The sequence below is a fragment of the Grimontia hollisae CIP 101886 genome, assembly GCF_000176515.1.
Lineage (GTDB): Bacteria > Pseudomonadota > Gammaproteobacteria > Enterobacterales > Vibrionaceae > Enterovibrio > Enterovibrio hollisae.
Genome location: NZ_ADAQ01000013.1, coordinates 346,028 through 461,370, shown reverse-complemented (window position 1 = coordinate 461,370; position 115,343 = coordinate 346,028). Strand labels below are relative to the sequence as shown.

At 46.4% G+C, this 115,343-nt stretch carries 99 protein-coding genes and 1 riboswitch (2 of these 100 running past the window's edge); of the genes, 54 read left to right on the top strand and 45 right to left on the bottom strand.

What is annotated here, in order from left to right:
• The 4 genes in view from bioB to bioD are tightly spaced (at most 15 nt apart) and all read left to right on the top strand, a layout consistent with a single transcriptional unit that may run on beyond the window.
• Positions 1-502 carry the end of a biotin synthase BioB gene (gene bioB, locus VHA_RS15000; RefSeq protein ID WP_005505783.1) on the top strand. 551 nt of this gene lie to the left of the window's left edge, so 502 of the gene's 1,053 nt are visible here — the last part of the coding sequence; the start codon falls outside the window, past its left edge; the stop codon is at positions 500-502.
• A 15-nt stretch (positions 503-517) separates the two neighbouring features.
• Complete coding sequence (bioF, locus tag VHA_RS14995; RefSeq protein ID WP_040529075.1) at positions 518-1,684, top strand: 8-amino-7-oxononanoate synthase; 1,167 nt, start codon at positions 518-520, stop codon at positions 1,682-1,684.
• On the top strand, positions 1,681-2,496 hold the full coding sequence (gene bioC / locus VHA_RS14990; RefSeq protein ID WP_005505781.1) for a malonyl-ACP O-methyltransferase BioC: 816 nt from the start codon (positions 1,681-1,683) through the stop codon (positions 2,494-2,496). The genes bioF and bioC overlap by 4 nt, the downstream gene beginning before the upstream one ends.
• Positions 2,489-3,169, top strand: coding sequence for a dethiobiotin synthase (bioD, locus tag VHA_RS14985; protein ID WP_005505780.1), 681 nt, complete (start codon positions 2,489-2,491; stop codon positions 3,167-3,169). The genes bioC and bioD overlap by 8 nt, the downstream gene beginning before the upstream one ends.
• 60 nt (positions 3,170-3,229) lie before the next feature.
• Here the strand turns inward: bioD and VHA_RS19050 are convergent, their stop codons facing one another.
• Positions 3,230-3,406, bottom strand: coding sequence for a hypothetical protein (locus tag VHA_RS19050; protein ID WP_005505779.1), 177 nt, complete (start codon positions 3,404-3,406; stop codon positions 3,230-3,232).
• 375 nt (positions 3,407-3,781) lie between these two features.
• On the opposite strand from VHA_RS19050, the gene htpX reads away from it, so the two are divergent.
• From htpX to VHA_RS14960, 4 genes are all read left to right on the top strand, one after another.
• Positions 3,782-4,663, top strand: coding sequence for a protease HtpX (gene htpX / locus VHA_RS14975; protein ID WP_040529073.1), 882 nt, complete (start codon positions 3,782-3,784; stop codon positions 4,661-4,663).
• A gap of 430 nt (positions 4,664-5,093) precedes the next feature.
• Complete coding sequence (locus tag VHA_RS14970) at positions 5,094-6,716, top strand: DUF1800 domain-containing protein (protein ID WP_005505776.1); 1,623 nt, start codon at positions 5,094-5,096, stop codon at positions 6,714-6,716.
• Positions 6,713-8,035: a DUF1501 domain-containing protein gene (locus tag VHA_RS14965; protein WP_005505775.1), complete on the top strand. Its 1,323-nt coding sequence runs from the start codon at positions 6,713-6,715 to the stop codon at positions 8,033-8,035. The genes VHA_RS14970 and VHA_RS14965 overlap by 4 nt, the downstream gene beginning before the upstream one ends.
• A gap of 201 nt (positions 8,036-8,236) precedes the next feature.
• On the top strand, positions 8,237-8,572 hold the full coding sequence (locus tag VHA_RS14960) for a YgiW/YdeI family stress tolerance OB fold protein (protein WP_005505773.1): 336 nt from the start codon (positions 8,237-8,239) through the stop codon (positions 8,570-8,572).
• A 202-nt stretch (positions 8,573-8,774) separates the two neighbouring features.
• Here the strand turns inward: VHA_RS14960 and punC are convergent, their stop codons facing one another.
• Positions 8,775-9,986 (bottom strand): purine nucleoside transporter PunC, encoded by a 1,212-nt coding sequence (punC, locus tag VHA_RS14955; protein WP_005505771.1) that lies wholly within the window; start codon positions 9,984-9,986, stop codon positions 8,775-8,777.
• A gap of 112 nt (positions 9,987-10,098) precedes the next feature.
• On the opposite strand from punC, the gene punR reads away from it, so the two are divergent.
• Complete coding sequence (punR, locus tag VHA_RS14950) at positions 10,099-11,001, top strand: DNA-binding transcriptional activator PunR (RefSeq protein WP_005505769.1); 903 nt, start codon at positions 10,099-10,101, stop codon at positions 10,999-11,001.
• A 69-nt stretch (positions 11,002-11,070) separates the two neighbouring features.
• Here the strand turns inward: punR and VHA_RS14945 are convergent, their stop codons facing one another.
• Both VHA_RS14945 and VHA_RS14940 read right to left on the bottom strand, forming a co-directional pair.
• Entirely contained in the window at positions 11,071-14,121 is a 3,051-nt protein-coding gene (locus VHA_RS14945) for an efflux RND transporter permease subunit (protein WP_005505767.1), read from the bottom strand.
• 2 nt (positions 14,122-14,123) lie between these two features.
• Entirely contained in the window at positions 14,124-15,221 is a 1,098-nt protein-coding gene (locus VHA_RS14940) for an efflux RND transporter periplasmic adaptor subunit (protein ID WP_040529069.1), read from the bottom strand.
• A gap of 201 nt (positions 15,222-15,422) precedes the next feature.
• Between VHA_RS14940 and VHA_RS14935 the strand changes: the two genes are divergently transcribed.
• The 3 genes from VHA_RS14935 to bfr (VHA_RS14925) all read left to right on the top strand — a co-directional run bounded on the left by VHA_RS14935 (position 15,423) and on the right by bfr (VHA_RS14925) (position 17,188).
• On the top strand, positions 15,423-16,016 hold the full coding sequence (locus VHA_RS14935) for a TetR/AcrR family transcriptional regulator (protein WP_005505763.1): 594 nt from the start codon (positions 15,423-15,425) through the stop codon (positions 16,014-16,016).
• A 225-nt stretch (positions 16,017-16,241) separates the two neighbouring features.
• On the top strand, positions 16,242-16,712 hold the full coding sequence (gene bfr, locus VHA_RS14930) for a bacterioferritin (protein WP_005505756.1): 471 nt from the start codon (positions 16,242-16,244) through the stop codon (positions 16,710-16,712).
• Positions 16,713-16,714: 2 nt separating this feature from the next.
• Positions 16,715-17,188: a bacterioferritin gene (bfr, locus tag VHA_RS14925; protein ID WP_005505754.1), complete on the top strand. Its 474-nt coding sequence runs from the start codon at positions 16,715-16,717 to the stop codon at positions 17,186-17,188.
• 92 nt (positions 17,189-17,280) lie between these two features.
• On the opposite strand, the gene VHA_RS14920 is transcribed toward bfr (VHA_RS14925), so the two are convergent.
• From VHA_RS14920 to torC, 11 genes are all read right to left on the bottom strand, one after another.
• Positions 17,281-17,913: a CDP-alcohol phosphatidyltransferase family protein gene (locus VHA_RS14920; protein WP_005505740.1), complete on the bottom strand. Its 633-nt coding sequence runs from the start codon at positions 17,911-17,913 to the stop codon at positions 17,281-17,283.
• Positions 17,906-18,592: an ATP-binding cassette domain-containing protein gene (locus VHA_RS14915; protein WP_040529067.1), complete on the bottom strand. Its 687-nt coding sequence runs from the start codon at positions 18,590-18,592 to the stop codon at positions 17,906-17,908. The genes VHA_RS14920 and VHA_RS14915 overlap by 8 nt, the downstream gene beginning before the upstream one ends.
• Positions 18,555-20,261, bottom strand: a complete 1,707-nt coding sequence (locus tag VHA_RS14910) for an ABC transporter permease (RefSeq protein ID WP_005505737.1) — start codon at positions 20,259-20,261, stop codon at positions 18,555-18,557. Before VHA_RS14910 ends, VHA_RS14915 begins: the two co-directional genes overlap by 38 nt.
• A gap of 36 nt (positions 20,262-20,297) precedes the next feature.
• Entirely contained in the window at positions 20,298-21,431 is a 1,134-nt protein-coding gene (locus VHA_RS14905; RefSeq protein WP_005505736.1) for an ABC transporter substrate-binding protein, read from the bottom strand.
• A 2-nt stretch (positions 21,432-21,433) separates the two neighbouring features.
• A complete protein-coding gene (locus tag VHA_RS14900) occupies positions 21,434-23,614 on the bottom strand; it encodes a dihydrolipoyl dehydrogenase family protein (RefSeq protein WP_005505734.1) in 2,181 nt (726 codons plus the stop codon).
• A gap of 370 nt (positions 23,615-23,984) precedes the next feature.
• A complete protein-coding gene (locus tag VHA_RS18740; RefSeq protein ID WP_226926526.1) occupies positions 23,985-24,287 on the bottom strand; it encodes a hypothetical protein in 303 nt (100 codons plus the stop codon).
• A 421-nt stretch (positions 24,288-24,708) separates the two neighbouring features.
• The gene (locus tag VHA_RS14890; protein ID WP_005505733.1) at positions 24,709-25,302 is read right to left on the bottom strand and encodes a TfoX/Sxy family DNA transformation protein; all 594 of its coding nucleotides are present in this window, start codon (positions 25,300-25,302) and stop codon (positions 24,709-24,711) included.
• Between the two features lie 114 nt (positions 25,303-25,416).
• Positions 25,417-25,510, bottom strand: a riboswitch (cyclic di-GMP riboswitch).
• Between the two features lie 352 nt (positions 25,511-25,862).
• Positions 25,863-26,870, bottom strand: a complete 1,008-nt coding sequence (gene purR / locus VHA_RS14885; RefSeq protein ID WP_005505732.1) for an HTH-type transcriptional repressor PurR — start codon at positions 26,868-26,870, stop codon at positions 25,863-25,865.
• 435 nt (positions 26,871-27,305) lie between these two features.
• Positions 27,306-27,953 (bottom strand): molecular chaperone TorD, encoded by a 648-nt coding sequence (gene torD / locus VHA_RS14880; RefSeq protein ID WP_005505731.1) that lies wholly within the window; start codon positions 27,951-27,953, stop codon positions 27,306-27,308.
• Between the two features lie 109 nt (positions 27,954-28,062).
• Complete coding sequence (gene torA / locus VHA_RS14875) at positions 28,063-30,591, bottom strand: trimethylamine-N-oxide reductase TorA (protein ID WP_005505730.1); 2,529 nt, start codon at positions 30,589-30,591, stop codon at positions 28,063-28,065.
• A 78-nt stretch (positions 30,592-30,669) separates the two neighbouring features.
• The gene (gene torC / locus VHA_RS14870; RefSeq protein WP_411267845.1) at positions 30,670-31,833 is read right to left on the bottom strand and encodes a pentaheme c-type cytochrome TorC; all 1,164 of its coding nucleotides are present in this window, start codon (positions 31,831-31,833) and stop codon (positions 30,670-30,672) included.
• 414 nt (positions 31,834-32,247) lie between these two features.
• Between torC and torR the strand changes: the two genes are divergently transcribed.
• The 3 genes from torR (at position 32,248) to VHA_RS14855 (ending at position 33,996) form a co-directional block, all read left to right on the top strand.
• Positions 32,248-32,961: a two-component system response regulator TorR gene (gene torR, locus VHA_RS14865; protein ID WP_005505725.1), complete on the top strand. Its 714-nt coding sequence runs from the start codon at positions 32,248-32,250 to the stop codon at positions 32,959-32,961.
• A gap of 27 nt (positions 32,962-32,988) precedes the next feature.
• On the top strand, positions 32,989-33,459 hold the full coding sequence (locus VHA_RS14860) for a DUF2947 domain-containing protein (RefSeq protein WP_005505723.1): 471 nt from the start codon (positions 32,989-32,991) through the stop codon (positions 33,457-33,459).
• A 141-nt stretch (positions 33,460-33,600) separates the two neighbouring features.
• Positions 33,601-33,996 (top strand): hypothetical protein, encoded by a 396-nt coding sequence (locus VHA_RS14855; RefSeq protein WP_005505721.1) that lies wholly within the window; start codon positions 33,601-33,603, stop codon positions 33,994-33,996.
• Positions 33,997-34,377: 381 nt separating this feature from the next.
• Here VHA_RS14855 and VHA_RS14850 read toward each other — a convergent pair whose 3' ends face one another.
• The 13 genes from VHA_RS14850 to VHA_RS14795 form a co-directional block, all read right to left on the bottom strand.
• Entirely contained in the window at positions 34,378-35,454 is a 1,077-nt protein-coding gene (locus tag VHA_RS14850; RefSeq protein WP_005505719.1) for an ABC transporter ATP-binding protein, read from the bottom strand.
• 14 nt (positions 35,455-35,468) lie between these two features.
• Positions 35,469-37,217, bottom strand: a complete 1,749-nt coding sequence (locus VHA_RS14845) for an ABC transporter permease (RefSeq protein ID WP_005505716.1) — start codon at positions 37,215-37,217, stop codon at positions 35,469-35,471.
• 87 nt (positions 37,218-37,304) lie between these two features.
• Positions 37,305-38,669 (bottom strand): ABC transporter substrate-binding protein, encoded by a 1,365-nt coding sequence (locus VHA_RS14840; protein ID WP_005505714.1) that lies wholly within the window; start codon positions 38,667-38,669, stop codon positions 37,305-37,307.
• Positions 38,670-38,852: 183 nt separating this feature from the next.
• Positions 38,853-40,208 (bottom strand): sigma-54-dependent transcriptional regulator, encoded by a 1,356-nt coding sequence (locus VHA_RS14835; protein ID WP_005505712.1) that lies wholly within the window; start codon positions 40,206-40,208, stop codon positions 38,853-38,855.
• Entirely contained in the window at positions 40,190-42,190 is a 2,001-nt protein-coding gene (locus VHA_RS14830; RefSeq protein ID WP_005505711.1) for an ATP-binding protein, read from the bottom strand. Before VHA_RS14830 ends, VHA_RS14835 begins: the two co-directional genes overlap by 19 nt.
• Positions 42,187-43,389 (bottom strand): ABC transporter substrate-binding protein, encoded by a 1,203-nt coding sequence (locus tag VHA_RS14825; RefSeq protein ID WP_005505709.1) that lies wholly within the window; start codon positions 43,387-43,389, stop codon positions 42,187-42,189. Before VHA_RS14825 ends, VHA_RS14830 begins: the two co-directional genes overlap by 4 nt.
• A gap of 225 nt (positions 43,390-43,614) precedes the next feature.
• Complete coding sequence (gene panP / locus VHA_RS14820) at positions 43,615-45,258, bottom strand: pyridoxal-dependent aspartate 1-decarboxylase PanP (RefSeq protein WP_005505707.1); 1,644 nt, start codon at positions 45,256-45,258, stop codon at positions 43,615-43,617.
• Positions 45,259-45,418: 160 nt separating this feature from the next.
• Positions 45,419-45,952 carry a hypothetical protein gene (locus tag VHA_RS14815; protein WP_005505705.1) on the bottom strand — a complete coding sequence of 178 codons (534 nt, stop codon included), beginning with the start codon at positions 45,950-45,952 and terminating at the stop codon, positions 45,419-45,421.
• 113 nt (positions 45,953-46,065) lie between these two features.
• Entirely contained in the window at positions 46,066-47,334 is a 1,269-nt protein-coding gene (locus tag VHA_RS14810) for an ABC transporter substrate-binding protein (protein ID WP_005505703.1), read from the bottom strand.
• Positions 47,335-47,337: 3 nt separating this feature from the next.
• Positions 47,338-48,780 carry an ATP-binding protein gene (locus VHA_RS14805; RefSeq protein ID WP_005505700.1) on the bottom strand — a complete coding sequence of 481 codons (1,443 nt, stop codon included), beginning with the start codon at positions 48,778-48,780 and terminating at the stop codon, positions 47,338-47,340.
• Positions 48,770-49,492, bottom strand: coding sequence for a response regulator (locus VHA_RS14800; protein WP_005505692.1), 723 nt, complete (start codon positions 49,490-49,492; stop codon positions 48,770-48,772). Before VHA_RS14800 ends, VHA_RS14805 begins: the two co-directional genes overlap by 11 nt.
• A gap of 172 nt (positions 49,493-49,664) precedes the next feature.
• On the bottom strand, positions 49,665-49,763 hold the full coding sequence (locus tag VHA_RS18925) for a MetS family NSS transporter small subunit (protein WP_104439933.1): 99 nt from the start codon (positions 49,761-49,763) through the stop codon (positions 49,665-49,667).
• Entirely contained in the window at positions 49,760-51,265 is a 1,506-nt protein-coding gene (locus VHA_RS14795; RefSeq protein ID WP_005505690.1) for a sodium-dependent transporter, read from the bottom strand. The genes VHA_RS18925 and VHA_RS14795 overlap by 4 nt, the downstream gene beginning before the upstream one ends.
• Positions 51,266-52,200: 935 nt before the next feature.
• Between VHA_RS14795 and cydH the strand changes: the two genes are divergently transcribed.
• From cydH to VHA_RS14770, 6 genes are all read left to right on the top strand, one after another.
• Entirely contained in the window at positions 52,201-52,293 is a 93-nt protein-coding gene (cydH, locus tag VHA_RS19265) for a cytochrome bd-I oxidase subunit CydH (RefSeq protein WP_104439932.1), read from the top strand.
• An 86-nt stretch (positions 52,294-52,379) separates the two neighbouring features.
• On the top strand, positions 52,380-53,603 hold the full coding sequence (locus VHA_RS14790; protein WP_005505688.1) for a patatin-like phospholipase family protein: 1,224 nt from the start codon (positions 52,380-52,382) through the stop codon (positions 53,601-53,603).
• Between the two features lie 30 nt (positions 53,604-53,633).
• Positions 53,634-54,191, top strand: coding sequence for a sugar O-acetyltransferase (locus tag VHA_RS14785; RefSeq protein WP_005505686.1), 558 nt, complete (start codon positions 53,634-53,636; stop codon positions 54,189-54,191).
• Between the two features lie 195 nt (positions 54,192-54,386).
• Positions 54,387-54,986: a GTP cyclohydrolase II gene (locus VHA_RS14780; RefSeq protein ID WP_005505684.1), complete on the top strand. Its 600-nt coding sequence runs from the start codon at positions 54,387-54,389 to the stop codon at positions 54,984-54,986.
• 364 nt (positions 54,987-55,350) lie between these two features.
• On the top strand, positions 55,351-56,553 hold the full coding sequence (gene emrD, locus VHA_RS14775; RefSeq protein ID WP_005505682.1) for a multidrug efflux MFS transporter EmrD: 1,203 nt from the start codon (positions 55,351-55,353) through the stop codon (positions 56,551-56,553).
• Between the two features lie 252 nt (positions 56,554-56,805).
• The gene (locus VHA_RS14770; protein ID WP_005505680.1) at positions 56,806-58,203 is read left to right on the top strand and encodes a peptide MFS transporter; all 1,398 of its coding nucleotides are present in this window, start codon (positions 56,806-56,808) and stop codon (positions 58,201-58,203) included.
• A 111-nt stretch (positions 58,204-58,314) separates the two neighbouring features.
• Here VHA_RS14770 and VHA_RS14765 read toward each other — a convergent pair whose 3' ends face one another.
• Complete coding sequence (locus VHA_RS14765; protein WP_005505678.1) at positions 58,315-58,944, bottom strand: response regulator; 630 nt, start codon at positions 58,942-58,944, stop codon at positions 58,315-58,317.
• Between the two features lie 33 nt (positions 58,945-58,977).
• Positions 58,978-60,681: a nitrate/nitrite two-component system sensor histidine kinase NarQ gene (narQ, locus tag VHA_RS14760; RefSeq protein ID WP_040529281.1), complete on the bottom strand. Its 1,704-nt coding sequence runs from the start codon at positions 60,679-60,681 to the stop codon at positions 58,978-58,980.
• Positions 60,682-60,852: 171 nt separating this feature from the next.
• Between narQ and napF the strand changes: the two genes are divergently transcribed.
• Genes napF through napC form a run of 7 tightly spaced genes read left to right on the top strand, consistent with a single transcriptional unit; the run spans position 60,853 to position 66,800 of the window.
• Positions 60,853-61,338 carry a ferredoxin-type protein NapF gene (napF, locus tag VHA_RS14755; protein WP_005505674.1) on the top strand — a complete coding sequence of 162 codons (486 nt, stop codon included), beginning with the start codon at positions 60,853-60,855 and terminating at the stop codon, positions 61,336-61,338.
• The gene (locus tag VHA_RS14750) at positions 61,331-61,606 is read left to right on the top strand and encodes a chaperone NapD (RefSeq protein ID WP_040529065.1); all 276 of its coding nucleotides are present in this window, start codon (positions 61,331-61,333) and stop codon (positions 61,604-61,606) included. The genes napF and VHA_RS14750 overlap by 8 nt, the downstream gene beginning before the upstream one ends.
• The gene (napA, locus tag VHA_RS14745) at positions 61,603-64,089 is read left to right on the top strand and encodes a nitrate reductase catalytic subunit NapA (protein WP_005505669.1); all 2,487 of its coding nucleotides are present in this window, start codon (positions 61,603-61,605) and stop codon (positions 64,087-64,089) included. The genes VHA_RS14750 and napA overlap by 4 nt, the downstream gene beginning before the upstream one ends.
• A gap of 14 nt (positions 64,090-64,103) precedes the next feature.
• On the top strand, positions 64,104-64,892 hold the full coding sequence (napG, locus tag VHA_RS14740; protein WP_005505667.1) for a ferredoxin-type protein NapG: 789 nt from the start codon (positions 64,104-64,106) through the stop codon (positions 64,890-64,892).
• Positions 64,892-65,752, top strand: a complete 861-nt coding sequence (gene napH, locus VHA_RS14735; RefSeq protein ID WP_005505665.1) for a quinol dehydrogenase ferredoxin subunit NapH — start codon at positions 64,892-64,894, stop codon at positions 65,750-65,752. The genes napG and napH overlap by 1 nt, the downstream gene beginning before the upstream one ends.
• Positions 65,742-66,194 carry a nitrate reductase cytochrome c-type subunit gene (locus VHA_RS14730; protein WP_005505657.1) on the top strand — a complete coding sequence of 151 codons (453 nt, stop codon included), beginning with the start codon at positions 65,742-65,744 and terminating at the stop codon, positions 66,192-66,194. Before napH ends, VHA_RS14730 begins: the two co-directional genes overlap by 11 nt.
• A 9-nt stretch (positions 66,195-66,203) precedes the next feature.
• Entirely contained in the window at positions 66,204-66,800 is a 597-nt protein-coding gene (napC, locus tag VHA_RS14725) for a cytochrome c-type protein NapC (protein WP_005505655.1), read from the top strand.
• 54 nt (positions 66,801-66,854) lie between these two features.
• Here napC and VHA_RS14720 read toward each other — a convergent pair whose 3' ends face one another.
• Positions 66,855-67,175, bottom strand: coding sequence for an HI1450 family dsDNA-mimic protein (locus VHA_RS14720; protein ID WP_005505653.1), 321 nt, complete (start codon positions 67,173-67,175; stop codon positions 66,855-66,857).
• A 170-nt stretch (positions 67,176-67,345) separates the two neighbouring features.
• Between VHA_RS14720 and VHA_RS14715 the strand changes: the two genes are divergently transcribed.
• The 3 genes from VHA_RS14715 to VHA_RS14705 all read left to right on the top strand — a co-directional run bounded on the left by VHA_RS14715 (position 67,346) and on the right by VHA_RS14705 (position 70,494).
• A complete protein-coding gene (locus VHA_RS14715) occupies positions 67,346-68,134 on the top strand; it encodes a hypothetical protein (RefSeq protein WP_005505651.1) in 789 nt (262 codons plus the stop codon).
• Between the two features lie 284 nt (positions 68,135-68,418).
• Complete coding sequence (locus VHA_RS14710) at positions 68,419-69,789, top strand: YjiH family protein (RefSeq protein ID WP_172465018.1); 1,371 nt, start codon at positions 68,419-68,421, stop codon at positions 69,787-69,789.
• Between the two features lie 87 nt (positions 69,790-69,876).
• On the top strand, positions 69,877-70,494 hold the full coding sequence (locus VHA_RS14705; protein WP_005505649.1) for a PGAP1-like alpha/beta domain-containing protein: 618 nt from the start codon (positions 69,877-69,879) through the stop codon (positions 70,492-70,494).
• A 29-nt stretch (positions 70,495-70,523) separates the two neighbouring features.
• Here VHA_RS14705 and VHA_RS14700 read toward each other — a convergent pair whose 3' ends face one another.
• Positions 70,524-71,807 (bottom strand): DASH family cryptochrome, encoded by a 1,284-nt coding sequence (locus tag VHA_RS14700; protein ID WP_005505648.1) that lies wholly within the window; start codon positions 71,805-71,807, stop codon positions 70,524-70,526.
• 508 nt (positions 71,808-72,315) lie between these two features.
• On the opposite strand from VHA_RS14700, the gene VHA_RS14695 reads away from it, so the two are divergent.
• A complete protein-coding gene (locus tag VHA_RS14695) occupies positions 72,316-72,657 on the top strand; it encodes a hypothetical protein (RefSeq protein WP_005505647.1) in 342 nt (113 codons plus the stop codon).
• A gap of 82 nt (positions 72,658-72,739) precedes the next feature.
• Here VHA_RS14695 and VHA_RS14690 read toward each other — a convergent pair whose 3' ends face one another.
• Entirely contained in the window at positions 72,740-74,086 is a 1,347-nt protein-coding gene (locus VHA_RS14690) for a TolC family outer membrane protein (RefSeq protein WP_050778580.1), read from the bottom strand.
• 639 nt (positions 74,087-74,725) lie between these two features.
• Here VHA_RS14690 and VHA_RS14680 point away from each other — a divergent pair.
• A complete protein-coding gene (locus tag VHA_RS14680) occupies positions 74,726-75,703 on the top strand; it encodes a chemotaxis protein CheV (RefSeq protein WP_005505638.1) in 978 nt (325 codons plus the stop codon).
• 121 nt (positions 75,704-75,824) lie between these two features.
• Here VHA_RS14680 and VHA_RS14675 read toward each other — a convergent pair whose 3' ends face one another.
• The 5 genes from VHA_RS14675 to VHA_RS14655 form a co-directional block, all read right to left on the bottom strand.
• The gene (locus tag VHA_RS14675; protein ID WP_005505635.1) at positions 75,825-76,313 is read right to left on the bottom strand and encodes a hypothetical protein; all 489 of its coding nucleotides are present in this window, start codon (positions 76,311-76,313) and stop codon (positions 75,825-75,827) included.
• A gap of 207 nt (positions 76,314-76,520) precedes the next feature.
• On the bottom strand, positions 76,521-77,858 hold the full coding sequence (locus VHA_RS14670) for a CoA-disulfide reductase (RefSeq protein ID WP_005505633.1): 1,338 nt from the start codon (positions 77,856-77,858) through the stop codon (positions 76,521-76,523).
• 61 nt (positions 77,859-77,919) lie between these two features.
• Positions 77,920-79,314 (bottom strand): L-cystine transporter, encoded by a 1,395-nt coding sequence (locus VHA_RS14665; RefSeq protein WP_005505631.1) that lies wholly within the window; start codon positions 79,312-79,314, stop codon positions 77,920-77,922.
• A 236-nt stretch (positions 79,315-79,550) separates the two neighbouring features.
• Positions 79,551-80,261: a response regulator gene (locus VHA_RS14660; RefSeq protein ID WP_005505629.1), complete on the bottom strand. Its 711-nt coding sequence runs from the start codon at positions 80,259-80,261 to the stop codon at positions 79,551-79,553.
• Positions 80,262-80,355: 94 nt separating this feature from the next.
• Positions 80,356-81,978 carry an ATP-binding protein gene (locus VHA_RS14655; protein ID WP_005505628.1) on the bottom strand — a complete coding sequence of 541 codons (1,623 nt, stop codon included), beginning with the start codon at positions 81,976-81,978 and terminating at the stop codon, positions 80,356-80,358.
• Between the two features lie 340 nt (positions 81,979-82,318).
• On the opposite strand from VHA_RS14655, the gene VHA_RS14650 reads away from it, so the two are divergent.
• The 4 genes from VHA_RS14650 (at position 82,319) to VHA_RS14635 (ending at position 86,087) form a co-directional block, all read left to right on the top strand.
• Entirely contained in the window at positions 82,319-83,302 is a 984-nt protein-coding gene (locus VHA_RS14650) for a tripartite tricarboxylate transporter substrate binding protein (RefSeq protein ID WP_005505626.1), read from the top strand.
• A 138-nt stretch (positions 83,303-83,440) separates the two neighbouring features.
• Positions 83,441-83,914 carry a tripartite tricarboxylate transporter TctB family protein gene (locus tag VHA_RS14645; protein WP_005505624.1) on the top strand — a complete coding sequence of 158 codons (474 nt, stop codon included), beginning with the start codon at positions 83,441-83,443 and terminating at the stop codon, positions 83,912-83,914.
• 4 nt (positions 83,915-83,918) lie between these two features.
• Positions 83,919-85,469 carry a tripartite tricarboxylate transporter permease gene (locus tag VHA_RS14640; protein ID WP_005505622.1) on the top strand — a complete coding sequence of 517 codons (1,551 nt, stop codon included), beginning with the start codon at positions 83,919-83,921 and terminating at the stop codon, positions 85,467-85,469.
• Positions 85,470-85,700: 231 nt separating this feature from the next.
• Positions 85,701-86,087 (top strand): hypothetical protein, encoded by a 387-nt coding sequence (locus VHA_RS14635; protein ID WP_005505621.1) that lies wholly within the window; start codon positions 85,701-85,703, stop codon positions 86,085-86,087.
• Positions 86,088-86,135: 48 nt separating this feature from the next.
• Here the strand turns inward: VHA_RS14635 and VHA_RS14630 are convergent, their stop codons facing one another.
• The 7 genes from VHA_RS14630 to VHA_RS14600 form a co-directional block, all read right to left on the bottom strand.
• Positions 86,136-86,327, bottom strand: a complete 192-nt coding sequence (locus VHA_RS14630; RefSeq protein ID WP_005505619.1) for a hypothetical protein — start codon at positions 86,325-86,327, stop codon at positions 86,136-86,138.
• A gap of 295 nt (positions 86,328-86,622) precedes the next feature.
• Positions 86,623-88,320: a mechanosensitive ion channel family protein gene (locus VHA_RS14625; protein ID WP_040529060.1), complete on the bottom strand. Its 1,698-nt coding sequence runs from the start codon at positions 88,318-88,320 to the stop codon at positions 86,623-86,625.
• A 184-nt stretch (positions 88,321-88,504) separates the two neighbouring features.
• Complete coding sequence (locus VHA_RS14620; RefSeq protein ID WP_040529058.1) at positions 88,505-89,470, bottom strand: TerC/Alx family metal homeostasis membrane protein; 966 nt, start codon at positions 89,468-89,470, stop codon at positions 88,505-88,507.
• A gap of 324 nt (positions 89,471-89,794) precedes the next feature.
• Positions 89,795-91,963: a YjbH domain-containing protein gene (locus tag VHA_RS14615; protein ID WP_005505613.1), complete on the bottom strand. Its 2,169-nt coding sequence runs from the start codon at positions 91,961-91,963 to the stop codon at positions 89,795-89,797.
• A 1-nt stretch (position 91,964) separates the two neighbouring features.
• Entirely contained in the window at positions 91,965-92,723 is a 759-nt protein-coding gene (locus VHA_RS14610; RefSeq protein WP_162021950.1) for a capsule biosynthesis GfcC family protein, read from the bottom strand.
• A 71-nt stretch (positions 92,724-92,794) separates the two neighbouring features.
• Positions 92,795-93,511 (bottom strand): YjbF family lipoprotein, encoded by a 717-nt coding sequence (locus VHA_RS14605; protein WP_005505611.1) that lies wholly within the window; start codon positions 93,509-93,511, stop codon positions 92,795-92,797.
• Between the two features lie 165 nt (positions 93,512-93,676).
• Complete coding sequence (locus VHA_RS14600) at positions 93,677-93,925, bottom strand: hypothetical protein (protein ID WP_005505610.1); 249 nt, start codon at positions 93,923-93,925, stop codon at positions 93,677-93,679.
• Between the two features lie 998 nt (positions 93,926-94,923).
• Here VHA_RS14600 and VHA_RS18915 point away from each other — a divergent pair.
• From VHA_RS18915 to VHA_RS14520, 17 genes are all read left to right on the top strand, one after another.
• The gene (locus VHA_RS18915; protein ID WP_123912590.1) at positions 94,924-95,262 is read left to right on the top strand and encodes a hypothetical protein; all 339 of its coding nucleotides are present in this window, start codon (positions 94,924-94,926) and stop codon (positions 95,260-95,262) included.
• A gap of 59 nt (positions 95,263-95,321) precedes the next feature.
• Positions 95,322-97,040, top strand: coding sequence for a polysaccharide biosynthesis/export family protein (locus VHA_RS14595; RefSeq protein ID WP_081456041.1), 1,719 nt, complete (start codon positions 95,322-95,324; stop codon positions 97,038-97,040).
• Positions 97,041-97,065: 25 nt separating this feature from the next.
• A complete protein-coding gene (locus VHA_RS14590) occupies positions 97,066-97,851 on the top strand; it encodes an ABC transporter permease (protein ID WP_005505606.1) in 786 nt (261 codons plus the stop codon).
• Positions 97,848-98,498: an ABC transporter ATP-binding protein gene (locus VHA_RS14585; RefSeq protein ID WP_005505604.1), complete on the top strand. Its 651-nt coding sequence runs from the start codon at positions 97,848-97,850 to the stop codon at positions 98,496-98,498. Before VHA_RS14590 ends, VHA_RS14585 begins: the two co-directional genes overlap by 4 nt.
• A gap of 1 nt (position 98,499) precedes the next feature.
• The gene (locus VHA_RS14580) at positions 98,500-99,954 is read left to right on the top strand and encodes a KpsE/RkpR family capsule polysaccharide export protein (protein WP_005505602.1); all 1,455 of its coding nucleotides are present in this window, start codon (positions 98,500-98,502) and stop codon (positions 99,952-99,954) included.
• A 14-nt stretch (positions 99,955-99,968) separates the two neighbouring features.
• Positions 99,969-100,886: a glucose-1-phosphate thymidylyltransferase RfbA gene (rfbA, locus tag VHA_RS14575; RefSeq protein ID WP_005505600.1), complete on the top strand. Its 918-nt coding sequence runs from the start codon at positions 99,969-99,971 to the stop codon at positions 100,884-100,886.
• A gap of 7 nt (positions 100,887-100,893) precedes the next feature.
• Positions 100,894-101,442 (top strand): dTDP-4-dehydrorhamnose 3,5-epimerase, encoded by a 549-nt coding sequence (gene rfbC, locus VHA_RS14570; protein WP_005505598.1) that lies wholly within the window; start codon positions 100,894-100,896, stop codon positions 101,440-101,442.
• A gap of 14 nt (positions 101,443-101,456) precedes the next feature.
• Positions 101,457-102,437: a dTDP-4-dehydrorhamnose reductase gene (gene rfbD / locus VHA_RS14565; RefSeq protein WP_005505597.1), complete on the top strand. Its 981-nt coding sequence runs from the start codon at positions 101,457-101,459 to the stop codon at positions 102,435-102,437.
• 129 nt (positions 102,438-102,566) lie between these two features.
• Positions 102,567-103,688 (top strand): dTDP-glucose 4,6-dehydratase, encoded by a 1,122-nt coding sequence (gene rfbB, locus VHA_RS14560; RefSeq protein WP_005505595.1) that lies wholly within the window; start codon positions 102,567-102,569, stop codon positions 103,686-103,688.
• Between the two features lie 346 nt (positions 103,689-104,034).
• Positions 104,035-107,487 (top strand): glycosyltransferase, encoded by a 3,453-nt coding sequence (locus VHA_RS18480; protein ID WP_005505594.1) that lies wholly within the window; start codon positions 104,035-104,037, stop codon positions 107,485-107,487.
• Positions 107,453-108,400, top strand: a complete 948-nt coding sequence (locus tag VHA_RS14550) for a glycosyltransferase family 2 protein (protein ID WP_005505593.1) — start codon at positions 107,453-107,455, stop codon at positions 108,398-108,400. The genes VHA_RS18480 and VHA_RS14550 overlap by 35 nt, the downstream gene beginning before the upstream one ends.
• Positions 108,397-109,323 carry an NAD-dependent epimerase/dehydratase family protein gene (locus tag VHA_RS14545; RefSeq protein WP_005505592.1) on the top strand — a complete coding sequence of 309 codons (927 nt, stop codon included), beginning with the start codon at positions 108,397-108,399 and terminating at the stop codon, positions 109,321-109,323. The genes VHA_RS14550 and VHA_RS14545 overlap by 4 nt, the downstream gene beginning before the upstream one ends.
• 333 nt (positions 109,324-109,656) lie before the next feature.
• Positions 109,657-110,823 (top strand): nucleotide sugar dehydrogenase, encoded by a 1,167-nt coding sequence (locus VHA_RS14540; protein ID WP_005505591.1) that lies wholly within the window; start codon positions 109,657-109,659, stop codon positions 110,821-110,823.
• Positions 110,824-110,866: 43 nt separating this feature from the next.
• Positions 110,867-111,460 (top strand): hypothetical protein, encoded by a 594-nt coding sequence (locus tag VHA_RS14535; RefSeq protein WP_040529055.1) that lies wholly within the window; start codon positions 110,867-110,869, stop codon positions 111,458-111,460.
• Positions 111,461-111,525: 65 nt separating this feature from the next.
• Positions 111,526-113,283, top strand: coding sequence for a glycosyltransferase family 2 protein (locus VHA_RS14530; protein WP_005505590.1), 1,758 nt, complete (start codon positions 111,526-111,528; stop codon positions 113,281-113,283).
• A gap of 7 nt (positions 113,284-113,290) precedes the next feature.
• Positions 113,291-114,613, top strand: coding sequence for a hypothetical protein (locus VHA_RS14525; protein WP_005505589.1), 1,323 nt, complete (start codon positions 113,291-113,293; stop codon positions 114,611-114,613).
• 51 nt (positions 114,614-114,664) lie between these two features.
• A protein-coding gene (locus VHA_RS14520; RefSeq protein WP_005505588.1) for a glycosyltransferase family 2 protein crosses the window boundary here: on the top strand, positions 114,665-115,343 show its 5' portion. It continues 137 nt past the right edge of the window; the window shows 679 of its 816 coding nt (coding positions 1-679); the start codon lies at positions 114,665-114,667; the stop codon falls past the right edge of the window.

Genomic DNA, 115,343 nt, shown 5'->3' with positions numbered 1-115,343 from the left:
AATGAAAGTCTGCTCCGGTGGCATTATTGGCCTTGGCGAAAGTGCATCAGATCGCGCTGGTTTGCTGGTGGAGCTGGCAAACCTGCCACACCACCCGGAAAGTGTTCCCATCAATATGCTGGTGAAAGTAAAAGGCACCCCACTGGAATCGGTTGATGATGTTGACCCATTTGACTTTATCCGCATTATCGCTGTTACACGTATCATGATGCCGAAATCTGCTGTTCGTCTTTCTGCTGGCCGGGAAAACATGAACGAGCAAATGCAGGCAATGTGTTTTATGGCTGGCGCGAATTCGATTTTCTATGGTTGCAAACTGCTGACAACGCCAAACCCGAATGAAGATGCCGACATGCAGCTTTTCAGGAAGTTAGGTATTAACAGTGAGCAGGCGGCACAGAAACCAGACGCCGTTCAGGAAGAAAACCTGCTGAACAAGGTTGCTGAGCGTGTCGCGTCGCGTCCGGATAAAGATGACCTCTTCTACGACGCGAGCGTGTAGGGGGGCCCAGCGACAATGTGTGAACAAAGCCAACTGCAACGTCGACTCAGTCAGAGGCTCGAAGCACGGCGGCAACAGCATCTCCACCGACAGGTGTCAGCGTTCAGGTTGCAACCCGGCACATTAACAGACAGCGCAGATCGCCAGTTCGTTAATTTTTCCGGCAATGACTACCTTGGGCTCGCACAAGAGCCTGAGCTGATCCATGCCTGTCAGGATGGCCTTTCTAAATACGGCGCAGGCAGCACCGCCTCGCCCTTGGTGAGTGGTTATTCCTACCCCCATCTTTCACTGGAGTCATGCTTATGTGAGTGGTTGGGCTTTGACCGGGCCTTGCTTTTCAACAGTGGTTTTTCTGCCAATCAGGCCGTGATTTTTGCCTTGCTGGAAAAAGGCGATCTGCTGCTGCAGGACAAATTGAACCATGCTTCATTAATAGAAGCGGGAATGCTTTCACCGGCAACCATGAAGCGCTTTCCACACAACGATGTCGACAGGCTGAGCCAACTCCTGAAGCGCAGTGACTCGGCTTCCCTGACGGTAACGGAAGGTGTATTCAGTATGGATGGCGATCTTTCACCGCTGGCGGAAATGAAACGGTGTTGCGAGGAAAACCAGAGCTGGCTGATGGTTGACGATGCTCATGGTTGCGGCATTTTAGGCAAAGAGGGACGGGGGAGTGCAGACCATGCGGGGATCAAGCCTGACATTCTGGTTGTCACCTTTGGCAAAGCGTTTGGCATGATGGGAGCCGCGGTACTTTGCAGTGAATCCGTGCATGACTATTTAACCCAGTTTGCCCGCCACTATGTGTATTCCACCGCGATGCCACCCGCGCAGGCCCATGCGCTTGAAAAAGCAGTTTTCCTTATCCAGACCCAATCGTGGCGCCGGGAAAAATTGGCAGTCCTTTCCGACATTTTCCATCGCGGGTTAGCGGGGTTTTCTGCGGTACTTCCTACGATCACGCCGATTAAGCCAGTGGTACTTGGCAGTGTTGAACGTATGCAGTCATTGGCGGTTTCACTCAAAGATGCCGGTTATTGGATCGGCGCTATTCGTCCACCGACTGTTCCAGTAAACACAGCGCGCCTTCGTATCACGCTCTCTGTCAGCCATGAGGAAACGCAGGTCAGGTCGTTGGCTTCCACGCTGCGTAGTTTGTTGCAGGAGGAAGCATGAGCCAGATGATGAATGTTTCACTGCAAACGTTGCATAGGCTGAATGAAGAGAAAAAGGCCATTCAAGCGGCGTTTGGTCGCGCAGCCCAAACTTACGATGCCAGCGCTGCGTTTCAGCGTAGGGTTGGACATCAGCTGATGGCGTGTTGCACAGATTGGATGGGGAAGACTGTCCTTGATTTGGGGTGTGGTACCGGTTATTTCACCCAGCAGTTGCTTAATGAAGGCGCCAGCGTGATTGCGTTGGACTTGTCCGACAAAATGCTTGAAAAGGCGTGGAAGCGATGTGGAAATCAAGCGGTCTATATTGCGGGAGATGCAGAGTGCCTGCCGTTGCCAGACAACTGCTTGGATGCAGCTTTCAGTTCTTTGGCCCTGCAATGGTGTGACGATCTTTCTGTTCCATTGCGCGAGCTAAAGCGGGTAGTGAAACCGGGAGGGAAAATCTATTTTACTACGTTACTTGAAGGCTCACTGGAAGAGTTGAAGCAGGCATGGCGAGGTGTGAAGGGTGAATCTCACGTGAATGCCTTTTTATCACTCAAGCAGGTAAACATTGCGCTCGCTCAAGCTAAGTGCAACCACACTCACATAGAATGTAGAACAGTGATGGAACGTTACCCCTCCGCATTAGCGTTGATGAAGGACCTGAAAGGTATTGGTGCAACGCATTTACGGGAGGGCAGAAGTGCGGGGTTGGTTGGCAGGCGTACCTTCATTGAGCTGGAAGACGCCTATGGTGAGTTCAAGCTGGACGACGGTGAGCTCCCCGCTACGTACAAGGTTTGCTTTGGAACGATAGATAATGAATAAGAGTTATTTCGTCACAGGTACAGACACCGAAGTGGGAAAAACCGTCGCATCCATGGCGGTTATGCAGGCTGTTTCCAAGGCTGGCCATAGTGTGGCAGGTTATAAGCCGATTGCAGCAGGCAGTAAAGACACTGAACAAGGCCCGATGAACTCGGATGCCATCCGTCTTCGTGAATGTTCAACGGTCGACGTCAGCTATCAGGATGTGAATCCATGTTTGCTCCATGCGGCATGTTCACCACATATTGCTGCGAAACTGGAAAATGAAACGGTTGATTTCTCGGTATTGTCTGAGGGATTGAAAGCGTTACAGGCACGTTCAGATTTCACATTAGTGGAAGGGGCGGGCGGCTGGCGTGTGCCCATCTCATTCGACACAACATTGGCCGACTGGGTGGTGGGCGAAAAACTGCCTGTCATTTTGGTGGTGGGTATCAAGTTGGGGTGTCTGAACCACGCCTACCTGACGGCAGAAGCAGTTCGTCGTGACGGTCTGGAGATTGTGGGGTGGATTGCTAACCGCATTAATCCGGGAATAGAGCATTACAGTGACATCGTCAAAACGCTGGAGCATCACCTGAAAGTACCAAAGCTTGGAGAAATTCCTTATATGTCGTCGATAAAGTCGCGAGATCTGAGTGGTTATATCGACATTACGCCGTTAGGGTTCTAACCAGAAAAAAGCCAGCGAGGTGCTGGCTTTCATATGAAAACGTGACTTTTAGTTTGGTGCTTATTTGCTGTCTTCCGGCAAAAGCCCCATCAGCGACTGCTGAACATCTGAAACCTTCTGAAGCTTTGCATTCTCGTCGTCAGCGAGACCTAGTTCAGCACAAGCTTCATCAAAGCTCATGCCCAAGTGACAGCAAAGGATATCGATTGCCATTCGATAATTTTCTTTGTCAGCCATGATTCTTTCTCCTTAGAATCGTGCCCCTGCCGGGCTACAATGTGCCTATTCAACACTTCATCATGTGTACGTACGTTATTCCTCAGCAGTGACGATTACAACTCGACAAAAGTCTAATGCGGTCTAATGTATGACGCTTCTTCTCTTTGCCTGTATGGTTTTAAGATAGCATACAGCGTATGTCCGCAATAATTTGTGTTTTAAATTGTTACATGAACTTGTTTTTCCGCAATTCGACCCTACTATTTGCCTAGGGTCTGTTGACCTCATCAGTCCAACACACCCTAGATACCCTGAACATTGGCAGCACTGAAAATAGTGGCATTGGTGGTGGGCAGGGTATAACGCTTCCATTTTTCGGAGACAATTGAAGCAATGAAACGTATCGCTTTATTTCTGTTGACAAACCTGGCTGTTCTGTTTGTCTTCAGCATTGTATTAAACATCGTGTACGCAGTCACAGGTCTTCAGCCTGGCAGCCTTTCAGGTCTGCTGGTTATGGCAGCCTTGTTTGGCTTTGGTGGTTCCCTGATTTCCTTGATGATGTCGAAGTCTATGGCGCTTCGCTCTGTTGGCGGTCAGGTGATCGAGCACCCACGCAATGAGACAGAACATTGGCTGATGAGCACGGTTAGTCGTCAGGCACAACAGGCTGGCATTGGCATGCCAACCGTTGCGATTTATTACTCAGATGACATTAACGCCTTTGCAACTGGTGCAAAAAAAGATGACTCCCTGGTAGCCGTGTCCAGCGGTCTGCTTGAGAACATGACCCGTGATGAAGCCGAAGCCGTGCTGGCCCATGAAGTGAGCCACATTGCAAACGGCGACATGGTCACGATGGCGCTGATGCAAGGGGTTGTAAATACCTTCGTGATCTTTATCTCTCGTATCATCGCTGGTGCTGTCAGCGGCATGAACAATAATGATGAAGAAGGAGAGAGCGGCGGCAGCTTCATGGTGTACTTCGTGGTGTCTTCGATTCTGGAAATTGTATTCGGTCTTTTGGCCAGTATCCTGACAATGTGGTTTAGCCGCCACCGTGAATTTAAAGCGGATGCTGGCTCAGCCAAGTTGGTGGGTAAAGAGAAGATGATAGCCGCCCTTGAGCGCCTGAAGATGAGTCATGAAAGCCGTCTTGAAGGGTCAATGATGGCGTTTGGCATCAATGGCAAGAAGTCCTTGAGTGAGCTGTTTATGACACACCCACCACTGGAAAAGCGTATTGCAGCGCTGCGTAGCGGTGAGCACTTGTAATCGGACACTACCCTGATTTTGATAAAACGCCTCCTATGAAAAAGGGGGCGTTTTTTATTCGTGGCATTGACTTTTGCCAGTTAGAAGCCTGAAGGGAAGGTCTCAATACGCCTTGAATTGAATGTATCAATGTCCTCTGATCTCAAGTCTCTTCAGGCGGTTTGAATATAGCGCTTAATAGATAGCAACCTAATGAAAAATAATAAGTAAATCGAATGATTAATATATCCAACAAAGTGCGCATGACAAAAGTCATGGAATTTTGACAATGTTTCATTCTGGCTTTGCTAATATTTTGATGAAGATTTTTTCGCGTAGTGCATTGGTGTGTGGAGTGTCAATTTATATGGTGTCTCAATATGTAGACTTTGTCTAAATATTGAAGTGTTCCACCAATTCAGACAATAAAATATGATTTGATTAGATAAGTATGAATATTCTCATTTACGTTTCGGGTGATTTAAATAAAAGGCAAATTCACATCAGTGAATACCAGAATTATCCAGACAAATTGAGGGTATTCGATATGCAATTTGATTCTTTTTCTCATGCTTCGCGTTGGTTAGATCTCGCCACGTTCGGGCCCAAAAAAGGTGAAGTGGAAAATTTAATTAACAAGGGCGCTAAAACCTGGTTTGACGAGCAAATTGCACTTCCTGTCTCTTCCCACCTAAAACAGTGTTATCAACAATTCGAGGTTCAGGGTTACGGCAAAAAACCGTCAAGATCAACCCGGATCAGGGCTTGGCTGGATATTGCATTTTATTCAAAAGACCAGTTAAGACAACGTGTTGCATACGCATTATCACAGATTTTTGTCGTTTCGGATCAAGACGCTGCATTATCCTATCGTGCGCCAGCGATGGCCAGTTATAACGATATGCTATGTCAACATGCCTTTGGTCATTATCGTGATTTGTTGAAAGAAGTGTCGTTGTCGGCGGTGATGGGGCAATACCTTACGATGGTTGGCAACAGGAAAGGGGATCCGGCAACAGGTCGCCGGCCGGATGAAAATTATGCCCGCGAGATCATGCAGCTCTTTTCTGTGGGGCTTTACCAGCGTGATATTGATGGTACTTATGAACTTGATGGGAATGGTCAGCCTATTCCTTGTTACACTGAAAAAGATATTCAGGAACTGGCCAGAGTATTCACTGGCTGGCATCACACAGATAACACATTCCTACAACCGATGGTAAATCATGCAACGGACCACGACAGTGGTGAAAAATGGGTAATGGGACATCAGTTTCCTGAGAATATGTCCGCTGAGCAAGAACTGGATCAGGTTATGGACATGTTGTTGCACCATCCTTCAACCGCTCCCAATATTTGTCACGGATTAATCCAGCGTCTTGTTACTTCAAACCCGTCACCGGATTATGTCCGCCGTGTTACTGAGGCTTTTCTTGATAATGGCATGGGAGTGACGGGAGACTTGAAGGCCGTCATCTGGGCCATTCTAAGTGACCCTGACGTGTATACCGCACCGCCCCAAAGCATGAGCAAGATTCGCGAACCCTGGTTGTCCTTGGTTTGTCTTTATCGCGCTTTGAATGTAAAACCAGGGGCGGGAAGTAGGGTTGTGAAAACGGATCTGGTGTATTTAAAAACCTGTAACCAATATCCGTTGGGAGCCCCCTCTGTTTTTAATTTCTATTTGCCAGATTATGCGCCGAAAGGTGTTATAAAAGAAAATAATTTGGTTGCACCAGAATTACAAATTATAGATTGGTCGCATATTATTTATGTCCACAATTTCATATACGGTATTCTCCGGCTAAATCTCCAGAAAATAACGGCACCGTTAAGTAATGAGCTTTATATTGATGTTGAAGATTTTAAGACCTTGATTGCTAACAAAGACATTAAAGGCTTTGTCCAGGAAACATCAGAACGTTTTTTTAACGGTGCAATGCCAAAGGTATTGAAAGAGTCGCTTTATCGCCAATATAACGGTTTGAACTTGGCACCGGGAAAATGGGTTCAGCGTCTACTTTTCATTGCTCTGGTATCTCCTTATTTTCACGTTCAGGAGAATCGCGTATGAAACTGACAAGAAGGCGTTTTATCCAATCTTTGGGGGTTGTCAGCACAACAGCCGCAGCTCCGTTAAGCTGGAGTGTTCAGGCGAATGATGTCGAAGATTACAAGGCCCTGATTTGTGTTTTTCTGGCGGGGGGCAATGATTTCTTCCATCAGGTGATCCCGGTGGACCATACCCACTACAAGAAATATGCATCGTCCAGGCAAGGGATCGCCGTGCCACGCAGAATGGTTAATACGTTAGCGATTAAAGATGTGAATGGCGTCCAGCTTGGTCTTCACAAGGCGATGGCTCCTTTGATCCCGCTATTTGAGCAAGGAAAAGCCAGCTTTGCACTCAATGTAGGACCGTTGTTGGCACCCGTGACACAACGTGATGTTGTTAGTGGTCGAGCAGAATTGCCCCCGTTCCTTTTTGCGCACAACAAGCAACAGGAAGTGTGGCAGCGCAGCTGGATGGGTCAACAGTACAGTGAAAATGGCTGGTTGGGGATGTCTATGGATTTGTTGTCCAGAGATCTCGGTGGTATGCCAAATGCCTTCCATACGGGACCTAATTCTCTACTCGATGCGTTTGATGCAGAAAAAATATTCGTCAATAAAGATGGCTTTGAATCTTTACGGATGCTGAAAAACGCCGCCATGCGCTCGGGCTATGAATCCAGCGCAAACCAATACTATGATTCACCGCTTGTAGCAGGTTATGCAGAGGTTATTAAGCAGGCTATGTATGCTCAGGATCAAATGGGGCCTGTTGCGGGGAGCATTTCAATGGATACCCGTGTTCCAAGCTCTAACCTTGGGATGCAGCTGCGCACGGTGAAACAAATGATTGAAGGGGCGCCATTGTTAGGTCATAACCGCCAAGTATTCTATGTTTCCATGGGAGGCTTTGATACTCACGACAATCAAGAACGCCGTCAGAATGAACTGATGGATGAGTTTTCGGAGGCGATAGCGGGTCTCTACGCTTCGCTGGATGCAGAGGGGTTGAGTGATAAGGTCATGACTTGCACGCTGTCTGAGTTTGGTCGCGCTATGCATGATAATTCGCGTAATGGTACAGATCATGGCTGGGGAAACGGGCACTTCTTGTTTGGGGGCGGTATCACTCAAGGCACTTGCTACGGCACTTATCCTGATTTTACCCGTGGCGGTGAAGACGACAACGGGGAAGGACGATTAATTCCAAAAATTTCACATGAACAGTATGCTGCCTATATGGTCCAATGGTTAGGATTAAACAGCAGCGCATTGAATACTGTATTTCCAACTCTGTTTAAATTTGGTGGTCCGATGGTTCGTCGTAGTGTCAGTGTATAGCCAGTATGTTGGTTTTTTTACCCAAACCTGCTGAACTCACTCTTTTTTGCGATGAGATGTCTTCACGATTACTTCACAGTTTATCGTGCAAAATATGTCTATTTCTAGGTTTGTTAACCACGGAAGGTCAACTGACGTAAGTACTGCGTTTCTGAACAGGAACACTACCTTATTACTTTTGTCTTGATGAAAGGTTTTTAAATGAAAAAATACATTGCATTATCAGTATTGATGGTGTTGTCCAGCTCAGCATTTGCTGCATTTCAGGGGCCAAGTGTTAACAGTATCAATACGGTTAAAGCGGCGCTGGAAGCAAAAGATGAAAGCGCGGTTGTGCTAAAAGGACACATCGTTCAAGAGTTGGGCAGTGAGCTTTATCTGTTCCGTGACAGCACCGGCGAGATCCAGGTTGAAATTGACAATGAAGATTGGCTAGGGCAAAACGTGACACCTAATGACAATGTGACGATTCGTGGTGAAGTCGACACAGAATGGCGTTCAGTTAAGATAGACGTAGATACTATCACGAAGAACTAACATATCGATTATGATTTGAGGTGGCTCTGAATTCAGGGCTGCCTTATTCTTACACCAATATTTGGCCTTAACCCCATCCGTCTAATTGCTGTTTTCCGGCTATTCCCAAACTACTGAAGATGCTTGGGTATATCTGTTTCAAATAGCGCCAGTAAGCTAAAACCGCCTTCTTAAAAGGCGGCACGTTATTGGTATCTCGTTGTTATATGACTGAAATTCCTTCGTTAACCGTTACCCGGTTAACACTCCAGCTCAGTGTCAATCCGAGAGCGACAGCAACTGCAGCCCCCATCATGACAGCAGACACTGTCTGCAGGCCGTGGACAGCCAACGCAGAGACGGCGCCACTGGCGATAAAACAGATCATGGTTTGCAGGAAGTTAAGCAACCCCGCGGCTGTTGCGCTGCAGGTTTTGAATTCTTCCAGCGCTTTGTTCACCACGATAGGGTAAATCGCGCCGTTTGCTGCTGCCAGGAAACAGAATGGGATCAGTACAGGCCAGATGTTGGTGACATCCGTCTGCCATGACACCACAAAGATCACGGATACGCTTGCAATGAACAAGGCAACAAACCAAGGCAGCAATACAGAACCGTCAAATTTGTTCAGCAGGGCACGGCAGCTGTAACCTCCCACGATGAACGCAATGGTTTGGGGCACATAGCTCATGCCAATGTCTGCGCCGCTGTAACCCATCTTGGTCATCACGAAAGGTGAGCCTGTTAGCCACGCAAAGAACGCGGCTGAACAGCCTGCAAATACCAGCATATTACCGATAAACTTGCGTGAGCGAATGATGCGCTTATAGTCGCCAACCAGCTTGGCACCCAACTTCTCGTCGCTGCTAACCGCTGGTGCGCTTTCTTTCTGGCGCAGAGTGGTAATAACCAACAGTACACCCAAAGCAACCAGTGCAATGAAAATACTACGCCAGCCGAACTGGGATTCCAGCGCTGCACCTGCCAGCGGTGCCAGTGCAGGAGACAGGGCCACCAATGGCATGATGGTTGCGAATACACGCTGGGAGGTTTTGCTATCATAGCGGTCAATAACCACAGCTTGCCAAATCACAGCCGCAGAGCAGGCACCCAGTGCTTGCACAAAACGCGCCGCCAGAAAGATTTCAATGCTTTCTGCCATAAAGCACGCAGCAGTGGCGGCACTGAACAGCACCATACCACCGACCAGAACTTTGATGCGGCCAATGCGATCAGACAGGGGCCCGTACACGATTTGGCCCAGCGCCATACCCAGCAGGAACACCGTGAGCGACAGACTAATCATAGATTGGGTGGTGCCCATCTCAAGGCGGATGTTTTCAAACGCAGGCAGATACATGTCCGTCGCCAGAAATCCGAGCATGCTCAGTCCGGCAAACCAGATCATCGTGGTCATTGGAACCGTATTTTTCATTTCACTTGTCCGTTATACAGTTGTTTGCACATATGGCTGCGAAGTCTACTGCTGGTGAAAAGCGGTGTGAAACGCTAATATTTCGATACTCCTTTCAAAAAATTTGATTTGTATGTTTTCCTATCAAGATCTTCAAGTGATTGATGCAGTTGCCCGCCGTGGTAGCTTTTCCGCCGCTGCTGAAGAATTGCACAAAGTACCGAGTGCGGTGAGCTATAGCATCAGGCAAATAGAAGACAAACTTGCTGTGAATTTATTTGAGCGTTTACACCGTTCGGTAAAGCTCACGCCAGCCGGTGAGTTCTTCGTGCAACAGGCTCGGGATCTGATGAAACGGATGGACGAGATACGACACCAGACCCAACGCGTTGCCAACGGCTGGACGCGCAGCGTTTCACTGGCGCTGGACAATGTGGTGCGTGAAGACAGGGTCGACTCACTGGTGCGTGACTTCTATGACGCTTTCCCTGACGTAGAGCTATTACTCACTATGGAAGTGTTCAATGGCGTCTGGGATGCCCTGGCGTATGACAGGGCAGATATTGCCATTGGTGCAACGGCTGCTGTCCCGGTGAGTGGCAACCTCAGTTACCGGGATATGGGCATTCTGACCTGGCGGTTTGTGGTATCAAAAAATCACCCGTTAGCCGCTGAGCTAGAGCCACTCAGCAACGAGCAATTGCTGGCGTATCCGGCTATTTGTCTGGAAGACACCTCCCGGATCCTGCCCAAACGCGCGACATGGTTGTTGGATAACCAGCGCCGCCTCACCGTGCCCAATTGGCACAGTGCCATTCAATGCTTCCGCTCCGGTCTTGGAATCGGGGCGATGCCGTCACACATGGCGGAGCCTTACCTAGAAAGCGGTGAGTTAGTAGAAAAAATATTGGTGGATCCACCAGCTAAAAGCCCGTGCTGCATCGCCTGGCGTTCAGATAAAGAAAACCCGGCAGTAAACTGGATTCTCGATTACCTTGGTGATGCAGAAAAAGCGCACAGGGAATGGTTGGAATAACGCTGCCTATACTGCGCCTCTGCCTGTTTCCATCAAAATGAAAGGGAGCGAAGCCGCTCCCTTTTGTGATTATGCAGTTTCCACTTTCACCCGGAAGAAAATGGCGTAAAACAGCGGAATGACCACCAATGTCAGGATGGTTGCGAACAGCAGGCCAAACATAATGGTGACGGCCATGCTCTTGAAGAAGGGGTCAATCAAGAGCGGCGCGACACCAAGAATAGTCGTAAATGCGCCCAGCAACACCGGACGCGCACGGCTGAGCGCCGCGTCGATAATCGCAAAATACGGCGCTTTCCCGTCGCGGATTTCCACGTCGGCCTGATCCACCAATACAATGGCGTTTTTCACCATCATACCAATCAGGCTCAGGAAGCCGAGGATCGCCATAAATTCAAACGGTGTCTGGAACACAATCAAGCCCACGGTAACACCGACAACGGCAAGCGGTGCTGTCAGCCAGATAACCAGTGGCTGGCGCAGTGCGTTGAACATGAAAACCACGGCCAGAATCATGGCGGCAAAACCGTAAGGGGCAGAGATAACCAGACCCTCATTGGCATCTTTTGATGCTTTGTATTCGCCGTACCATTTCAGTTCATAACCCGGCGGCAATTCAATGGCTTCAATCTTGCTGCGCACCGTATTAAACGCATCTGCCGTCAGCACGCCCGGCGCCGGGTCTGCCTGTACCAAAATGGTGGGCATACGATCGATGCGGCGCAAAATGGCATCCTGATAGACAACATCTACCGATTCCACCAACTGGCTCACTGGAATGAATGTGCCTGTCGCTGGGCTGAACACTTCGGTATTTTCAATCGCACGCTGGTGGTTGCGCTCGCTTTCCGGTGCGCGTACCACAATCGGGATCAAATCGTTTCCTTCGCGGTAAACACCCACGTTGCGGCCTGTCAGGGTCTGGGCAATTGCCTGGTTGATTTCCTGTGTTGTCAGGCCAAAGCGCTGGGCTTCTTCGGAAGAATAGACCGGGCGAAGCACAGGCACCTGCTGACGCCAGTCATCCTGAACCGCAATCAGGTTGTCATCTGCCAGCATAATGGCTTTTGCCTGCTCAGCCAGCTGACGCAATATGGCACTGTCCGGGCCTTTGAAACCGGCTTCGATTTTCTTGCCACCACCACGGCCAAGCATGAATTTCCACACCTTGATGGACGCATCCGGATATTTGGTATCCAGTTCGCTTTGCAGCTCGCCCAGAAGCGGTGCAATCTTGGTGTAATCGTCGATATCAATCAGCAACTGGCCGTAACTTGGGTTTCTTGGTTCCGGCGCGTAAGTCAGCATAAAGCGCAGGCCGCCACCACCGACGAAGCTGGTGATATTGGTTACACCTTCTTTCGCTTTTACATCTTTCTCAATGTCAGCAATCACCGCCTCGGTGCGTTTGATGTCTGAGCCTTGTGGCAGGTACACATCAATGACAAATTGTGGGCGCTGTGATTCTGGCATAAAGCCGGGTGGAACAAACTGTACACCCCAGATAGCTGCCGCCATCGTACCGAATAACAGGGCACAGCTGATGATGCGGCGTTTCAGTACCCATGTCAGCAGGGCTTTGTAGCCAGTGACCATGCGGCCGGGCTTTTTATCCGCTTTCACCGGTGCCACTTTAAGGAAGTCATGACACAGCATAGGGGTCACTGTCACTGCAAACACCCAGCTCAGGAACATAGAGTAGAGGATCACCCAGAACAGCGAACCCGCATATTCCCCCATGTCTGATGGCGATAAACCAATCGCACTGAATGCACAGATACCCACCACAGTACCGCCGAGCAGTGGCCATTTGGTGCTGTTGACGATTTCAGACACCACGGCTTTGCGGTCCGCATCCGGATCCTGTTGCAGACGAACCAGAATACCGTCGGTCACCACAATGGCGTTATCAACCAGCATACCGAGCGCAATGATCAACGCACCCAGTGAGATACGCTGCATGGCGATATCTTCAATCAGCATGATGCAAAGTGTGCCTGCTACCGTCAGCAGCAACACAAAGCCGATGATCACGCCAGAGCGCACACCCATGAACAGCAGCAGTACCACGAAAACGATAGCCACGGCCGCAATCAGGTTGTCGATAAAGTTAGCGACGGAAGCGCGTACCGAGTCGGATTGCATGGAGATAACATGCAGTTCCATACCCAATGGACGCTGGCTTTCCAGCTCTGCAAGCCGTGCTTTTACCGCATCCCCCATGTCTACCACGTTGCCGCCGGCGACATTTGAGATACCAAAACCAATGGCGCGTTCGCCGTTGTAGCGCATCAACATGGTTGCAGGTTCTTTGTAACCACGTTTGATGTCGGCGATATCGCCGAGACGCAATACAGTATGGTTGTCACCGACCGCCACTTGCAGGTTTTTCAGGTCAGCCACCGAATCGACACTGGATGTCGGGATCACGGGAATACGCATCGCATCGGTTTCGATGCTGCCTGCCACCGTGACCAGATTTTGTTTTTGCAGCACCTGAAACACTTTTTCTGCTGATACGCCAAATTCCGCCAGACGCTCACTGTAAATTTCAACAAAGATCGTTTCCTGTTGCTCGGCAAGCGTGGCGGTTTTTGCGACACCCGGCACCAGCACGATTTCGCGGCGCAGCGCATCGACATAGTCCTGAAGTTGCTTGTCGCTGAAACCTTCACCGGTAACAGCAAAGAACAGGGCATAGACGTCGGAAAAGTCATCGTTGACGATTGACGGGCCAGCACCCGGCGGCAACAACCGCTGCGCATCCGCAACCTTGCGGCGTAGTTTGTCCCACACCTGTTGCAGGTCGGCTGCGCTTTTCGCGAACTCCAGTTTGATTTCAACCGTCACCTCAGACATGCCCTGCATGGAGACGGACTTCACCTCTTTGAGCTCTTGCAATGACTGCACTGCACCTTCAATGACATCCGTGACTTCGTCTGAGACCTCCTGTGCCGTCGCCCCGGAATAAGGTGTCACAATCACCGCCTGACGAATCACAAATTCCGGATCTTCAAAGCGGCCCAGTTTCAGGTAGCTGATGTACCCCCCAATCAGAGTGAGGGCAACCAGCACCCAGACGCTGGTACGCTTGGCAATGGTATAACGTGCAATATCCATTGTTATGCTCCGGCGCGGTTGTCAGTGTAAGGGCGTACTTCCATGCCTTCTTTCACGCTGGAAACACCGGCAATGATGACGCGCTCACCACGGTTAAGGTGTGCTTTGACAACAATGCGGTCTTTCACCAGTGTGCCGATTTCGATGAAGCGCTTATGGGCCTGATTGTTTTCATCCACCACCCAGACAAATTGTTTGCCCTGGTTATCGGGCACCACCGCAGTAAGAGGCAGGGTGATGATATTGCCCTGATCTACCATAGCATCGGCGTCAGGGATGACTTTGACCGCCATACCCGGTAAAACTCTAAAACCGTTGGTTTGTTCAAGCCCCAATACCACCGCATAGGTCTGGGAAACCGGATCGGCCTGAGTGGCGAAGGTGCGCAGGGTCAGCGGGAACTGTTGTCCCGGAATGGACGAAATTTCAGCAATCGCTTTGTTGTTGCTGTTCCCCCCGGAAAGCACAACCTGATAAGGAACGTTGATAACCACTTCCAGATCGCTAAGGTCGTGTACTGTCAATACCGACTCATTTGCCTGTACCTGAATATGGTTGTCCACCAATTTGCGGCCAATGATGCCATCGAATGGCGCATGCAACTCGGTATATTCCAGTTGGCGCCGGGCTTCATCAACACGGTTCCGTGCGAGGTTGAATTGGGTGGTGATGGCATCCAAGTCCGCCTTGGAGATCGCCTGACTCTTTTTGAAAATGGCCTTTGCCCGCTCATATTCCAGCGTTGTGTTTTTCAGCTCAAGTTCCGCAGATGCCAGTGCGGTTTTTGCATCACGTGCATCCAGTCTTGCCAATAACTGGCCTTTTTTTACTTCATCGCCTTCTTTGACCAGTATGTCAGTCAGCCGTCCACCGATGCGGAAAGAAAGGTCAGCACGTTCAGCGGCACGTACCACACCGTTAAAGCTTAGATCGGCGGCACGTTGCGCCTGAACGATTTCAGTCAGTGCGGGTTTAATGACTGGTGCAGCCTCTTGCTCAACCGGTTCTTCGCCACAACCGGCCAATAGAAAAGAGGCGGCAAGGACCGAGGCAATCGCACTGCGTTTAAACAATGACTTGCCAGACTTCATTGTGATCATTTTTGGGCTTCACTCCACATTCAAGGACGGCTGATCCAGTCCACTACCCGTAGGGTTAATTGATAAGAAAAGAATGCGATATAAACGCAAAGTAAACTTTGGAGTTTATTTTAAGCGCGTTTGTCCTTGGTGGTAAACTTTAAAGTGTACTTTTTTATATTGAATTGCTAGATTGGCTGGGTCGACAGAAGGAGAGAAACCATGACACGGTCAGAGCAAAAGCGCCTGGCGATCACCAATGCAGCGAAAGAAGAGTTTATCCAGCACGGCTTTTCCGCCGCCAATATAGACCGTGTTTGTGCGTCGGCAGGAGTGTCAAAGCGGACCTTATACCGTCATTTTGAAAGCAAGGAAGCGTTATTCGAATCGATACTTACCATCATCCAATCCTCAATTGATGAAAGTATACGCTATGTCTTTGAGCCAGAGAAAAGCCTGAAAGAGCAATTGATAGAGATAACACGTAAGGAAGTTGAATCCCTTTACAGGAAATATGGCATTCCATTTACGCGCGTCATTTTGATGGAATTTCTGCGCCAACCGGACATGGCAAGTCAAATTATCAACAAAATCTACAACACTAAATCCTTGAACCATTGGTTTGCCGAAGCCCAGAAAGCTGGGAAGATAAAAGAGGTCAAACTCGAATACCTGTCGCAAACCTATTCGAGCCTGTTTAATGGCATGTTTGTCTGGCCACAGGTTTTTGATATGCAGCCAATTCCTGAAGGAAAAGCATTGGAAGAGAAGATTGAGCATATTGTGGGTGTGATGATGGCGAGTTTTTGTCGCTAAAGGAAAAGTGACGTCATATTTCAATGTCTTCCGTATGATTTCACACGCATAGGGTTCATGTTCAAAAAAGCGCGCTTTAGAATGAATGAAAATAGCAATGGTTATCATTGCCTAATGTATTGAAAATGCTGAGAAAGCCCCCCTTGTTGTTGACAATTAATTCACTTAGGATGTGAGGCATCTTTAGGGAATTTGTAATGGCAGCGTTAAACAAGGAACACTGTGATGAAAGGGCACAAAGACGTCATCGTTGGGTTGAATAGCGTCCTCACCAGCGAACTTACCGCAATCAACCAATATTTTCTCCATGCGCGCATGCTCGGCAATTGGGGCTTTGAAGCCCTCAATAAAGCCGAATATAAAAAGTCCATTCAGGACATGAAGCATGCGGACAAGCTGATCGAACGTATTCTTTTCCTCGAAGGTTTACCTAACCTACAACACCTTGAGCGACTACGTATTGGTGAAGAGGTTCAGGAGATGATCGAATGTGACAAGGTGATGATTGAGGAGCAGCTGGAGCAACTCAAATCAGTGATTACGCTTTGTGAAGAGAAGCAAGACTACGTGACCCGCGAATTGCTGAATGACATTCTGGAAGATGAAGAAGAACACCTCGACTGGATTGAATCACAACTTGAACTGATTGGCCTGACAGGTCTGCAAAATTATCTGCAAGCGAAGATGGGGAAATAAGCATGAAAGGAAAACAAGAAATTATCGATGGCCTGAACCGCTTGTTGACCAATGAGTTGTCTGCTATGGATCAGTATTTTGTCCACGCGCGCATGTATGAAGACTGGGGTATGGATGAGCTTTATGAGCGCATTAACCATGAGTCTGACGATGAACGCGAACATGCCTCTATGCTGATCAACCGCATTCTTTTTCTGGAAGGGACGCCGGATGTTCAGTCCCGTGAAAAGCTGCTGATCGGCAACGATGTCGAAGAGATGATGCAAAACGATCTGAAATACGAGTACATGGTAGCCGATGAACTGCGTAACGTGATCGCGCTTTGCGAACAAAAGCAGGATTACCAGACCCGTGAAATCCTGCTCAAGCTTTTGGATGATACTGAATCTGACCATATGTACTGGCTTGAAAAACAGTTGCGCCTTATCAAAACGGTTGGATTGCAAAATTATATCCAGTCAAAAATGGGCAAGTAATCTGCTTACCCTGCTAAACGAACAAAAGCCGCTTGAATGCGGCTCTTGTTCGTTTGTGACATAGGATATTGAAACCGCTGATGGAGACGACCCTAATCCTCTTTCGTTTCAGCGGGATTCTGCTTCAGTGTCTGGTAACCGGCCCAAATCCGTGTGGCTGTGGTTACCCAGCATAATGCACCAAACGTCCATGCAATTTCGGCAAAGTAGCCGGGAAACAGGCAGAAAAGGACAAAACAGGCGATAGTTTCCGTACCTTCTGTCAACCCGCCAATGTAATAGAGTGATTTGCTTTGATAGATGGGATTCTCGATATTTCGTTTACTCACCATGATGGCGAAGGCAAGGAAGCTTGAACCTGTCCCCATAAAGGAAAAAATAAGGAATGCCGCGGCAATGGCGTTGTGTTCCGGGCTCGCCAGTGCAAACGCAAACGGGATCATCGAATAGAACAGAAAATCGAGGGTAATATCGAGAAAGCCCCCGGCATCGGTGATCCCCTGCCGACGGGCAAGTGCACCATCCAAGCCATCAAAAATACGGTTCAATGCAATAAATAACAGCCCAAGCCAATAGTATTTAAAAGCAATAGCAGGCAGTGCAAACATACCAATCAGAAAACCACTCACCGTTACCTGATTGGCACTAAAGCCTATCTTATCTGGCAGTTTTGCTGCCTGCTTCAAAGGCCAGCGGATAACTGTAATAGCGTAGCGATCAAGCATTGTTTTTCTCCGTGGTGATAGTGTCACCCATGGTGTTTATTTCGCTTTCTGCATCGGGCCAGTGAAAAAGGGTGCTTTCCACCGGCACATCATCCTCGTCATGCGTCACCATCACGGCGGCGATATTGCGGTTTTTGATTTGTTTGAATACAAAGGCACGGAAGGATTTACGCAGTGGTTTATCCAGCTTGCTGAAAGGCTCATCCAGCAGAATCACTTTGGGATGCGAAAGCAGCGTACGCATCAGGCTTATCCGGGCACGTTGCCCGCCGGATATTTGGTCCGGTGCCTTAAAGGCGATGTCTTGAAGCTCAATCTCTGCCAGTGTTGCCAGAGCACGTTCCTTTTTTTCGCTGGCACTCATGGTGTCTGGCAATCCAAACGCCAGATTTTGCCAAACATTCAGGTGAGGAAACAACAGGTCGTCCTGAAAAAGAATACCCACTTCGCGCTTTTCAGCGGGCAGGGAATGGATGCTCTGGTTGTTGACCTGAATACTGCCTTCACAACAAAACTCTGGTGAAAGGTGTCCGGCGATGGCGCTTAACAGGGTTGATTTTCCACAGCCACTGGGGCCCATCACAGACAGGACATGGCCTTTCTCAACCCGAAACGACATGTTTCTCAGCAGCGTGACCTGGTTAGACTTTATAGTTAGGTTTTGTACGGACAAACTCATTGACTGTCTCTCTGGATTCATCATGTCGGGCAAGACGCCGACGAGGGTCTGCCAAACGGCTGGCCGCCAATGAAAGGACGAAAAAGACCAGCGGCAGAAAAGCCTGAATAAGACCATAAACCGCACTGATGCGTCGGTCTTGTCCACTGGCTAGGCTCACGGCTTCCGTGGTCAGGGTGGTAATACGGCCAGCGCCAAGCAACTGGGTTGGCAAATACTGGGCGAAACTGACGCTGAGCCCAACCGCCCAGGCCAACAGGATCGCAGGGATAACAATCGGGAGCTTCACCTGCCACCATGCTTTGAAAGCACTGTGACCCAGGCTTCTGGCGGTTTGTGTCAGGCGTTGATCGAAGGATTTCCACGGACCATCGAGCGCCAGATACACATAGGGGAAGGCAAACAGAATATGGGCCCAAATAGTGGCAGGTACATGCCACTGACCCGGCAACATATAAATGGCGACCTGAATACCAAACAAGATAGAAAGCTGCGGGATCAGCATAGGAATTGCAATCACCAGCTGGGGCACTGACTTATGGTATTTGTCACGATACTCCAGACACCCGACAGCAAAAATCAGGGCGACGGTGGCTGAGGTTAAACCCAGAATCAAGCTGTTCGAGGCCAGCTCCAGAAGGTGACCGGATTCCTGCTCCCAAAAACGGGCGCTGGTACGACTCGGCCAGATATCGGGAAAACGCCAACGAAGGGCAAAAGACCAGACCAGCAATAATGGGATCATTAAAAATGGTAACAGGGCGATGAACTTAAATAGGTGGCGTCCGGGCAATTGATAAGATTTACTGCCACTGAATTGCCAGTTTTGCCAGCCCCGGATCAACACATTCTCGAAAAGGCGGTATACGAGCAATACACCGAAACAGAGCACAAACAGGGAAATGGCACCAGCAGCCGCGCGGGGCAACAGGGAGAGATCCGGGTCGTTAAACCATTGCCACACCAAGACAGCAAACGTGGATGGCGATGTTGGCCCCAGAATCATGGCGACATCAACCACAGATAACCCGTACGCCAGTACCGCATAAATGGGAAAACGCATTTTTGGCAGCCACTGCGGGAAGACCACTTTTAACCAGGCGGCAGCGCGGTTGTAACCGAGACTTCTGGACGCTGCCAATAATCGGTCCACTTCCATCTGCTTCAAGACCGAAAGGCTCATTAACAGCAGGAAGGGCGTTTCTTTTACTGCCAGTGCAAGAATAAGCCCAATACCGCTGCAATCCTGTACCAATGACCACTGGTGCGGCTGCGTTTCTCCGGTAAACAGGGCAAAAAACCTGAATAACCAGCCTGATGGGGCAAAGGTCAGTGCAAACCCAATCGCAAAAGCGACATGTGGCATAGCAAGCAACGGGGACAACCACTGTTCAATCCGTTTCCAGAATGGTGTTCCCCAGCAAGACTGGAGGATCAAAAAGGTAAAAAGAACCGCAAAAAAAGAGGCTGTGATACCGGTAAACAGAGTAAGCTGGATGGCCCTGTCTGTCCCTGGCCACGCCATCATAGCGTGCCAGCCATCAAGGCTGGGTTCATTCAAACCAAGAACAGGAAGGTAGCTGATGGCAGAAATAAGCACGCCGCCAAAACCCGGAATAAGAGGTAAACAGCACACAATCAGTGTCAACAAATACAACAGGCGTAACATGCTTACCTCGTTCTCCAGAAACACGTATTACGTTAATTATTGACCATAACGCTTAAGCCACGCCTGTTCGAGCGCCACCTGCCAGCTTGGGTGCGGTTCAGGCATAGATTTAAACAGGGGTTTGTTGTTTTGCAGCCTCACGACAGCTGGGTCTCCCCAAATGTCGCTGTTGGCCTTGCGTGCCTGAGCCTCTTCGCTCACCAGGAAGTTGATGGCAACCAGTGCCCCTTCTTTTGCGTTCGCATTCCATGGAATACCCATAAAGTGGATATTGGAAAGTGCGCCTTTGTCAAAAGCAAAGGCTTTTGCAGAAGGTGCCAGTGTGCCATTTTTAACGGCAGTCTCCGCGGCATTTGGGTTGAATGTAATAGCGAGCAGTAATTCACCATCATCCAGCAATTGGAAAGTTTCTGCGCTGGTCGCCGGGAACTGGTTGCCATTTCGCCAGGCAACAGTATGGAGTTCATCGAGATACTTCCAAAGCGGTGATGACACGGCGTTAAAGTCGGCATCATCAACCGGTTTGTAAAGTGGGGCGGTGTCCATAGCGAGTTCAAGCAGCGCTGCTTTCAGAAAGCTCGAACCGTGAAAATCAGGGGGCTTGGGATAAGAAATGCTGCCCGGATAGGCTTTCGCCAAACTCAGCATTTCAGTAAAAGAAGCCGGTGGATTAGCCAACGACTTTCCGTCATGGATAAAGACCAGCTGACCCACTCCCCAAGGAGCCTCCAGACCATCAGTAGGCTCGGTGAAGTCTTCACTGACAGGAAGGGATTTATCAACAATTGACCAGTTTGGCAAACTTTCTACAAAGGGGCCAAACAGAAGGTTATTGGATTTCATAGACTTGAAATTTTCGCCGTTAATCCAAACCATATCTACGCTGCCACCTTCGTTTTTACCTGCGGCTTTTTCTGCCACCAGACGGTTAACTGTTTCAGCAATATCTGAGACTTTTACGTGCTGAAGGGTGACACCGTAACGGTCTTGGATTTCGCCACCTGCCCAGCGAAGATACGCATTGATTTCCTGGCTCCCGCCCCATGCGTTGAAGTAGACGGTTTGTCCTTGTGCGTTTTCTTCTATCTGTTCCCAGTTTGATACATCAACCGCCGAAACGGCTGATGTGAACGCAAGGGCGCAGGCGGTGACAAGCGATTTCAAGTTCATTGTTATCTGTCTTCCTTGATCTGTTGTTGATAAGGTGTACTGCTTGATTCGTTGCGCATCCAGGTATGGAACTTCTCAACCCAAACCAGCAATCCCTGAGGCGCATTATTTTGTTTCCACACACCAGCAGTGTACTTGGTGGCTTCACTCATGGTTGGGTAAGGGTGCACTGTACCGAGAATTTTATTTAATCCAAGGCCATGGCGCATCGCGAGGGTGAATTCTGCGAGCAGGTCACCAGCATGTGAACCCACAATGGTTGCCCCGAGGATTTTGTCTTTCCCTTTCGGTGTGATGACTTTGATAAAGCCGTGATCTTCACCGTCAGCAATCGCGCGGTCCAAATCATCAATGCCGTAATGTGCGACTTCGTAGTCGATGCCCAGTGCAATGGCTTCTTTCTCGTTGATGCCAACTCGTGCCACTTCTGGCGCAGTATAGGTGGCTGCAGGCATAACGGAGTAATCTGCCTTGAACTTCTTGAAATCGCCAAACAGGGCGTTCACTGCGGCATACCACGCCTGATGGCCTGCTGCATGCGTCAGCTGGAATGGGCCAGCAACATCACCCACGGCAAAAATATTCGGGTAGTTGGTTTGCAGGTATTCGTTCACTTTCACTGTGCCACGCTCTGTCAGCTCGACACCGATATCTTCAAGACCGAAACCTTTGGTGTTGGCTACACGGCCCAGAGCGAGCATGACATGATCAAACTCTACCACGACTTCTTCACCGTTGTGCTCAAGGTAAGCACGCTGTACATCGCCTTCTTTTTCAAAACGTGTCGCTTTATGGCCAAGCAGAATATTGACGCCATCTTCCTTCAGGCCTTTCACAACCAGTTCTGCTGCATCGGCATCTTCACGGATAAGAAGTTGGTCTGCCATTTCTACCAGGGTGACATCTGTCCCTAAGCGGGAGAAGCTTTGTGCCAGCTCACTGCCAATAGGACCACCGCCCAACACCAGAAGTTTCTTCGGTTGTTCCTGAAGCGCCCAGACATTGTCTGACGTGAGGTAGCTGACATCTTGCAAACCTGGAATACCCGGAACTAAAGGACGCGCACCAGTTGCAATCACGATGTTACGTGTGGTCAGGCGCTGGCCGTTCACTTCTACTTCCCACGGGGAGAGAATTTTCGCTTCACCTTCGATACATTCCACACCCAGTTTGGTGTAACGCTCGACAGAGTCATGAGGTTCAATACCGGCAATGACGTTATGAACCCGTCCCATTACCTGTTGGAAATCGACACTGGGTTCACCGGCACTGATGCCAAATTCCTGTGAACGTTTGATTTCGTGTACCGCATGTCCGGCGCGGATCAGTGCTTTGGAAGGGACACAACCAGTGTTAAGGCAATCACCTCCCATCTTGTGTTTTTCAATCAGGGTTACTTTGGCTTTTACTGTCGCACCAATATAGGTTGTTACCAGACCACCAGCCCCGGCGCCAATGGCGATAAGGTTGCGGTCAAAAGTGGCTGGTTTCTGCCATTTGGCATAAACGCGGCGTTTTTGAATCACATTCATCACCATTTTGGCGATGATGGGGAAGACACCCAGCAATACCAGTGACAGCAATACACCCGGAGAGACAATGCCGCCAAGGGAATCAATCTGTGCCAGTTGAGTACCGGCATTGATGTACACAGCAGTACCCGGCAACATACCAATCTGGCTGACGATATAAAAGGTTGCTGTGCGGATTGGGGTTAAGCCCATCAGCAGGTTGATCAGAAAAAAAGGAAATACCGGGATCAAACGTAAGGTCAGAAGATAGAAAGGACCGTCTTTTTCTACACCCTGGTTGATGGTTGCCAGTCGATCACCAAATTTGCTCTGCACTGAGTCTTTTAACAGGAAACGGCTGACGAGAAACGCCAGTGTTGCGCCGATAGAGCTGGCAAAAGAGACCAGAAGCAACGCCCACCAAAACCCAAACAGTGCCGCACCCAGCAAGGTCGCAATCGCGGCACCTGGCAGTGAAAGGGCGGACATAGCAACGTATACGACAAAATAAATAACACTTGCGGTAATGAAGTTACTCGCAATGGTGTCCTTCAGTGCTTCGTGTTGTGCTTTGGCATTCTCGAGTGTAAACAGGGCGCCGAGGTCAAGTGCAAACCAAGCAATAAAGATGGCTGCGATAACGGCCAAAACCGCTAACTTCTTTGTGTTCATTTCTGATCCTTTTGTAATGACATAACTCCACGTATCTGCTTAACCGGTAAAACAGTAGTGGCAATGGATTTGGCCCACAATTAACTATGGCAAAAGTTTCCTTTTGTCTGGGCGAAATACACTGATTTACCAATGAGTTAAACAGAACTATTGCCAAAACTGTGATCAAAGATTAGTTCTCGACAGAATTTGGCAAAAGCTATTGGTGGAATGCGCGTGTTTCCGTTTTTTACCTGCTCGATATGACCGGGGTGTTTTCCATTTTATTGCACACTACTTCGGTTATTCGATGTTCTGCCCAACCTGCTTGCTGATAGATCGGGCACTTTGGGGAAGTCGTTTTACAGTTTGTGTCTCTGCTTATGTTGAATCATAGGCAGTAAGTGGAATATTGAAGGATTAGCACTATGAGTGGGACGAGCGCCAGTGTGGTTGCCCCACCAAGATGGTAGTTTCTGTACCAATAGGAGCGCTGGGCAAACGTGTTGAGTCTTACGCCCCAGATAACAACAAGCACGTTGATCGCAAAAAACAGGATCACAATAATGGTCAGGAAAGAGGGGGCAACGCTTCCATGGGTGTTTGCTGCATAAGAAAGCATGGGCATAAAGAAGCAACAGAATACCGTCCACTTAAATCGGCGTGGCCACTTGCGGAATCGATCGCGGAACATACAATCATCTTGATCTGGAAACGGCTTTGAATAATGCATCTCTTTATTGCCATTTAGCTATCTATTCTTTTGGCATAGTTCAAATTTGCGTGCACTGATAATCATCGACATTGAATAAATCTTATAAATGTTACCATTGTCACAAAATGAACGAGAGTGAGCTTTTAAGGCCGTTCGTGGGCCGGAGTAAATCTGTTGGGTATTTTTGTGTTATTTCTCTATGCATCCGCTGACATAAAAGCAATGGAACATGATGCTCTTTTCCATTTACCTCTTTAAAAAAGGGTATAAACCAGTGAGAAAATTTTTTGCAGTACAAGAGTCGGTAAATGAGGATAGGGCAATAATGGATGAAGAAATGAAAACAGCCAACGGCAGGAAGACACGTTAGCTGTTTGGAGTAGGAGAGATGCTTATTTTGTTACTGGTGTAACGTTTGCAGCAATTCGTTCCGGCGCTGCGGCGTTATCACAGACCAATGTTTTCCTTCGATCGCACCTTCAAGCGCCCACAAAAGTTCCAGACTTAGTGTATCGTTGTGTGATTCCTGAAGGGCTTGATAAGCGCGAACCGCGCCAGCACGTTGCAACGCTTCGACAGATTCGATGCCAGCTTTTTTCAGCATGCGCTCTGTTGCAAGGCGAAGGTTTGGAAGATCTTTAATACGTGAAGGTGCCGCAGTCTTCTTTTCCTGCTGATCTTCTTGGGCAATAGAGAGTGCTTTTACTGCATGTTTCATCAACTGTTCGGATTGTTCCCACCATGTATATGGCGTCGCATAATACTTGGTTACAACAGGGAAACCACGTTTCTTATAAACGTATGGTTGCATTTTTAGTGTTTTAAACTCTTCTTCATTTGCCGCACCAGCTCGAAGATGAAGTTTGTCGTTGACGACGAGCGCGAACATTGTTTCATCGCAAAAGATACCAAAACCGCCAAACATTGAGCGCGATTTCATTTTGCCCAGACATTCGAAAAACTTCAGCGTGTTTTTTAGAGTAGGTTTATCCATGTGACTTATTCTCAATCAATACGTTCCTAGATGAATGGTCAAGGAGTAACGTAGCAATGCTAATTCAGAGAATTGTCAACGTATCGGTCTAACCGATTGTGAAATGCTAACGTCTTCGGTAACTCCGCTACCAACACGTAAAATATATACCGTGTGAGGCCGGAAGCTTTGCGTCCCAGGCTTTCGCCATGGTTTGCCTTTTTCTTGACGGATTTAGCTTAACCGAATCGCATCACTTTGTCGTTATTGCTGGTCTGGCAAAGTGTGATATTGGTCCAAAACAAAGGTTATTGATATCCTTAATATTATACCGTTCCCTTTGTTATAGAAGAAAAACTGACCACCGCATCTCATGCTAAGTTTGGGTTAAGCGTAGCACTAGAAATCTAGGCACTTTATTGTTTTTGAGGTTTGTCTCAATATTTATACCTCTACCCAAGCATCCTGAATCATGCATTTTTAGGTTGTGTGGGTATTCCTGCCTGTAAAAAATATCATCATAAAAAAGTCCGGGTAAGGCCCCCGGACTTATTGGCAGAAAGAGAGATACTTATGGTGTATTATGCGTTTAGGTTTCTTACTGAACAGCGAATCACCAATTCTGGTTGCACTTCAAAAACTTGCTGTTGGCTTTCTTTGTTTGCCAATCTTTCCATTAAGAGTTTGATAGCCGTTTTACCCAAGCGGTTTTTGGGTTGGTGGATAGTGGTCAGTGGCGGCGAGAAGAAACCGGCCAGATCAATGTTATCGTATCCGATGACTGAAATATCATGGGGAACATCCAGTCCCGCTTGACGGAATGTACTGATTGCCGCCAGTGCCATAATATCGTTAAAGCAAAATACCGCAGTAGGGCGATCTTCCTGAGCAACCAGTTTATTAGCTGCCTCTACCGTGGAGTCACATTCGAAATCCGCTTCAACCACCCAATCCGGATTGTAACGCAACCCCGCTTCTTCCAGCGCCTTGCGAAAGCCCTGAAGGCGTTCATGGCAAGTCAGCCTGTCCATTTGGCCTGAGATACAGCCAATTTTGGTATGGCCGTTGTCAATGAAGTGTTTGGTAGCAATGTAACCGCCAAGTTCTGCATTATCCTGGATGCGATCTGTGTTTACGTGCCGGGTTCCCCAATCCATGACGACCATAGGTAAATCTTCCTTTTTTTCCAGCAGCGTCAGCAGTTCTTCATTCAGGTCGGTACACATGACCAAAAGACCATCAACACGTTTTTCTGCCAGCATGCGCAGGTAATCACGTTGTTTGGAAAGGTTACCTTCAGTGTTACATAAGATCAGGGTGTAACCTTCGTTGTAGCAATACTCCTCAACACCATGCACGACCTCCGCAAAGAAAGGGTTAGTCGATTTGGTGACCAGCATACCAATAGTACGGGTAGTGTTACACTTCAAACTCCGGGCCACGGCGCTTGGTGCATAATTCAGTTCGTCAACTGCCGCCCATACTTTCTTGGTGGTATTCTCTGCAACAAAACGTGTCTTGTTGATCACGTGCGAAACAGTTGTTGTAGAGACACCAGCAAGTCGTGCGACATCTTTAATTGTTGCCATTCGGTAATCTTCTTATTGTTTTCTTTCTGCAGCCACCTTGAGTAAGCGCTGCATATGTTTACGCCGCTTAACCGAACAGATGTGGATTGATGCAATCCGACGGTAAGTAAGCGGCGTATCAGGTCCGTTTTCTCATGTCATTTTCTTCCCGCCAACGTGCACTGTTAGCACTTCAGTAATTTACCGGTTGGTGGACGGGTAGAAGAATTTGCGAAGCATTTGGTTGAATTCCGCATAAAAAATTCAAGAGGTTATTAATGCCAATCGCTTGCGTTCACAGTTTAATGGCTATGCCAATGCGCCGCAATTATAGAATGAACGCAACGTCTATAAGGTTGATGCGCATCATGCTTACTACATACCTTGGCTACTTGATGGCCTGCCAGAAAGCAAAAAGCCGGAACGAGTCCGGCTTGGGGAAGGTGATGTTTGTTGTTATTCGCCTTTCAGGAAGGCAAGGTCCAGTTTGATAAATGCAACCAAAAGGTTCGCGGCTGCCTGGTAGAAACCGAACGGGTCGAATTGCTGAACGGTTTGTTGGAACTGCTCAATCCACGGCATGATCATGGTTTCCAGAAAACGCAGTTGCTCTTGCATCATCGCTTCTTGTTGCTCTTCGTCAGCTTCTTTGTTAGCAAGAATGACAAGGTTGCCCATGAAGTCCAATTCTATCGCCAAGTGGTCAAAAGGCTCGTTAAAGTCTTTACGCTGCGCGATACCGTACTTATCCATCCATTGGCCCATTTCCTCCGCGGGCTTGTCATTCAGTAAACCGGTTTTGCCAATATACATGGAAGCATAGGGTAGGGCGCCTGACTTTGGTGTGCTCAGGAAAAGCCCGCAAAAATCTGCGGCTAATTCCAGTTGAGCATCCTCACGGACTTTCAGTTTCGCCAATACGTGGCGAAATTCATCGACAGGGGCTTTCAGTTCTTCTGTCATCGCTAACACGGAATAGTAGTTGTCCATGTCGGCGCCATGGTAGTTGTCGAGGTCTTTTTGTGTCAGCTCAGTGGCAAACAGTGAAGACATCCACCAGTAAAACTCGGCGCGTTGCTCGTTAATGGCAATAAATTCTTGCATTGTCATTCTGGCCTTTGGTTTGCGTTTGGACTGAACACAGAAGGTATCAGTCTATACAAGTCGGAGTAAAAAAGGGCAGCCAAGCTGCCCTTTTTCTTCATACTGTCTCTTACGCGATATTCATCGCTGGGAACAGTGGGTTTACATCATCGATAGAGATAGGACCACTGAAGCCAGTCACAGCAGGCACTTTGCCCGTGTATTTCTCAATTTCAACCAACGCAGTGTGTGCAGAGGTTGCCTGGGCCAGCTTCGAGGTACCGATATCAACGGTCAGTACGTTTGGATCGCCGTAAGTACACAGGGTACCTGGTTTGCCACCTTCCAGTGGTGCATACCACGCACCTTCGTGGATACGGCAAACGCCTGGCATGTAATCGTCAGTCACAACGGCACCTGCCAGTACCTGGCCGCGATCGTTGAACACGCGAACGATGTCACCGGTCTTGATACCACGTGCTTTGGCGTCTGCTGTGCTGATGTAGCAAGGCTCACGGCCAGCGACTGCATAGGTGCTGCGGTGCTCGTCAGAAGAACACAGCTGCGAGTGCAGACGGTGGTTCGGGTGGCAGCTTTGCAGGTGGATTGGGAACTTGTTCGACTTTGGACCACCGTGGCTACGCTCAACTTTCTCAAACCACATTGGGTGACCCTGACAGTCGTCATAACCCATGTCTGCGATAGTCTTACAGTAGATTTCGATCAGGCCGGATGCAGTACCCAGTGGCTCAAGATCCGGTTCTTTGCGGAATGCCGCGTGACGAACCCACTCAGTGCCATCTGGGAATGCAATGAACTGCTCTTTTTCCCAGAATTTAACGAAGTTAGGCATACGTACACCGATACCACGTCCTTGCAGGCGCGCCCCATTGTAGATTTCTTCGATCCACTCCATCTTTGTCTTGCCGCCGGTGAAGGCTTCTTCACGACCAAAGCGACTGCACAGCTCACGGAAGATATCGAAATCGTCTTTCGATTCAAACATTGGCTCAACGATTTGTTTCATCGCGATGATGCCTTTGTTTGAATGGTTACCGAACTGCTCGATATCATTACGCTCGTAGGTGGTTGTTGCCGGCAGAACGATGTCAGCAAAGCGGCAGGTTGCTGTCCACTGGTGTTCAACACTCACTACCGTTTCCAGGTTGCGCCACGCCTTGATCATGCGGTTGCGATCCTGATGGTGATGGAACGGGTTGTTACCGCAGAAGATAGCCATCTTCATGTGCGGGAACTTCACTTTGTGGCCGTTGAACTCGATGGTGCTGCCTGGGTTTTCGATACAGTCAACAAAACGTGCAACTGGGATGTAGCTTGAGTAGCCTTTGTAGCTGCCGTTGTAGATTGGATCAACGCCAGTCACTGAGTTGAAACCAGACATCAGCGGACCCGCAGAGGTGACAGTACCTGCATCGTTGTAGTGCCAGCCGAAGCCGAAGCCGCCACCTGGCAGACCGATTTGCCCCAGCATTGCTGCCAGAACAACGATCATCCACGCGTATTGTTCGCCGTGCTGCATACGTTGCAGACACCAGCCCGCGATGATCTGGGTGCGGCCACTTGCCATGGTGCGCGCCAGTTCGCGGATCTCGTCAGCAGGGATACCACAGATCTTCTCTGCCCACTCAGGGGTTTTGGCAACACCGTCTTTTTCACCCAGCAGGTAAGGCAGGAACTGCTCAAAGCCGGTGGTGTAGTCTGCCAGGAACTGCTCGTCGTGCAGCTTCTCCGTGTAGAGCGTGTGTGCAATGGCCAGCATCAGTGGAACGTCAGTTTGTGGGTTAACCGGCACCTGCTTACCACCAAAGAACTTGTATGATTCGTTCTTCACAGGGTCAACGTGGATCACGTTGATTTCGCCTGCTTTTACTTTCTCAGCCAGTTGTTGGTAATAACCGTATACGCTGTGGTCGGGGATCAGCCAGCCAACTTGCAGGTTCTTGATTGGGTCAGAACCCCAGATGACGATGTTTTTCGCGTGTTTCAGAACCAGCGGCCATGAGGTTTGCTGTTCGTAAACTTCCATCGCGCCTGCGACATAAGGCAGAACGACCTGTGCAGAGCCGGTTGAGTAGTCACCGACTTTTGCCAGGTAAGTACCGTGCAGGCCGATTGCTCGCTGCATCATGGTGCCTGCAGTGTTGAATTTACCGCATGACTGCCAGCCGGAATGACCCGCATACAGGGCGCTTGGACCGTAAGTGGTTTGAATACGCTCCAGCTCGTGATGGAAGAAGTCCAGCGCCTGAGACCATGGCACACGCACAAAACGGTTATCACCGCGTTGGCTGGTGTCTGATTTCCAACCGTGCTTCAGCCAGTCGATGCGCACCATTGGGTACTTAACGCGGGATGGGTTGTAAACCACTTCGCGAACACCGTTCAACATAGATGTTGGGTGTGGGTCATTTTCGAAGGGGACAGTATCTACCCAAATGCCATTTTCAACTTTGGCGCGGAAAGCACCCCAGTGAGAACCGTGAATCACTTCACCGGAAAACGTATTTTTCACCTCTGTTGCAGCGAGTGCTTTGCGAGGTGCCAACAGGCTAGTGCCGATTACAACACCGGCACTGGCGGTTAACATGCCAGAGAGAAAACGACGGCGGGAAATGCCTTGCTGTTTTTCAGTCGCCATGTAGAAATCCTTATAGTTTTTAAGTCGTCAGGGCAGGCACACTCGGGTGTACCTGCCGCTTATTGTTCTATTTGCCGATTAATGCGCGCCAGCACCGCCGGTATCTCTACCGTGGTTCTGCAGATATTTCAGCAGGGTACGTTCTTCCGTCTTGCTCAGACGGTAGTACGCGCTCATTGCCTTCAGGTTTGAGATCCAGCCGTTGGCTGTGAAGTGACCTGGATCTGGTGCAGCGTGGCAAGAGTTACACGTAGAGGCATACATCTCTGATGCGTAATCCCACACAGGCTGAATGCTTTCCAGCATACCGTCTTTGGTGATGTAGGCTTCAACCGCAACCTGTTTCCATGCAATGTTGGTTGCAGGGTCTACTTCCTCAGAAATAATGGTTTCGGTCGCTTTCACGGCACCACGGACGGTCGCTTTGAAGACACGTTTACCCATGTATTCGGTCATGACACGGCCTTTACCATTGGTCTCAATCCAGCCTTGAACACGCACTTTCAACATGTCGCCTTCTTCGCCGATAACGTCAACTTCAGAAGCTGGCAGAAGTTGGCCTTCCACTTTGCCGTTAGCATCTGCCGTGGCGAACAGGCTCTTCTCTTCCAGCGAGTAAAGTTTTTTCGCGCCAGCCGGTGCAATTGCAGATGCAGACAGGGTTTCAAAGGTCTTACGGAAACCACCCGCCATGTTAGGCAGTTCGTGAGCGATACCTTTGTGGCATTCGATACACGCCATATTTTCTTTTGCTGCCGGGATCATTTCTTTCATTGCCTGAACGGATTGTTTTTCATGATCCATGGCTTCGTAGGAGTGACATGTCGTACAGGTCTTGTAGTTTTCGTCAGACATGCGTTCCCACACTTTCTGGGCGAGCTCTAACCTGTGCTCCTCAAACTTCTCAGGCGTATCGATCTTGCCTGTGATGAAGTGGTGGTAAACATCTTTATACGCGCCCAATTTGCGCAGGATTTTACCAGTGAAATCTTTCGGTTGGTGACAGTCCACACACTCAGCACGGATACCTTTCGCGTTGCTGTAGTGAATAGATTGCTTATATTCCTCGTAGTTTTGCTGCATCGTGTGGCACGAGATACAGAACTCCGTTTTAGAGAAATAATCAAGAGACTTGTTCATCACGACGATACCAGTGACTGTAATAACAGCACCGATCAGCACCAAGGCGAGGATGGAATATTTCGCGCTTGGTTTCGTCAGCTTCTGCAATAGCTTTTTCATAAAAATGGATACACCCATAAAGTTCTTGTAGTTAGTGTTTGGACCCATTCCAGACGCGGGTTTGGAAGCAAGCCTGCGCACCATAGCTACATGTTTTTGATGCGTAATTTCGGTTAGGCATGGTAGCGATTGGATATGAACAGAGCTATGTGCAGATATGAACAGCAGCGAAGATGTATATGAAAAAATATGAACAGATTATGGGTGTGATAGGGCGAATGGTGTGTAATTGTTGAAAATTGTAATGAATGCCCAATATTTAGTGGCTAAAAAGCATAAACGTGTATACAGATGTTTAATTTAATGGGTGATATGCAATTCAAAAAAATGCAATAACCATGAGATAAGTCAAAAATGTTACGATTTTTGCTGCTAGAGTGCGCACCGTTATGATGAGTTGTGAACAGGCATGTAGTGAGTTATCACATTCTGGTCGTAGATGATGAAGTAGTGACCCGAACCATGGTTTCCAGTTACTTCGAAAAACAGGGATATCACGTCAGCCAGGCCTCTGACGGCAAGGAAATGCACAAAATTATGAATGAACATCGGGTTGATCTTATTATGTTGGATATCAACCTGCCGGGAGAGGATGGATTGATGCTGACCCGTCAGCTGCGCAGCACGTCGGATGTCGGGATCATTCTTATTACTGCAAGAGACGACAGCATTGATCGTATTGTGGGTCTTGAAATGGGGGCAGACGATTATTGTACCAAGCCACTGGAATTGCGTGAGCTTCTGGTTAGAGTACGCAACCTGATGTGGCGGATTTCAAAGGCCAATAGCCAACCAGAACTCGAGAGTTCAGCGAAAGATAGTGGTAATGTAGTGAGCTTCAATGGATGGACATTTAATATTGAACGTCGCGCATTAAATAAAGGTGACACCGCGGTGAAGCTGACCAAAGCAGAATATGAAATGCTGGTGGCCTTTACGGCGAACCGTAACAGGGTGATGAGCCGTGAGCGTATCCTGAATTTGATCAGCCACCGTGTCGATGCACCAAACGACAGAACCATTGATGTCTTGGTTCGTCGTCTTCGCAACAAAATCGAAGTTGACCCGAAAAAACCGCAGTTGTTTATCACTGTTCACGGTGAGGGTTACATGTTTGCGGGCAAATAGCGTTCACCCGTGAATATTGAGAGAGTTATGAATTACATTCCCTTTGAAGAATATAAACGTAAGTGGATTTTCACGCATCAGTCGATGCCTGTGGCAGAAGAAGATCGTGAGCACATAAAACCGATGACAGAATCGCGCGGAGCCCAGTTATGGCGTGATTTTATCAGCCAGCAAAGCCCGACCCCTGATCACTTCGGCAAAGGAGACTGGGCGAGCATGCGCAGTGTGTGGGAACAAGAGTCTGACTGGCAACACCCTTGGGATGAAGAAGGGGAGTTGCCGGAAGAGGTCATTGCGTTTTTTCCTTGGGAGGATAATGCCGTTGTCTATTTTTGTTACGATAAAAGCAACATTGTGGAAACCCGCTGGGGAATGTTTAAGAAATACTGGAAAAACTTCCTGTTCTATGGCGACAAGCCGTTGTTAGTGGCGAGAAAACGCAAAGAAGTGGCGATGTTTGAGCAAGATGGCACGGTAAAACTGGGCAAGCGCCCATAGCGTTGTTCAACAGGAGCTAAGCAGGACAGGAGCTAAGCAGGAATAGACAAGCCGGGACACGCTCCCGGTTTTTTTCGGTCTGATTTTTGCAATAACTTTATTTCGGGGAAAATGTTTGCCGCTTACAGGAAGGGAGGGTTGATGAAAAGGTTACTGCTGGGGGTGATGGTTTCAGGTTTGATGACCGGATGCAGCTATGTGTCGACTTACGGCGTGCATGGAAAGCTGTTAGCAACAGAACAGCAACTCATTGAATGTGAATATGAAATGGCATTAGATATGCTTCAACGGTTTACCGTTATTGGCAGCAACAAAGAAAAATCGCTGGCTTTCGAATTGATGGGTGTGGTTTATCAGGAAAAGATGGATCTTGAAGCGTTTAATCACACCGTGGATCGCTTTCTTTTCAGTGAGATGGGCAGGGCAGCAAACCGCGCTGATGTCATTTATAAATGGAATGATTCGCGCAGGACTATCCGCGAAAAACGGGTTTATGAATTGGGTCGTGCAGAATGCGTTACAGATTTTTCTATGTAATGAACGCCTTGTAATAATGTAAACTGACTCATATTTACGGCGTAAGTGTGATCTTATTTCCACAGTATTATCTGACTCGCAAAAATACTGCATCCCCATAAAATATAAGGAAACTTTCCTGTTTACCTCACAGTTTTCTTATTCATCAGGTACTAAATTACCCCTGTGTTCAAAATCAGCCAGTAATGCATGGCCGCCACTTACAGACTGATTCTGAACCAAAGACTTTCATTTCTTTCATTTGGTTTTATCAGCTGAAGGAAATTAATGAGAGGGCAGAACTCTAAATCTGCCAACGCAAAAACTCGAGGAAAACCAGCGTCGGTATTGGCCTATCGATGCTGGTTTTTTTTCATTTTCAGGTCAGTAAAACCTGTGCTATCAACGCAGAGCAACTACCTCTTCAGGCTTTAATGCCAGGCGAATGGGCGCACCATTAACGAAATGTTCAGTTCCCCGCCGGTGAGGATCATCGACCATCAGGATTTGTCCATCCACATCGATGCTATATCGCACCAAATGCCCAAGAAACTCCCTGTGTTTTACGTACCCATTTAGCTCAATGGTGTTGGGCGGCAGTTCAGGACCGCATATTTCAAGACTCTGGGGTCGGAACACCAGGGAAGTTGTTCCGTTTGGGGCATGCTCAAACGGAAAACAAATACCAGAGTTTGTTGTAAAGGTTTTTCCGCTGTTGTCACCACGTATCTCGCCGTCCAGCACATTGGCGGTACCGAGAAAATCTGCGACAAACTTGTTCGCAGGATTGTCATAAAGTTCAATAGGTTCGCCGACTTGCTGGATCACCCCTTGGTCCAATACGGCAATTCGATCAGAAATCGTGTTAGCTTCTTCCTGATCGTGGGTAACAAATATGGTGGTTAAACCCAACTGGCGCTGAAGCTCTAAGAGATCGCGGCGCATCTGTTCCCTGAGATTGGCATCCAGATTCGATAATGGTTCGTCCAGTAAAAGGACTCGTGGTTCAACAACAACTGTACGGGCAATAGCTACCCGCTGCTGTTGTCCGCCAGACAATTGCGAGGGGCGTCTTTCCGCCAGATGATGGAGACCGACAAGGTTGAGGGCATTGTCGACCCGTTCTCTGATTTCTTTTGCTGGAACTTTTCGTTCTTCAAGTCCATAGGCAACGTTCTGCCTTACCGTCATGTGTGGCCACAATGCATAGCTTTGAAAGACCATGCCGACATTGCGTCGCCAGGGAGGAAGCGTTTTGATATCTTCATCGCCCAGCAAGATGTGGCCTTTAGGCTCTGGCCCAAAACCCGCGATAGCACGCAATAATGTTGATTTCCCTGAGCCTGAAGGGCCAAGGAACGCAAAAAACTCACCGGGCTTTATCTCCAGGTTCACGCCTTTTAATACGTCAGTTTCTCCAAACGCCAGAGTGAGATCCTTAATCGTAATGCCAACTTGCTGGCTGGTATTTGATTGCATAGTCATTCCTTAACTTAATGTTGTTTTTCGCCGTGTGCCTGGCGTGTACGTTCAACAATGGTGTGCGAGAGATACGTCGCCAGACCGACAATAACGACTGCGATGACGCCCAAAGCCGCTCCCGGTCCCCGGCCTGCCGCACTTTGCATGAAAAGGTAAAGGCCGTAGGCGAGGGGAGCGTCAGATTCCTGGGATACCAGCATGATGGTCGCAGAGAGTTCTACTGCGGCAGTGGCAAATGCTGTGACAAATCCAGCCAGAATACCGGCCGCCATTAACGGAACAACAATGCGGCGTATCGTGGTTGCCCTTGTCGCCCCAAGGTTTTCAGACGCTTCTTCAAAAGAAGGGCTTACTTGCTGGAGTGCCGCGACGCAAGAACGTAACGCGTAAGGCAGGCGACGGACAGAAAGCGCGATAACAATGATTCCCCACCACGTCGCCATAGACGTGCCAATAACCGGTAACTCAACATCATAAAATGTACGCAAATAGCCGATGCCAAGAACTACGCCGGGTACGGCTAATGCAGCCATGGCACCGAAGTCCAGCCACTTCCTTCCTGCGATATTCGTACGCCAGACAAGGTAAGCGATAGCAGTGCCAAGGATGACGTCAATGATGCCTGCCAGACCGGCATAAAGCAGGGTATTGGTGATAAATTCAGAAGCTTGGGTAATGGCAGTTGTGTAGTGATCGAGCGTGAAACCATCTGGCAGGGGGCTGAAACTCCAAATCGTGCCAAAAGAAAGCAGCAGCAATGCAAAGTGCGGTGCCAGAACCAGAGCAAGGATGAGACCGATAACTGCGTAGCAGCCAACCTTTTCTAAAGGACGAAGCTCGCGCTTAGAAAGTCCGCCACCGCCTTTTTGACTGGTCGAATAATCTTTCCCTTTTAGCGCCTGAAACGAAACCCAAAGCGCAAATGCGGAGAAGGCGACCAGAATGACCGAGATGACATATCCCATGGGATCGGAGATCCCGACAGATGAAATGCGCAGGTAGGCCTGCGGTGCCAGCATATTATTTACATTCAAAAGCAGCGGCGTGCCGAGATCATCAAATACTTTGACAAACACCAGCGACGCGCCGGCAACATACCCGGGCATCGCTAACGGGAAGACAATACGCCTGAATAGCCGCAATCCGGACGAGCCCAACGATTGTGCGGACTCTTCCATTGAACGGTCAATGTTTTGCAGTGCGGCGGATAAGTTGATGAGGATAAAAGGAAAGTAGTGGACGCTTTGAACGAAAATGACGCCATTGAGTCCTTCCATCAAAGGAATGGTAAAGCCTAAATGCTCACTAAGCAGCAGGTTCATGCTCCCGTTTTCACCAAACAACAATTGCATGGCAATGGCGCCAATAAAAGGAGGCATGATGAGCGGAACAATTCCCAGTGTCTGGATCAGTACGGTGCCACGAAACTGGAAGCGACTGGTAAAATACGCGAGTGGCATGGCAATAATGGATGCCACGATCACAGACATAAACGCGACATAAAAAGAATTAAAGAAGGATTCCCGGAAAAGGCTCGAACCGAAAAAGTCTTTAAAGTTAACCAGTGTCAGGGCGCCATCCGGGTCTTGAAAGGCAACAAAAATTACCTTCAACACAGGCACAAACAAAAATATCACCACAAACAGCGCAATAAGAATGGCGCTCATATAAAGGGCCCAATCTTCACGGACTTTGTCCCAAATTCTTTTTGAATGGGTGCGCACCGGTTTATTGGGTTGAGTGAGAGAGACGTTGCTCATTAGATACTCCGTTATCCAGGGAATACACGCCCCTTAAGATTGCTTGTTGGTTTTTCACTGGAAAGGGGCGTGTTTTTTGGGCTTTGGCTATAGAAGGTCGATTGCCTGCTTTGCAAGCGCAGTGGCTTTGCTGTAATTCGCCAACGTGGCTTTGTCCCATTCCTGTTCTATTTCCGCCTGGCGGGCTTCGACTTTGTCTGAAGCTTTTTTGCGCTTCTTGGTAAAAATGCCAGAAAATTCAGGGTTGGATGCCTGCTCTGCAGTGATCGGAACGACACCGACAAGACGCTTAGCCTGTGCCACGAGGGTAAGGGCATCTGCATTATTGGCTTCGGTCGCTTTGGTTTCTGCTTCTTGGATGGCTTTAGTGGCTTCGCGTAGTTCGTCCAGTCTGTAAGTGATCATGACGTCAAACAGACTGTTTACGACGTTATAACGGGACTTGGAAACGTCAAGGTTGAAATCGACACTCCCCAATTTCTGGCCGGTAAATGGGTTGGGAAACCCTTCAGGCGTGTTGGCGTAAGCAGCAGGATTAACCGGAAGGCGCTGAATTTTTTTGTCCAGTAAAAGTGCTTGCCCTTCCTCTGACAACAAGAAGTCGATAAATGCCCCGGCAGCTTCACTGTTAGGTGCACTTTTCACCATACCGACGTTGGCAGGGACAAGGGCGGTGACGGTGGGATAATGAAAGTCGACGGGGAATCCGCTGGCTTTTGAGGACAAGCCAAAGAAATCAATCACGATACCGATACCGAATGAACCGCTGTTGACGCCATCAGGCACACCAAAGCTGCGTTCGGTGACGGTCTTAAAGTTTCCGGAGATAGCTTTGAGGGTTTCCCATCCTTGTTGCCAGCCTTCTCCTTGCAGAATAGCCTCAACGGTAAGGTGGGTGGTGCCTGAGCGAGAAGGGGCAGACATGCCAACATGCTTATGATAAACCGGCTTGGCCAGATCATGCCATTCCTTCGGTGTGGGCAGCTTTTTGGCTTTCATGTAACGTTCATTCCACATCATGCCATACCCGGAAAGTGCAAAGCCTTTGTAGAAACCATCGGGATCATTAATCGGGAAGGTGCCGACTTTGTCAGGGATACCGGTAATGGAAGACGAGTATGCGGCAAGAAGATTGTTATCTTTCAGCACTTCAAACGCATCGGGCGCTGAAGCCCAGAAAATATCAGACTTATTGTTGCTTGATGTCTCTTGTAAGTACTTGATCCCTGCGGTTGTCTTTTTTGACAGTATCTCAACGTTTACCCCAGGATATTTTTTTTCGAAGGCTTTCTTGTAGACATCAGTAACGTCATTAGGAAATGAAGTGACAATCACGAGGCCCTTATCGGACATCGCCAGTGCGGGATTGCTGCCAAGCGCAAGTATGAGTGAAGCAGCCAGAGCGGCTTTTACATACTTACCCGTCGATCCTTGATAGTTGCTTGCTGTCATAGAACACTCCACTTGATTGGATAGGGCGGAGGAATTTCTGCCCATCTTATTTATGTATTTCAAGTGTTGTGCCAATGTTGCTGTGTTGTTAATTTAATGATTTTAAAAATATTTAAATTTTTTCATAAAGGTGGGATGTGTCATTTGAAGCCATTCGCGCGCACGAAGTAGGTCAATATTGACCTACTCTTCACTGCCTTTGTACTCAACAAGGTAGCTTTCTTTTTTTAGGCCAAATTTCTTCATTCTCAGATACAGGTTCTTACGCGGTATATCGAGATAGCCTGCGGCGTTGGCAATATGTCCATCAAACAACGTGAGTGTGTGATGGAGGACTGAAAATTCATATTGGGCCAGCTGGTGCGCGAGGGAATGGCAGGATTCCGTATTATTGGTGAAGATAAGATCAGAGATACCAAGAACAATACGATCTGCCTCATTCATCAATTCACGCACATTTCCGGGCCAATCGTGTGACATCAATTGTTGGAAATGGAGTGAGGAAAGTGTCGGCGCTTTCTGGCCCAGCCGTTTCTCTGCATTGTAAAGAAAGTAACCCAGCAACTGGGGAATGTCAGATTTTCGTTCCCGCAATGGTGGAATATCTAATGAGGCGACATTAAGCCGGTAGTATAAATCCTGCCGGAAAGTGCCTTCCTGGGATAGGGCAAGCAAATCCCCTTTTGCTGCCGACAAAACTTTCAGGTCAACGTGTACTGTGTCATTGCTTCCAACCCGCTCAAGCTCACCTTCCTGTATGACACGCAAAAGGCGGATTTGTGCGGTGAGGGGCATGCTTTCTATTTCGTCGAGGAACAAGGTCCCACCGGACGCAAATTCAATTTTCCCTATCCGCTTTTTATTGGCACCGGTAAAGCTGCCGGCTTCATGGCCAAACAATTCTGATTCAATCAGGTTTTCTGGCATGGCGCCGCAGTTAATGGCAACAAATGGACGATCTTTCCTGCTCGATTGAGCGTGCAGGGTTCTGGCGATCTTCTCTTTCCCTGTACCGGTTTCACCATTGATAACGATATTGACGTCGGCATTTGCCAGGGTGAGTAAACGCTGCTTCAATTTTTGCATGATGTCCGACTGACCGATCAGGAGTTCGTCAATCGTGATATCACGCAGTGTATTTTGCCTCAGGCGCCTATTTTCGATAGTCAGTGCCCGGTGCTGGCTGGCTTTCTCTGCCAGACCAATAAGACGTTCTGGACGGAGCGGCTTTTCAACAAAGTCAAAAGCACCGAGTTTGATGGCTTCAAGCGCGGTTTCTATGTCTGCATGGCCGGAAATCAAGATAACAGGCAGCGCAGGATCGAGTTGTTGGAGGTGCTTGAGGAATGCGATCCCGTCCATATTCGGCATGCGGATATCAGAAATCACCGTAGTATCACTGTTGTATTGCAAGCTGGCGAGCGCCATGTCAGCGGCGGCGAAATCGGTTACCAGAAAGCCTTCCAGCACCAGGATTTCTTTCAGGCTTTGTCTCAGTTCTTTGTCATCTTCAACTAAGACTATGCGGCCTTTAGACATATTACGACCTCCGTTCCCTCGTTGGGTGTGGAAGAAATGGTGATACTTCCCCCAAAGTCCTGAACAATGTTATGGGTGATTGACATGCCAAGCCCAAGTCCATTACCCACCTCTTTCGTTGTATAGAAAGGCTCAAACACGTTTGATTGTGCAACGGTATCCATGCCACAACCGTTGTCCGCAATACAGATAGCAACATTGCCATTGTTTTTCCGGGCTGTGATTTGAATGTGCGGTGTGAAAGCAGTGGTTGTCAGTTTCTGCGAAATGGCGTCGATGCTGTTGCTGAGCAAATTGACAAAGACTTGCTCTAATCGGATGTCATTGGCCTGGACAGACAGGGTTTCACCGGTATCTATCGAGACCCATGCTTCTGGCAGGTTATCCGTAAAGAGATCCATTGCATTTTTTAATACCGTCTTAATCGATGTGGGTTGTGTCAGGTCGTCGGTCTTGCGCGCGAAAGATTTTAGGTGCTGGCAAAGGCGTGCGGCACGCTCCGTAATACGGTTGATGGTATGAAGTTTGTCTTTGGCGAGGGTGAATTTTTCCTGTTGGATGTACTGTCCAGCAAGATAGGTGTTTGAGCTGATAGCGGCCAGCGGCTGACTGAACTCATGCACAATACCTGACGTAAGTTGTCCCAACACTGCCAGTTTAGCCGCCTGTACTAACTCTTCCTGTGTGTCTTGCAGGTGCTTTTCGGTGCGCTTTCGTTGATAGATTTCTTCAGTGAGCTGCCGGTTTTTCATCTCCAGCATCGCAGTGTTTTCTTTTACCTGCCGGGCCTGTTCATTGAATATGTTAGTGGCTTTGGCCAGAGAGCTCACCTCGTCTTTGCCGTGTATGTCAATGAGTGGCTGAAGTTCTCCCTTTGCCAGATGGCGCATACTCCGGAGCACGTTTGATAGCCGGTTTAGCAACTGGCTACGCAGGTAGGCACCCACAAACAGCGTGAGGATCACGATACCAACCAGTGTGAACTTCAATTGGTTACTGCTCTGCTCAATGACGTCAATCAGTGCCTGTGAGGTCTCTGAGCTTTGCTGCTCGGCGAAAGAGACTGCCTGATCGATGATAGACCTGACGCTGCCTATAAGGAGCTGGTTTTCGGTTAGCAGTGTTCGGTTGTTTTCATCCAGTTCCAGTCTTTTCAGGCTTTGTGAAATAGGGTTTTTAGGGCCCAGTGTGAGTGCTTCTACCTGTGTCGCTATTTGTCGCACGGTGACTGTGCTGGGATAAGATGTCAGTGACTCTGCCTGCCGGCGAATGGATAACAGGGTTTCGTCTATCACGCTTTGTGCGGCCAATACATCATTTCTGTCATTGAACAGTGACGCCCGTTGCAGGAAATCCAAGACCAAGTTCAGATCTGCCTCCAGTTTGAGTAACTGAACCTGAACATCTGATTCTAAGCGCATTTTTGTAAATTCATCTGGAGAGAGCGCTTTTTGTTGCGCCAGCTTATCCAGCAGTTGGTTCAGGTTGTACTGGTTATCTGTTGTCAGTGGCGTGACTTCTTCAACAAAGTCTATCTGCAGCCAGTGGAGTTGTTGTCTCAGCAAACGTTGTTCGTTTTGAAGCTGCAATTTATGTTCTGTGTTGTGGTAAATCCGTTCAATGTTTTCTGACAAGCGGGAAACAAGCAGAGTGAACGCCTGGCTCCGATGACTGATTGCACTGGAATGGGTGAGTTGAGCGAGCCTGGGAAGTGCCTCCGCTAAGTTATGCTGGGCCCGATCCAGTGCTTTCTCACTGCTGGCTAACGCAAGGTTTGTGGCATCAGTGGTAATACTTCCTCCTGTTTGAGCAACTTTGGCCGCAGAGATCAGGATAGGAAGCTGCTCATCTACCAGTGCGCGTGAACTGCTGGCCAGATACTGGAATGAAAATGAATTTGAGAGCAGAAACGCGCCTGAAAGTATGCCGAGCAATAAAAACAACGCAAAAATACGTGTCGCGATACTGTCACGCTTTTTCATTGTGTTGGCTCCCCAGAGAAACGTTCTAACGCGGATGTTGCCGCGTGAAGGTGTTGGGAGAGTGTGGCTCTCCAGCCTTCAGTAACTGACTGGAATGTGCTGGTGTAACGGCGCTCTGGGCTCAATATGCTGTTTAAATCCTGATCAGAGGCTTCGCGGGAAGAAATCGGGACAGTCGTTGCCTGCTTGTAGATGGCATCTAATTGGGCCTTCGTTTCCGGGTCTGTTTGATTGGTCTGGATCTGGTGCCATTGTTGCCAAAAGGTTTGTAACTCAGCCAGCCGGTTGGTGATTAGCTGGTCGAATAGGGCATTCACCGCGTGATACCGCATCGCTGAAAGGTAAGGGTCGAATACCGGGCTTGGGTATTGGTTGTTGATCTGCTTTCCCTTTTGTAACGAGATCCGGTTTACATTGGGGAGGGACAATAAAGCTTGCCCCTGCTCTGATAACAGAAATGCGATGAATTGTGGACTGGAGGGGTTGCGTGTTTGGTGGCGTGTCAGTGCAATTTGCGCTGCAATGAGCGGTGTATTGGGTACGGGCTCATACCCGACTGGATGCCCTTCAGCCAATGCGCTTCTGTAAAAAAAATCCACCACCGGACCCAGTGTGAACCGTTGCTTGATGACACCTTCTCTTACGCCGAAACTTCTTGCTGTTACTGTTGCAAGGTTTCCGCCCAATTGGCTTAAGTAAGCCCAACCTTTTTCCCAGCCATACTGCTGGAGAATGATCTCTATCAAGAGGTGGTTGGTGCCCGATCGTGAAGGAGCGCTGATGGCAATTTGTTGATAGAAACTTGGGTGCAGCAGATCTTCCCAGCGTTTGGGAGAGGGCGATCCTAACATCGCGAGCTTGTGACGGTGCCAGAAAAACACAAACTGTGACCAGGCAAATGTCACAGGCTTATCGATCAGTTGTTTGTCCTGCAGGGTCGCCATAGCATCTGCAGAAGACATCCAGATTAAGTCCGCTTTGGGCGAACGTTGGTGAGCAATATGTTGGATCACCGCTGGGGTTTTTTTATTGAGAACGTGCAAATTGATGGACGGATATGCTTCTTCAAACGCTGTCTTGATAGGGGTGTAAAAGCTTTCGGGAAACGAAGTCAGTACAACGATAGTCTCATGGGGCTTTGCAATAACAACACTGGATATCAGCCATAAAAAGGCGAGTGAGCGTGGTAACAGCGGCATGAATGACTCCTTTACACCTCAAAAGGCCAACAGACCTTAACGCACCAGTATTATAAAAACACCCAAATTTAACAAAATGTAAACATCGATTTGTGACCTGATAATGTTTGCCAACCGTTGCAACTACCTGCGTAAAAAAGGGAAAAGCAACCTGTTGCAGCACGGATAGATGCCTGATATTGAAGGATAATTAAGCCGCTTATGCGGCTTTTGGGGAAAAGATGGTTAGTTTAGGATGTGTCTGGCCAACTCGATGAGCTTGGGATAGGCAATGGTACTTTGCTGTGCGATGGTGCGTTGTTCGTCGAGCACTTCCTGAAGAATGTCATGTGTGGTCAACGGGTTAGCCAATACCACCCTGAACACGTTGGTGGCTCTGCGTTCAAGGTAATATGGCGTCAGGGTCGTACGGGAGACAAAGGTGTTGCCTGCTTCGCGTTGGCGCTTTTGAATAAAAACAGTGAGATCGTTCAAGTGCTGGTGAAGCGCCTCTTTCTGCACATGGTCTGCTTTCTGGAAGGCAAGACGCACGTTCTCGGGGACATAGCGGTAAGTGAGCAGGCAAAGTTCTGGTTCACTGACCAGTTCAAAATCGTTCTGCTGTGAGATGAGTGATGCAAAGTATTCCGCTTTTTCAACGCTTTGGTCGATCAGCAGTTGATAGCCTTCCCGTCCGATAATGTTAAGGCTGGCATAAAGCAGCATGGCCATGCCACTACGTGAACCTTCCAGAGTGTGACTGCCGAGATCTTTCGAGCCTTTACGCAAGATGTAGTTGGCGTGGTGCTCAATTGCCGAAACCATGGAAGGATCTTTGAAAATCACCATGCCGGCTCCCATCGGCACATACATCTGTTTGTGTGCGTCGATAGTGACGGAGTCAGCACGTTCAATCCCTTTCAATTTATGCCGTTGGTTGGTTGACATCAGGCTGGCGCCCCCCCAGGCGGCGTCGACGTGGAAATGGATCCCTTCACGTTCAGCAATATCAGCCATGGCATCCAGTGGATCAATATTGCCCGTTTCCGTGGTGCCGGCAACACCAACCAATGCGAAGACCTTGGTATTTGCCGATTTAAGTTCGGCAATTTTTTGCTCCAGTAAGTCGATACGGATTTTGTTGTTTGCATCCGTCGGAATGGCTATCAGGGATTGTCGCCCAATGCCCAATATATCCGCGGATTTTTTTAAAGAATAATGGCCGCGTTCAGAAACCAGAATGGCCAGATCGTCATAGCCATAGTACCGCATAGCACGAAACAGGCCTTCTTCTGCAACGCCTTTGAATTCCCCCTGCGCCTTCAGCGTGGTATTACGTGCAACCCAAAGTGCCGTAATATTTGCGATGGTTCCACCTGAACAAAATGCGCCAAGTGAATGCTCAGCACTGTGCATCCAGCTTTGGTAGAAACTCGCTTCACGGTTATAAATCAAATTATGTAGCATGCCTAAAACCTGCCGTTCCAGCGGCGTAAAGGCTTTGGAGGTTTCAATTTTGACCGTGTTTTGGTTCAGGCCAATCATGATTTTGGACAATGGCATCAGGAAATAGGGGAGTGCTGACGTCATGTGGCCGATGAATCGCGGTGAGGAGGTGTGGACAGACTGGGCGACCACTTTTTCCAGCAAAAATTCTGTGTGTTCTGACACAAACGTGGGTTTTTCTGGGATCTGGGCATGGCTGAAATCTTTTTCAATGTCAGTCAAGGAATAGTCCGTCGCAGCAATATGATCCTGCAAAAAACGATTCAGGTTCTGTGAAATCGCTTGCTCGATTCTGCCCAGTGTGGAATAAGGCGCTTCGGGTACGGTAAAAATGCGGTGAAGGCTTTCCAGTGACGCTTCCGCTGTCTTTGTTTCTGTAACCATCCGGGGTTCTTTATTTTCTAATAATGTTTTTTTCTACACGATGTTTATCGAAGATACAACACAGCAACCAATATGGGGGGCGCAAAATCAAACGCAAAAGAAATGATCGTGCACAAGGATGAGAAAAGGTCGCCGAAGGGGGCGACCTTAGAAAGATGGACTATTGCTTATCACAGCTGGTTTCTGTGATCTTAGACATGGCGTCATTATACTGTTTCAACGGCACATCAATTTCTTTCGGATGGCTAAGCAATGATGCTAATGCCGAGCGCAGGTCATAGTTACCTTCGTGGGCCTTGCCCTGACGGAATTCAAAGACTTTCTTCGCGGCATCAGCCAATTCACCGTTCGAGCTGCTCAAGGTTTTAACATCTTCCTGAGTCAGGCTTAGCCAGGATTCTACCGGCGCGTCAAAGTTCAGTTTGGAAGGATCATTTTCCAGGTAGTAATCGAATGCGTCTTGATTAAGCATGAAGTGGTTGCGGCGCCCTTCAAGGAACCAACTGGCTACGCCTTCGAGATCAGGATTTTTTTTGATGGTGAGGTCTACCAGGTTTTCGTACCAAGTAATGGAGGCATTTATATAGCTATGATATTTCTGGCTTACGCACAGTGTGTCCAGTTGCCCGATGTCTTTCGCAAACGACATACCAGGCACTAAAGCGGCAATGAGGAACAGGGCTGAACGACGCATGATTAAAATCCTTTTGTTCGAAGGTTGTTTCACGGGCTTATTTTAGTTTTCTTTAATACTACTGTTATACATGAATCTCAACAAGTGACAGAGATGTTCCATCTGATAACGGCCTACAAGCTGTCAGCAAGCACGGCAGCGCGGATGTACTTCATGGTTTCATTGATATCGGCATTTTCGTTGTTGTAGAACCTTGAAATTACATCAAAAAGAGCAGTTTGTGATGTCCGGCCAATCGCCATGTTATGGGACAGGCTAGCCACTAAATTATCTGTGGCTGCGGCTCTAAGGAAAGCCTGCATCGATGTTTGTGCGCAGGCATCAAAGCCTGTCATATCAATATCGACACGTACAGGGATGGATCCCTTACTGAGATTGAACTCGCGCTGAAACTCTGGCTCAAGAATTAATTTGGCAAGTACCTGTTGGGACGTTGTGCTGTGCGAAGCACCATTTTTAAAAAACACAAAGCTGTCGATGTTGAAAGAGAACTGATTCGCAGTACCGGGTGCCGGAATACAGAGAAAATCTTGCCCAGCCTTCTTTCCGGCGGCCAGAAACTCACCTTTTGCCCAATCGCCCATTATTTGCATCGCGGCTTTGCCTTGAATCACCAAAGAGGTGGTGTCACTCCAACTCCGTCCTGGCGAGTCAGCATCGGTATACTGCCTCATTCGGCGGAAGGTTTCGAGTGATTTGCGCATCTTCTCTCCGGTCAGCAGGCCACTGTCTTTTTCAATAAATGCGCGGTGAAAGTCTTCTGTTCCCATTACAGCCAGGGCAATGGATTCAAACAGCGTCGTTTCTTGCCATGGTTCGTTGCCCAGAGCAAGGGGAATGTACCCGGCAGCTTTTATTTTTTCTGCCACGGTGAAAAATCCATCCAGTGTCGTTGGTGGTTCAACACCTACTTTCCTGAATACCTCTGGGTTTGCCCACAGCCAGTTCACGCGGTGAATATTGAACGGAACAGCAACATATTTACCCTCTACTTTCAGGTAATCAGACACGCGACGCGGCAATAGTTCATTCCAGCGTTGTGTTTTGGCAACATCGTCAAGCGTTGTCAGAAAACCCAGTTTGCCCCATCCCTGAATTTCAGGGCCTTTTATCTGGGCGGCATCTGGCGGGTTGCCCGAAAGGGCACGGATACGTAGTGTGTTGATCGCACTTTGGCCTGCTCGGCCAGCTACTGCAAAGTCCTTCCAGGTATGGCCTTCCTGCATCATTTTATTTTTCAGTGTGTCGACAGAGCGGGCTTCACTGCCACTGGTCCACCAGTGCAGCACTTCGATTTCATTTTTTTCTGCCGCATAGAGGTGTGATGTGCAGGCAGACAGGGAAAAGGTCAGTGCGAATAAAAGGGGTGACAATGCTTTCATTGATTACGTCCTGGGGAATGCAATATCGATTTGAAGGCCACCTTCTGTGCGGTTTGACAGGATGATTTCGCCGCCGTGTGCCCGGATAATATTCTTTGCAATGCCTAACCCCAATCCGGTTCCATGCAAATCGGTATGCAGGCGGAAGTAGGGGTCAAAGACTTTTTTCAGGAAAGCTTCCGGAATACCTGGTCCCTTGTCTATCAACGTAATATCCAGAGATTTTTCATTATCATGGACATAAACAGAGACTTCGTTCCCATATCTCACACCATTGTCAATGAGATTGGTCAGGCAACGTTTGAATGCCAGTGGTTTACAGTAAAACGCGCGCTTTTGTTCGCCTAAAATGTGCACGCGCTCCTGTTGCTGATTATGGACTTCCGCAATGCTGCTGAGGATTTGCAGGACATCGAGTTGGCTCACGTTTTCATGAATATCCGTGTCTTTAACGGTTTGCAGCGCACCTTTAACCATGATTTCCAGTTCATCGAGGTCCTTATTGATTTTCATTGCCTGTACTTCGTCATCAATCAGCTCTGCGCGAAGGCGAAGACGGGTGATAGGCGTTTTTAAATCGTGCGAGATTGAGCTGAAAAGCTTTTCGCGATCATGCATATAGCGTTGCAGTCGTTTTTGCATCAGATTAAAGGCGCGGGTCACTGTCGTAATTTCACTTGCCCCTTCTTCGATCAACTCTGGTTGTTTAATGTCGGTACTCAGGCGGTTTGCAGCCAGGGCGAGACGTTTGAGTGGACGGGTCTGGTTCTGGATCAGGGTAAAGGTAAACACCAGCAAAAGAGTCGTAATGGCCACCAGGAAGACGATTTGGTCGGCGTTGATTAAATCGTTTTCGAGTGTGATGTAGGGCGCCGGTAAGATCGCAGCAATATACACCCACTGGCCTTCTGTTAGTTCAATTTGAACGACCAGAATAGGCGGGTTGAGCGGTTCAAGGCTTAGGGTATGGTGTGCCCATGACTTGGGTAAATCTGACAACAGCAAGCTGTTGTTCAGTACCTTAAGGGTTTCAGGGCGTGAGAAGTCGGCCGTTATTTTGTTCACGTTTGGAAGCTCTTTGCGAAGTACATTTTCAATGGTGCTGATTGCTTCGTTTTTTGAACGTGTTTCCGGAATGGGCTCAATGTGGATCTCTTCGGTATTGAAGGACACAAAAAAACGGGCTCCCCCCATGTTTCTTAATTGGTCGAGTGCGATATGACGGTACTCGACGGGCAGCGATTGGAAAAACGTGGTGGTGGAAGCAAACATTTGCGCCATGCTTTCCGACGTTGCTTTCAGGCCTTCTACTTCCCGTTGTTTTGACTGTGCATACCAGAAGAAGCTGGCGATACTTTGCGCGAGGATGACTGACAGGACAGTTAACAACAGGGTGCGCGATAGCAGAGAACGTGGCCAGAAATAAGCCTTGATATTAAGATTCATAAGTGATGTCTGCGACGAACATGTAACCGTTGCCCCGTACGGTTTTAATAATGGTCGATTGGCGGCCGTTGTCTTTCAGTCTCTGGCGAAGGCGGCTTACTTGCACATCGATGCCACGCTCCTGTGGTTGCGCATCACGTCCACGGGTAGCGTTGGAGATTGCATTGCGATCGAGCAGGGTATTCGGGCTTTCAATAAACAGCATCAGCAGCGCGAAATCAGAAGATGTCATTTCGACTTCTTGGCCTGTTACCAGATGGTTTAGTCGTTGGGCGACCGGATCCAAACGCCATTGCGCAAAACGGATTGCCTTCGGTTTAGACAGGGTAGTTTCCTGTAGCTGCTGGGTGCGGCGGAGCAGTGCGCGGATGCGGGCAACCAGTTGTCTGGGGCTGAAAGGTTTGGCGATGTAATCGTCTGCCCCCAGTTCCAGGCCAATAATCTGGTCGGTCTCATCAGAAACGGCAGTGAGCATGATAATAGGCACACTGGAATCCTGACGCACATACTTACAAAGGGTGAATCCGTCATCACCGGGAAGCATAATATCCAGAAGGATCAGATCGGGATATTGCACGGCCAGTTTTGCTTTCATCTCCTGCCCATTTTGGGCGGTTGTGACGTTATAGCCAGCTTTAGACAAGTACTCTTGAAGCAGTTCGCGGATTTCTAAATCGTCATCCACCACCAGGATCCGCTTCTGATTGATCATGAATGGTTTTCCCCATTTTTTAGACAAATATCCCGTTATTATCTTAGAGAAAAGGGTGCGTTTCTATAGAACGATGCGCAATTTGAGTGCACAGAGCCCAACAAATAGCGAATTTGAACAAAAAAGAACCCCAGATATACCGGGGTTCGAAAAGCGTGTTAAGGGGGATGGATTACTTGTCCGAGGCCATTGCCCGTCGGATGCAGTACGCTGCGCCACCCCAGGTGATACCGAAACCAATCAGCATCATAATGATCGCTCCTGTTGTCATGCGCTTGCCTCCTGTGAGTCTTCTTCTACAGTTTCTTTCGCTGGGCGAGAAACCACATTAACAATAATCCCGACGACAACCAGTGCCACTGTCAGGCCCCAACCTAGGACCAGTAAGTCACTTTGGGTATAACCGCCGTACCCTTCGTTGACAGTGTTCAACAGGTTAGTCCCTACGATCCATGCCAGCATCAGTGGGCTGATGAAACGGACACAGACTTCCAGCCATGCACCAACGGAAAACTCAGAGACGTTGTTAACGTGATCACGGATATCAGACACTTTAATCAACCAACCCAGAATGACCAGCTCAATCAGACAGCTCGCCAGCAGGGCGACGTTATTTATGAAATAGTCCACCAGATCCAGCAGCAGCAGACCGCCATTGGTTGCAAATGCCATGGATACCACAAAACCAATACCACAAACGGTAGAGGCTGCGACCTTACGGCTTATGTTCAGCTTGTCGATGATGGCAGACGTCACGGCTTCAATGATCGAGATGTGTGAACTCAGACCAGCAACAACCAACGCTAAAAATAACAGCGGACCAAGGAGGTAGGGCACAGGTAGCAGGTTAATCGCCTGTGGTAATGTGATAAATGCTAAGCCAACACCACCGCTGACCACGTCAGTCAGCGCTTTACCTTGTTCCTGTGCCATGTAACCCAGGATAGAAAAGATAAGGACACCGGCCAGAATTGAGAAACCACAATTAATCAACACGGTCATAAAGGCATTGTTTGTAACATCAGATTTTTTTGGCAAATAGCTCGAATACGCCAGCATGATGGCAAAGCCAACAGACAGGGTGAAGAAGATTTGGCCGTAAGCGGCTGACCAGACTTTTGTGTCAGTCAGTTTGCTAAAATCAGGTGTAAACAGATAGTTGAGGCCCTCAACGGCACCTGGCAGGGAGGATACGCGTGCGATCAGCAGAATAATCATGATAAACAGCACGGGCATCAGGACTTTATTCGCACGCTCGATACCGCCTTTGATACCAGTAAACACGGCAGCAAATGTGATCGCCCAGGCGATGGCCATCGGGATGGCAATGTGAAGCTGCCAGTTACCCAGATTACTTGGGGAGTTTTCACCCAGTTTCAGGTATTCGCTGAAGAAAAACGCATTGGTGTCTGTGCCCCAGCTTTGGTCGAATGCAAAGCCTACATAGGACATCGCCCAGCCAATGACTGCAACGTAATAAACGCCGATCACTGCTGCAATGCCTACCTGAAACCAGCCCAGCCATTCAAATTTGGTGTTCAGCTTTGAAAACACCACAGGGGCAGAACCACGAAGTTTATGGCCAAGGCCAAATTCCATGATCATAAATGGGATACCTGCGGTCAGCATGGCGAAAAGGTAAGGAACAAAAAAAGCGCCACCGCCGTTTTCATACGCCATATAGGGGAAACGCCAAATGTTCCCCAAGCCGATAGCGGAGCCCACTGCCGCGAGGATAAAACCTGCGCGAGAGCCCCAGACTTCTCTAGTCATAACTTCTCCTTGTTGTTGATAACGCCCGTCCTTGTAGTGTTTGCAGGTGACTGTGTGTCGCCCTGTTATGTGTTATCCGTGTTTAGTGGACAGATGGAATAGCTGTCGTTACTGCCTTTTAACGCGAGGTTGCGGGTGTTGGTTCAACCATGTTGTGTTTGGAATGTTTTCCCATCACGTTTAGCAAAATAATCTTCTGCCAGTGAGGTTAAAGGCAGGTTAAGCATTGGTTGCTGGTAAATCAATAGTGTGAATCTCTTATGTTTGCACTGTATTTATTGTAAACGTCCCGTATGAATAAGCATGGATGGTGCGTTTTAGGATATAGGCAGTATATTTCCAGTGATTTGAGCTATTAATGTGAATTCTATTAGCAGAAAGTTGCGATATTTCTGGGGATTAGTTTGAACGGAAAATAAACAAAATTGTGTGTTGGGTCGAATTTGATGAAAAGAGAACAAAAGTTCAACATTGATTTGAGGTGAGTGGGGATATTCTGACTAGATAATAAAAAGTAATGACTTTCTTATAAATATAACTAATTAAAAAATAGCACTAAATTACAACTGATTTTGAAACCTTATAATGAATGCCAGTTAATGTGTTGTTATGAGATTGAGGGGTGAAAATGAAGTTTATGCGTCTCACTGATGGACAGTCTGGCTGCGGTAAAGGCATTTTTTATGCGAGGTGAGTGATTTATTGGAAATGTTTCAATGTGTTATCTCTCTGTGAGTGTTTAACAGCTTAAGATTCTGTCACTCATCGTAATAGAGGGGCTTTGCTTTGCGTCACAAAATGAAACAATTGCGTCAGGAAATAGAGGATCGGAGGTTTGAAAATGCATAATCATCACTTGCAGTGATATATTCACTACATTATGAGTATGTGGCTAAAATGTTATTAGTCTCTCTATATCTTAAAGGAGCCGTAGTATGGACACTAACCTGAAAATTGCGCTGATCACTGCTTTCTGCGCGCTGAGTGGGATCTTTGCGTTTGCAACAGTTGCAATCGTTTTTTCATAACATTGGATTGCACGAAAATATTGGCTCTGTACAGGTGAGCAAGCGTAAACTGGTGATATATATTTCCCAACGCCGTTGAGGTGCATGTGCAGGGCCCAAAAGACACTGAATACTTAGCGTCTCTCGCAAACTCTATCATCCCGTCACCAACCTCTCTCAACGTGAAAGGACGTAAAAAACGTATCGCACTGGTCACCCAAGGGGGTGGGCAGAGAGGTATTTTTACTTCTGGCGTGCTCGACAGCTTTCTTGATGCAGGGCTTGACCCGTTTGAACTCTATATAGGCACGTCAGCGGGTGCGTTAAATATCTCTTCCTATATCACCCGCCAGCGTGGATTTGGTCACCACTTTATTACCCAATACACCACCAATGCGCGTTTTTTTAACCTTATGAAGTACGTTCGTCGCCAACAGTTTATGGATCTTGATTGGGCGCTGGAAATGGCAGGCCCAGCAAATCCTGAAGGGCTGAACGTTGGTAAAGCGAGGGAAATTCTGCTTGACCGGACCGCGTATGCCTGTGTAACCAATGCCCATACCCTAGAGCCCCATTACTTTCCGATGTTTAGGGAGAACTGGCTGGAAGTGTTGAAGGCAACCTGCGCGATTCCGATGCTCTACCCCTCTGCGGTAGAGATTGCGAACCAATATTATGTGGATGGTGGCGTAACAGGGGCGATACCTGCAAGAGAAGCGTTTAACCGTGGTGCGGATATTATCGTTGTGATCAGAACGGAACCTGTGCAGCAGGACAAAGCCCCGATGACCTCAGCGTTGGCGGAAAATTTGCGTAGCAGGGTGGAGAAACGGTTGCCGGAATACCTTGCCAGACTGAACCTGGATGATCGGCTCGAAAAACTGGCGGATTTTCATCATCAGCTATCACAACGCCTTGAGGAAATTCGTCAGCGTTATTATAGAGAGAAAAAAGCCGAACCGTTGTGGCACAAACTGCGGGATATAGTGCCATTACAAAAACAGAAAAATGGTGGACGTTGGTTGTTTGGTGGCGATTCCATCTATCGGCTGCAAGCATTGTCAGGGCAAAAGCTGAGTGCAGACATGTTGGAAATGCTGACACGTCACTTTCAAACCTATCAGGAAGCGGTAGCGTTTATGTCACATCCTCCTATTCGCACTGAACTTATCCAATTGGCCCCTAAACAGCCGCTTTTGAGCAATGCGCTGCTCAGTAAGCCTTCTCAACTGGAACATGATTACCAGGAGGGATTGGATGTCGGTCGCCAGTTTGTTGATGAGTATGCGGTAATGCTCAGTGACGTTTCAACGGTAAAAAGCCAAGTTTAAAACAGTGATTTGAACCTCAAGGAAGAAAGGTTGACTGAATTTGAGAAGATGCAACAGGGAAAACCCTACAGCCCTGCTGACCCAGAACTGACGCAGTTTCGCTATGCGTCGAGGAGGCTGTGCCAGCAGTTTAATACTATTGATCCTGCCGATGTAGAGGCCCATGAAATGGTCATCACCAAGCTTTTCGCTATTCGTGGCAAAGGCGTGGTGGTGGAAGCACCTTTCACCTGTTCATACGGAATGAACGTGAACATCGGCAACAATGTCGCTTTTGGCCCCAATTGCACCATCATTGACAGTGGGCATGTTGAAATCGGTAACAATGTACTGATTGGACCAGGGGTTGGTATTTACACCATCACGCAGGGGTTGCTGCCGCTGGAAGTACAGGATGGTGAACAAGAAATCTCATTGCCTATTATTATTGGTAACAATGTCGTTATCGGCGGCAATAGTGTGATTAAGGCAGGCGTGTCGATAGGTGAGGGCGCCGTGGTTGAAGCTGGCTCAGTGGTGGAAGGGGATATTGACCCTTTTTCTGTGGTATCCGGCAACCCGGCAAACGTTGTGCGTCGCCTGCGTTGAAAGGTTGGCGAGTCGTTGGACTTCTGCTACGATTGCCCGCCAAAGCGGTAGGAATGTTATATTATAACAGTTTCACTCAGACAATGTTGATAGTGACCCAGACTTGGATCGGGTATGCCCCTCAAGGTAGGGGTGTTTGAGGTATACAAGGCAGTACACTTCAGCCGCTGCCGAATAAGAAGAGAATTGCAGTCGATGGCAAAAGTAAGAGCAAGAGTTTCTTTCAATGTGGGTGTCGGAAGTAAGATCCCAGCCGAGATCCTGTCGTTTGATGGTTTGAATTCGGATAAAGAGCACGTTGCTATTATCTTCAAATGTGCCGATCAGCAACAAGGGGCGCCATTGGTTAGAATGCATTCTGAATGCCTCACCGGCGATGTGTTTCATTCTTCCCGTTGCGATTGCGGAGAACAGTTAGAAGAAACCATCCAGAAAATGGGTGAGCATGGTGGTATCCTTCTTTATCTTCGTCAGGAAGGGCGTGGGATCGGGTTATACAACAAACTGGATGCCTACAAGCTACAAAGCCAGGGTATGAATACCTATGAAGCTAACAACCATCTTGGCTTCCCGGATGACTTACGCAGTTTTGAGGATGCGGCCGACATGTTGAAAGCGCTGGGTGTCGATACCATTCGCCTTATTACCAACAATCCTAAAAAAATAAAAGAGATCCAGGAGTTAGGCATTAAACTGGAAGCGGTAGTAGGCACACAGGCTCACCTGAAAGAGGGCAATAAGATGTACCTGAAAGCGAAAGTGTCTCACGGTCAGCACAAGCTGTCATTTGATTAAATAACTGGCTTTGGGGGAGTAGAAAGCAGCGCATGTCGCTGCTTTTTTACGTTTCATTGCCTCTGCGCCACTGGTGGCGTGCTATTCCATATGATGGACAGTGTTTCGTGGCAGAATAATCAGGTCAATCATGGACGTGTTCTCGCATTAGTTAATCTAATCTTTTTTATGATTTCTTATCGTGCTTGAAACACGTTTATTCTGTTGTTTATACCGTTATTCAACACTACACTCTGCGCAAAATTAGGGGTGGTGTTCTAGGTCAAAACAGACCGTATAATTGAAAGTGTGAATTCTCTCTTTTCTACACCACATCCTCACATAAATAATTTTTAACGATTGCTTGCTGTAAGGAGTGTTGTCGGTGTCTTCATCAACGCCTCTCTCTAAGATTTTGTTCATGATCATCATTTTGGTTGCTGTCGGCCAGATGACACAGACCATGTATGTTCCTTCTATGACAATGATGGCGGACAGCTTTAACGTGTCGCCAGCGTTGTTACAGGCGGTGATGGCTTGCTATCTGATCCCCTATGGTTTGTCACAGTTTATCTATGGCCCTTTATCTGATCGGTTTGGCCGTAAGCCGATCATTCTTATCGGGCTTGCCATTTACTTGTTGGGCACCGTTGTTACCCTGGTTGCACTGAACTACAACCTGTTTCTGCTGGGTACTGTGATCCAGGGGCTAGGTATTGGCTGCGGTGGGGCGATGGCGCGAACCCTGACCCGGGATTGTTTTGATGGTAGCCGCCTGCACAAAGCGAACAGTTTGGTCAGTATCGGTTTGATTTTCTCGCCCCTGATGGCACCGGTAATCGGTGGGGTGCTCAGTACCCGTTTCGGCTGGGAGGCAAGCTATGTGTTCCTGTTTGTTCTGGCAGCTGTGGTTTACCTGATCATGTCGCTGTATTTCACGGAAACCTTGCCACCGGAAGTGCGCAGGCATGATTCAGTACTGAAAAGCTATCACCATGTCATGAGTAACCGCCGCTTTCAGGGCTACCTGATTTGTTTGATTGCTGTGTTTTCGGGAATTTCCGTGTTCGAAGCCGCCGCAGGGGTCTTGCTAGGCAGTACGCTGGGACTCAGTGCCACCACCGTCAGTGTGTTGTTTGTTCTGCCTTTGCCAGGCTTTATGGTGGGCTCTTGGCTGTCGAGTGTGATAGAGCAGCGTATGTCTGCGGGAAAAACCCTGCTGGTAGGCTCAGTGGTGTTGTTATTGGGTGCATTGACCGTTGTTGTTCCAGGGTATTTCGTTACTGTCACTGTCGACACGTTGATTGGCGGTGCTTTTCTTTACTTTATGGGGGCTGGCCTGCTGTTTCCGGCTGCCACAACCGGTGCGATTTCACCTTTTCCACGTCATGCAGGAACAGCAGGCGCGGTAATGGGGGGGGTTCAGAACATGGCTGCTGGCCTGTTTACATTACTGGCAGCAAAGATGAACGTCAGCGATCAATTTTCACTGGGCGCTATTTTACTGGCCATGGCGGTAGTATCTGGACTGGGTCTGCTGTTATGTCGCCGCCACAAGATAACAGCGAATACTACGGTCGCGGCGTAGTCAGATAATACAACCCGGCTGAAAAGTCCGTTATGTCAAGAAAAGGCAGAATATCCAACCGGATCTTCTGCTTTTCTATTACCAATTTATGTGATGAAGGTCAGTGAAAGCCATGAATTGATAATTTTGCTTATTTTGTAATTGCGAGCTCAGCCAAATTGAAGCAGTATGTTGCGCTTGTAGCGGAGCCTGACAGGAAAAGGAGGGCCTTGTTGCCTCCGCTGGAATATCCAAAAAGGCGGTAAACACGACATGAATGTAAACAGACAGTCTGATTGGCTGGGGCACCCTCGCGGTCTGTTCCTTCTCTGCGGTACAGAGTTATGGGAACGTTTCTCCTTCTATGCAATGCGCGCCATCTTGGTGCTTTACCTCACAGATAAAACTATCAATGGCGGTCTGGGATGGACAACCCAGGATGCGTTGAATCTTTATGGTATTTATACAGGATTGGTCTACCTGACTCCGGTGCTGGGAGGATGGGTCGCTGACAATTTCCTTGGACAGCGTCGATCTATCATTGCCGGTGGTGCATTGATGGCAATCGGTCAATTTACACTGGCGTTGCCAAATAGCGTTATCGACCCATTCGAGTTACAGGCATTTTATGTGGGCCTTGTGTTTCTCATTATCGGTAACGGCTTGTTCAAGCCGAATATTTCGACCATGGTTGGTCAGCTCTACAGCGACGGAGATAACCGCCGTGATGGAGCATTTACCATCTTCTATATGGGGATCAATCTGGGGTCGTTGCTGGCAGGTATTATCGCCGGTACGGTTTCCATGCATTATGGCTGGAAAGCGGGCTTTCTGTCTGCTGGTATCGGTATGTTACTGTCTTTGGTGATCCAGTTGGCTTTTGCCAACCGTCTTTTGGGTGATATCGGTATTGAGCCCGCAGCAAAAGCACACATGAACAAACTGGGAGCCAATAAGAAACAACCACTGACGAAGGTTGAACGTGATCGCCTGAAGGTGATTGTGGTGATGAGCTTGTTTGTGATCATCTTCTGGGCTGGTTTCGAGCAGGCTGGTGGCCTGATGAACATTTACTCTCAGGAATACACCGATCGTATGCTGGGCAGCTTTGAAGTGCCTGCGGCCTGGTTTCAGTCGTTGAACCCGATGTTCATTATTATTTTTGCACCAGTGTTGGCGGTATGCTGGCGACGCTTAGGAGCAAATGAACCCAGCTCACCGATTAAATTTGCTATGGCTATGGGTTTCCTGTCCCTGGGTTTTGTATGTATGGTCGGTGCAGTCATGCAGCAAGGGGGCGACATGGCAGCAAAGGCGTCGATGTGGTGGCTGGTTGGGGCGTATTTCTTCCACACCCTCGGTGAACTGTGTTTGTCCCCAATCGGATTGTCGCTGATCACAAAACTGGCACCGCTTCGCTTGATGTCAGTGATGATGGGAACCTGGTTCTGTGCCAACGCCGTGGCTAACTATGTGGCAGGCTTTATCGGTAGCCATGTGTCAGATGCCGGCCCTCTTGCTATTTTTGGTGGAATAGCAGCTACCGCAGCCATTGCTGGCGTGTCGTTGATAGCATGTTCGAACAAATTGGTGAGCTGGATGCATGGTGCGGAAGGAAACCAACAAAACACTGACGAAACATTGCCTGAAAAAACGGCTTCCGCAGTTTAGGAGTTATCCAGTAAGCAATATGTGCAGATATATGTGCATTGAGTGGCATATTTGCCGTTATCCTCTCAAGAATAAGAAGGGCGACCACTGCGGGTCGCCCTTTGTTTTTTGCTAGCCGTTGGGCTCATGTTCAAGGTACAACACTGTTGCCGCGACACGGGATTCCACACCCAGCTTTTTCAATAAGTTCTTTAAATGCACTTTCACCGTGGCTTCAGAGATATAGAGTGTTTCGGCAATCTGTTTGTTGCGAAGCCCCTTAGCGACCAGGCGGAGTATCTGTCGCTCCCGTTCAGTCAGTACACTGAGGGGAGAGGTGTGGTCTCGGCTCTTTTCAAGATACGTGCGGACCTGTTCGCTGTAGGCTTTTTCTCCGGTCATGGCGGATTTCAATTGCATCACCAGCTCTTCAGGCTCACTGTCTTTGAGCAAGTAACCGTCTGCACCGGCCTGAACAATGGCATGAATGTCGCTGGGGCTGTCAGACACCGTCAGGATCACAATCACTGCCGTACAGCCATCACTCCTGAGTGCTTTTAGGGTATCCAACCCAGACAAGCCTTTCATGTTGAGATCCAGAATAATCAGATCCGGTTCGTTGCGTGAGGCTTCTGCGATGGCATCTGTTCCGTTGCTGACTTCTGTCAGGAAAGAGAACTCGGGCTCATATTTCAACAATTGGCTGAGACCTTTTCTCATTAAGGGATGGTCATCAACCAACAGGACATTCCAGCTTGTCATCAGGTTACATCTCCGTATTGGGGGCAATAGCCCCTAGTCAAGGTCAAATGTCAGGGTTACCTGGCACCCCTTCTCTGGTGCCGTCGTGATTTTCAGGTCTCCTCCCAGCATGGATGAGCGCTCCTGCATAATATTCAAGCCATAATGGTCAGGTTTTTCCTCAATAAGTGAAAAACCAACGCCATCGTCAGTGATGTCGACACGTGCCTGGTGAGAGTGCTGGAAGCAGCGGACAGTAATATGTTCAGCCTTGGCATGCTTAATCGCGTTGGAGCAGGCTTCACGAATAATTTGAAGAATGTGCATTTGCCGCTGGGCATCCATAGAAAGAGTATCTAAATCCGAAGAAACCGTCAGTGTCGCTGTTGTTTGTCCTTGCAGAGTTTCAATCATTTCATGCAAGGCCAGGCCAAAATCCCCGTGAGAGAGGGAAAGCCGGAATGCTGTCAGGAGCTCCCTTAATTGGTCATAGGCAATGCGTAACTGTTTGCTAATATCATGGGCGATGTCGTTGCAATCCGGTGCATTGATTAGTTTGAGGTGACGTTTAAGTAAACTGGTTTGTATTTTAAGGTACGACAATGACTGGGCGATGGAATCATGCAGTTCCCGAGCAAGGGTGGCACGTTCTTCCATCACGGCAAGGTGCATGGCCTGCTTCTGGGCATGGTTGTAATACACGCCACGGGCGAGAATCGACGCCAGGTTGGAAAGCAGGTTATTGTCGACAATATCCGGGTTGCCCTGCCATTTTAGTGTGCCGAATGATTCGCCATCCAGGATCAACGGCAGTTCAAACCACTCACCCCCCTCGGGAAAACCGGCAGCTATCTCCCAATCTGACTGGTTTTTGTTATGCGCCTGAAGGCTCAGTGCCTTGACGCCATCTGCGTTAAGGGTGATGGCCAGCATTCTTTCAAAACTTTCGCGGTTCAGGAAAGTAGAGGAAAGCTGTTTGGAGCAATCGTAAAGAATGTTCAATGATTGGTTAGCTTTGGTGAGTTTTTGGGTTTTTGTTGTGATTTTGTGTTCAAGGTCGGCATAAAGGCCTTTCAACTCACTCGCCATCAGGGCAAAGCTGTTTGACAGAACACCCAGTTCATTATTTCTGGCGGGCGGCAACTCGGCATCGAACTCTCGGTTTTGGATTTGCTGGCTCGCTTTCACCAGCATATTGAGCGGGAAAACAATGCGTCTTTGGGTGTACTGGATCAAGAAAAGTACTAATGCCAGAATCAGGCCCAGTCCACCGCTGCCAACCATCGCCAACACTTGAAGCTTGTTCTCAGAGTGTTGTTGCAAGGCGAAAACAAACCTATCAATATCGTTCACGAACAAACCAACCTGTTCGATATAAAACGCTCTGTCATCGCTTTCAAGCTCCGGACGCAGCTTTATCCAGCGCTCAATGAGAGAGTGGTACCTTTCGCGGATTTCATCAGGCACAGCGAAGTTATCAAGAATACGGAGCTCTGGTGCCAGTAATGACTGTTCGAAGTTATCAATATGTCCGGGCAGGCGAGAGGGGGCTAATACAATGTCGTAAGCCATACGGTAACTTTGCATGCGCAGTGAACCTGACGTATTGATTGCAGCGGCATCATTCAGGCTGGATGCCAGCGTAAAAATCGCAAAACCCGTGATAATGACGGCAAGGAACAGGATCCCTATCAGTGAGCGGGCAACGATAGTGGTAACAGATTGTTTAACGATAATATTTTTAATCGGGTCGGTCATGTTCCAATCAGGCTTGCTATTTTGATTTAATAATGTGAACCAGATCAATCTAATAAATTGATCTGGCGCAATATCACCCATTATATACCCCCTAAGAGGTATATATGCATCTCACAAATCTTCCTAACTTGACCATACTTAAACCTTATTACCTTTAGTTATTGGTTACTTATGGTCGACACACGCCGTCGGTTTTTTCTAAGAAGCAAAGCCAAGACCAGAGTAAACCCTTTACCTTGGATTGCAGACTGGGAAAGTTTCACCGATCAATGCACCCGTTGTGGCGATTGCATTCGCGAATGCGAAGCAAACGTGATTGTCAGTGGTGATGGCGGCTTTCCTACTATCGACTTTGGCCGGGGCGAATGCACCTTCTGTTATGCCTGCGCAGAGAAGTGTCCAGAGCCGCTGTTTAAGGATGAATCTGCCAAGCCCTGGGATCTGATTGCCACTATCAACGACCAATGCCTGACACGAAATGGCGTCGAGTGCAGAAGTTGCTCTGATGCCTGTGAAACCCGCGCAATAAAGTTTCAACTCACGCTGGGTCAGGTTGCCCAACCTACGTTAAATCTACAGGACTGCACAGGGTGCGGTGCTTGCATTGCGCCTTGCCCTGCCAATGCCATTGCCATGGAGAACATCAGCAATGAATGAATATCACGTAAGCAGCCTCATCGTCCACACGGTAGCTGACCAAATGGGCAGTGTCATTGAAAGGATTGAAAAAATCCCAGGCGCAGAAGTGCCTGCATCAAATGAAGTAGGAAAGCTGGTTGTTGTTATTGAGGGTACAAGCCGTGGCGGCTTGTTGGAAAAGTTTGAAGAAATTAAGGCGCTGCCGGGAGTATTGGCCGCGACACTTGTGTTTCATCAGGTCGAGGAAGAAGAACCTGAACTGACGTTGGAAGGAGTGGGAAGATGACCCTGACAAGACGAAATTTTTTAAAGGCTAACGCAGCAGCAGCAGCAGCAAGTGCTGCGGGGATCACGCTGCCTGTGTCTATTGCTCAGGCTGCGGGTGCAGATAATGAAGTCAAATGGGACAAAGCGCCTTGCCGGTTTTGCGGTACAGGTTGTGGCATTTTGGTCGGTACCCAGAATGGTCGAGTGGTGGCATCTCAAGGGGATCCAGAAGCCCCGGTAAACCGCGGTTTGAACTGTATCAAAGGCTACTTTTTGCCGAAGATCATGTACGGGAAGGATCGTCTGACACAACCATTGCTTCGTAAGAAAAATGGTGTGTATGACAAAGAAGGTGAGTTCACACCCGTCAGCTGGGATGAAGCGCTGGACATCATGGCGGAAAAGTTTAAAACCGCCATTCAAACCAATGGCCCAACAACAGTGGGTATGTTTGGTTCAGGACAATGGACAGTTTGGGAAGGTTATGCCGCAGCAAAATTAATGAAGGCTGGTTTCCTGTCAAATAATATCGACCCGAATGCACGTCACTGTATGGCGTCAGCGGTGGTGGGTTTCATGCGTACGTTTGGTATGGATGAACCGATGGGATGTTACGATGACCTTGAGCATGCAGATGCGTTTGTCCTTTGGGGATCAAACATGGCAGAAATGCATCCGATCCTTTGGTCACGCCTGACCGACCGCCGTTTGTCTTCCGAGCACGTAAAAGTCGCCGTACTTTCCACCTTCGAACACCGCAGCTTCGAACTGGCAGATAACGGGATAATTTTCACGCCGCAGACTGATCTTGCCATTCTCAATTTTATCGCCAACTACATCATTCAAAACGACAAAGTTGATAAATCATTCATTGAAAAACACGTCAATTTCCGCAAGGGCGCGACCGATATCGGTTATGGTCTGAGACCGACCCATGAGCTTGAGAAAAAAGCCAAGAATGCAGGCAGCGGTGCGTCTGAAGAAATTGATTTTGATGCCTTCGCTAAATTTGTCGCTGATTATGATGTTGAGTCTGTCTCCAAACTGTCTGGTGTGCCAGAAGATCAGTTGATCGCGCTGGCTGAGTTGTATGCCGATCCTAAAGTCAACGTGGTTTCTTACTGGACAATGGGCTTTAACCAGCATACCCGTGGCGTGTGGTGTAACAACCTCGTTTACAACATTCACTTGCTGACCGGCAAAATCTCCAAGCCGGGATGTGGTCCTTTCTCTTTGACCGGTCAACCCTCCGCGTGTGGTACAGCGCGTGAAGTCGGTACATTTGCACATCGCCTGCCAGCAGACATGGTGGTGGCAAACCCGAAACACCGGGCAATGGCAGAAAAAATCTGGAAACTGCCAGAAGGCACCATTCCACCCAAGCCGGGGTACCACGCAGTATTGCAGGATCGCATGCTGAAAGATGGCAAGCTGAACGTGTACTGGGTGATGTGTAACAACAACATGCAAGCGGGCCCGAACATTAACGAAGAACGTTTGCCGGGGTATCGCGATCCCCGCAACTTCATCATTACGTCCGATCCTTACCCAACGGTTACTGCTATGGCGTCAGACCTTATTCTGCCAACAGCGATGTGGGTAGAAAAAGAAGGTGCATACGGTAATGCAGAACGACGCACCCAGTTCTGGTATCAACAAATTAAAGCACCAGGTGAAGCGAAATCTGACCTTTGGCAAATTGTTGAGTTGTCTAAACGCATCAAAGTCGGTGAGGTATGGCCTGCTGAGTTAGTGGCGAAGGTGCCGGAATACAAGGATAAGACCTTGTTCGATATCTTATTTGCAAACGGTCAGGTTGACCGGTTCAAACTGGACGAAATCCCATCTGATCGACTGAATGATGATGCGCGCACAGCGGGCTTCTACATCCAAAAAGGCTTGTTCGAAGAATACGCGACGTTTGGACGCGGTAAAGCGCATGATTTAGCGCCGTTTGATATGTACCACCAGGCACGAGGCCTCCGTTGGCCAGTGGTGGATGGCAAAGAGACCTTATGGCGTTATTCGGAAGGTCATGATCCGTATGTGCAAGCCGGGGAAGGGTTTGCTTTCTACGGTAAGCCGGATAAAAAAGCGGTTATCTTCGCACTGCCTTACGAACCTGCGGCTGAATCACCAGACGAGGAATTTGACTTGTGGCTGTCAACCGGCCGGGTGCTTGAACACTGGCATACTGGCACGATGACGCGGCGCGTTCCTGAGCTCTATAAAGCGTTCCCTGACGCTGTTGTTTATATGCATCCTCTTGATGCTAAGAAACGTGGGTTACGCCGTGGCGATGTTGTGAAAGTGATCTCCCGCCGGGGGGAAGTGGCGACGCACGTTGAAACCCGGGGAAGAAACCGCGTGCCACAAGGTCTGGTCTTTATGCCATTTTTCGATGCGAGTCAGTTAGTGAATAAACTGACATTGGATGCCACCGATCCTTTGTCGAAAGAAACTGACTACAAAAAATGCGCTGTGAAGGTTGTTAAGGCGTAGCAGGCAGTCACAGCATGAAGACGTCAGCCCCTAACCCAAAGAACTGTGACAATGTGAAGTCACCTTCTGACAGTAGTCGCCGCCGCTTCCTGCGTGATGCGGCGCGAACGGCTGCTGGAGCGGGTGTTGCTGTTACCGTTTTAGGGTTGCAATCGAAACAAAGCCAGGCGAGCAGTGGTATCCCCATTCGCCCGCCAGGTGCATTAGAAGAACCTGCGTTTCTTAATGCCTGCATTCGGTGCGGTCTTTGTGTCCGGGATTGCCCTTACGACACATTAAAGCTGGCAACACTGCTATCACCTGTTGCAACCGGCACACCGTATTTTGATGCACGCTCAGTGCCCTGTGAAATGTGCGAAGACATTCCGTGTGTAAAAGCCTGTCCATCAGGTGCACTGGATCCATCATTGACGGATATTACCAAGGCAAAAATGGGCACAGCGGTACTTATCGATCATGAAAACTGCCTGAACTGGCAGGGGCTGAGATGTGATGTGTGTTATCGCGTTTGTCCCCTTATCGATGAAGCCATCACGCTGGAACCCATGCATAACCAACGTACAGGTAAACACGCCAAACTGATCCCTATGGTTCACGCCGAGTTCTGCACAGGCTGCGGCCTGTGTGAACATGCCTGCGTTTTAGAAGAAACCGCCATTAGGGTGGTTCCGACAACGCTGGCACGTGGTGAACTGGGGCACCATTACCGCTTTGGCTGGAAAGAGCAGGAAGCGAACAATGGGGAAGCTCTGGTTCCACGCAATCTGACGTTACCAGCCCGAACACCGGGGGAGGGGAACTGATGGCGAAGAATCTGGCGATAGATGCAGGCAAAGCGGCAGTCAAAAGGCTGGGATGGTGGCGAGCCCACCGTTTTCTCATCTTGCGGCGCCTTACCCAACTCACGGTGTTGCTGGCGTTTTGGACGGGCCCCTTGTGGGATGTCTGGATCCTCAAAGGCAACCTATCAGGAAGTGTGTTGTTAGACGTCATTCCATTTACCGATCCGTTGATAGCGGCGCAATCGCTGGCCTCGGGACATTGGTTTGAGTCTGACGCCTGGCTTGGGCTTGCTGTCATCGTGGGGCTTTATGCATTGATTGCACCGCGCGCGTTTTGTGGGTGGGTTTGTCCGATGAATGTGGTGACTGATTTTGCCGCCTGGCTGCGACGGAAAACCGGTATCAAAGCCTCATTCCACTGGAATAAATCGCTACGCTATTGGCTTCTCGCTGCCATTGTTATGGGCAGCGCACTGTCTGGGACATTGGTTTGGACATGGCTGGATCCAGTGAGTGCATTGCAGCGAAGCCTGCTCTTTGGCGCGGGTGCAGGGCTTTGGTTGGTTTTGAGTGTTTTCGTGATTGATTTGGTGTTGGTTGAGCATGGTTGGTGTGGTCACTTGTGCCCGTTGGGCGCAACGTATGCACTGATGGGTTCAAAAAGCATCATGCGGGTGAAAGCGGTAAACCGTGATGCCTGCACCAAGTGCATGGACTGTTTCAATGTGTGCCCGGAGCCACAGGTATTACGTCAACCGCTGAAAGCGGGAGACACAAGAGTTTTGGACAAAGATTGCATGAGCTGCGGTCGTTGTATCGATGTGTGTGCGGAACAGGTTTTAGGATTCAGAAAAAGAATTGGAGCCGAGAATGAAAAATAAATTAACGTTTTCGCTGGTGCTGGCTGTGTTACTAGGCAGCGCGACAGTGGCGGCAGTGGAAGAAGGAACTGGTATAAAGTCGCTGCGTGGCGCGACAGAGATTGGTGAGACGAATGTCGCGCCGGGCATAAAAAGCGTCCCTAAAAATCAGGATCGTTTCAGCCTTAACTATGTCAATCAGCCACCGATGATCCCTCACGCCATTGATGGGTATCAGGTCAATCAATCCAATAACGCTTGTTTGCAGTGCCATGATGTAGATGTATACCGTAAAACTGGGGCACCACGCGTTAGCCCAACGCACTTTATGGACAGAGACAACAAAGTACTGACAGAAATTTCACCGCGACGTTATTTCTGTCTGCAGTGCCATGTTCCCCAGGCACACACCGACGAATTGGTTGAGAACGAGTTTGTTCCTGCCGGTAAGTTTGGCAAGTAGGAGGTGATAATGAAATTACCGGGATTTATCACCAAATTCTGGACCTGGTTCAGAACGCCGAGTGGTATGGCTATCGGCAGCGTGCTGACGCTGGGCTTCATCTCGGGGATTATTTTCTGGGGTGGATTTCACACCGGGCTGGAGATGACCAACCGTGAAGAGTTCTGCATTAGCTGTCATGAAATGCGTGACAACGTTTATGAGGAATATGTAGGAACTATTCACTACAGTAACCGTAGCGGTGTGAGGGCAACCTGTCCGGATTGTCACGTGCCGAAAGAGTGGGGCCCCAAAATGATTCGAAAAATCCAAGCGAGTAAAGAGCTTTATGCTAAAGCGTTTGGTATTGTCGATACGCCAAAGAAATTTGAAGATCACCGTTTAGAAATGGCGACCCGTGAATGGAACCGAATGAAAGCGAACGACTCTCAAGAATGTCGGAACTGTCACAACTTCGAATTTATGGATCTTAGTGTACAAAAATCTGTGGCGGCATCTGTTCACGATAAAGCAGAAGAAGCAGGACAAACCTGTATTGATTGCCACAAGGGAATCGCGCACAACCTTCCTCGCGACTATGATGCGTCGAAAGAGTTCAAGTTTTAACTTGCCAACGGGCCAGCGGGCGTTTTTGCTGGCCCAATTTTTTCTTGTGTCCGGTTATGCGGTACGCTTCCATAGTAAGTGACAGAATTTCTGCTCAGGATCGCGGCTAAGTAGCATTCTTACCAGAACATCATCCAGCACATCATTTGTTGTCAAACCAATACGGACTTCTACAAATACGTCACGATCAACATCAAACCCCACGTGTTCTTCCCAGTCACTTTCAGCGTCCACTGCCACTCCGGCACCTTCCTCATCAAAGCGTGCTTGATAGGCAAGCAGGTCGTCGTATTCCAGGTTGTCTTCCGCCATTTCGTAGAAAATATCAAACGCGGTTTCCAGTGTCTCATCAATAGAAAGTAGTGAGGCTTTCATAGCTGCTCTCTCAGGATTGCAATGTTTTCGCTATTAGAGCATGGCCGCGTTGTTTTCCCAATTACTGTGATATCCGTTTGGTTATAAATGCACCACTGAATCCGCTATAACGGTAAAATAGGTTTAGAATGTATAACTTATTGAAAAATGACTTATTGAGGACATTTTTTTTGTACCAAAACATGCCCCGTGGAACCCTGTTACCTGAATTGGACAATGAACGGCCTTTCCAGCCCGCGTACGTTGAATCTATCGCGACCGCGATAAGACAAATACGGGCTGTAACAGGAGAACTGTTTCACAGCCTTTACCTGTCAGGAGAGGTAGCCCGCCGTGAAGCTGGTGACACGGCCGATTTGTCGCTGACGCTGGTATGTACACGTTCCTTGAACGTTCAGGAATACGCTACTCTGAATACAGTGCGTTGGAGAATTGAACAGGGCAGTGATGTGATTAAGCGTGTGCAGATTGATACTGTGCCGCTAAAAGATGTGACGGATTTGGCCAATATCTTTCGGTGGGGCTTTTTCCTGAAACACTGTGTGGTTTGTCTTTGTGGTGATAACCTCGGCAAAAGCTTTGGCCACTTTGAAGTAAGCTGGGAAGTGTCTAAAGCGATGAATGGGGATTTATCCGCGAGGATAAAAGCGTTGAGGCAGAAACTTGCCCGTGCAACCCACCGGGGAACCCAGCTTGATGTGGCACAAGAAATGGCGGAGATGCTGATCGGGGCCAGCTTTGGGCTAGTGGCTCACAAAGAGAAAAAATGGGCGTTTGACCTCAAGTCAGCCTCTGAAACCTTCCTGATGCATTATCCGGATAAGACGCTGGAAATAGAACGGCTTTTCTATTTAGTTGAGCGCAAGCCTGTCAAGAAGCGGGCAGTGGTGGTGCTGTTTGACAATTTTAGCCAATGGCTTGTGTCCGAGTATGCACGTATCGATAGAAAAATTGGTTAATTATTCACTGTTGCAATAAAGATTTTTCCGGTTAGACGGGGCGATGCCCGGACAGCGTTTCGCTATAAAGATGCAGTATAATTTACAAACAATTAACATGAATTGCGTCCAAAATAGACAGATAATGATTTTGATGTGGTCAATTGAACCTTTCTGAGTAATTTATTCAATATAAATGACTATTTATTGTTTACATGCTAAACGGGTTGCATTACTCTTTCGCTCAATTAGTCACATTTTGTGAATATCTATTTGTCTTAACGCATTGCTCAGGAAGTATCGCTATGCAAAACACAGAAGAAATAACTACATCGAAATCATCAACAAGGAACCTGTTGATGTTCCTTATCCCGTCGTTGCTGGGTGTTTTGCTGTTTATGACACCAATCATGATTGATGGCGGTTTTACTATCCCCATTGCGGTTCTGGCTAAATCCTTACTGAATGTGTTGGGTCAACACGCAACCGTTGTTGTTACCACCATCATTTTGTTCAGTGCTATTGGTTCTGTACTGGCCTTGATAACCAAGCCGCGTGTTATCACCAAATCACCATTCCTGTCCGGCCTCTTTTTACCTACGCCCGTTTGGCTGACAGTACGTTTGCTTGGTGCAGTATTTGTGCTGATGGCGTTTTGGGGTTTAGGCCCTGAACATGTGACCGGTGGATCGACCGGCGGGTTTGTGCTTGCTGATCTTCTGCCAACATTGCTTTCTGTCTTTATTTTCGCAGGTTTGTTCCTACCATTATTGACGAATTTTGGCTTGCTTGAATTGATCGGTACATTCATGACTAAAATCATGCGTCCACTGTTTGGGCTGCCGGGACGCTCAGCAGTTGATTGCGCCAGTTCATGGCTGGGTGATGGCAGTGTGGCTATCCTGATGTCAAGCAAGCAGTACGAACAGGGTTATTACACCGAACGTGAAGCGGCGATCGTTGGCACAACGTTCTCTGTTGTGTCTATCAGCTTCAGCTTGGTCGTAATTGCACAGGTTGGCTTAGAGCACATGTTTGTACCTTTCTATCTGACTGTGTGTCTGGCGGGTTTTGTTGCGGCAATCATTGTTCCGCGTCTACCGCCACTATGTTGGAAGAAAGACACCCTGTTTAATGGCGAAGAAAAAACCGTTGAGCATGAGTCGTTACCGGAAGGTGAAACTGTTTTCTCTTACGGTGTAAAAAGTGCATTGACCCGTGCATCCCATATCCGTTCATTGCGCGATGTGTTGAAAGAAGGCTTGGAAAATGCCGCGGACATGGTATTTGGCGTGCTGCCTGTTGTGATGGCAATCGGTACCTTGGCGCTTATCATTGCGGAGTACACCTCAATATTTACCATTCTTGGTGCGCCATTTGTGCCGTTGCTGGAAATGCTGCATATACCAGAAGCGGTGGCGGCCTCTGAAACCATGTTGGTCGGTATCGCAGACATGTTTATTCCTGCAGTGCTTGCGGCGAACATTGATAGCGACATGACCCGTTTCGTGGTAGCAAGCCTGTCAGTGACCCAATTGATTTATATGTCAGAAGTCGGTGCGTTATTGCTGGGAAGTAAAATACCGGTAAAACTGTGGGAGCTGGTGATGATCTTTATCCTACGTACCTTGGTTACTTTGCCCGTTATTGCCGGTGTTGCCCATCTGATTTTCTGATTGATGCTTTTGGCAAATTAGCACCCAAACGGCCATCAGCGATGGCCGTTTTTTATGTGTTGGGTGATTTCAAACAAGAAGAGGATCATGAAAGTCATTTTATTGCACGGGCTTTATATGCACGGTGTCGTGATGATGCGATTGGAAAAGCGTTTAAGAGGTGCCGGCCATGAGGTCTTGAACCTTTCTTACAATACGCTGAAGCCAGATTTGGTTTCGATTTTCAGTCGTATGGACGATTTTGTGGATGGGGAAGAAACGGCTATTGTCGCGCACTCGATGGGAGGGGTGATTACTCGGATCTATCTTGAGAATGGCAGTGAGATGTCCACTAAAATCAACACGGTTATTACACTGGGAACGCCGCATAAAGGGTCTAAAGTCGCTGCGTTTTTTAAACAGGTAGGTATCGGGGATTTTATGTTTCAGGCGTCAGGCAAATTCCTGTTACCCGAGAATGAGCCAAGGTGGCCGAAAGGATCTACACTGTACAGCCTTGCCGGAGATACGCGGATAGGGCCTGCGGCAGTGCTGGTGAAAGGTGAAAAGTCTGATGGTACGGTACTCCTTGAAGAAACCAAAATTGAAGGGATGGCCAGCCACGAAGTGTTTCCGCTAACGCATATCGCGCTGATTTTTTCAAAGCAGGTGAGTGCGAGGATCTTGGAAATATTAAGTCAAGAGCAAACCACAGAGACAACATAGCGTTGCCTTTGTGGTCTTGAGAGTCTATGTCAGAACCTGAATGCGCGCTCTGATGCGGTTGAATTTGCCCAACGTTCGACAAATTCCCCGTTGGGATCGTAAACGTCTGCTTGTTTCTCAAGGTTAAAATGGCGCTGGCCACGAGGATCGGCCCCTACACCTGCCAAATACTGCCAGTTCCCATAGTTTGTGGCGACGTCGAAGTCGATCAATTGCTGTTCAAAATACGCTGCACCAAACCGCCAATCTACACCCAGTTCATTGACCAGACAGGATGCGACGATTTGCCTGCCCCGGTTAGATATATACCCGGTTTGGTTGAGTTGGCGCATGCAGGCATTTACGATGGGGAATTCTGTTGTACCCTGTTCCCAGGCTTTATAGTTCTGGCAATAATAGGTTGTGAGAGGGCGTGTTTTCTTAATCCCCGCAAAGGCGAACATATCTGCGCCATAGTAATGCATCATCCACTGGAAGTATTCACGCCAAAGCAGTTCAGCATACATAGACTGGGTAGAATCTGAGCGTCCATGGCGGTATTCGTAATTGTCGAGTTCAGCGGCGACAGTCCGGGGAGAAATAGAACCATTGGCTAGCCAGGCAGAGAGCCGGGAAGAAAATTGCCAGCCGTCCAAGTCGTTACGGGTCTGTTTGTAGTTTTTCAGTCCCTGTGTTTTCCAGAAAAACTGGTTCAATTGCACCATACCGGCATCTTCGCCGCCGTGGTAGGGAGTGAGGTCATACACGAATTCCTGCCCACCCCAGATGTCACGTCTTTCATCAATGACCGTGGGTAGGGAATCCGGTGCGCTGATGGGAATACAGGGTAGAATGTTTTGTTTCTCAACGTGTTTTCTGAACTGGCTGAACGTGGCGGGGTAGGTGGTTTTATCAAACGCCAGTTGACTGCGCAAAAACAAGGTAAAGCTTTCGCTGACACTGACTTCACTGCGCAATGTTCGAGACAGATACGCGACTTGCTGGCGTTCATAAACGCCCGGATGATCGGTCATGGCAACCATGTCGATACCGTGCTTCTTGCAGAGATCTGGGATCACCAGCAATGGATTCCCGACTTTGACGACAAGGCGTTGTTTGTGTTTTTTTAACTCGCGTTCGAGTGAGCGGAGGGATTGATAGAGAAACTCTTCTCGGAACCTGCCGAGGTGACGGGATTGATAGTGTGCGGGTCTAAACCATTCTGGATTAATAACGAAAACCATCAGGGCTTTACTGCAACGCCGGGAGAGAGTAATGAGTGCCGGATTGTCTGCCAGTCGCAAATCGTGTCTAAACCAAAATAACCCTTTCATACCGTCTCTCCTTAGTAATTGAATCTTGCGAACAGAAGGGTGGTTTTTGTTAATTGAGTAGGTTCTCCTTCATGGTGAATACGCAATCAATCACTATCCCAAACTGCCTGAAGTGGCAGGCTTAAGCGAGAATGATGGCGCGCAGACGATTAAGCACTTGATATGCTTGCTTCATAGTTAAAGCGTAGTGCAGCTCAGTTAAAGTGAATAACCATGAGGGGGGAAATGTGTCCGGGATCGCCTTGATGCCGACCAGCCCTGACAGCCTGTTTCATCGGATACCATCAAGGTTCTGAGCTCATGGTTGTTGGATGTCATACCTGGAACTGATACTTTTGCCCTAATCACGATGAGTTTTGTGCAATTCGTATTTAGAAAAAAAGAGGGCTTGTCAGCCTTTTTTACGGTTTTCGTTCGAATGTGCACGTATTGGGATTAACAGTATCCCCCTGAACACTATATTGGAAAGCATTAACGAATTAACCTTGTCGTGGATATGGAAACGAATATGCGTGTTAGTGGGCATCAACTTTCAGAATCTGTGCGAAGAGCGCTGTTAGGTGTTTCGGGTATCCGTGAAGAGCTGGATAACGAACGGTTCTACTTCTACCAGTATGGCCGGCTTTTCGGCATTGTTGACGATTCAGGCTTGCAACTGGTGGTGGGGGATGAATGTATGAATGAAGCATTGCGTCGTCCCGGTGCGTTGCTTGAACAGCCAAGCGGTAAACGTTGTAAGGGCTTAATACGCGTAACGCCAGAGAAATGTACGGATACTGATTTGGATTTCTGGTTGCTGCTCGCGTTACCCACAAACCAGGGAACCATTGATCCCGTCATTCTTCATTGATTACCCAAACAACCTGAATTCGAGCATGATACGGTGATGGGGAAGCGAGCATCGAAAAAGGGCCATGATGGCCCTTTCCCTTTTACGGATTTTCTTTCTTATTCCCGCCATATACGGAGGCTTGCCACTCTTCAGGTGTTGTCACCCGTAATTCATCTAACAGTAACCCTGTCGCGTTTAGCACACGATACTTGGAATAAATACCAGCATGGTGAGAATCAATATAAGCACGGCGGGCTTCAAAGAGTTCATTTTCAGTATTGAGCAAATCGAGCAGGGTTCGGCGGCCTATTAGGTATTGTTTCTCGTAGGCTTCGAGTGTTTTGGCTGAAGAGTCAACATGTTTTTGTAGAAAAGAGGTTTGCTTTTGGGCCAACTCCTTTGCTGTCCATGCCAATCGCGTGCTTTCGTCTAAAAGCCGGTAAGCGTTGTAACGGATATTTTTAGCTTTACTGACCTGGTGAGCCGCGCTACGTGCTTCAGCGGCATCAGTATTGCCGTTAAAGAGGTTGTAGCGCATGCGAAGCATCGTCTGGAATTCGTCAGTATCGCCCGGTTGCCCGTCCAACTCATCGCCCCATTGCTGGGAGGCCTCAATAGTAAATGTCGGGTAGAAATCGCCTTTTGCCTGATCGTATTGGTGATTCGCGGCATCCACATCATTCATCGCAACGTTGATCACAGGGTTGTTTTCTTTTGCAATATTTAAGGCTTCAACCAGTGTAGGGGGTATATAGAGTGCATCGACTTCAGGTTTGACCAAATCTACCGGAGGTTCACCGACAATACGTTCAAACTCAATCATGGCATCTTCGTAATTGCTGATGGCAGAAAGCAGGTTGGTATGCGACTGAGCCAAGCGGCCATCTGCTTGTGAAAGATCTGCTGTTGAGCTGATACCGGAGTCCGCACGTTTTTTGATGTCTGCATAAATACGCTCGTGGGTTTTCAGATTTCTTTGGGAAAGGTCCATGATGGCCTGGGCACGGAGAACTTCTATATACGCTTCAGTCACACTCAGGGCCGTATCCTGGGCATCCGCCAGCAACTGATAACGTTGCGCTTCTGCTTCTGATTTTGTGCGTTTAATGTCGTTGTAGGTGACAGCACCATCCCAAATCAACTGCCGCAGACTGAGTCTGACATCTCTCGGATGATAAGTGCCATTATTGTTGTCACTGTCATAGTTGGCATAACCAATACCCGCATTTAAATCCAGCGAAGGCAGGTAACCGCCTTTTGAAGCGTCAATATCGGCTTCCCGGCTTTTGAATTCGCTATAAGCTTCCCTGATAGCTGGGTTTTGGGACAGCGTTGTGGCTACAGCTTGTTCCAGCGATTGGGCATGAACCTGATAGGCCATGCCGAGCGAGGATAATGCAAAAGTAATGGCACTTAACGTGGGTTTCCAGGCGTTGTTATCTCTCATTGTTTTTGCAAAAAAACGCAGTTTAGTGTGGGGGTGATAATGATGTTCCATGCATGTTCCTTCAAAAGCGAATTTAGATCCTGGGTTATATTTTGAAAGCTAAATTTGAAAGCCAAATAGCTAAAAGGTGGAGGCCCAAATCAATGGAATCCAAGCGCTCTCCCTGTTTTATTTTCTTTCGCAAATCTGATTGCTCTGATTGCATTGATAAATAGACAGGCATGCTATTACAAATTGTTTTAAGTCACTTATTTGGCTTAACAACGTAAAAAGTAGGGCATGTTTAGAAACAGTAAACCCCTAGGTGAAGGGTTTCTCATTTTTATATCGTAAATGAGACAGATTGTTATCAACGTCAATGGGAAAAACGACAACGGTGGTATGAAATTTTTATCATTTTTCTTTATCCAGTCTTTTGCATACTTCCAGCAAAAAGTCGGTTCTTTATCTTTGGGTTGTAAAAAGTCTACAAATTTAGATATCTTGACGGTTTGTGCAGCTGGCAGTTGGGTATAGCTGGATCAAGATGTTTAATTCGGAGTGACAAATTTCGTTAATTGAGTCGTCTGTCGATGAATTAAGACTATGCTGTTAGTGGACATATTTGTTTTTGCCCTTACATACACACCGGGATTTGGTATGAGCACAGAAACTAAAACAGCAATCTTGACAGAAAGTGGAACGAACGAACTCGAGATTATTGAATTCCGTTTAGAAAAACTGTTACCTGACGGCAGTAAGAAAGTTTGTTATTACGGCATTAATGTCGCCAAAGTACGTGAGGTGATTCGCGTTCCTGAAACGACAGATTATCCCAATGCGCAGCCGAATGTGCTGGGTGTGTTTTCCCTTCGCGGGAAGTTAATTCCATTGGTAGATTTGGCGGGTTGGTTAGGTGTACCCACGACCAGTAATATCACTGATAAGGTCGTGATCGTGACTGACTTCAATAAGATGTCGAATGGCTTTCTTGTTGACAGCGTAAGCCGTATCCACCGCATTTCCTGGGAAGAAGTGGAGTCTCCCAGCCAGTTTTTGGAAGCGTCTGATCAAGACTGTGTGGTGGCTGTGGTTCGCCAGGAAACCAACCTCATTATGATCCTCGACTTCGAAAAAATCATTGGTGATATTAATCCTGAATTGAGTATGGAAAAATATGATGTTACCAAGGATAGAACCGTGGTTATCGATGATGCGATGATGGCAAAACGTGAAGCCAAAACCATTTTGGTGGTAGACGATTCCGCCTTTATCCGACGGCTGATTGAAAACACATTGCGTTCTGCGGGATACAATGTGATCACGGCGAAAGATGGTCAGGAAGGTCTGGACAACATGTGTGAATTTGTCCGCTTGTGTTCGGAAGAACAGTTGCCGATTTCAGAGTTTGTTGATGCCGTAGTTTCTGATGTAGAAATGCCGAGAATGGATGGGCTTCATCTTTTAAAAAGGCTTCGGGATATTGCAGAGTACAAAGACATTCCCATCGTCATGTTTTCGTCTCTGATGAGTGAAGACAACCGCCGTAAAGCACTGGATCTTGGTGCCAATGACACCATTACCAAACCGGAAATTGGCCGGATGGTTGGGTTAATGGATGGTTTGGTGCTCAAGTAAAAACGCTTATGGGCCCAAAAGGAAAGCGCCTTTCCCGGCGCTTTCCTTTTTTCGATAATATCTTCAAATATTATGTTGTGGTCAAAGGCGGTACGCCTTTGGCGATTCGGTGTGTGAGTGATTAAATACCCGCACGTTTAAGTAAACCGGCCATCAGTTTTGAACTGGACTTCACACCGGAAGACTTGCCTTTAAATTCACCAGCCAGACGATGATTACCCATTTCACGTGCAATGTATTGCATGGTGAGGTACATGTCCTTTGCCGATTTCATACGGTTTTGATCGTTTAGCGGTGCAAGCAGTTTGATTGTGTCACTGCCAGACATGTTGTTTTCAACGGCATATTCTTCAATCGCCGTGAGCAGCTTGTCCAAATCCGTTATTGCTTCTGAGCTTTCAATGCCTTCTTTTTTCATCGCCTTGAGGTTACGGCGACGGATTTGACGAATGATGAATGGAGGTTGGCTTACTTTTTTATAACCCCAGTAGCCTGCTGCGATGACAAGCGCGATACCGCCAACCACATAGGGCCAAATAGAACCGGAGGATTCAGCAACAGTTTGTGCATTCGCTGCCACTTCGACAGCCGCGGAAGGTATATCAGACATCGTTTTACCTTAGTGTACTTTCTAGATTGCGTGTAGTTTCGCACCGTGGCACGAAAAAACACTGCCTAGCTTCACATTAAAGGAAAGGACCGGGTGTTGGGAAGATTGTTTGCAGGATTTTTAGGCGGTTCTGGTGGCTTAATGGGCCTATTTTAAATAAATAAGGCCAGTGAGCGTGCTGGCCTTCGTGTTTGCATCTGTCGGGTATTATTTCGCCACGTTACCGGCAACGTTCATGATATCCCAGGTACGGGCAAAAGGCGGTGCATAGGCGAAGTCCATCATCCCCAGCTGGCTGGTTGTCAGGCCTGCGCTAATCGCCACGGCCATGGCGTCAATGCGATGCACCGCGCCTTTATAACCCAGAAGCTGTGCGCCAAGAATGCGTTTGGAATCGGCTTCATAGACAAGCTTCATGTGCATGTCAGACTGACCGGCACAGTAGTTGGTGTGGCACTTGTCTTTGATGGTCAGGGTTTTCACGTTAAAACCCGCACGGATGGCGTCCTGCTCGGAAAGCCCTGTCCGGCCTGCTTCAAGGCCAAGTACTCTTACACAACTGGTGCCAAGAGAACCGGGAAATGTCAGCGGCTCGCCATCAACAAGGGCAATGTTTTCACCGACCATACGGCCAAGTTTGTTCGCACCGGTAGCTAAGGGAATATAGGCATTTTCACCGGAAACGGCATGCCAGATAGTGGCGCAATCGCCTGCTGCCCAGACATCGTCCAGAGATGTTTTTCCCTGACGGTCAACGATAATCGCGCCATTATCCAGAGTTTCAATGCCGGTTTCTTTCAAAAAGTCAGTACTGGGTTTTACGCCGGTACACACCACCACCAGATCGGTAGGATAGGTGCCTTTATCGGTTTCAACCGCGTTCACCGTATTGTCGCCAAGAATTGATTTCAGTGATTCCCCGGTATGGATTTCCACACCGGCTTTTTCAAGCTCTGCTGCAAAGTGGATGCTGATTTCTGAATCGAAGGCCTCTGGGATCAGGCGTTCGGCGCGCTCAATCAAGCGAACCTTTTTCCCCTGATGCACCATGGCTTCAGCAACTTCCAGACCGATAAATCCGGAACCGATCACTGTCACATGCTGGCAAGACGGCGCCTGAACGGCTGCTTTCAGCGAAAATCCATCCTGCATGACGCGCAGTGTGTGGACACCTTGTTTGTCGAGGCCTGCTACCGGCGGCAGCACTTCTTTCGCGCCGGTGGCAATCATCAGGCGATCATACCCAGTCACAAATTGCTCACCTTGATGGCTGATTTCAAGCTTCTTCTGCTTTGCGTCTACTTTTGTTACGCGGTGGCCGGTTTTCACTGTAATGCCACGTTCTGCAAACTGCTCAGGCGTAAATTCTGACATAAAGCCAGCATCCTGAAATTCATCGGCGATGAAGTAAGGAAGGCCGCAGGCACCAAAAGAGATCACTTCTGATGCCTCATATACTGTGATTGTCGCATCTGGGTTAACACGACGGGCCTTTGCAGCGGCACTCATACCTGCCGCTTCTCCGCCAATAATGACGATGTTCATGTCTGTGAACCTCTAAACAGGAAAGGGGACCGAATGTCCCCATTAACGAATGATTTTCGGGTTAGGCAGTGGCATCTTCACCGTCCAGGGTCAACGGCTTGTCGTCGTTGAATATGCGCATGTCGGTTTGCCCCATAAGCTTACTGGTAACAGCGCCTGCGGTGATAGACCCGGATACATTCAGTGCGGTGCGGCCCATATCAATCAAGGGTTCGATGGAGATCAGCAAACCTGCCAATGCAACAGGGAAGTCCAATGCTGACAGCACAATCAGGGCGGCGAATGTCGCACCGCCGCCAATGCCAGCCACACCAAATGAACTGATGGTGATAATGGCAACAAGGGTGACAATAAAACCAATATCTAATGGGTTAATGCCAAGGGTAGGGGCAATCATGACGGCCAACATAGCAGGATAGATACCGGCACAGCCATTTTGGCCGATAGTGGCACCAAATGACGCCGCAAAGTTGGCGATACCATTCGGGATCCCCAGTGCTTTCTCCTGCGTGCGCGCATTCAAGGGAATGGTTGCTGCACTGGAGCGGGAGGTGAAGGCAAAGGTCAGAACCGGAATGACTTTCCTGAGGTGGCGGACAGGGTTAAGTCCCACCAGCGAGATAATTATCAAGTGGATGATGAACATGGTGATTAGCGCACCATAAGACGCGATCACAAAGTTCGCCAGATTAAGAATGTCTGCATAATTGGAACCGGAGATCACCTTGGTCATCAGCGCCAGTACGCCATAAGGCGTCAGGCGCAGCACCATGGTCACGATACGCATGACAATAGTCTGAATAACCTCGATGGCATGTTCAAAAGAAGCGTAGATCTCAGGTTTCTTGGTAGAGATACCTGTCGCTGCCAACCCGATGAAAGCAGAGAAAATCACGACCGCGATGGTGGAGGTTTTCCTTGCACCCGTCATATCAAGGAAAGGGTTGGCAGGAATGAACTCCAGCACCATGTTAGCAAACGACAAGTTTTCAACATGGCCCAGGTTTGCCTCAAGCGATTGTCCGCGCGCGACCTCAGCGGCACCCGCCGTTAATCCTTCGGCATTCAACCCAAACAACAACGACCAGGCAATCCCCACCAGTGCAGCAATCATGGTGGTGATAACCAGTACACCAATGCTCATGGCACTGATTTTACCTACCGAGGTACCATCGTTAAGTTTCAGGATCGCAGAGATGATAGAGACCATCACCAGAGGAATGATGATCATCTGAAGCAGTTTGACATAGCCTTTACCTACAATGTCGAAGTACTCGATGCTGGTAGCGATAGCATCAGAACCTGCGCCGTAGTAAAGCTGGAGTAAACCACCAAATACAATACCTAACCCCAAGCCAGCAAAGACACGTTTGGTAAAAGGTACATAGCTGGCCTGAAGTCGGTAAAGAAAATAAATAAGTGCGATGAATATCGCCAGGTTGAATATAACGTTCATTGTTATCTTTAAGGCTTTAGTAAAAAGAATCTTAGGTAGAGAGGGGGTGAAAACCCGGCTGCTTATTCTTAAAGGAATGGTATGCGGGAATCATATATGTAACCACTGTTATATAGAACCTGTTCTATATTTCCATTGGTTATAACATATAAATCAACCAATTATTGGTTATAAAAAGCACAGAAATACAGTGCTCTCAGTAAGCTTTTTAGCCACAAGGTCAGGGAATCTCAACGTTAAGTGTCTGACGAAACATAGCGGCGCTCAGGGCGCCCGACACTGCCGTAATTCACCTGCGCTTGCAGCTCTTGCGTGCTGACCATGTATTCAAGGTAGCGTCTGGCGGTGGTGCGGCTTGCACCAATCAGTGCGCCAACTTCCTCTGCATTCAGTGATTGGTCTGAATCTGCAAACACGGTTCGGATCTTATCGAGGGTGATACCATCAATCCCTTTTGGCAACCGTTGTATCGCCGGGGCGGTTTCAGTCACTGTTGCGCTGGCATTGCTCCGCTGGGGAAGCAGGGTATCGACATCAGTCTGTACCAGATCTTCCATTTCACGCAGTTTTTGCAAGTGTGCGGCGTATTGGTGAATGGCTTCCTGGAGTCGCTCAAAGACGAGTGGTTTCAGGATGTAGTAAAACACACCGCTTCGGAGTGCTTCCCTAAGAGTATCGACTTCTTTGGCCGCCGTGATAAGGATGACATCCGTTTCACAGTTGGTTGCCCGCAGCCTACGTAGCAGTTCGAGACCGGTGCCTTTGGGGAAGTGATTATCCAGCAACAGAAGCTCAGGTTTAAATACATCCACCAGATCTTCAGCATCTTCCAGTGTGTGGGCAATACCGACTAATTCAACGCCGTCGATACGTTCCAGAAAACGTTTCTGGATTTCGGCGATTTGAATGTCATCTTCAGCGATAACGACGCGGATGTTTTGTGTCATAGGAACTGCTGACTCCTTGCTGGAATTTTCCGTATAAGGTTTCGATAGGGTTAGGTGTGTACACTTTCATTCTAACCCCGGAAAACCTGTTTATTCAGGATGATGGATTTTGTGTTTGCTGTGTCTTGGGAATATACACAGTAAACCGGCTGCCCATAGTGTCACCGGGCTCGAGCAAGACGGTGCCCCCCAGTTTCTGTAGAAGCGTTTGCACCAGATGCAGGCCGTAGCCATGGCCTTCCCCTTTTTTACTGCTGACTCCCTTAGTGAAAATTCTGGCCTGATCATCTTCGTGAATGCCGGGCCCTTCGTCTTCAATTTCAAAAATCAGGTCATTGCCTAAATCTGTCATCGAAAGGCGGACTTCTACCTGTTTATTGACGAGGGTGGCTTCCAGTGCATTGTCTATCAAGTTACCGATGATACTCACTAACTCTTCGCGTGGGATGTGATCGGGAATCTCTTTCATCGAGCTTTCTGGGTCGATTTCGAGGCGTAAACCCAGTTCTTTGGCCCGGTTATATTTGCCCAGCAAACAACCGGCAAGGATAGGGTCGGGCACCGCTTCAACCATCAGGTGGATCAATGCCTGGTGACTTTGGGTTTCCTGCCCAATCAGGGCGAGGGCTTCATCGGTTGCGCCGAGTTGAATCAGTCCGGCAATGGTATGAAGCTTGTTCGAATACTCATGGGATTGGCTGCGGAGCGTATCGGCGTATTGCTGGATCTGGGTCAATTGCTTGCTCACCGTGTCGAGCTCATCTTTCCGGCGGAAGCTGGCGACGACACCGATGATTTCATTGTCCTGACGCAAGGGTAATCGGTTAACAATCAAGTTTTTGTTTTGTAGCCAGATTTCCCTGTCGAAGTGGGGTTTGCCGGAGCGCAGGACATCCATTAAGCGACTGTCAGGCAGCACATCTTCAATCGGCTGGTCAGCCAGCCGGGTGTTGTCATCCAGCCCCAGTGTTTCGACAGCGGCCCGGTTAAACGTGGTAATACGCCCTTTGTTGTTGATGGCGATAATGCCTTCACGTACGGATTCGAGGGTGGCATTCCGTTCCTGAAACAGGCGACCGATTTGCTCGGGTTCCAATCCGAAAATGGCTTTTTTGAAGTGGTTTGCAAACCATAGTCCGGTCAACACGCTCAAGGAAAAACTGGTGGCAATCACCAAATACAGGGTGGTGATATACCTTTCAATAATGTCCTCTACCGACTTCAGCAAAAAACCGACGGAAACAATGCCCACGACCTCTTCATTGCTGGCGTCGAAAATCGGTGCTTTGCCTCGGACTGTGGGCCCTAGACTGCCTGTGGCTTTCTGGATATAGGGTTTGCCGTATAACAGGGCAGGTTCGTTATAGTCGCCATCGTCATCGTACATTGGCTTCCCCAGACGCTCCCATGCCGGGTGGGCAATACGGATGCCATTGCGATCGCCGATGACCACAAACCTCGCATCATTGACCTCCGCCAAATCTAATGCGAGCGGTTGCAGGAATTCACTGTCCCGGCTCTGTGCCGCTTCAACGACAGCAGGCATGGCCGCGATGGTTTTGGCGACATTCAATGCGCGCTGGCTGATTTGCTCGTCCAGTGAGTGGGACAGATAGAAAAGGGCGAACACCCCGATAAATCCTGTCTGGAGTAATGCCATTATACCGAGGATAAACGCCATGCGGGTTTTGAGCTTGAGTGCGCGAAGGGAAAACATTGAGAAATAGAACCTTTTGTTCACAACTGAATAACGGAATGTGCTTTAAACACTGTCTCAATCACCAAGCAACGTCCGGTTGCCAGCCACTATTATCTATCTTATTGAAATGATGTTTCTTTGTGATTGCTCACGCAAGTGAACAATATGCACAAAATGTTCTTTAAAGTTTAAAAAAACATTAAATTCACAAACTTTTCACATTTGGCATGGGCAAATAGTTTGAACGTGTAGGGCAAAGATCCCGAAACGGCGCGTTGCGCACAAAAACGCTGTATTGAGCGGCGTTTCGGTAAAAATCTATCTCGTCCAAAGGACGGAACCAAACGAGGAAAAACCTATGATTTCAAAAATGTTCGCCAAAAAACGTTCAATCGTTGCAGCATTGGCGCTCACTTCTGCACTTAGTGCAGGCATGGCAAATGCAGCCGTCGATGAAGTTCACTTCCTGATCCCGGGGGGGGCTGGTGGTGGCTGGGATGGCACCGCACGCGGTACGGGTGAAGCATTGTCTAAAGCGGGTTTGGTTGACACCGTTTCTTACGAAAACATGTCCGGTGGTGGTGGCGGCAAAGCGATTGCTCACTTGATTGAGACTGCCGAGCAGGCTGACAACACCTTGATGGTTAACTCGACACCTATCGTTATCCGTTCTCTTTCTAAAGTTTTCCCTCAATCCTTCCGTGACCTGACACCCATTGCAGCCACCATTGGTGATTATGCGGCATTTGTTGTACCGACAGCATCGAAGTACCAGTCATTTCAGGATGTCGTTGCTGATTACAAGGCGAATCCCCGTTCGGTCGCCATTGCTGGTGGTTCTGCCCGAGGCAGCATGGATCACTTGGTTGCAGCACAGGCTTTCAAAGCCGCAGGTGGTGATCCTAAGAAGCTGAAATACGTGGCTTACGACGCAGGTGGTAAAGCCATGGCTGGCATCCTGTCTGGTGAAGCACAATTACTTTCTACCGGCTTCTCTGAAGCGCTTGCCCTGAAAGACGCCGGTGAAGTCCGCATTCTTGCGATGACAGGCCCTGAGCGTTCTCCAGCCGCGGCAGATGTCCCAACGCTGAAAGAGCTGGGCTATGACGCAGAGTTTACAAACTGGCGTGGATTCTTTGGTGCACCAGGTTTGTCTGATGAGCAGGCTAACGAGTTTGCTGCGGTGTTAGAGAAAATGTACGCCACTGAAGCCTGGGCAGAAGTCCGTGACCGCAATGGTTGGATTGAAATCTATAAGCCACGTGCTGAATTCGTCTCTTTCCTTGAAGGACAAGAGAAAGAAGTGGGCGCACTCATGAAAGAGCTGGGCTTCCTGCGTTAATCCTGACGCAATAAGGGCTCGGTTTACCGGGCCCTGTTTTCGTTTCCCTACGTATTTTATTAACGGCCAGAAAATCAGGCTTTCTTTGCTTTTCAGGGTGGAACGTGCCGCCCGCGTTTGCTGTTCAAGGAGTGTCACATGGTTGTCACTAAAGACCATATTGGTGGTCTCATTTTTTTATGTCTTTCAGTGGCATATGGTTATTACGCCCGCCATATCCCTATGTTACCCGGTGACGAATATGAACCTTTCCATGCCCAAACATTACCCATTGCGTTGTCATACATGGGAAGCGTATTAGGAGTGTTGATGCTGGTGACGGCTCGCCGTGATGCGGCCAGTAAGCTCAACTTGGCTGGGCTGGATTTTATGCTGGTGGCAAAGCTGCTGGTGTTAATTACTGCATTCGCATTTGCGCTGGAATGGTTTGGCTTCCTGCTGTCGACCATCTTCTTTTTGGTAGTGGGCTATTGGATTTTGGGTGAGCGTCGCCCGAAAACACTCTTTATTGCTTCTGTGCCGTTTGCCGTCGGTATTTGGTTTATCCTTGCCAAGTTGCTGGATATCTACCTTGCACCGGGCCGCGCATTTACCCAGTTGTTCGGAGGTTAAGGCTATGTGGGAAGGTATAACAACAGGGCTAACCACGGCGACGACACCGTTTAATATCATGATGGTGGTCGTCGGCTGTTTTGCTGGCACTTTTATTGGCATGTTGCCGGGTCTGGGACCTATTTCCGCTGTCGCACTGATGATCCCGATCACTTACGGCCTGGATCCTGCCTCCGGCATTATTTTGATGGCCGGTGTTTATTATGGCGCCGTTTTTGGCGGCTCGACATCGTCTATCCTGATCAACGCGCCGGGTTGTGCGAGTACCGTTGTCACGGCATTTGATGGCTATCCGATGGCGCAGCAACGTCAGGCGGGTAAAGCGCTGGCATTGGCGGCGTATTCGTCATTCACCGGTGGGACGATTGGTGCGATCATCTTGTTGTTTGCGGCTCCGGCTCTGGCGAAAGTGTCGTTGAGTTTCCAGTCATCCGATTATTTTGCCTTGATGATTCTTGGCCTGACGGCTGTCGCGGCATTTGCCGGTAAAGGTCAGGTACTGAAAGCCATGGCAATGACGGTTTTTGGTTTGATGATTGCGACTATCGGTACAGACGTGATCACAGGTGCACCGCGCTTTACCTTTGGCAATATCGACCTGATTGACGGTATCAGCTTCCTGCTGTTGGCCATGGCAACATTCGCGCTGGCAGAAGTGGTCATGACAGTGCTTAAAGGGCAGCACCGGGAAAAAGAGCCTGATATGGATATGGCAGCGCTCGGTAGCATGAAACTGACGAAAGAAGAAGTGAAAGAAGTCGCACCGACGATAGCACGCTCTTCCGTGTTTGGTTTTATTGTCGGTGTTTTACCGGGGGCAGGTGCCACCATCGCATCCTTTCTCTCTTACGGGCTGGAGCGTAACCTTGCACCAGCGCGCCTGAAAGAAAAGTTTGGATTCGGTGCACTGCGTGGTCTTGCTGCGCCGGAATCGGCAAATAACGCCGCGTCGACAGGTTCATTTGTGCCATTGCTGACCTTAGGTATTCCGGGTTCTGGTACCACCGCAATCATGCTCGGCGCGCTAATTGCCTATGGCATTCAACCGGGCCCACGCCTGTTCGTTGATAACCCGGACGTGTTCTGGTCAGTGATCATCTCAATGTATTTTGGCAACATTGTATTGCTGATCCTGAACTTGCCGTTGATCCCCTATATCTCACGCTTGTTGGTGATTCCGCGTCCGATCCTGATCCCACTGATTCTGTTTTTCTCTATCACGGGTGTGTATCTGGTCAGCTTCAACACTTTCGATATCAACATGATGGTGATCATCACGGTCGTGGCGATATTGCTGAAATTGTTGGATTTCCCGATGGCGCCTATGCTGCTTGGCTTTATTCTCGGCGGCATTATGGAAAACAACCTTAGCCGTTCGTTGATTATTTCTGATGGCAGCCTGAGCTTCCTCTGGGAACGTCCATTGACGCTGAGCATTATGTGTATTTCGCTCTTTGTGCTGGTATTGCCATTGATTCGCACATTGCTTGGAAAAGCAGGTATAGGCAATAAGAAACGAAAAACAGACATTCTGGTTGATCGTGGTGATGGTTAACCGGAAGCGGAAACGTTCTGTCCAGCAAAGCCTGACGATCTAAACTCCGCTGTTTTTGCGTTGATACTCTCCTTGTCAAACCTTAACCGCCTTAGTACTTTATCAGGCGGTTTTTCTTGATTAAAATTTTGAACGGTGTTTTATACTGCTGTTAAAGTGACATGTGGGGTCTGTTATGCGTCTCTAATGGTAGCGATAACAGCACTCGATAGGAGATAAAGGGAGAGCAGAATGAATAGGTTGAAGCCTTTAGTATTGGCTCTGATACTTGTCTTCCCCTTCACGGCACATGCTGACGAAGACAAGTGGAGCAAGGCGAAAGAATCTGCCGCAGAAGCCTGGGATGCCGCGAAAGAGGCTGGGAAAAATGCCTGGGGCGCAACAAAAGAGAAAAGCAAGGACTTACTGAGCGATGTGGAAGAAGGGAGCGGTGACCTTTGGGACAGCGCAAAAGAAAAGGGATCTGAGCTTTGGAAAAAAGGCAAAGAGAAGGGCAGTGAACTGTTGAATGAAGCTGAGAAGAAAGCTGAAGAAGTGCTTGAGCCTGATGACGCTGAATCTGTACCTGTTACGCCTATAGCGCCAGTTGAACCAGGCGATTTTAATCAGTCGGCATAACTACACATACACAACAAGGCATTAGATAAAATCTGGTGCCTTTTTCTGTCAAATGGTTTTGCGAACCCCCTCGAGTTCGTCCAATCTGGCTTCGTGGCCGAGAATCGCATCGGCTTGTTCGGCAGGCGTTGAGAGTTTTTTTAACGCACCGTCTAACATTAAATCCAACGTATCGGCAGTTTTTGCGCGACGAAAGAAAATCAACCATTCAATGCGGTTTTTGGGCATGGTTTCTGACATGAATATCCGTTCATATTGATAGTTTTAATTTAAGGCTATTTTAGCAAATTTTTTGGTCGTCACGTAGCATATTACGGATAAATGCTTATTTTTGACCAAAATAAATCAACATCTACCTAATTTATTTGACGTTGGGCCTGAGTTCTTTCTTTTTCCGGTAGTCGATCTCTAAGTCGTAAATAAAAAGGTGATACCGCTGAAATAAAAAAAGAAACCTATTCGGACTTGCCATTGTGGTGTCAACAGGCTTTTGGATAACCGGACTAAATAGCGCCTCACAGGGAGGCGCTTTGTGTTATGCGTTTTTGTCTGTATCTGTAGATGACGGCAACTCACCCGATGCCATGTGGAGATGGACATCCTGTTGTGGGAAAGGAATAGAAATGCCTTCTTTATCGAAGCGGATTTTCACTTCTCTTGTTACATCCCAATAAACGTCCCAGTAATCGTCGGTTTTCACCCAGGGGCGAACAATAAAATCAACGGATGAACTGTTCAGCACGTGCAGTTTAATTGTAGGTTCCGGTGAACGCAGGACCGCAGGGTGCGCAGTGACAATGTCCGTCAGCACTTTTTCTACATATTGCACGTCATCGCTATAACTGACTCCGAATACCATATCGACACGTCGCACACGCTCATGGGTGACATTTTTGATCACATCGCCCCAAATTTTGCTGTTCGGCACAATGATGATTTGGTTGTCGAAGGTTTTGATGGTGGTGTTTACCAGACTCATATGGCTGACTTTACCTTCTACGCCGCCAGCTGCGACGAAATCGCCGACATCGAACGGACGATAGATAAGCAGCATCATACCCGCAGCGAAGTTTGACAGGGTGTCTTGCAGTGCAAAACCGACGATAACACCGGCGATACCGAAGCCGGTCAGAATAGGTGTGAGGTTAAGACCAATCTGTGAGAGGGCGATAAGAATACCGATAAACCACACGGCCTTGCCTGACATGGAAATAAAGAAGTCCTGCATGAGTTGTGAGAACTTCAGGTTTTTCGATGCCACTGCGCGCTTGACGACTTTACGGGTCAGATTGGCGATCTGTCCAGCAATAAGCAGGATGACCAAAAAGACAATTAACTGGAAGATGTGTTGGGGCGCATTCTCGACAAGCCAATCCCAGAGCTTACCCGACCAGGTTTTCACAATAGACAGGAGCACTTCGCCACTCAGCAGATCTTGTGTCACACTGCCGGTCGCCTCGAAATACATTCGCTTGTATTCGGCCGTTTCCAGTCCGGCTTTGTCAGCGAGTTCAATCATCACTGACAGGCTGTTGGTGGTGATGGACATACGTCGCTGGGTGATCAGTTGCCTTAACTGGATGGTGGCTTTCTCAGATTCAGGTGCGACTTTTAGCTGCGCCTCATCGGCATTGAGTTGTTGGCGAAGGTATTCAACATTGGCTGCGATTTGCTCAGTACGCCGGTTCACTTCCTGCTTGAAGGTGTCTTCGGTTCTTTCTTCCAATGTGCCAAGGGTTTTCATCCAGGCAATGTTTTGGGATTGTTCCTCGTACATATTGTCGAGGTAGGTCCGGGCTTCTTCGAAGTCAGATAGAATCGAAAATTTGTCCTCACTTTTGGCATCACTGAGAGATTGGGAAAGCTTGCTGGCGCGCTCGCTCAGGTATTTGACACCTTGCTCAGCATACTTTTGTTGTTTTTCTATCTGTTTGTTCAGATATGCTTTATCGAAACTGTCGTTTTTCACGCCATTGGCAATGAGGCTACGTAGTTGTTCATTTTTCTGGAACATCTGAAGTTGAAGTGCGAGTTTGTCTTCGCCGCTTGTTTTGCTTTGTAGGGCAACCAAATCAGTCAGTTCTTTGTTCAGGGTTTCGACTTGCTCTTTCCATTGCACCTCCGTGGCATTCACGGCAGGTGCCGTTTCACTTTCAGCGAGTGTAGGAGCAGAGAATAAAGACAGGATGAATAAAAGGGGCACAAAAAAGGTTGAATGCCGACGCGGGATCATGAATGCCTCTCCAGCAAGTTAAGGTGATCTAGGTGTGTAGTATGACACTTCCGATACTGACAAGCATTGATTGTCTCTCTCACCTTTGAGCTTGTATACAAATAAATAGAACACCCTTGTTCAGTGGGTACACGCTGGAGGATGCCACCAAAATAGAAAAGGCACCTCGCGGTGCCTTGCAGAATTAATGAGACAGTTTTTCTATCTGGCGCTGCTTCCAAATAGACGCACCGATACCCAGTGCCAACGAGGTGACAATCACACCCAGAGAGACTGGCGTTGAAATTGCAAACGGTGTGTCAATCAGCAGCATTTTCACACCGATAAAGCACAACATGAAGGCCAGCGTGTGGTGCAGATAAGCAAACTTGCTCAGCATACCTCCCAACACAAAGTACAGGGAGCGTAGACCCAGCAATGCAAAGACGTTTGCCGCCAGCACCAGGTATGGTTCTTGGGTCACGGCGAAAATCGCAGGGATTGAATCCAGTGCGAACATGACGTCTGTCATCGCAATCACCATCACCACCACCAGCATTGGGGTGGCAAGGAGACCGGCTGCATCACGGATGAACAGCTTGTTACCATGGTAATCTGGGCTGACACGCAAGAAGCGTTTAACCAATCTTACTGCAACACTGTCAGAGAAAGATTCATCTTCTTCTTCGCCATGCTGACGCCACATTTGTATTCCAGTCCAGATTAGGAAGAAACCGAACAGGTACAGAATGACGTGGAACTGGGCAATCAATGGCGCACCCAGCGAAATCATAATGGCGCGTAGCACCAGTGCACCGACGATACCCAGCATCAGTACGCGGGGTACATGACTTTCCGGCACTTTGAACTGGGCAAAGATCAAGGCAAACACAAACAAGTTATCAACGCTCAACGATTTTTCGAGCAAGTAACCGGTCACAAAAGAGGTTGCCGCTTCAACGCTGTTTAGAGCACTGGTTGGTGACATCTGGGACCAGAACAAATAGATGGCACCAGCAAATATAAATGCCAGGGCAAACCAGAACACACTCCATATTGCCGCACTGCGGAAACTGATTTTTCCACGGGTCAGCAATAAGTCTATCCCTAACATCAGGAGTGTAAGAACAAGCAGGCCGTCGTAACCTGAAAAGAGATCACTTAGAAACATGATACCTCCAGCATGCGGAGGTCACAGGAGTGAGAGAGCACCTGACCAGCCGCACTGCTATCAACGAAAGTTAATGCCAATGTGTGCGTTGGTCTTGTCAAAACATCTGGAATCGATGTTCTCGCGTGCCGGAAGCAATAAATTGCTACGGGATGACGACAGCGCGACAAAGTGACTACTCCCCAAAACGGCGCCATAATAGTCATTTCACGTAAAGATACAACCCAAAAACGTTAAAAATTTCTATTGGTGACGTATCGGGTGTCATTTAACCGTTACAGGCTACCATAACTGCGTATAGATAAAGAAAAAGACAGTCTCATTTCATTGGAGAGTGAATTCAGAACGAGGATATCTCGCATCTGTCATTTGATAAAGGTTGTACTTTCTTCCCAGCATCTGTCCGCCATCACGTGAAAGCGGTGTCCAGTTAATAAAGGCTCGGCTCGCACTGGGTTTCACCGTAAAAATGTCAAACGGAATGGACAGGTAAAAGCCTTTGTTAAAACTCCCCTCGCCAAACTGTTTTGCAGAAAGATTGGTTTTCGCAATATAGGCACCAGCAATCACACCGCTGTCAAATTGCTTGGAAATATCCAGTGTTACGCCTTTGTCTTCAGCCAAGTACTGACCCACACTTGCCTTGATCAGTAAGTCATCAAAACCTGTCCATTCAGGGCGGTAATAGGTTGTAAAATGGCCGGTTGGCGTGCCAGTTTGTACACGATAGCGGCGATTTGTCACTGGGTCATCATGTACTTCTTTAGTGAAAATACCAAACTCAGAATCCGGATCGCGCTGAGCAACATAATTGATGTCCAGACCAAACGCCCAATTGCTGTTAAGGGGACGATACAATACTTCCCCCCCTGCACCAGCAAACATGGTTTCCAGATAGCCACCGTAAGCCTGAACATAGAAGTTATCCCCCAGCTTATCAAAAGCGGTCAGCTGGAGGTTGCTGATGCGTACAGGATTATCCGAAATATACTGGCGAACCAGCGTACGGACCCGTTTTAAATCCGTGCCATCGGGAGGCACGTCATAGTTAAACTTGTCATAGCTATCGGCGACATTCACGTAAACACTGCCTCCGATTTCAAGGTTATTGGTGAGCCAGTAACGTGCACCGGCGGCAAGACCGACATTAAACATATAAAAGCCTTCAGAGCCACCCAGAGATTGCTGCAGGGAAGGGTTTACGCTTACCGACCAGCGTTTACTGTTATCTACTTGCAGTAAACCACGGGCAGATGCAGGGTTTACACGCGTGAGCGCATCTCCCACGCTTGCTCCCAGGTATTCTTGATTGGCAACCGCACGATAATGTGCTGCATCAATATCGTGTTGAACCACAGCTTGATGTGCTTGTACCTCCTGTAAATGGTAGGTAGCAGCCCTTGTTCCCGTATTAGCTAATATCATGGCGGCTTTTTCATGGGCGATGGTGCGGTTTCGATATTTTGCTTGGTTACCGACGACAGTGACAGACGTATCATCCGTGTAAATTTGGGTGTTTTTGTAGCCGGCGATAGTGTCGAGATCGTCAGCAACACGTTTCCAATCTATGTCCTCTGTGGGTATTTGCGCGGCATTGGCATAACGCGGCGTTGGCGTATCTTCCCAACGTTGAACTAAGGTGTTGAAGTTGGTTTTAAGCGTAAAACCCAGTGTCCACGTATTCCCCCGTTCGAAGCTTGCCCTTAGATCTCCCCAATTGCCGAAATGGTAAACGGCACCGATATTGAACGGAGAGTCTTGCTGTATTTGTCTGTCAGATCGAACAACGATAACATCGCTTTGATAATCATTACCTTCGTATTCAAGTTTCAGGGTTAAAGGTTGCCAGGGCGTCTGGTATTCGATGCCGCCAAAGAGAGAGAGGCATCCTGTGAACCATCGACCATAGTCGATACTGCCACCTGTTTCTTGGTAAGACGTATCCCTGCCGCAATCCCTGCTATTTTCCTTGTTGCCATATACGTTGCCCCGGTTACCGATATATCCCCAGCCGACGCCGAGTGTGAAATCAAGGGGCCCCATGTGTTTACTGGCCGCAATATACTCACCATCAAACAGCCCAGTTCCCCCAAGATCACGGATACCGATAGATGTTTCAGGTAACCAATAACTTTCTTCCCATAAGCGTACTTTTACATCGATACCTTTATCCGTGTACTCGGTGTCACCACTGAAATTGGGATCATTACTGTAAAGTAAATCGGGAACCTGGGTATAGCGTATTGTTGTTTCCAGCCAGGGCATGAGTTGCAAAGAAGTATGGTAGTGGCGGTAGTCATCATTGACGGTCACGCCGAGAGAAAACTCACCTTCGGGTGCCATTCTGCTAGTGGGCATTTGCATCAGTCCCACGCCGCCAAAGTCACTCTGGGTAGGGACAAATGTTGCGGAATCAAGCGGTGTTGCCAAGGCTGGCAATGCATAAATGACGGCAAGTGATAACGACGACCATGTCACAATGATAAAACGCATACTACATAACCCGATGTTGGAGAAGACGAGGAATTTCTTGGTTAAGAACATCGAGATCTGTCGGTAAATGCTGGAAAGGCACAAAGATGATCGCGCCCGGCGCTAACCCCGCAGGTTGATGATTCCAATAAGAGACGTGATGTGTTTCCAGCTCACCGTTAGGCTGGATGACGCTGACGTTGCTGATACCAAAGGTATTCAGTGTGGTTGTGTTGTTTAGATAATCACTCGCAAAAAAGGGGGCAGAAAAAGGTATTTTCTGCGTCTTCGCGACGGCTCCTGTCATCCAAATGTGGGTTGGGCGAGACGGCAGTTGAAAATAAAACCGGCCTTTCATTAACGGATTCTGTTGGGTTCCAGCAAGATAGACATCTTCATCAAGTGTCACAGTAAGGCGGGGCTTGAATGTTGACGCGGCAATGAAATCACGCAGTGATAACACGGCATCACGCTTTTTACTGTCGCTGTACCAGAGATCGGCGAGCTTATTGAGCTTGTTGATAACAGAAGAGGATGATGCATTGAGACTGGTATCTTCGTCATCAGAGAAAAGCCCAGCCCCGGTCCAATAAATGCTATCGGTTGAATGGGCTTTTGTTTCACTAATATGCGCTCTAATAACCGAGGCGCCCTCGGAGACCAACTGCGAGATCCGTGGTGCGTTATTAAAAGAGAGTGAAAAGTGTTTGTCGGCGTCGACAGATGACGTCACTGTGACAGCCGTCTCTTCAGTGGCAATTGCAGCGTGTGGAGTTAGCACAAAGCAGAACAGTACAATGCTACGTCTACAGAAGAAAGGAAATGATAAACGTGATATGCACAACTTTTTTATCATTGTGGCGTTGTTCCTGAATAGGGTTTCAATATTGTCAGTGCAATGCTGGGCATGCCCGGCGCTGGCGTCTGAACGCTGGCGATGACATTTCCTGTTTCTGGGTGTAGCCAAAACGCATTGGTAAACGACATGTCGAGTTCTGGCATATAGACATACTCTAAGAAGTGCAATGCATGGACAGATTTCCCATTGACGATGAGCGTACGCATGCCCTGGCGCTCAAATCGCGATTCAACAATAAACCCGCTGTGATTGCCGGGTTGCCAGTCTATCGCCCGTGTCCATGTTGTGTTGGTTTCATCGTTTAATAACCCAAGTGCCAGCGGATCTGCCTGATACGAATAACTCGCAAGCAAGTTACTCCCATTCAAGTTAACGGTTTTTATGATCCGCCCGTGCTCTGTCACAATCATCTCGTTGGTTGCTGAAAGCCATTTTAACGTTACGTTACGGGGATCTGGTGCACTGTTTGAGGTGCTGGGTATTGCATATCCCAACACTAAAAATGCTTGGCTACCTTGCGCTGTTTTCGCGTAAAGACTGGCATAGGGAAGGTTATCGACTTTATCGGCGGGTAACACAATGTCTTCATTACCCCAAAAAGCGAGAGAAATGGTATCCCGCACAGCTTCAAATTTCTGACTGCACCCAGTGAGGGATAAGACGATGCAGAGAAATGACGTAACGCTTAGAATTTTAATTAAGTTTTTCATCGTGTTACAACATCACCCATCACTTAAGACATCCTTGCTACGTTTTGGGACTAAAAGCGAACTCTCCGCCGGGGCACGAAAAAACTTGTATTGTCGCTGTCGTTTACACGCAGAGCTTCAAAATAAAGAAAAAACCGAACAGCGTTTGCTGTTCGGTTTTGTAAATTAATTCTGAGTGGTAACAGACGTTGTCGTTCCGGTGTCGCTATCATTCGCATCAACCGCAATAACCACGGCACTAAGAGCCGCAAGGCCTACTGCTGCGGTACTTGCTGCGACACCACCGACTGCTGCGGCAGATGCTGTCGCTCCTCCTGCAGACCCCCCCGCTGCTGCAGCCGGCGCTGTTTCCGCTGCTATAACGGGGGCTGTTATCAACAGTGTTGCCAAGGCCACAATTGCTGTTTTTTTCATGAAAAGCTCCGTATTCATAAAGAGATAGAGATGAAAGAGTAGGGTGCCTACCTGACATTAACATGCCATACATGATTTATAATAAAGTAAACGAAGTAAGCATAAAAATAGAAAGCATGGAAAAACACAAAAAGTATTGAATTTAATACTGTTGTTCACAAGCGATAAATCGATAGAATTGTCATAAATTGATTTTTAACAATTAAATCAAGCAAGTTTCGAGGTTTGCATTTAACATGTTTTTATTGTTGTGATATTGATTCTATTTTTTTGATTTATTGTCTGTCGATTTTATTTTTATGGTCGTGTCTTGAATGTGGTTCACCTTAACTATGAGTGGTTACAAGTATAAAAAATGACGCTGAATCACTTTCTTGATTTTTGGCTGATAACTCACATAGCGTACACTTTAATTTTTTAACTTCATGATATTTAAGGGTTTTATTTGTTTTGTTTATGTGGTGGTAACTTGATAAAGAAACAGGTGAGGCAAAGTTTGTATTAATGTTTTTCTGTTTTTTACGTGTGGTTTTTGAAATTCAATATGTTGTGAAATTTCTGGTTTTGGCAGGCTTTTTTCTTTTTGTGTGTATAATTTTATGTTTTCAAATGCCTGTTTGATGAGGTGTCTTTGGGTTGTGTTTTGGGATTCTGATTAACATGGTTGAAGGTGGTGCTTACTATATTGTTCATGTATTTCATTTTTGATTCATATCAGGTTTTGTCTCAGTAATTATATATGTTCTTTAAGAAAGTTAGTGTTAACTTGGAATGGTGTATATATAAAAGTGTTAAGGTTTCAGGTAAAAAACTGAGCGGAAATCCAATTGGACGCGAATAAATGCGAATAGTAGGGGCGATACCTAAGGGCGGTAGCGTGTTCAATGAAATGACAGATACCTAAACATCTTCAGGTTGACTGGGCTTGGGTATGATCCTGACGACGATGATGACCAATAATGACAACATATCAAAGAGCTAGGCAGGCAGGCACGATAATGTTAACCCTATCTATGGTGGCATGTGCTCAAACGCCTCCGGAGGTTTCATCTACGCTCCCTTTATTATCTTTATCTGCATCACCAGACTCTTTGCCGAACCCGCGGCTCTCACGTGCGAATGCTGCTTTGATTGAAGATCAACAAAACGCCATTGTTTTTTTGGGGAACGGTCAAAAAGTGGAAGCAGGCGTTTCCTACTTTTCAGCGCTGGGTTACTCATGTGTGAAGCTCTCTGCTATGGGGCAAAACGAGCGTCCTTTGTACACCGCCTGCAAGATAGAAGGAAACTGGGTATTGCTACCCGTGGTATCTACAACATCGGGAACAACCAGATAAACGGCCTAAATGAAAGAGATAATGGGTGATGACAACGACGTACAGAGGGCGCAACAACAATGAAAACAACGCGTATTCGTATCAACCTGCTGTTTATTATTACGTCGTTTTCGTGCAGCGCTATAGCAAATTCAACCGCCGAGGATAGGCAACATCAAGCCGCACTTTCTCTTCAATCGGCGGAAACCACACAAAACGCCGTGCCAACGGCGCAGTTTCAAAACCAAAGCCGAGCTGGCTTAATGCTGCCGGGTGAAACCCCAGTTAAGCTTCTGTTGCCCACGTCAGGAGAAGAATTGCCCCCGCCTTATGGTGCAAATTTGTTTGCAGGAGGGTATGAGACGGAACGTTTTGATGGTTTAAATGATGATTATCTGATTGCTGCGGGTGACAAACTCTCTATCTGGTTGTGGGGGGTGGTTAACCTGTCAGAAGTCGTTACTGTCGATAATCAAGGCAATATCTTTCTGCCAGATATTGGCCCGATAAAAGTGATAGGTACACCTGCGAGCAGCATCAATGATGTTGTGACAGAAAAAATACGCACGATTTATAAAAAAAATGTGAGTATTTATGTCAACTTGCTGACAGCGACACCGGTGAGTGTGTTTGTCTCTGGGGCGGTGATTCGTCCTGGACAATATGCCGGCATCGCTTCAGACAGCCTGCTTTATTTTCTAAAACGGGCAGGGGGCATTGATTCAGAGCGAGGGAGCTATCGCAGTATTCGGATCATTCGAAACGGAAGGACAATTTCGCGAACCGATCTGTATGATTTTATGCGTGAAGGCAAGTTGGTCAGAGCTAACTTCAAAGATGGCGATGTGATTTTTGTCGACCCACAACGGCCTACCGTGTCGGTATCCGGCATTGTGAAAAATCCATTTAGGTTTGAACTTGAGAAGCCACAGGTAACCGGATCAACACTGATTTCTCTGTCAAAACCGTATCCAAAAGTGAGCCATGTTGGTGTGATGGGAACGAGAAAAGGTGGGCCATTCTCGATATACCTCACCAAAAGGGCCTTTTCGACATTTGTGGTTCAGGATGGAGATACGTTGATCTTTAATGACGATCTCAGAGCGCAAATCCTTGATATTCAAGTGGCAGGCAGTTATCTGGGGCCCTCTTATTACGCCGTCAATAAAAGTACCCGCTTGCACGCGTTATTAGCTGAAATAGAAGTAGAGAAGGATCTTGCTAACTACCAATCTGTTTATATTCTCCGGAAGAGTGTGGCGTTACGCCAAAAGGAGATGATTGAACAATCGTTGCAACGTCTTGAGAGAAGTGTGTTTACAGCGCCTGCATCTTCCGACGGTGAAGCCGCGATTCGGGCCCGCGAAGCAGAAATGATTCTGACCTTTACCGAGCGGGCAAGAAAAATCGAACCACTGGGTAAAGTGGTCGTGTCGGAGAATGGAAAAGTCGCCAATATTTTATTGGAACAAGGCGATACCATCATGATCCCACCGAAAAGTGATCTTATTCAGGTCGGTGGTGAAGTCATCATGCCACAGGCACTGGTGTACAACCCCGACGCAAAAATAGCTGATTATGTGGCGTGGTCTGGTGGCTATACAGAGCGAGCAAACTACAAACGGCCATTGATCGTGCGGGCAAACGGCATGATCGAATTTGGTCGTAATGCAGAATTACAACCTGGTGATCAGGTGCTTATTTTGCCAAGGGTGGATGAGAAAACCATGCAGGCAGTGAAAGACATTACGCAGATCATCTATCAAATTGCTGTCGCGGCAAACGTGGCATTGAAATAACTCTCCATCATTTGTCGGGACCACAATGGCAACCGTTTTAAAAAGAAACACCTTTGAGGTCTGGCGAGACGTTATATTTGCGCTTTTCATTCGAGAAATACGCATTGGATTCAACGACAAGTTTGGCCTCAGTTGGGCAATCATAAATCCTGTTTCGTTTATATTTGCGCTTTCATTTCTGCGTAGCCAAATGAGTGGTGGTGATGTTCATACCATTCCGACGTTTGTATTTATGTTTTATGGGATGTTATTTATCCAACTGTTTCTCTCTTTGATGGAGAAGACAGCTGCCAGCTTAAAAAAAAGCAAAGCACTGTTTGCTTTTCGGCAAGTTCAGCCGATCAGTGCTTATTTAGCTGCTGCATTATTCGAAGTCATCGTGAAAGTGGTGGTGTTGGTGGTGGTGTTTTTATTGATGTATCTCATGCAGATAGAGATCAATATCGATCATCCACTTGAATTGATAGTCATTTTTTTTCTGTTATCCGTGGTTGCGTTTAGTGTTGGATTGCTATTTTCCATATGTGAGGAATTCATCAAGGAAATAACGCGTATTCGTATGATGCTAACACGCCCCTTATTTTTTATTTCTGGCGTTTTCTTTTCGTTGCAAGATTTCTCAAAAGAAGTCTGGCCTTATTTGAGTTGGAACCCAATACTACAGGCTATTGAGCTGGCAAGAGGAGCGGCTTATTCTTCTTATGCGTATGGAGGTGTGAGTATGCAATATCTCTTTTCTGTCACGATAACCCTGTTATTTATTGCAATGGCGGTTTACACCATTTGCTGGAAAAAAGTTATCAGTCGATGATAAGGCTTGAAAATCTCACCAAGTTTTACCCTTCAGAGCTCGGGGATCAATATATTTTCAACGGTATCAATTTTGATATACCCACGCACAGTAATGTTGCCATTCTCGGAAAGAATGGTGCGGGTAAATCAACACTCTTTCGATTATTAGCAAAAAGTGAATATCCCAACAAAGGAAGGATTTGCACGGAATGTAATATTTCTTGGCCGGTAGCACTTGCCACTGGTGTTCACCCAGAAATGACTGGGCGGGAAAATACCCGATTTATAGGAAGGATTAATGGCGTGCTCGATCTGGATGATTATGAACGAAAAGTGGCCGAATTTTCTGAACTTGATATTAAGTTTGACCTCCCTGTTAAAACCTATTCGAGTGGTATGCGCCCAAGGTTGGCATTTGCCTGCTCAATTGCCATTCATTTCGATGTGTATTTGATTGATGAAGTAACCTCCGTCGGGGATGCTGGCTTTCGGAAAAAAGCGAGACAAGCACTGTTAGAACGAAGCCAAAAAGCCAGTGTGATTATGGTGAGCCATAATATGGGGGAGTTACGAGAGTTTTGTGACAGCGCTGTGGTTATCCGTGATGGCTCGCTTGAATACTATCCGTTGTTAGAGGACGGAATCAAAGCATATCAGGCATTATAAAATGAGCGATAGCCCAACAAAGTTAGATAAAGAACAAATAGAAAGACGGTTTGCTCAGCTTTCAAAACAAGTGAGTCAGGAAGAATGGAAAAGTATCTCGTATTTAACCAAAAAAGCGGAATCTCTCAAAGAAAGTGATCCCGAATTATCCAAAAGAATTTGGCAACGCATCAATAAATTGCAGGGTGAACAGGCAAACCAACAACCGTTACGGATAATTGAAAGTCATCATCCGGCACTGGATAAGGGGTATGCGAATACAGAGAGTATTACGCAAATATCAAAACTCACAGAGATAAAAAATAAAGCGAAGGAAAAAGGGAAAAAACAACTAAGAACAAGCTTATTTTGGTTTGTGTTACTTCCTTCTTTTATTTTTGCCTTTTATCAGACAGTGATTGCATCAGAACGTTATGAAAGTCGCGCTCAATTGATTGTTCAACAACCTGACGGATTTGCAACAATGGATGCCTCAATGGCGCTGTTATCCGGCTTTGGTATGTCAGTGTCAGGCGGTTCAGATGCTGAGTTGGTAAAAGCCTATATTTATTCCAAAGATATGCTGGACTATTTAGTCACAGAACTCGATGTAGCATCTCATTTTACAAATGATGATATAGACATGATTTCCCGTTTAGAGAGCGATTACTCTCAGGAAGATCTGTATGAGTTGTATCGAAAAAGGGTTGCTGCCGAGATTGATGAAAAATCTTCCGTAATTTCAGTTGTTGCACAGGCTTTTTCCCCTGAGTATGCACAGCGCCTCACCCAGACTATTACACAAAGGGCAGAGTGGTACATCAATAAAATTGGTCATGATCTGGCGGAGTCACAGCTCAAGTTTATTCGGGGTGAACATATCCGTGTCGAAGAAAAATTGTTAGCGGCAAAACAACAATTGTTGATATTTCAGGACCAGCATAAGCTGCTTGATCCTGAAGCGGAAGGGCTCGCCATCCAACAAATCGCTTACACGCTGGAAGCACAGTTAGCAGAGAAACAATCGGCCCTGAATGCACTGGTATCCGTAATGAGTGATCAGGCACCTTCTGTCGTTGCGTTAAAAAATGAAATTGAAGCGATAGAAACACAGCTTGCAAAAGAGCGTTCAAGGTTGTCGAATCGCGGTGGAAATACGCTTCCAAGTATTGCTAGCACTGACAGTACCACCGCCGATGACCTTTCAGTTGGCGAAATCCTTGCTAAATATGCCGAATTGAAAATAGGGCTAGAGTTAGCGCTTCAAGCGTTCACCTCTTCTCAAATATCGTTAGAAAAAGCACGTATAGAAGTATACAGAAAATTGAAATACCTGGTTGTTGTTGAATCTCCCACGCTGCCGGAAGACAACGCGTTTCCTAATGTCATTTACAACATCACCTTGTTTTCGCTTTTGCTCTTAATGCTATTTGGCATCGGGCGATTGGTGGTGGCGACCATTCATGAGCTGAAATAACGAAGAGATTGCCTATGTTCACTTTTCAAAACAGCGAAAAAAGAAGCAGAAAAGGTATTGTGCTGGCTGGCGGTTCGGGAACACGCCTCTACCCGTTGACTCAGGTCGTGAGTAAACAACTGATGCCGGTTTATGACAAACCGATGATTTATTATCCCATCGCCACACTGATGGCCGCAGATATCCGCGAGATTTTGATTATTGCAACGCCTGAAGACATGCCACGTTTTGAACGGTTATTGGGTGATGGCGCCAGTTGGGGGGTGAATTTTTCCTACGTTGAACAACCGTCACCAGACGGCCTGGCACAAGCATTTACACTCGGTGAAGACTTTATTGGTGATGACAATGTTGCGTTGGTATTGGGCGATAACCTGTTTTATGGGCACGAGCTACCGGCGTTACTGAGAAGAACGACTCACCAACAAAGCGGCGCCACCGTTTTTGGTTACCATGTTGCTAATCCCCGCTCGTATGGCGTGGTGGAATTTGATGACAATTACCGTGCTATTTCCATTGAAGAGAAGCCCGAACATCCAAAATCTCACTATGCCATCCCTGGTTTGTACTTTTTTGATAACGACGTAGTCGAGATTGCGAAAAAGGTGAAACCTTCAGCCCGTGGAGAGTTGGAAATCACGGATGTGATCAATGCATTTCTTGAAGCAAAAACACTGGTTGTGGAAATTATGGGCCGTGGCACGGCGTGGTTAGATACCGGTACACACGATAATTTGATGCAAGCGGCGAAATTTATTGAAACCATCGAAATGCGTCAGGGATTAAAGGTGTGTTGCCCGGAAGAAATCGCCTTCCGAATGGGGTTTATTGATGAGGCGGGACTTCGTGATGTGGCGCAGCCACTGCAAAAATCTGGATATGGCCAGTATCTGCTTAATCTATTAGAACATCGCATTTTCTCCAATCCATGAGGCGACCATGAAGTTTATTGAAACCAACATCCCTGATGTAAAACTCATTGAACCTACTGTGTTTGGCGATGAACGGGGCTTTTTTATGGAAACGTATAGAACCGCCTTATTTAATGACCATTGTGGGGAGCGTGTGTTCGTTCAGGAAAACCACAGCAAATCAAAAAAGGGGATTTTGCGTGGCCTGCATTACCAAACAGAAAACACCCAAGGGAAATTAGTGCGTGTGGTGAGTGGAGAAGTGTTTGATGTGGCAATCGATATGCGTAAACGTTCACCCTATTTTGGTCAATGGGTAGGTGCGTATCTGTCGGCAGAAAACAAACGTCAACTGTGGGTGCCTGAAGGGTTTGCACACGGCTTTTATGTGACCAGCGAAGAGGCTGAATTCGTTTACAAGTGCACAGACTATTACAACCCGGATGTTGAGGTTTCCATCAAATGGAATGATGCCGCATTGGGTATTGATTGGCCCATAGCAGATGCAGGACCGCCCTCACTTTCAGCAAAAGATGAAGCAGGATTCTCTTTTTTTGATGCACCGGCATTTACCTAATAATGGGGCATAACATGGGCAGCGTTCTGATCACAGGAAGTGGCGGGCAATTGGCGTGGGAGCTAAAAGCCACATTGCCGGAGAATAGATCCGCCACTTTTCTGAGCAGAAAACAACTGGATATTCGCGACACAAAAGCAGTATTCAACCTTGTAAAAGCGGAACAACCGGACGTTATCATTAATGCTGCTGCGTATACCGCGGTCGATAAAGCGGAAACGGAGCCAGAAACCGCGTATGCCGTTAACGACAAGGGCTGTGAAAATCTCGCACTTGCCTGCAAAGAACACAATGTAATTTTAATCCACGTTTCGACCGATTTTGTGTTCGACGGAACAAATTCAACACCGTACCAAACAGACGATCACCCCAATCCCATCAACGTTTATGGTGCATCAAAGCTTGCGGGAGAGAAAAAAGTGGCTGAGATCTTAGGAGCACAAGCCACCATTATCCGCACTGCCTGGGTTTATTCAGTTCATGGCAGTAATTTCGTCAAAACCATGCTCCGGTTAATGGCAGAAAAAGAGCAATTGAACATTGTTTATGATCAAATCGGCACACCTACTTGGGCAAAGGGCTTGGCAACGATGATGTGGTCACTGGTCGAAAAGCGCCTTTCAGAGGGGAAACTTTCAGCGGGGAGAAAGGCTGAATCTCCACGCGAAATAATGATGTTGCGGCCGGAATATTCTGGCACAAAGGTTATTCACTGGACCGACGCGGGCGTGGCCTCTTGGTATGATTTTGCCCTTGCTATTCAAGAACTCGGAATAGAAAAAGGGCTGCTTAAGGCAGTAATTCCAGTTCGCCCGATATCATCGGGCAGTTACCCAACACCCGCTGCACGTCCCTATTTTAGTGTGATTGACAAAGTTGCCGCAGAAAAAGCCAGTGAAATAGAAACAATCCACTGGCGAAAACAACTCTCTGCCATGATGGAGGAACTGACTCATAACGAGGAAGAACGCCGAACAATAACGGGAACAAAATAAACCCTGATAATTGCAAAGAAAGAATACAAGTTAATAAACGTTAAGCTTGAAAAGAATATGGATATTAACATCTGTTTTGTCTTTCATCTTAAAAACACATCTTAACTTTCTGATTTGATATTTTAATTTATGAAAATACAAAACCTTTTAGTCACCGGTGGTGCAGGCTTTATCGGTGCAAACTTTGTACATTACTGGTTAAAACATCATGTAAATGACAAAGTCGTTGTACTGGATGCGTTGACCTATGCAGGTAATAAAGCCAATCTGGACATTGTTGCAAACAATGAAAATATGGTATTCGTTCACGGAAATATCTGCGACACCAATCTGGTAGAGACCCTGTTAAAAGAGTACAAGTTAGATACCATTGTGCATTTTGCCGGTGAGTCTCACGTAGACCGCTCTATTTCCGCACCGGATGCGTTTATCGAAACCAATATCATTGGCACTTACAGTTTATTGAAGGCAGCCAAAAAAGTGTGGATTGATGAGCCAACAGCACGTGGAGAAGCGGTTATTCCTCATCGTTTTCACCACGTTTCAACAGATGAAGTGTATGGCACATTGAAACCCAATGATCCGGCCTTCACGGAAACGACGCCTTACGCGCCCAACTCCCCCTATTCGGCGAGCAAAGCCGCCGCCGATCATTTGGTGCGTGCTTATCATCACACCTATGGTATGGATGTAACAACATCAAACTGCTCAAACAACTATGGGCCGTACCACTTCCCGGAAAAATTAATCCCGCTGATCATCACGAATATTTTGTATAACAAGCCGCTGCCTATATACGGCGATGGTCAGCAAATTCGCGATTGGTTGTATGTCGAAGATCATGCACGAGGGATTGAATTGGTACTTAAAAAAGGCCATGTCGGTGAAAATTACAATATCGGCGGCAATATAGAATGGACCAACATCGACATCGTCCACGTAATTTGTCAGTTGATGAACGAATACTTCACTGGTGCACATTCTTTCCTTGAATCTAGCTCTTTAAACCTTTCAGCCAGTGACCTTCAGATGAAATATCCGCATGCTATCACAGCTTCTAAAGGACAATGTGAAACGCTTATTACTTTTGTCGAAGATCGTGCAGGCCATGATCGCCGCTATGCAATTGACGCGACTAAAACAAATAATGAACTGGGTTATAAGCCGATAGAGTCGTTTGAGACGGGAATTAGGAAGACTGTGGAGTGGTATTTGGGTAATAAAAAGTGGTGGAAATATCTGCCTAGATAGGAGTTAGGTACTGAGGGATTCTCTCATAACTCACCGAAGACGAAGCCATTTTTGAAAATCCTCTCGCTAAAATACTGGCGGCAGACAATAGCTCTTGGCCAGTTAAGGGCAGAATTAGTAGAGAAAGTCGTGTAACATAGTTAGATATCAGAAGTAAGTCATGCCATCCTGAATTGGGTTCATATATTTTGTTTCTATTTGATTGTTTTTAGCGAAATCATTTAATCACATGACAAGGTGTGTTTCCATCTTAACTTTATGATTTTTTAATAAATTATCATAGGGTGATCTATCTTTATATGCATCGTGTGTCAATTAATTATTTTAGTAGTATCAGAGTGCTATAATGAAAAATATAATTCTATATTTGAAATTTATAAAAAACAAATACCACAACTCAGAAATAAATATGAGTTATATTAGGTTTAAGGAAGCATATGAAGTAATTAATGGGTCATTGTATTTCGATTTGGAATATTATGTTAAGAATCATACGGAAAAAGATCGGTGTAGTAGTTTATTACGATATATATTAATTGAAGAATCGAAAGGAAAAAAACCAAATCCATTATTTAACCCTATATGGTATAAAAAAAAATATAACATAGGAAGTAATGAATGCGCATTGTCACATTATTTAGTAAATAAAGAATCTGGAAATTTAAGTGCCAATCCACTTTTCTATGAAAGTTGGTATTTAAAACAGAATTCTGATGTTAGAAATTCAGGTATGGATCCATTTATTCACTATATTAAATATGGGGAGAATGAAAACCGTAAACCAAATCCATATTTTTGCCCAAAATTCTACAGGGAAAATTACAAAGATGTTGAAAAATCAGGCCTCATGATGCTTGAGCATTATATTGAACACGCTAAGTTTAATCATCAGCCAAATCCATTATTTAATAATTCTTGGTTTAAAATGCATAACATGCCTAAGCATGATATGACTCATCCACTTAATTATTATAATAACAAAAAAGGGATTGGTGTATCAGAGTGTAGCCCTTCTTTTAGTTTGAAAGATTTTGAAAATGTATACTCTGAATATTTTAATTGTTGTCTTAAAAGTAAAGAAACACTACTTAGTATTATTCTTAATATAGAAGATAAACCTGAATGGTTGAAAAATATAGAAAAGTTTGGATTTAGAAAACCAAAGTCTTTTGATGATTTAATTATTGATGGAAATCCAATGAAATTCAGAAATATTTCATTGGAAATAAAAGATGAAATATTTAGACATGTATTGAGTTTAAAAGAAAGAATTAGTGTCATTCTCCCTACTTATAATAGAGTCGATATAATATCAGAAGCGATTAATTCTTTTTTAAAACAGAGATATAAAAGCAAGGAATTGATTATAATTGATGACTGTAGTAGTGATTCAACATATGAATTTATTAATAAAAAATATAAAAAAGAAATATTGGAAGGAAATATTAAGGTACACAGATTAGAAAAACATAGAGGGCAATCAGCAGCAAGAAATATAGGGTTAGAGCATGCTAGTGGGGAAATAATTGCTTATTTGGACAGTGACAATTCATGGTTTGAAGATACTTTAACTTTATATGCATATACACTTAGTAAATATGAAGCATTGAGTGTATACACACCAATAGAGGTTAAAGAAAATGTAAGTTTAAAAGATAAAATAATTGGAAGAAAATATTGTCGAATTTTTCTATTAAAAAATAATTTTATAGATATAAATGGTTTTGCTCATAAGTCAAAATTGGTTAAAGAGTTTGGTGGGTTTAATGAAAAACTAACAAGGTTGGTAGATTGGGAGTTTATTATAAGGCTGACAAGAAAACATGAACCGGTATACTTGCCAATTATATCAACAAATTATAGAACAAAACATGATTCTTATAAGACCGTTACGAAGTCTCAGCCAATAAATATTAATTATGAAAAAATTCAAGCAATAAACTATATTGAAATGGCGAGGTATGGGATAATAAATATAGAAAAAATTATATTAATAATTCAAAAAGGATACTTAGAATCGCAAAGAAGTAAAAGGGATATTAATAATAATTTAGCTAGTAAGTTATGTGTGGTTCTAGATAGAGAATACTGTAAAGAATATAAACATTTAATGGAAATAAAAAGGAAATTAAATGTTGAGTGTGTGGTATTAATAAAGCAAAGTAAAAACTATTTGGATGTAGAAAGTGGTAAAATTATAACTACATTGTATGAGGTCGACTGTGAGTATTTCTATTATCCAACAAGTAAAGATAATATATTGACAAAGGATGCTATAATGAACTGTCTATTATCTATTTTCTATGAGAATTTAGATGTTGCAATTTGTTCAAATGGTTTTGATAAGCTACCAAAAGTTAATATTTTTCTACTAAGGGATTCATTATTTTTAACAAAGAAACATGCAATTTCTTTTATTAATGAATATAAATTTAATGGAGCAATATTTGGCAAGGTATTAAATATCATACATAACGGTTTTAAAATATCCAACACGATAATTATTCATGATTGTCTTAGAATGTATGTGAATTTTAATAATAATGATGGTACTTTTTGGACAGCAGGAACAATGTCAAATACCATTTTTCAATTAAATAGATATATCCCCAGATTCAGCGTTAATTATAGAAAGCCTAGGATTTTGTGTTTGGCAATGAAAGTAGCCGTTGGTGGTGTGGAAAGATTAACATTAGATACAATGAAAGCTTTGAAAAATAACTACTCTTTCATTTACTTAGCACTAGAACCTATTAATTCTAGTTCAGGTAGCTTGCATTCTGAAATATCTAGTAGTGTGGATTATATAATCGAAGGTGATGAAGTTTGCAGTAAAAAAAAGCATTTGGAAATGATGTCACATATCGTGGAAAATATTAAGCCGGAATTAGTATGGATAACTAATGGATCCGTCTGGCTTCATCAGAATATCCAAAATATAAAAAATATTTTTAATGGTCTGCCAATTATTGATCAAGAATGCTATGATCATAATTTTGGATGGATAGAAAAATTAAAAAAATCTGACTTTCAAGGTTTTGAACATTATATAGCAATAAATGATAAGATAGAGTATACATTTAAGAGAGAATGTGGATTTAGTCAAGGGAGTATCACTAAAATAAAACATGGATTATGTCTAAATAATGCCATGAAAACTCTAAAATATCAACTTTCAGATATATACAGAATAAAATCAAATTTAAATTTACCAAAAAATAAAAACATTTGGTGTTTTGTTGGTAGACTGACTGAGCAAAAGAACCCTCTTATGTTTTTAGAATTGGCTAAAAATAGAGAAAAATTTAAATATAAAGAACATTTTGTTTTAGTAGGAGATGGTGAGTTAAAGCATGAATGTATGAAATACATTTCAGATAACAATATGGAAAATGTTACAATGTTCGATAATATTATGCCTATTAGCAAATTATATTCTGTTTCAGATGGTTTAATCATCACCTCACATTATGAAGGTTTACCTTTAGCTTTAATTGAGGCTGCATTTGTCGGGTTACCAATTTTATCGCCCTTTGTTGGTGAAATACCAAATTTAATAAATAAATATAAAATTGGATATATATATAAAAATAATGATATTGAAGATCTGGGGAAAAAATTTTTGAAATATATTCTCCACAACAAGGATCTTAAAAAACAAGCTGTATCATGTCGAAATGCTATTTATAATGAATATTCGATAGAGCATGTATCAAAAAAATACATGGAGTTATTTGATAAATATATAGAGAAAAGGTCGGATAATGATTTCAGTAATAATGCCAAGTTTCAATCATGATAAGTATATTAAATCAAGTGTTGAAAGCATATTAAATCAAAGTTATTTCGATTTGGAGTTGATAGTAATAGATGATGGTTCTAAAGATAGCAGTGTGAAATATTTAGAAACAATTAGAGATACAAGATTTAAATTGATTAAACAAGAAAATAAAGGAGCACATTTAGCAATTAATACAGGTTTGAATATGGCTAAAGGAGACTATATATCTATTATTAACTCGGATGATAGATATTGTATTGATAGATTGGAGAAAATTATCAGTTTTATGAATTCAAGAAAAATAGAGTTTTGTTGTAGTTGGATTGAATTGATTAATGAGCATGGGAAATTAATAAATGTAAAGAAATCTTGGGAAAACTTTAGACCAAAATGGTCGAATGGCTATATTGAAGTTGATAGCTATACGGAGACATATAATAAAAATCTTCTTACATCAAACTTTATATCAACGACGAGTAATATGGTTTTCACTCGTAATGTGTTATCTACTATTGGTTATTTTGAAAATTTAAAGTTTTGTCATGACTGGGACTTTGCTCTTAGAGTAGCTCTTGATTTTAAATGCTATTGCTTGGAATTGCCTTTGGTTAAATATAGATCTCACTCAACAAATACTATTAATTCGAGTTTTGATAGAATGATGTTTGAAATTTGTTGGATTAGATCTAAATACCAAGATGATTTTTTGAAAAAGTATCGATTAAAAAATAAAAATAATGATGAAGACTATTTTTTTATGGAAGAGATACTATCTATTGAACCGTACAATGAGGTTATTGAAAGTATATCAAAATATTGCTCTCATAAAGGGGGTAACCGAGAGGAAAGCTATAAGAATTTACTTGAAGATTATAGTAGTAGAGAATTATTTATTAATATGATCTCAAAGATTTCAAGTGAGGTATTGTGATTATAATTTTTGGTGCTACAGGATTTATTGGTCAACACTTGACAAATAAATGTATCGAGAGTAATTTTTCTGTTTTAGCTATAGGGAGAAATTTTAAATCTAGTCTATTTGAACATAATCTCATAACTAAAATGAAAGTTAGTGAGTTTATTTCTCTTAATGAGGAAGAACTTAATGTTATTTATAATGATTGCAAGGCTTTTTTCTATCTTGCTGGTAATTCAGTACCCAGTAGATATGCCAATTGCCCAGAGGAAGAGATTGAAATAAATATACCAATGTTGATGAGAATTTCAAAAAATTTTGCAAATTTAGCGAGGAAAAACTCTGTTTTTATTTATTCATCTTCAGCAGGAATGATTTATGCTAGTAGCAATGAAATAAAAAATGAAGACTCTATATTAGCTCCAATTTCTTCTTATGGATTTACAAAACAAGTGAGTGAGAATGTTCTGGAATTCAATAGTAGAGTCTATAATCTAAAGTATTGTATACTTAGGATATCAAATCCTATAGGAGTTTGGCAAAATAATCCTTATCAAGGAGTGGTGGCATCTCTAATTAGAGCAATGAAAAATGATAGTGAGTTTATTCTCTACGGAAATGGAGAGCAGAAGAGAGATTTCATTGATGCTGACGAATTATCTGAAGGTATGCTTGAAGTGGTTAATCATTATAATAATAATTGTAATTTTGAATCTACAATCTACAACATAGGAAGTGGTGTTAGTTATTCAATAAATGAAGTGATAAAAATTATAGAAAACACTTCAGGAAAAAAAATAAAAATAAATAAAGTTAATGCGAGAGATATAGATCTCATTGATGTTAATATAAATTGTGATAAAGTATATAAAGATACAAAATGGAAAGCTACCCGTGACCTGGCCGATATATTATCAGATTTAATTTCATTAGGCTAAATCCTGTAGATTTAGCCTAATGAAATGTTATAGAAATTAACTTGTGAAGTTTTTTAAGTTAAACTTTGATTTCAAATAATAAGGGACGTTGCTCCTAAATCATGCTGAACTATCAAAGTAGGGCACCCAACAAAATTGACCTGATAAGCCGACAGTGATCTTATGCTCCTCTTTTGAGGAGTTGCCATGAATATTGATCGCATCAAAGCACATTGATGTATTGTCCATGACGACCGACAAAGCAGCCCCTAGTAGTTATTTCCAAAGAAATGGCAATAGTTGCGTGATATTAGGAAGTGTTGCACTTCGAGGCTGAAGACAGAGGAATGAATAGTGAAAATTTGTGTTGTTGGAGCAGGGTATGTTGGTATTTCAAATGCATTATTATTAGCTCAGCATAATGAAGTTGTTATTATAGATATAGATGAAGAAAAAGTGAAAAAATTGAATGATAGGATGATTACCTTTGAAGATGTTGATGCTAAAGAATTTTTGTTATCAAGAGACCTTAATTTATCAGCTACAAAAGATTGGGGAAAAGAATTTAAGAATGCAGATGTTATAATTATAGCCACTCCTACTGATTATGACCCATTTTCTAATGGTTTCGATACGCAGAGTGTAGATTCGGTTATTCATAATGTCATTTCAGTAAATATGAATGCATTGATTGTAATAAAATCCACTGTTCCAGTTGGATATACAAATGATGCTAAAATACGATTTTCAACTAATAACATAGTTTTTTCCCCTGAATTCTTAAGAGAGGGTAAAGCATTATATGACAATTTATATCCATCTAGAATTATAGTTGGAGAAAAAAGTAAAAGAGCTGAAATTTTCTCCAAGTTACTTTTGAAAGGAGCAAGAAAAAATAATGTACCTATTTTATTAATAAATAACACCGAAGCAGAAGCTGTAAAGCTATTTTCAAATACATACTTAGCAATGAGAATAGCATATTTTAACGAGCTTGACTCATATGCAGAAACATTAAGTCTTTCTAGCAAAGACATTATAGAGGGTGTTAGCCTAGATCCAAGAATTGGGTTTAAATATAATAATCCTTCTTTTGGATATGGAGGCTATTGCTTACCTAAAGATACTAAGCAATTATTGGCTAATTATTCTAAAGTTCCTAATAATATAATAAAGGCTATAGTTGATGCTAATGTTACACGTAAGGATCATGTGGCCGATGTTATAATGAGTAAAAAACCCAAAATTGTCGGTATATATAGGCTTGTTATGAAATTGGAATCTGACAATTTTAGATCCTCAAGTGTACAAGGTGTTATGAAAAGAATAAAATCGAAGGGTATACATATAGTTGTATATGAGCCTACATTAAATAGTCTTTCTTTTTTTAATTCACCAGTTATAAGTGACCTAACCAGCTTCAAAAATTTATGTGATTTAATCGTTGCTAACAGGCTTTCGGATGACCTAGAAGATGTGATGGATAAAGTCTATACAAGAGATATATATAATGAAAATTAGATATTTTATATTTTCTTGAAAATTATGTTTAAATGGTATATATATGTTTTTTAGTGATTTTAAATTGACCTTTAATGAAGAGTGCTCTAGATTTTTACAAGACTTATATAAGTCTAAAAAAAATATACTAGAATATGGTGCTGGAGGGTCTACACTTCTTGCAGCTAAGCATAATTGTAACGTTGTTACCACTGAAACGGATCATAAATGGCTTATTGAGTTATTGGGAGCAGCAAAGGAACAAGATCTCCCAGGGAATATTATACCTATATGGGCTGATGTTGGTGCTACAAAAATATGGGGATATCCAATAGATGAAAGTAATATTAAAAAATGGCCAGAATATTCAAAAAAATCGTGGAAATTTTGTTCTGAAAACTCATACATACCTGATATTATAATGATAGACGGACGGTTTCGTGTTGCTACATTTATTTCATCATGCATAAATGTAACCAAGGAAACTATTTTGATTTTTGATGATTATACAGATAGAAAATATTATCATCATGTAGAGAATTTTTTTAAACCTATTGATATCGTGTCTAATCGAATGGCAATATTTAATATTTATCCTGGAAAGGTGGATGCTAAATATGTGATTAATAATATTGATTTTTATTTTGATCCTAGATGAATATAGTGTTGTTTGATGGTTTGTATAATTGAAATGATTGTGTTTTCATTTATGAGTATTATCCTTTGATAAATAACACTCTTTCAACGCCTATTAAATTTAAGAGTGTATTTGGCTGGCTCAAAAGCTTTTTCAAGAGATACTTCTTAATTTTCTCATCATATCGCCATGAAAACTTCTACCTTCCTTCACAATGCAGGAAACTTAATCAACTTCAACTAAATAATAATACAATTTTATTCTCAATCATCATCCCAACATTTAAACCCGATCTGACTACCTTTAAATCAATGTTCGATTCAGTCATGGGGCAAACCTATCAACACTGGCAACTGATCATCGTTGATGATGCTTCAAATTGCCAAGCGTTAAGTGATCTTCTGATAACGTTAAATGATAATCCCAAGATTAATATTGTTACTCAACGAAAAAATGGGCATATTTCAAAAGCATCAAATATTGGATTAGAGCTTGCCAACGGTGATTATCTATTACTACTTGATCAGGATGATATAATTCACCCTGATGCATTAAAATGCGTGGCTTATTATCTTGGGCAGAATCCAAACGCCCGTGTGCTCTACAGCGATGAAGATAAAATAGATGCGAAAGGTAATCACCACTCCCCTCACTTTAAACCGGCTTTTAACCCTGACTTGCTGTATTCACATAACTACATATCTCATTTAGGGGTGTATCAACGTGAATTGGTGGAAAAGGTCGGCGGTTTCCGTGAAGGCTATGAAGGCAGTCAGGACTATGATTTACTGCTTCGTTGTCTTGAACACTGTAAACCCGAAGAAGTAGTACATATTCCCTATGTGCTTTATCACTGGCGGGCTGTGCCGGGTTCGACGGCATTTGCAGAATCTGAAAAAGGGTATGCGCAGGATGCGGGTTTAAGGGCGTTGCAAGATCATCTTGGCCCTAAAGGTGTGTCAGTCGAACTTGGCAAATTGCCCAATACGTATCGTGCCCGCTGGCCCATTCCTGCAAAGGCGCCCTTGGTTTCAATCATCATACCCACCCGAAATAGCAGAGCGTTAGTGGAAAGGTGTGTGACCTCTCTTTATGAGAAAAATGATTATCCCCATTTTGAAGTTTTGCTGATGGATAACCAAAGTGATTGCAGTGAGTCAAAGGCGCTGTTTAAACAATTGGAACTGGCAGGCAAGGTGCGCCTGCTCATGTTTGATGCGCCGTTTAACTATTCTGCCATTAACAATATGGCGGCAAAACACGCGAAAGGTGACGTGTTGCTCTTGCTAAACAACGATGTGGAAGCCATCAACCCTGATTGGTTAAGGGAAATGGTCTCCCATGCTATCCGGCCAGATATTGGTTGTGTGGGGGCAAAGCTTTATTACCCTGATGGACGATTACAGCATGCAGGGGTCATTACTGGTCTTGGTGGTGTGGCTGGCCATTCACATAAATATTTCCCAGGCGATCATCCCGGATATTTTAAACGCCTACAGATTATTCAGAATTTTAGTGCAGTGACGGGAGCTTGTCTGGCTGTGCGTAAAAGCGTGTTTGAACAGGTGGGAGGACTAAACGAGAAAGATTTAGCCATTGCATTTAATGATGTGGATTTTTGCCTGAGAGTACGTGATTCTGGTTATCGCAACCTCTGGACACCTTATGCGACGCTGATACACCACGAAAGTGTTAGCCGGGGGGCTGAAAACAGCCCAGAAAAAATAGCCCGCTTTCAACGCGAAATCACCTACATGAAGCAAAAGTGGGGGGATTCTTTGCTCAATGATCCGAACTACAGCCAATGGCTGACCTTGGATCGCGAAGATTTTTCTTACCGTTAGGGACAGTATGAATAAAAATGTGGTCATTCATGTTGGGCCAGGAAAAACCGGCAGCTCTGCGTTGCAGGCCTGGCTTAACAGTCATAATAAGATCTTATTTCAACACGGTATTTTCTATCCGGAACACACCGTCGATACAAACGGTATCAGTTCAGGCAATATTGATAGCATTGCAAACCATGATCAGAACGGATCCCGCACGTTAAATGAAAAGAAATTAACGCGCTTACTGAATGAATTTGAACAGAGTGAAGCTCATACCCTTTTATTATCGTCAGAATACTTTTTTGCGATGCTGAGACCGCTCTTTGCGCAATTGCCAAAGGCACGTTACGTGGGATTTATTCGAGATCCGTTAGAGCACCATGAATCGGATTACAACCAAAGGGTGAAGCTCCACAGCCATTACTTACCATTCCATGCCTCCCTTGCTTCATTTCCTGCGATAGATGCTTTTGCACGGGTGATGGATGATTGCAAGGGCATCAACCTCCAATTGCGCCCTTATGGCAAGAGACTGTTTTATGGTGGTTCGATTGTCTCTGACCTGCTGTTCTTGATTGCGCCAGCGTTTGTGTTGCCTGAGAATGAAACCATAGACTGTGCTAGGGTAGTGAACCCAAGCTATGACTACGCTACCCGTGAGTTTAAACGCCTGCTTAACTATTTTCCGATCCAGCATTTGGAACTGGCGCTACACCGTCAGTTACAAAAACGCCCGGCATCAGATGTACATATTTCAGTGATTCCTGAAAAGGCGCAAACATCGGCTAACACCGCCCATGTAAAACACCTTGAAACGTTTATTAAACATCGACAAATGGAAAGTTTGACGCCTTTACTGGACGTGCTAAAAGACAGACCGATAAAGGCATACAAAAATCAGGATGCAAGCCCGCAGGAGTTGTTGTCTGTCGCTCATTGGCTTGAGGAAAATGACAGTGTACTGTTTGGGAAAATCTGCAAAATTGTGGATAGGCACCGTTATTTTTACCTCGACAACCCTGCATTTTGGGCGATCTTCTCTGTGCCGTTAAGGAATGGGAATAATAAATGGGGGAAAAATGAGGACGAAGAAGAAAGAGCTGCAATAAACTGTACACCGATTTGTAATAAAAGCCTTGCTACGTTTAAGCAGCGAACAAGGGTCGGAGCTGATGTTCATTCTCCCCACCTTTTAGCCAGCATGGGGGAGTTCGCATTACAAAATGGCGAGTATCAGTACGCGGAGCGATTACTGACCCAAGCATTGCAACTGAATCCAAGACAGTTAATTGCGTTGCAGCACATTAATGCAGCAAGGAGCGGATTAAAAAGAAATAACTACTGAGCTACGGTTTCACCCAATTATTTATAATAAAAAGGCGATTTAGGATGATATATGCGATTTGTTGTTTCAGTAGTATCTCATGAACATGAAGAAATGATTATCAACTTTGGCACACTTAGAATGTTGTCATCGTTGAATAATGTGATTGTAATTTGTCGTGATAATATTCCTTCTTCCTTACTTAAAAATCACTGTGACGATCTTGGTGTCCACTACATTGCTAATCATAAGGAAAGAGGGTTTGCAGAGAATAATAATCTGAATTTTCTCTATTACATGGAGAAGATTAAAAGGAAAAAGAATGATATTTTCTTGTTGGTCAATCCGGATATTATTTTATCAAGGCAGGCATTTAAGATTTTCTCCAATAAAAGAGAACTCTTTTTCAACAATGTTGTTACGGTTAACTTGTTTTTGGATGAAAGCTTTACCCGTCAAGATCATAATGTAAGACGATATCCAACGTTTTACGATTTTCTCTCCTCTTACCTATTAAATAAAAACAAAACCATTATTTTTCGAGAAGGGAATAGCTTGCCTAAAGATGGCGTGTTTTGGACCAGTGGTGCATTTCTTGCAGTATCAGTAAAAAATTTCCTCAAAATGAATGGTCTTGATGAAACCTATTATATGTATTGTGAAGATGTTGACTTCTGCCGTAGAGCGTCATTGCGTGGAATAAAAGTGAAAATGATATTGAACAGCCGGGTTGTTCATACACGCAGTAGAG

Coding starts and splice junctions, on each gene's coding strand:
- VHA_RS14825 (WP_005505709.1), bottom strand. CDS start 43,389: ATGCCGCTGTTACCACGCTCACTCGCCTTTTTATGGCTGATATCCAGT.
- napH (WP_005505665.1), top strand. CDS start 64,892: ATGGCGAAGAATCTGGCGATAGATGCAGGCAAAGCGGCAGTCAAAAGG.
- VHA_RS14805 (WP_005505700.1), bottom strand. CDS start 48,780: ATGAATCTTAATATCAAGGCTTATTTCTGGCCACGTTCTCTGCTATCG.
- bioD (WP_005505780.1), top strand. CDS start 2,489: ATGAATAAGAGTTATTTCGTCACAGGTACAGACACCGAAGTGGGAAAA.
- VHA_RS14810 (WP_005505703.1), bottom strand. CDS start 47,334: ATGAAAGCATTGTCACCCCTTTTATTCGCACTGACCTTTTCCCTGTCT.
- VHA_RS14550 (WP_005505593.1), top strand. CDS start 107,453: ATGATTTCAGTAATAATGCCAAGTTTCAATCATGATAAGTATATTAAA.
- VHA_RS14860 (WP_005505723.1), top strand. CDS start 32,989: ATGAATTACATTCCCTTTGAAGAATATAAACGTAAGTGGATTTTCACG.
- VHA_RS14730 (WP_005505657.1), top strand. CDS start 65,742: ATGAAAAATAAATTAACGTTTTCGCTGGTGCTGGCTGTGTTACTAGGC.
- rfbD (WP_005505597.1), top strand. CDS start 101,457: ATGGGCAGCGTTCTGATCACAGGAAGTGGCGGGCAATTGGCGTGGGAG.
- torD (WP_005505731.1), bottom strand. CDS start 27,953: ATGCAAGAATTTATTGCCATTAACGAGCAACGCGCCGAGTTTTACTGG.
- VHA_RS14900 (WP_005505734.1), bottom strand. CDS start 23,614: ATGAACACAAAGAAGTTAGCGGTTTTGGCCGTTATCGCAGCCATCTTT.
- VHA_RS14580 (WP_005505602.1), top strand. CDS start 98,500: ATGAGCGATAGCCCAACAAAGTTAGATAAAGAACAAATAGAAAGACGG.
- VHA_RS14695 (WP_005505647.1), top strand. CDS start 72,316: ATGCGTGTTAGTGGGCATCAACTTTCAGAATCTGTGCGAAGAGCGCTG.
- VHA_RS19050 (WP_005505779.1), bottom strand. CDS start 3,406: ATGGCTGACAAAGAAAATTATCGAATGGCAATCGATATCCTTTGCTGT.
- VHA_RS14945 (WP_005505767.1), bottom strand. CDS start 14,121: ATGGATATTGCACGTTATACCATTGCCAAGCGTACCAGCGTCTGGGTG.
- VHA_RS18925 (WP_104439933.1), bottom strand. CDS start 49,763: ATGACAACAGGAGCGATCATTATGATGCTGATTGGTTTCGGTATCACC.
- VHA_RS14845 (WP_005505716.1), bottom strand. CDS start 37,217: ATGAGCAACGTCTCTCTCACTCAACCCAATAAACCGGTGCGCACCCAT.
- VHA_RS14700 (WP_005505648.1), bottom strand. CDS start 71,807: ATGAAAGGGTTATTTTGGTTTAGACACGATTTGCGACTGGCAGACAAT.
- VHA_RS14920 (WP_005505740.1), bottom strand. CDS start 17,913: ATGCTTGATCGCTACGCTATTACAGTTATCCGCTGGCCTTTGAAGCAG.
- VHA_RS14635 (WP_005505621.1), top strand. CDS start 85,701: ATGAATAGGTTGAAGCCTTTAGTATTGGCTCTGATACTTGTCTTCCCC.
- VHA_RS14750 (WP_040529065.1), top strand. CDS start 61,331: ATGAATGAATATCACGTAAGCAGCCTCATCGTCCACACGGTAGCTGAC.
- VHA_RS14535 (WP_040529055.1), top strand. CDS start 110,867: ATGTTTTTTAGTGATTTTAAATTGACCTTTAATGAAGAGTGCTCTAGA.
- napA (WP_005505669.1), top strand. CDS start 61,603: ATGACCCTGACAAGACGAAATTTTTTAAAGGCTAACGCAGCAGCAGCA.
- VHA_RS14600 (WP_005505610.1), bottom strand. CDS start 93,925: ATGAAAAAAACAGCAATTGTGGCCTTGGCAACACTGTTGATAACAGCC.
- VHA_RS14935 (WP_005505763.1), top strand. CDS start 15,423: ATGACACGGTCAGAGCAAAAGCGCCTGGCGATCACCAATGCAGCGAAA.
- narQ (WP_040529281.1), bottom strand. CDS start 60,681: ATGACCGACCCGATTAAAAATATTATCGTTAAACAATCTGTTACCACT.
- VHA_RS14645 (WP_005505624.1), top strand. CDS start 83,441: ATGGTTGTCACTAAAGACCATATTGGTGGTCTCATTTTTTTATGTCTT.
- bfr (WP_005505756.1), top strand. CDS start 16,242: ATGAAAGGGCACAAAGACGTCATCGTTGGGTTGAATAGCGTCCTCACC.
- VHA_RS14670 (WP_005505633.1), bottom strand. CDS start 77,858: ATGAACATCGTCATTATTGGCGGAGAAGCGGCAGGTATGAGTGCCGCT.
- VHA_RS14850 (WP_005505719.1), bottom strand. CDS start 35,454: ATGCAATCAAATACCAGCCAGCAAGTTGGCATTACGATTAAGGATCTC.
- VHA_RS14770 (WP_005505680.1), top strand. CDS start 56,806: ATGAATGTAAACAGACAGTCTGATTGGCTGGGGCACCCTCGCGGTCTG.
- VHA_RS14830 (WP_005505711.1), bottom strand. CDS start 42,190: ATGAAAAAGCGTGACAGTATCGCGACACGTATTTTTGCGTTGTTTTTA.
- VHA_RS14855 (WP_005505721.1), top strand. CDS start 33,601: ATGAAAAGGTTACTGCTGGGGGTGATGGTTTCAGGTTTGATGACCGGA.
- VHA_RS14910 (WP_005505737.1), bottom strand. CDS start 20,261: ATGTTACGCCTGTTGTATTTGTTGACACTGATTGTGTGCTGTTTACCT.
- bioC (WP_005505781.1), top strand. CDS start 1,681: ATGAGCCAGATGATGAATGTTTCACTGCAAACGTTGCATAGGCTGAAT.
- purR (WP_005505732.1), bottom strand. CDS start 26,870: ATGGCAACAATTAAAGATGTCGCACGACTTGCTGGTGTCTCTACAACA.
- VHA_RS14630 (WP_005505619.1), bottom strand. CDS start 86,327: ATGTCAGAAACCATGCCCAAAAACCGCATTGAATGGTTGATTTTCTTT.
- napG (WP_005505667.1), top strand. CDS start 64,104: ATGAAGACGTCAGCCCCTAACCCAAAGAACTGTGACAATGTGAAGTCA.
- VHA_RS14605 (WP_005505611.1), bottom strand. CDS start 93,511: ATGAAAAACTTAATTAAAATTCTAAGCGTTACGTCATTTCTCTGCATC.
- VHA_RS14585 (WP_005505604.1), top strand. CDS start 97,848: ATGATAAGGCTTGAAAATCTCACCAAGTTTTACCCTTCAGAGCTCGGG.
- VHA_RS14965 (WP_005505775.1), top strand. CDS start 6,713: ATGAAACTGACAAGAAGGCGTTTTATCCAATCTTTGGGGGTTGTCAGC.
- torA (WP_005505730.1), bottom strand. CDS start 30,591: ATGGCGACTGAAAAACAGCAAGGCATTTCCCGCCGTCGTTTTCTCTCT.
- VHA_RS14890 (WP_005505733.1), bottom strand. CDS start 25,302: ATGGATAAACCTACTCTAAAAAACACGCTGAAGTTTTTCGAATGTCTG.
- torC (WP_411267845.1), bottom strand. CDS start 31,833: ATGAAAAAGCTATTGCAGAAGCTGACGAAACCAAGCGCGAAATATTCC.
- VHA_RS14660 (WP_005505629.1), bottom strand. CDS start 80,261: ATGACACAAAACATCCGCGTCGTTATCGCTGAAGATGACATTCAAATC.
- VHA_RS14680 (WP_005505638.1), top strand. CDS start 74,726: ATGAGCACAGAAACTAAAACAGCAATCTTGACAGAAAGTGGAACGAAC.
- VHA_RS14905 (WP_005505736.1), bottom strand. CDS start 21,431: ATGAACTTGAAATCGCTTGTCACCGCCTGCGCCCTTGCGTTCACATCA.
- VHA_RS18915 (WP_123912590.1), top strand. CDS start 94,924: ATGTTAACCCTATCTATGGTGGCATGTGCTCAAACGCCTCCGGAGGTT.
- rfbB (WP_005505595.1), top strand. CDS start 102,567: ATGAAAATACAAAACCTTTTAGTCACCGGTGGTGCAGGCTTTATCGGT.
- VHA_RS14640 (WP_005505622.1), top strand. CDS start 83,919: ATGTGGGAAGGTATAACAACAGGGCTAACCACGGCGACGACACCGTTT.
- VHA_RS14960 (WP_005505773.1), top strand. CDS start 8,237: ATGAAAAAATACATTGCATTATCAGTATTGATGGTGTTGTCCAGCTCA.
- VHA_RS14795 (WP_005505690.1), bottom strand. CDS start 51,265: ATGACTAGAGAAGTCTGGGGCTCTCGCGCAGGTTTTATCCTCGCGGCA.
- VHA_RS14800 (WP_005505692.1), bottom strand. CDS start 49,492: ATGATCAATCAGAAGCGGATCCTGGTGGTGGATGACGATTTAGAAATC.
- panP (WP_005505707.1), bottom strand. CDS start 45,258: ATGGTTACAGAAACAAAGACAGCGGAAGCGTCACTGGAAAGCCTTCAC.
- VHA_RS14765 (WP_005505678.1), bottom strand. CDS start 58,944: ATGACAAGCTGGAATGTCCTGTTGGTTGATGACCATCCCTTAATGAGA.
- VHA_RS14840 (WP_005505714.1), bottom strand. CDS start 38,669: ATGACAGCAAGCAACTATCAAGGATCGACGGGTAAGTATGTAAAAGCC.
- rfbC (WP_005505598.1), top strand. CDS start 100,894: ATGAAGTTTATTGAAACCAACATCCCTGATGTAAAACTCATTGAACCT.
- VHA_RS14625 (WP_040529060.1), bottom strand. CDS start 88,320: ATGATCCCGCGTCGGCATTCAACCTTTTTTGTGCCCCTTTTATTCATC.
- punR (WP_005505769.1), top strand. CDS start 10,099: ATGTTTTCCTATCAAGATCTTCAAGTGATTGATGCAGTTGCCCGCCGT.
- cydH (WP_104439932.1), top strand. CDS start 52,201: ATGGACACTAACCTGAAAATTGCGCTGATCACTGCTTTCTGCGCGCTG.
- napC (WP_005505655.1), top strand. CDS start 66,204: ATGAAATTACCGGGATTTATCACCAAATTCTGGACCTGGTTCAGAACG.
- VHA_RS14815 (WP_005505705.1), bottom strand. CDS start 45,952: ATGCGTCGTTCAGCCCTGTTCCTCATTGCCGCTTTAGTGCCTGGTATG.
- VHA_RS14590 (WP_005505606.1), top strand. CDS start 97,066: ATGGCAACCGTTTTAAAAAGAAACACCTTTGAGGTCTGGCGAGACGTT.
- htpX (WP_040529073.1), top strand. CDS start 3,782: ATGAAACGTATCGCTTTATTTCTGTTGACAAACCTGGCTGTTCTGTTT.
- bioF (WP_040529075.1), top strand. CDS start 518: ATGTGTGAACAAAGCCAACTGCAACGTCGACTCAGTCAGAGGCTCGAA.
- VHA_RS14780 (WP_005505684.1), top strand. CDS start 54,387: ATGGCAAAAGTAAGAGCAAGAGTTTCTTTCAATGTGGGTGTCGGAAGT.
- VHA_RS14720 (WP_005505653.1), bottom strand. CDS start 67,175: ATGAAAGCCTCACTACTTTCTATTGATGAGACACTGGAAACCGCGTTT.
- napF (WP_005505674.1), top strand. CDS start 60,853: ATGGTCGACACACGCCGTCGGTTTTTTCTAAGAAGCAAAGCCAAGACC.
- VHA_RS14970 (WP_005505776.1), top strand. CDS start 5,094: ATGAATATTCTCATTTACGTTTCGGGTGATTTAAATAAAAGGCAAATT.
- VHA_RS18480 (WP_005505594.1), top strand. CDS start 104,035: ATGAAAAATATAATTCTATATTTGAAATTTATAAAAAACAAATACCAC.
- punC (WP_005505771.1), bottom strand. CDS start 9,986: ATGAAAAATACGGTTCCAATGACCACGATGATCTGGTTTGCCGGACTG.
- rfbA (WP_005505600.1), top strand. CDS start 99,969: ATGTTCACTTTTCAAAACAGCGAAAAAAGAAGCAGAAAAGGTATTGTG.
- VHA_RS14655 (WP_005505628.1), bottom strand. CDS start 81,978: ATGTTTTCCCTTCGCGCACTCAAGCTCAAAACCCGCATGGCGTTTATC.
- VHA_RS14620 (WP_040529058.1), bottom strand. CDS start 89,470: ATGTTTCTAAGTGATCTCTTTTCAGGTTACGACGGCCTGCTTGTTCTT.
- VHA_RS14525 (WP_005505589.1), top strand. CDS start 113,291: ATGAATAAAAATGTGGTCATTCATGTTGGGCCAGGAAAAACCGGCAGC.
- bfr (WP_005505754.1), top strand. CDS start 16,715: ATGAAAGGAAAACAAGAAATTATCGATGGCCTGAACCGCTTGTTGACC.
- VHA_RS14675 (WP_005505635.1), bottom strand. CDS start 76,313: ATGTCTGATATACCTTCCGCGGCTGTCGAAGTGGCAGCGAATGCACAA.
- VHA_RS14690 (WP_050778580.1), bottom strand. CDS start 74,086: ATGAGAGATAACAACGCCTGGAAACCCACGTTAAGTGCCATTACTTTT.
- VHA_RS14615 (WP_005505613.1), bottom strand. CDS start 91,963: ATGCGTTTTATCATTGTGACATGGTCGTCGTTATCACTTGCCGTCATT.
- VHA_RS14595 (WP_081456041.1), top strand. CDS start 95,322: ATGAAAACAACGCGTATTCGTATCAACCTGCTGTTTATTATTACGTCG.
- VHA_RS14915 (WP_040529067.1), bottom strand. CDS start 18,592: ATGAGTTTGTCCGTACAAAACCTAACTATAAAGTCTAACCAGGTCACG.
- VHA_RS18740 (WP_226926526.1), bottom strand. CDS start 24,287: ATGTTCCGCGATCGATTCCGCAAGTGGCCACGCCGATTTAAGTGGACG.
- VHA_RS14835 (WP_005505712.1), bottom strand. CDS start 40,208: ATGTCTAAAGGCCGCATAGTCTTAGTTGAAGATGACAAAGAACTGAGA.
- VHA_RS14705 (WP_005505649.1), top strand. CDS start 69,877: ATGAAAGTCATTTTATTGCACGGGCTTTATATGCACGGTGTCGTGATG.
- VHA_RS14710 (WP_172465018.1), top strand. CDS start 68,419: ATGCAAAACACAGAAGAAATAACTACATCGAAATCATCAACAAGGAAC.
- VHA_RS14650 (WP_005505626.1), top strand. CDS start 82,319: ATGATTTCAAAAATGTTCGCCAAAAAACGTTCAATCGTTGCAGCATTG.
- VHA_RS14940 (WP_040529069.1), bottom strand. CDS start 15,221: ATGATCACAATGAAGTCTGGCAAGTCATTGTTTAAACGCAGTGCGATT.
- VHA_RS14665 (WP_005505631.1), bottom strand. CDS start 79,314: ATGAACGTTATATTCAACCTGGCGATATTCATCGCACTTATTTATTTT.